This is a genomic window from Sphingopyxis sp. P1IMeth2 (genome assembly GCF_900185685.1).
GTDB lineage: Bacteria > Pseudomonadota > Alphaproteobacteria > Sphingomonadales > Sphingomonadaceae > Sphingopyxis > Sphingopyxis terrae_A.
Genome location: NZ_FYAT01000001.1, coordinates 678,199 through 788,421 on the forward strand (window position 1 = coordinate 678,199; position 110,223 = coordinate 788,421).

At 65.0% G+C, this 110,223-nt stretch carries 117 protein-coding genes, 3 tRNA genes and 1 other annotated feature (2 of these 121 cut by a window edge); of the genes, 50 read left to right on the top strand and 70 right to left on the bottom strand.

Annotated elements, in window-relative coordinates; all coding sequences use genetic code 11:
• The 5 genes from P1IM2_RS03140 to P1IM2_RS03160 form a co-directional block, all read right to left on the bottom strand.
• On the bottom strand, positions 1–140 hold the 5' end (the start) of the coding sequence (locus P1IM2_RS03140) for a cytochrome P450 (RefSeq protein WP_186401402.1). Its footprint begins 1,093 nt before the window's first position; the window shows 140 of its 1,233 coding nt (coding positions 1–140); the start codon lies at positions 138–140; its stop codon lies beyond the left edge, outside the window.
• 13 nt (positions 141–153) lie between these two features.
• On the bottom strand, positions 154–1,047 hold the full coding sequence (locus tag P1IM2_RS03145) for an MBL fold metallo-hydrolase (protein ID WP_186401403.1): 894 nt from the start codon (positions 1,045–1,047) through the stop codon (positions 154–156).
• A 15-nt stretch (positions 1,048–1,062) separates the two neighbouring features.
• Positions 1,063–3,345, bottom strand: a complete 2,283-nt coding sequence (locus P1IM2_RS03150) for a TonB-dependent receptor (protein ID WP_062901290.1) — start codon at positions 3,343–3,345, stop codon at positions 1,063–1,065.
• A 119-nt stretch (positions 3,346–3,464) separates the two neighbouring features.
• Entirely contained in the window at positions 3,465–4,082 is a 618-nt protein-coding gene (locus P1IM2_RS03155; RefSeq protein ID WP_062903053.1) for a TetR/AcrR family transcriptional regulator, read from the bottom strand.
• A 458-nt stretch (positions 4,083–4,540) separates the two neighbouring features.
• A complete protein-coding gene (locus P1IM2_RS03160; protein WP_186401404.1) occupies positions 4,541–5,623 on the bottom strand; it encodes a helix-turn-helix transcriptional regulator in 1,083 nt (360 codons plus the stop codon).
• A 354-nt stretch (positions 5,624–5,977) separates the two neighbouring features.
• Between P1IM2_RS03160 and P1IM2_RS03165 the strand changes: the two genes are divergently transcribed.
• The 7 genes from P1IM2_RS03165 to P1IM2_RS03195 all read left to right on the top strand — a co-directional run bounded on the left by P1IM2_RS03165 (position 5,978) and on the right by P1IM2_RS03195 (position 11,620).
• Positions 5,978–6,307 (top strand): ArsR/SmtB family transcription factor, encoded by a 330-nt coding sequence (locus P1IM2_RS03165; protein ID WP_062901292.1) that lies wholly within the window; start codon positions 5,978–5,980, stop codon positions 6,305–6,307.
• A 13-nt stretch (positions 6,308–6,320) separates the two neighbouring features.
• Positions 6,321–6,749: an arsenate reductase (glutaredoxin) gene (gene arsC / locus P1IM2_RS03170; protein ID WP_186401405.1), complete on the top strand. Its 429-nt coding sequence runs from the start codon at positions 6,321–6,323 to the stop codon at positions 6,747–6,749.
• Between the two features lie 12 nt (positions 6,750–6,761).
• On the top strand, positions 6,762–7,811 hold the full coding sequence (gene arsB / locus P1IM2_RS03175) for an ACR3 family arsenite efflux transporter (RefSeq protein WP_409574526.1): 1,050 nt from the start codon (positions 6,762–6,764) through the stop codon (positions 7,809–7,811).
• Between the two features lie 8 nt (positions 7,812–7,819).
• The gene (arsH, locus tag P1IM2_RS03180; protein WP_186401407.1) at positions 7,820–8,575 is read left to right on the top strand and encodes an arsenical resistance protein ArsH; all 756 of its coding nucleotides are present in this window, start codon (positions 7,820–7,822) and stop codon (positions 8,573–8,575) included.
• A gap of 219 nt (positions 8,576–8,794) precedes the next feature.
• Positions 8,795–9,376, top strand: coding sequence for a cytochrome b/b6 domain-containing protein (locus P1IM2_RS03185; protein ID WP_222102989.1), 582 nt, complete (start codon positions 8,795–8,797; stop codon positions 9,374–9,376).
• 9 nt (positions 9,377–9,385) lie between these two features.
• Positions 9,386–9,880, top strand: coding sequence for a helix-turn-helix transcriptional regulator (locus P1IM2_RS03190; protein ID WP_186401409.1), 495 nt, complete (start codon positions 9,386–9,388; stop codon positions 9,878–9,880).
• A gap of 127 nt (positions 9,881–10,007) precedes the next feature.
• Positions 10,008–10,063 (top strand) — a sequence feature (sul1 is cis-regulatory element that is thought to sense ions involved in sulfur or methionine metabolism; They are found in Alphaproteobacteria).
• Between the two features lie 60 nt (positions 10,064–10,123).
• Positions 10,124–11,620 (top strand): SulP family inorganic anion transporter, encoded by a 1,497-nt coding sequence (locus P1IM2_RS03195; RefSeq protein WP_186401410.1) that lies wholly within the window; start codon positions 10,124–10,126, stop codon positions 11,618–11,620.
• A 102-nt stretch (positions 11,621–11,722) separates the two neighbouring features.
• Here P1IM2_RS03195 and P1IM2_RS03200 read toward each other — a convergent pair whose 3' ends face one another.
• From P1IM2_RS03200 to P1IM2_RS03225, 6 genes are all read right to left on the bottom strand, one after another.
• Positions 11,723–12,034: a hypothetical protein gene (locus P1IM2_RS03200; protein ID WP_222102990.1), complete on the bottom strand. Its 312-nt coding sequence runs from the start codon at positions 12,032–12,034 to the stop codon at positions 11,723–11,725.
• A 382-nt stretch (positions 12,035–12,416) separates the two neighbouring features.
• Positions 12,417–12,492 (bottom strand) — tRNA-Glu (locus P1IM2_RS03205).
• 91 nt (positions 12,493–12,583) lie between these two features.
• Entirely contained in the window at positions 12,584–14,353 is a 1,770-nt protein-coding gene (gene recJ / locus P1IM2_RS03210) for a single-stranded-DNA-specific exonuclease RecJ (RefSeq protein WP_186401412.1), read from the bottom strand.
• Positions 14,350–15,891 carry a PH domain-containing protein gene (locus P1IM2_RS03215; RefSeq protein ID WP_186401413.1) on the bottom strand — a complete coding sequence of 514 codons (1,542 nt, stop codon included), beginning with the start codon at positions 15,889–15,891 and terminating at the stop codon, positions 14,350–14,352. Before P1IM2_RS03215 ends, recJ begins: the two co-directional genes overlap by 4 nt.
• On the bottom strand, positions 15,888–16,418 hold the full coding sequence (locus tag P1IM2_RS03220; RefSeq protein ID WP_186401414.1) for a PH domain-containing protein: 531 nt from the start codon (positions 16,416–16,418) through the stop codon (positions 15,888–15,890). The genes P1IM2_RS03215 and P1IM2_RS03220 overlap by 4 nt, the downstream gene beginning before the upstream one ends.
• A gap of 25 nt (positions 16,419–16,443) precedes the next feature.
• The gene (locus tag P1IM2_RS03225) at positions 16,444–18,405 is read right to left on the bottom strand and encodes an alkyl/aryl-sulfatase (protein WP_186401415.1); all 1,962 of its coding nucleotides are present in this window, start codon (positions 18,403–18,405) and stop codon (positions 16,444–16,446) included.
• A gap of 101 nt (positions 18,406–18,506) precedes the next feature.
• Here P1IM2_RS03225 and P1IM2_RS03230 point away from each other — a divergent pair, with 101 nt between their 5' ends.
• Entirely contained in the window at positions 18,507–18,989 is a 483-nt protein-coding gene (locus P1IM2_RS03230; RefSeq protein ID WP_186401416.1) for a flavodoxin family protein, read from the top strand.
• A 26-nt stretch (positions 18,990–19,015) separates the two neighbouring features.
• Here the strand turns inward: P1IM2_RS03230 and P1IM2_RS03235 are convergent, their stop codons facing one another.
• Positions 19,016–19,651 carry a glutathione S-transferase family protein gene (locus tag P1IM2_RS03235; protein WP_186401417.1) on the bottom strand — a complete coding sequence of 212 codons (636 nt, stop codon included), beginning with the start codon at positions 19,649–19,651 and terminating at the stop codon, positions 19,016–19,018.
• Between the two features lie 99 nt (positions 19,652–19,750).
• On the opposite strand from P1IM2_RS03235, the gene P1IM2_RS03240 reads away from it, so the two are divergent.
• Complete coding sequence (locus P1IM2_RS03240; protein ID WP_186401418.1) at positions 19,751–20,512, top strand: competence/damage-inducible protein A; 762 nt, start codon at positions 19,751–19,753, stop codon at positions 20,510–20,512.
• Here the strand turns inward: P1IM2_RS03240 and P1IM2_RS03245 are convergent.
• The 7 genes from P1IM2_RS03245 to P1IM2_RS03275 all read right to left on the bottom strand — a co-directional run bounded on the left by P1IM2_RS03245 (position 20,485) and on the right by P1IM2_RS03275 (position 29,519).
• Positions 20,485–21,738, bottom strand: a complete 1,254-nt coding sequence (locus P1IM2_RS03245) for an MFS transporter (RefSeq protein ID WP_222102991.1) — start codon at positions 21,736–21,738, stop codon at positions 20,485–20,487. The two genes, P1IM2_RS03240 and P1IM2_RS03245, sit on opposite strands and share 28 nt — an antisense overlap.
• A 57-nt stretch (positions 21,739–21,795) precedes the next feature.
• Positions 21,796–21,869, bottom strand: a tRNA-Gly gene (locus P1IM2_RS03250).
• A 141-nt stretch (positions 21,870–22,010) separates the two neighbouring features.
• A complete protein-coding gene (locus tag P1IM2_RS03255) occupies positions 22,011–22,574 on the bottom strand; it encodes a peroxiredoxin (RefSeq protein WP_003042476.1) in 564 nt (187 codons plus the stop codon).
• A 196-nt stretch (positions 22,575–22,770) separates the two neighbouring features.
• A complete protein-coding gene (locus tag P1IM2_RS03260; RefSeq protein ID WP_186401419.1) occupies positions 22,771–25,917 on the bottom strand; it encodes a type I restriction endonuclease subunit R in 3,147 nt (1,048 codons plus the stop codon).
• A complete protein-coding gene (locus P1IM2_RS03265) occupies positions 25,914–26,600 on the bottom strand; it encodes an abortive infection family protein (protein WP_186401420.1) in 687 nt (228 codons plus the stop codon). The genes P1IM2_RS03260 and P1IM2_RS03265 overlap by 4 nt, the downstream gene beginning before the upstream one ends.
• Before the next feature lie 8 nt (positions 26,601–26,608).
• Entirely contained in the window at positions 26,609–27,928 is a 1,320-nt protein-coding gene (locus P1IM2_RS03270; RefSeq protein ID WP_186401421.1) for a restriction endonuclease subunit S, read from the bottom strand.
• Positions 27,918–29,519: a type I restriction-modification system subunit M gene (locus P1IM2_RS03275; protein WP_186401422.1), complete on the bottom strand. Its 1,602-nt coding sequence runs from the start codon at positions 29,517–29,519 to the stop codon at positions 27,918–27,920. The genes P1IM2_RS03270 and P1IM2_RS03275 overlap by 11 nt, the downstream gene beginning before the upstream one ends.
• A gap of 416 nt (positions 29,520–29,935) precedes the next feature.
• Between P1IM2_RS03275 and P1IM2_RS03280 the strand changes: the two genes are divergently transcribed.
• Positions 29,936–30,610 (top strand): hypothetical protein, encoded by a 675-nt coding sequence (locus tag P1IM2_RS03280; protein ID WP_186401423.1) that lies wholly within the window; start codon positions 29,936–29,938, stop codon positions 30,608–30,610.
• Positions 30,611–30,919: 309 nt separating this feature from the next.
• On the opposite strand, the gene P1IM2_RS03285 is transcribed toward P1IM2_RS03280, so the two are convergent.
• Positions 30,920–31,150, bottom strand: coding sequence for a hypothetical protein (locus tag P1IM2_RS03285; RefSeq protein ID WP_186401677.1), 231 nt, complete (start codon positions 31,148–31,150; stop codon positions 30,920–30,922).
• Between the two features lie 98 nt (positions 31,151–31,248).
• Here P1IM2_RS03285 and P1IM2_RS03290 point away from each other — a divergent pair, with 98 nt between their 5' ends.
• The 4 genes from P1IM2_RS03290 to P1IM2_RS03305 all read left to right on the top strand — a co-directional run bounded on the left by P1IM2_RS03290 (position 31,249) and on the right by P1IM2_RS03305 (position 34,174).
• Entirely contained in the window at positions 31,249–31,803 is a 555-nt protein-coding gene (locus P1IM2_RS03290) for a hypothetical protein (protein ID WP_186401424.1), read from the top strand.
• Positions 31,796–32,101, top strand: a complete 306-nt coding sequence (locus tag P1IM2_RS03295) for a sigma factor-like helix-turn-helix DNA-binding protein (RefSeq protein ID WP_186401425.1) — start codon at positions 31,796–31,798, stop codon at positions 32,099–32,101. The genes P1IM2_RS03290 and P1IM2_RS03295 overlap by 8 nt, the downstream gene beginning before the upstream one ends.
• Before the next feature lie 183 nt (positions 32,102–32,284).
• A complete protein-coding gene (locus P1IM2_RS03300; RefSeq protein ID WP_186401678.1) occupies positions 32,285–32,509 on the top strand; it encodes a hypothetical protein in 225 nt (74 codons plus the stop codon).
• Between the two features lie 21 nt (positions 32,510–32,530).
• Positions 32,531–34,174, top strand: a complete 1,644-nt coding sequence (locus tag P1IM2_RS03305) for a recombinase family protein (protein WP_186401426.1) — start codon at positions 32,531–32,533, stop codon at positions 34,172–34,174.
• On the opposite strand, the gene P1IM2_RS03310 is transcribed toward P1IM2_RS03305, so the two are convergent.
• A tRNA-Arg gene (locus P1IM2_RS03310) sits at positions 34,145–34,221 on the bottom strand. The genes P1IM2_RS03305 and P1IM2_RS03310 overlap by 30 nt on opposite strands.
• A gap of 118 nt (positions 34,222–34,339) precedes the next feature.
• Here P1IM2_RS03310 and P1IM2_RS03315 point away from each other — a divergent pair.
• Positions 34,340–35,404, top strand: a complete 1,065-nt coding sequence (locus P1IM2_RS03315) for a YeiH family protein (RefSeq protein WP_186401427.1) — start codon at positions 34,340–34,342, stop codon at positions 35,402–35,404.
• Positions 35,405–35,435: 31 nt separating this feature from the next.
• On the opposite strand, the gene P1IM2_RS03320 is transcribed toward P1IM2_RS03315, so the two are convergent.
• Positions 35,436–36,236 (bottom strand): zinc-ribbon domain-containing protein, encoded by an 801-nt coding sequence (locus P1IM2_RS03320; protein ID WP_062901337.1) that lies wholly within the window; start codon positions 36,234–36,236, stop codon positions 35,436–35,438.
• A gap of 205 nt (positions 36,237–36,441) precedes the next feature.
• Between P1IM2_RS03320 and ftsE the strand changes: the two genes are divergently transcribed.
• From ftsE to P1IM2_RS03340, 4 genes are read left to right on the top strand one after another with little or no spacing between them, the layout of a single operon-like run.
• Positions 36,442–37,170, top strand: coding sequence for a cell division ATP-binding protein FtsE (gene ftsE / locus P1IM2_RS03325; protein ID WP_186401428.1), 729 nt, complete (start codon positions 36,442–36,444; stop codon positions 37,168–37,170).
• Positions 37,171–37,182: 12 nt separating this feature from the next.
• Complete coding sequence (locus P1IM2_RS03330; RefSeq protein ID WP_186401429.1) at positions 37,183–38,088, top strand: ABC transporter permease; 906 nt, start codon at positions 37,183–37,185, stop codon at positions 38,086–38,088.
• Positions 38,085–38,615 carry a YdcF family protein gene (locus P1IM2_RS03335; RefSeq protein WP_003042416.1) on the top strand — a complete coding sequence of 177 codons (531 nt, stop codon included), beginning with the start codon at positions 38,085–38,087 and terminating at the stop codon, positions 38,613–38,615. The genes P1IM2_RS03330 and P1IM2_RS03335 overlap by 4 nt, the downstream gene beginning before the upstream one ends.
• The gene (locus tag P1IM2_RS03340; protein ID WP_186401430.1) at positions 38,612–39,343 is read left to right on the top strand and encodes a 1-acyl-sn-glycerol-3-phosphate acyltransferase; all 732 of its coding nucleotides are present in this window, start codon (positions 38,612–38,614) and stop codon (positions 39,341–39,343) included. The genes P1IM2_RS03335 and P1IM2_RS03340 overlap by 4 nt, the downstream gene beginning before the upstream one ends.
• 37 nt (positions 39,344–39,380) lie before the next feature.
• Here P1IM2_RS03340 and P1IM2_RS03345 read toward each other — a convergent pair whose 3' ends face one another.
• Positions 39,381–40,289, bottom strand: coding sequence for a prephenate/arogenate dehydrogenase family protein (locus P1IM2_RS03345; protein WP_062901340.1), 909 nt, complete (start codon positions 40,287–40,289; stop codon positions 39,381–39,383).
• A gap of 5 nt (positions 40,290–40,294) precedes the next feature.
• The gene (gene hisC / locus P1IM2_RS03350) at positions 40,295–41,413 is read right to left on the bottom strand and encodes a histidinol-phosphate transaminase (protein ID WP_186401431.1); all 1,119 of its coding nucleotides are present in this window, start codon (positions 41,411–41,413) and stop codon (positions 40,295–40,297) included.
• Between the two features lie 79 nt (positions 41,414–41,492).
• Between hisC and P1IM2_RS03355 the strand changes: the two genes are divergently transcribed.
• Together P1IM2_RS03355 and metW are read left to right on the top strand one after the other, a co-directional pair.
• Positions 41,493–42,614, top strand: a complete 1,122-nt coding sequence (locus P1IM2_RS03355; protein ID WP_062901342.1) for a homoserine O-acetyltransferase — start codon at positions 41,493–41,495, stop codon at positions 42,612–42,614.
• 2 nt (positions 42,615–42,616) lie between these two features.
• On the top strand, positions 42,617–43,204 hold the full coding sequence (gene metW, locus P1IM2_RS03360) for a methionine biosynthesis protein MetW (protein WP_186401432.1): 588 nt from the start codon (positions 42,617–42,619) through the stop codon (positions 43,202–43,204).
• A 39-nt stretch (positions 43,205–43,243) separates the two neighbouring features.
• On the opposite strand, the gene P1IM2_RS03365 is transcribed toward metW, so the two are convergent.
• Together P1IM2_RS03365 and P1IM2_RS03370 are read right to left on the bottom strand one after the other, a co-directional pair.
• Positions 43,244–43,756 carry a DUF1993 family protein gene (locus tag P1IM2_RS03365; protein WP_186401433.1) on the bottom strand — a complete coding sequence of 171 codons (513 nt, stop codon included), beginning with the start codon at positions 43,754–43,756 and terminating at the stop codon, positions 43,244–43,246.
• 110 nt (positions 43,757–43,866) lie between these two features.
• Positions 43,867–44,532 (bottom strand): TetR/AcrR family transcriptional regulator, encoded by a 666-nt coding sequence (locus tag P1IM2_RS03370; protein ID WP_062901345.1) that lies wholly within the window; start codon positions 44,530–44,532, stop codon positions 43,867–43,869.
• A 207-nt stretch (positions 44,533–44,739) separates the two neighbouring features.
• On the opposite strand from P1IM2_RS03370, the gene P1IM2_RS03375 reads away from it, so the two are divergent.
• Positions 44,740–47,082 (top strand): TonB-dependent receptor, encoded by a 2,343-nt coding sequence (locus P1IM2_RS03375; protein ID WP_186401434.1) that lies wholly within the window; start codon positions 44,740–44,742, stop codon positions 47,080–47,082.
• Positions 47,083–47,169: 87 nt separating this feature from the next.
• On the opposite strand, the gene P1IM2_RS03380 is transcribed toward P1IM2_RS03375, so the two are convergent.
• From P1IM2_RS03380 to hemC, 5 genes are read right to left on the bottom strand one after another with little or no spacing between them, the layout of a single operon-like run.
• Positions 47,170–48,288 (bottom strand): CaiB/BaiF CoA-transferase family protein, encoded by a 1,119-nt coding sequence (locus P1IM2_RS03380; RefSeq protein WP_186401435.1) that lies wholly within the window; start codon positions 48,286–48,288, stop codon positions 47,170–47,172.
• Between the two features lie 19 nt (positions 48,289–48,307).
• Entirely contained in the window at positions 48,308–49,510 is a 1,203-nt protein-coding gene (locus tag P1IM2_RS03385; RefSeq protein ID WP_062901348.1) for an acyl-CoA dehydrogenase, read from the bottom strand.
• A gap of 45 nt (positions 49,511–49,555) precedes the next feature.
• Positions 49,556–50,467, bottom strand: a complete 912-nt coding sequence (locus P1IM2_RS03390; RefSeq protein ID WP_062901349.1) for a mitofilin family membrane protein — start codon at positions 50,465–50,467, stop codon at positions 49,556–49,558.
• Between the two features lies 1 nt (position 50,468).
• Complete coding sequence (locus tag P1IM2_RS03395) at positions 50,469–51,176, bottom strand: uroporphyrinogen-III synthase (protein WP_186401436.1); 708 nt, start codon at positions 51,174–51,176, stop codon at positions 50,469–50,471.
• Positions 51,173–52,126: a hydroxymethylbilane synthase gene (gene hemC / locus P1IM2_RS03400; RefSeq protein ID WP_186401437.1), complete on the bottom strand. Its 954-nt coding sequence runs from the start codon at positions 52,124–52,126 to the stop codon at positions 51,173–51,175. The genes P1IM2_RS03395 and hemC overlap by 4 nt, the downstream gene beginning before the upstream one ends.
• A gap of 115 nt (positions 52,127–52,241) precedes the next feature.
• On the opposite strand from hemC, the gene tsaD reads away from it, so the two are divergent.
• The 3 genes from tsaD (at position 52,242) to P1IM2_RS03415 (ending at position 55,913) form a co-directional block, all read left to right on the top strand.
• A complete protein-coding gene (gene tsaD / locus P1IM2_RS03405) occupies positions 52,242–53,276 on the top strand; it encodes a tRNA (adenosine(37)-N6)-threonylcarbamoyltransferase complex transferase subunit TsaD (protein WP_186401438.1) in 1,035 nt (344 codons plus the stop codon).
• Between the two features lie 11 nt (positions 53,277–53,287).
• Complete coding sequence (locus P1IM2_RS03410; protein WP_186401439.1) at positions 53,288–54,280, top strand: NAD(P)H-dependent glycerol-3-phosphate dehydrogenase; 993 nt, start codon at positions 53,288–53,290, stop codon at positions 54,278–54,280.
• Positions 54,281–54,374: 94 nt separating this feature from the next.
• Positions 54,375–55,913, top strand: a complete 1,539-nt coding sequence (locus tag P1IM2_RS03415; protein WP_062901353.1) for a lipopolysaccharide biosynthesis protein — start codon at positions 54,375–54,377, stop codon at positions 55,911–55,913.
• Positions 55,914–55,921: 8 nt separating this feature from the next.
• On the opposite strand, the gene P1IM2_RS03420 is transcribed toward P1IM2_RS03415, so the two are convergent.
• Positions 55,922–56,920, bottom strand: coding sequence for an adenosine kinase (locus P1IM2_RS03420; RefSeq protein WP_186401440.1), 999 nt, complete (start codon positions 56,918–56,920; stop codon positions 55,922–55,924).
• Positions 56,921–57,029: 109 nt separating this feature from the next.
• On the opposite strand from P1IM2_RS03420, the gene P1IM2_RS03425 reads away from it, so the two are divergent.
• The gene (locus P1IM2_RS03425) at positions 57,030–57,707 is read left to right on the top strand and encodes an EI24 domain-containing protein (protein ID WP_062901355.1); all 678 of its coding nucleotides are present in this window, start codon (positions 57,030–57,032) and stop codon (positions 57,705–57,707) included.
• 11 nt (positions 57,708–57,718) lie between these two features.
• Entirely contained in the window at positions 57,719–58,099 is a 381-nt protein-coding gene (locus P1IM2_RS03430) for a hypothetical protein (protein WP_062901356.1), read from the top strand.
• A gap of 28 nt (positions 58,100–58,127) precedes the next feature.
• Here P1IM2_RS03430 and P1IM2_RS03435 read toward each other — a convergent pair whose 3' ends face one another.
• Complete coding sequence (locus tag P1IM2_RS03435) at positions 58,128–58,607, bottom strand: MarR family winged helix-turn-helix transcriptional regulator (protein WP_062767514.1); 480 nt, start codon at positions 58,605–58,607, stop codon at positions 58,128–58,130.
• Between the two features lie 319 nt (positions 58,608–58,926).
• On the opposite strand from P1IM2_RS03435, the gene ectA reads away from it, so the two are divergent.
• The 8 genes from ectA (at position 58,927) to P1IM2_RS03475 (ending at position 67,399) form a co-directional block, all read left to right on the top strand.
• Complete coding sequence (ectA, locus tag P1IM2_RS03440; RefSeq protein ID WP_313906800.1) at positions 58,927–59,388, top strand: diaminobutyrate acetyltransferase; 462 nt, start codon at positions 58,927–58,929, stop codon at positions 59,386–59,388.
• A 38-nt stretch (positions 59,389–59,426) separates the two neighbouring features.
• Positions 59,427–60,731, top strand: coding sequence for a diaminobutyrate--2-oxoglutarate transaminase (gene ectB / locus P1IM2_RS03445; RefSeq protein WP_186401441.1), 1,305 nt, complete (start codon positions 59,427–59,429; stop codon positions 60,729–60,731).
• Positions 60,732–60,747: 16 nt separating this feature from the next.
• Positions 60,748–61,173: an ectoine synthase gene (locus tag P1IM2_RS03450; RefSeq protein ID WP_003042348.1), complete on the top strand. Its 426-nt coding sequence runs from the start codon at positions 60,748–60,750 to the stop codon at positions 61,171–61,173.
• A gap of 25 nt (positions 61,174–61,198) precedes the next feature.
• Positions 61,199–62,119 (top strand): ectoine hydroxylase, encoded by a 921-nt coding sequence (gene thpD / locus P1IM2_RS03455; protein WP_186401442.1) that lies wholly within the window; start codon positions 61,199–61,201, stop codon positions 62,117–62,119.
• Complete coding sequence (locus tag P1IM2_RS03460) at positions 62,116–63,576, top strand: aspartate kinase (protein WP_062901360.1); 1,461 nt, start codon at positions 62,116–62,118, stop codon at positions 63,574–63,576. The genes thpD and P1IM2_RS03460 overlap by 4 nt, the downstream gene beginning before the upstream one ends.
• Positions 63,577–63,599: 23 nt before the next feature.
• Positions 63,600–64,838 (top strand): MFS transporter, encoded by a 1,239-nt coding sequence (locus tag P1IM2_RS03465; RefSeq protein ID WP_186401443.1) that lies wholly within the window; start codon positions 63,600–63,602, stop codon positions 64,836–64,838.
• Between the two features lie 7 nt (positions 64,839–64,845).
• On the top strand, positions 64,846–66,177 hold the full coding sequence (locus P1IM2_RS03470) for an MFS transporter (protein WP_062901362.1): 1,332 nt from the start codon (positions 64,846–64,848) through the stop codon (positions 66,175–66,177).
• A 181-nt stretch (positions 66,178–66,358) separates the two neighbouring features.
• Positions 66,359–67,399: a rod shape-determining protein gene (locus P1IM2_RS03475; RefSeq protein ID WP_062901363.1), complete on the top strand. Its 1,041-nt coding sequence runs from the start codon at positions 66,359–66,361 to the stop codon at positions 67,397–67,399.
• A 150-nt stretch (positions 67,400–67,549) separates the two neighbouring features.
• Here the strand turns inward: P1IM2_RS03475 and rpmG are convergent, their stop codons facing one another.
• The 5 genes from rpmG to P1IM2_RS03500 all read right to left on the bottom strand — a co-directional run bounded on the left by rpmG (position 67,550) and on the right by P1IM2_RS03500 (position 72,369).
• Positions 67,550–67,717, bottom strand: a complete 168-nt coding sequence (gene rpmG / locus P1IM2_RS03480) for a 50S ribosomal protein L33 (RefSeq protein WP_003042331.1) — start codon at positions 67,715–67,717, stop codon at positions 67,550–67,552.
• 229 nt (positions 67,718–67,946) lie between these two features.
• The gene (locus P1IM2_RS03485; RefSeq protein WP_186401444.1) at positions 67,947–68,675 is read right to left on the bottom strand and encodes an energy transducer TonB; all 729 of its coding nucleotides are present in this window, start codon (positions 68,673–68,675) and stop codon (positions 67,947–67,949) included.
• Between the two features lie 130 nt (positions 68,676–68,805).
• Entirely contained in the window at positions 68,806–70,116 is a 1,311-nt protein-coding gene (gltX, locus tag P1IM2_RS03490) for a glutamate--tRNA ligase (RefSeq protein ID WP_186401445.1), read from the bottom strand.
• A 35-nt stretch (positions 70,117–70,151) separates the two neighbouring features.
• A complete protein-coding gene (locus tag P1IM2_RS03495) occupies positions 70,152–71,825 on the bottom strand; it encodes an NAD+ synthase (RefSeq protein WP_186401446.1) in 1,674 nt (557 codons plus the stop codon).
• A 31-nt stretch (positions 71,826–71,856) separates the two neighbouring features.
• Positions 71,857–72,369 carry a DUF2306 domain-containing protein gene (locus tag P1IM2_RS03500; RefSeq protein ID WP_186401447.1) on the bottom strand — a complete coding sequence of 171 codons (513 nt, stop codon included), beginning with the start codon at positions 72,367–72,369 and terminating at the stop codon, positions 71,857–71,859.
• Between the two features lie 176 nt (positions 72,370–72,545).
• Here P1IM2_RS03500 and P1IM2_RS03505 point away from each other — a divergent pair, with 176 nt between their 5' ends.
• The 11 genes from P1IM2_RS03505 to P1IM2_RS03555 all read left to right on the top strand — a co-directional run bounded on the left by P1IM2_RS03505 (position 72,546) and on the right by P1IM2_RS03555 (position 82,517).
• Positions 72,546–73,337: a LytTR family DNA-binding domain-containing protein gene (locus P1IM2_RS03505; protein WP_186401448.1), complete on the top strand. Its 792-nt coding sequence runs from the start codon at positions 72,546–72,548 to the stop codon at positions 73,335–73,337.
• A gap of 82 nt (positions 73,338–73,419) precedes the next feature.
• Positions 73,420–74,355 (top strand): ribose-phosphate pyrophosphokinase, encoded by a 936-nt coding sequence (locus P1IM2_RS03510; protein ID WP_003042312.1) that lies wholly within the window; start codon positions 73,420–73,422, stop codon positions 74,353–74,355.
• 4 nt (positions 74,356–74,359) lie between these two features.
• A complete protein-coding gene (hisN, locus tag P1IM2_RS03515; protein WP_186401449.1) occupies positions 74,360–75,142 on the top strand; it encodes a histidinol-phosphatase in 783 nt (260 codons plus the stop codon).
• Between the two features lie 25 nt (positions 75,143–75,167).
• A complete protein-coding gene (locus P1IM2_RS03520) occupies positions 75,168–75,518 on the top strand; it encodes a GFA family protein (RefSeq protein ID WP_186401450.1) in 351 nt (116 codons plus the stop codon).
• Positions 75,519–75,664: 146 nt separating this feature from the next.
• The gene (rpmI, locus tag P1IM2_RS03525; RefSeq protein WP_003042306.1) at positions 75,665–75,868 is read left to right on the top strand and encodes a 50S ribosomal protein L35; all 204 of its coding nucleotides are present in this window, start codon (positions 75,665–75,667) and stop codon (positions 75,866–75,868) included.
• 14 nt (positions 75,869–75,882) lie between these two features.
• Positions 75,883–76,248: a 50S ribosomal protein L20 gene (gene rplT, locus P1IM2_RS03530; RefSeq protein ID WP_062901371.1), complete on the top strand. Its 366-nt coding sequence runs from the start codon at positions 75,883–75,885 to the stop codon at positions 76,246–76,248.
• A gap of 326 nt (positions 76,249–76,574) precedes the next feature.
• The gene (locus P1IM2_RS03535) at positions 76,575–77,477 is read left to right on the top strand and encodes a helix-turn-helix domain-containing protein (RefSeq protein WP_186401451.1); all 903 of its coding nucleotides are present in this window, start codon (positions 76,575–76,577) and stop codon (positions 77,475–77,477) included.
• 159 nt (positions 77,478–77,636) lie between these two features.
• A complete protein-coding gene (gene pheS / locus P1IM2_RS03540; RefSeq protein WP_062901372.1) occupies positions 77,637–78,731 on the top strand; it encodes a phenylalanine--tRNA ligase subunit alpha in 1,095 nt (364 codons plus the stop codon).
• Positions 78,728–81,109 carry a phenylalanine--tRNA ligase subunit beta gene (pheT, locus tag P1IM2_RS03545; protein ID WP_186401452.1) on the top strand — a complete coding sequence of 794 codons (2,382 nt, stop codon included), beginning with the start codon at positions 78,728–78,730 and terminating at the stop codon, positions 81,107–81,109. The genes pheS and pheT overlap by 4 nt, the downstream gene beginning before the upstream one ends.
• 29 nt (positions 81,110–81,138) lie before the next feature.
• Positions 81,139–82,101, top strand: a complete 963-nt coding sequence (locus P1IM2_RS03550) for an alpha/beta hydrolase (RefSeq protein ID WP_186401453.1) — start codon at positions 81,139–81,141, stop codon at positions 82,099–82,101.
• Entirely contained in the window at positions 82,098–82,517 is a 420-nt protein-coding gene (locus tag P1IM2_RS03555) for a GFA family protein (RefSeq protein ID WP_186401454.1), read from the top strand. Before P1IM2_RS03550 ends, P1IM2_RS03555 begins: the two co-directional genes overlap by 4 nt.
• Positions 82,518–82,519: 2 nt before the next feature.
• Here the strand turns inward: P1IM2_RS03555 and P1IM2_RS03560 are convergent, their stop codons facing one another.
• Together P1IM2_RS03560 and mutS are read right to left on the bottom strand one after the other, a co-directional pair.
• Positions 82,520–85,276 carry a [protein-PII] uridylyltransferase gene (locus P1IM2_RS03560; RefSeq protein ID WP_062901376.1) on the bottom strand — a complete coding sequence of 919 codons (2,757 nt, stop codon included), beginning with the start codon at positions 85,274–85,276 and terminating at the stop codon, positions 82,520–82,522.
• Positions 85,273–87,933 carry a DNA mismatch repair protein MutS gene (gene mutS, locus P1IM2_RS03565; protein WP_062901377.1) on the bottom strand — a complete coding sequence of 887 codons (2,661 nt, stop codon included), beginning with the start codon at positions 87,931–87,933 and terminating at the stop codon, positions 85,273–85,275. Before mutS ends, P1IM2_RS03560 begins: the two co-directional genes overlap by 4 nt.
• A 132-nt stretch (positions 87,934–88,065) precedes the next feature.
• Here mutS and P1IM2_RS03570 point away from each other — a divergent pair, with 132 nt between their 5' ends.
• Complete coding sequence (locus P1IM2_RS03570; RefSeq protein ID WP_186401455.1) at positions 88,066–90,330, top strand: NADP-dependent malic enzyme; 2,265 nt, start codon at positions 88,066–88,068, stop codon at positions 90,328–90,330.
• A 70-nt stretch (positions 90,331–90,400) separates the two neighbouring features.
• Here P1IM2_RS03570 and P1IM2_RS03575 read toward each other — a convergent pair whose 3' ends face one another.
• Positions 90,401–90,889, bottom strand: coding sequence for an outer membrane protein assembly factor BamE (locus P1IM2_RS03575; protein ID WP_062901379.1), 489 nt, complete (start codon positions 90,887–90,889; stop codon positions 90,401–90,403).
• Positions 90,890–91,060: 171 nt separating this feature from the next.
• On the opposite strand from P1IM2_RS03575, the gene P1IM2_RS03580 reads away from it, so the two are divergent.
• Both P1IM2_RS03580 and P1IM2_RS03585 read left to right on the top strand, forming a co-directional pair.
• The gene (locus P1IM2_RS03580; RefSeq protein ID WP_062901380.1) at positions 91,061–91,591 is read left to right on the top strand and encodes a ubiquinol-cytochrome C chaperone family protein; all 531 of its coding nucleotides are present in this window, start codon (positions 91,061–91,063) and stop codon (positions 91,589–91,591) included.
• Complete coding sequence (locus P1IM2_RS03585; RefSeq protein WP_186401456.1) at positions 91,588–92,115, top strand: YceD family protein; 528 nt, start codon at positions 91,588–91,590, stop codon at positions 92,113–92,115. Before P1IM2_RS03580 ends, P1IM2_RS03585 begins: the two co-directional genes overlap by 4 nt.
• A gap of 15 nt (positions 92,116–92,130) precedes the next feature.
• Here P1IM2_RS03585 and P1IM2_RS03590 read toward each other — a convergent pair whose 3' ends face one another.
• The 29 genes from P1IM2_RS03590 to rpsL form a co-directional block, all read right to left on the bottom strand.
• A complete protein-coding gene (locus P1IM2_RS03590; protein ID WP_186401457.1) occupies positions 92,131–92,853 on the bottom strand; it encodes a hypothetical protein in 723 nt (240 codons plus the stop codon).
• 48 nt (positions 92,854–92,901) lie between these two features.
• Positions 92,902–93,564: an adenylate kinase gene (locus P1IM2_RS03595; protein ID WP_186401458.1), complete on the bottom strand. Its 663-nt coding sequence runs from the start codon at positions 93,562–93,564 to the stop codon at positions 92,902–92,904.
• Positions 93,565–93,611: 47 nt separating this feature from the next.
• Positions 93,612–94,985, bottom strand: a complete 1,374-nt coding sequence (gene secY, locus P1IM2_RS03600; RefSeq protein ID WP_003042263.1) for a preprotein translocase subunit SecY — start codon at positions 94,983–94,985, stop codon at positions 93,612–93,614.
• Positions 94,986–95,222: 237 nt separating this feature from the next.
• On the bottom strand, positions 95,223–95,705 hold the full coding sequence (rplO, locus tag P1IM2_RS03605; RefSeq protein ID WP_186401459.1) for a 50S ribosomal protein L15: 483 nt from the start codon (positions 95,703–95,705) through the stop codon (positions 95,223–95,225).
• A gap of 41 nt (positions 95,706–95,746) precedes the next feature.
• Entirely contained in the window at positions 95,747–95,953 is a 207-nt protein-coding gene (locus tag P1IM2_RS03610) for a DUF1737 domain-containing protein (protein WP_062901384.1), read from the bottom strand.
• Position 95,954: 1 nt separating this feature from the next.
• Positions 95,955–96,140 carry a 50S ribosomal protein L30 gene (gene rpmD / locus P1IM2_RS03615; protein ID WP_003042255.1) on the bottom strand — a complete coding sequence of 62 codons (186 nt, stop codon included), beginning with the start codon at positions 96,138–96,140 and terminating at the stop codon, positions 95,955–95,957.
• A gap of 4 nt (positions 96,141–96,144) precedes the next feature.
• A complete protein-coding gene (gene rpsE / locus P1IM2_RS03620; RefSeq protein ID WP_003042253.1) occupies positions 96,145–96,858 on the bottom strand; it encodes a 30S ribosomal protein S5 in 714 nt (237 codons plus the stop codon).
• Between the two features lie 2 nt (positions 96,859–96,860).
• Positions 96,861–97,214, bottom strand: coding sequence for a 50S ribosomal protein L18 (rplR, locus tag P1IM2_RS03625; protein ID WP_003042250.1), 354 nt, complete (start codon positions 97,212–97,214; stop codon positions 96,861–96,863).
• A gap of 3 nt (positions 97,215–97,217) precedes the next feature.
• Positions 97,218–97,751: a 50S ribosomal protein L6 gene (gene rplF / locus P1IM2_RS03630; protein WP_062901385.1), complete on the bottom strand. Its 534-nt coding sequence runs from the start codon at positions 97,749–97,751 to the stop codon at positions 97,218–97,220.
• Entirely contained in the window at positions 97,751–98,155 is a 405-nt protein-coding gene (gene rpsH / locus P1IM2_RS03635; protein WP_003042244.1) for a 30S ribosomal protein S8, read from the bottom strand. Before rpsH ends, rplF begins: the two co-directional genes overlap by 1 nt.
• 12 nt (positions 98,156–98,167) lie before the next feature.
• Positions 98,168–98,473: a 30S ribosomal protein S14 gene (gene rpsN, locus P1IM2_RS03640; protein WP_062901386.1), complete on the bottom strand. Its 306-nt coding sequence runs from the start codon at positions 98,471–98,473 to the stop codon at positions 98,168–98,170.
• A gap of 54 nt (positions 98,474–98,527) precedes the next feature.
• Positions 98,528–99,106, bottom strand: coding sequence for a 50S ribosomal protein L5 (gene rplE / locus P1IM2_RS03645; protein ID WP_003042239.1), 579 nt, complete (start codon positions 99,104–99,106; stop codon positions 98,528–98,530).
• Positions 99,099–99,419: a 50S ribosomal protein L24 gene (rplX, locus tag P1IM2_RS03650; protein ID WP_040589516.1), complete on the bottom strand. Its 321-nt coding sequence runs from the start codon at positions 99,417–99,419 to the stop codon at positions 99,099–99,101. The genes rplE and rplX overlap by 8 nt, the downstream gene beginning before the upstream one ends.
• 2 nt (positions 99,420–99,421) lie before the next feature.
• Positions 99,422–99,790, bottom strand: coding sequence for a 50S ribosomal protein L14 (rplN, locus tag P1IM2_RS03655; protein ID WP_003042233.1), 369 nt, complete (start codon positions 99,788–99,790; stop codon positions 99,422–99,424).
• A 68-nt stretch (positions 99,791–99,858) separates the two neighbouring features.
• Positions 99,859–100,125, bottom strand: a complete 267-nt coding sequence (gene rpsQ / locus P1IM2_RS03660; protein WP_003042229.1) for a 30S ribosomal protein S17 — start codon at positions 100,123–100,125, stop codon at positions 99,859–99,861.
• Between the two features lie 10 nt (positions 100,126–100,135).
• Entirely contained in the window at positions 100,136–100,339 is a 204-nt protein-coding gene (rpmC, locus tag P1IM2_RS03665; protein ID WP_003042226.1) for a 50S ribosomal protein L29, read from the bottom strand.
• 5 nt (positions 100,340–100,344) lie between these two features.
• A complete protein-coding gene (rplP, locus tag P1IM2_RS03670) occupies positions 100,345–100,776 on the bottom strand; it encodes a 50S ribosomal protein L16 (protein WP_003042223.1) in 432 nt (143 codons plus the stop codon).
• A gap of 11 nt (positions 100,777–100,787) precedes the next feature.
• A complete protein-coding gene (gene rpsC / locus P1IM2_RS03675) occupies positions 100,788–101,495 on the bottom strand; it encodes a 30S ribosomal protein S3 (protein WP_003042222.1) in 708 nt (235 codons plus the stop codon).
• A 1-nt stretch (position 101,496) separates the two neighbouring features.
• On the bottom strand, positions 101,497–101,877 hold the full coding sequence (gene rplV, locus P1IM2_RS03680; RefSeq protein ID WP_003042218.1) for a 50S ribosomal protein L22: 381 nt from the start codon (positions 101,875–101,877) through the stop codon (positions 101,497–101,499).
• Complete coding sequence (gene rpsS / locus P1IM2_RS03685) at positions 101,877–102,152, bottom strand: 30S ribosomal protein S19 (protein ID WP_003042215.1); 276 nt, start codon at positions 102,150–102,152, stop codon at positions 101,877–101,879. Before rpsS ends, rplV begins: the two co-directional genes overlap by 1 nt.
• 3 nt (positions 102,153–102,155) lie before the next feature.
• The gene (rplB, locus tag P1IM2_RS03690; protein WP_003042210.1) at positions 102,156–102,992 is read right to left on the bottom strand and encodes a 50S ribosomal protein L2; all 837 of its coding nucleotides are present in this window, start codon (positions 102,990–102,992) and stop codon (positions 102,156–102,158) included.
• 22 nt (positions 102,993–103,014) lie between these two features.
• Positions 103,015–103,323: a 50S ribosomal protein L23 gene (locus P1IM2_RS03695; RefSeq protein ID WP_003042207.1), complete on the bottom strand. Its 309-nt coding sequence runs from the start codon at positions 103,321–103,323 to the stop codon at positions 103,015–103,017.
• Positions 103,316–103,942: a 50S ribosomal protein L4 gene (rplD, locus tag P1IM2_RS03700; protein WP_062901387.1), complete on the bottom strand. Its 627-nt coding sequence runs from the start codon at positions 103,940–103,942 to the stop codon at positions 103,316–103,318. The genes P1IM2_RS03695 and rplD overlap by 8 nt, the downstream gene beginning before the upstream one ends.
• A 2-nt stretch (positions 103,943–103,944) precedes the next feature.
• On the bottom strand, positions 103,945–104,703 hold the full coding sequence (gene rplC / locus P1IM2_RS03705; protein ID WP_040589724.1) for a 50S ribosomal protein L3: 759 nt from the start codon (positions 104,701–104,703) through the stop codon (positions 103,945–103,947).
• A gap of 303 nt (positions 104,704–105,006) precedes the next feature.
• Entirely contained in the window at positions 105,007–105,318 is a 312-nt protein-coding gene (rpsJ, locus tag P1IM2_RS03710; RefSeq protein ID WP_003042199.1) for a 30S ribosomal protein S10, read from the bottom strand.
• Positions 105,319–105,465: 147 nt separating this feature from the next.
• Positions 105,466–106,656: an elongation factor Tu gene (gene tuf, locus P1IM2_RS03715; RefSeq protein ID WP_062901388.1), complete on the bottom strand. Its 1,191-nt coding sequence runs from the start codon at positions 106,654–106,656 to the stop codon at positions 105,466–105,468.
• 153 nt (positions 106,657–106,809) lie between these two features.
• Positions 106,810–108,903 carry an elongation factor G gene (fusA, locus tag P1IM2_RS03720; protein ID WP_003042194.1) on the bottom strand — a complete coding sequence of 698 codons (2,094 nt, stop codon included), beginning with the start codon at positions 108,901–108,903 and terminating at the stop codon, positions 106,810–106,812.
• Positions 108,904–108,999: 96 nt separating this feature from the next.
• Positions 109,000–109,470 (bottom strand): 30S ribosomal protein S7, encoded by a 471-nt coding sequence (gene rpsG, locus P1IM2_RS03725; protein ID WP_003042192.1) that lies wholly within the window; start codon positions 109,468–109,470, stop codon positions 109,000–109,002.
• A gap of 73 nt (positions 109,471–109,543) precedes the next feature.
• On the bottom strand, positions 109,544–109,915 hold the full coding sequence (gene rpsL / locus P1IM2_RS03730; protein WP_003042180.1) for a 30S ribosomal protein S12: 372 nt from the start codon (positions 109,913–109,915) through the stop codon (positions 109,544–109,546).
• 289 nt (positions 109,916–110,204) lie between these two features.
• On the opposite strand from rpsL, the gene P1IM2_RS03735 reads away from it, so the two are divergent.
• On the top strand, positions 110,205–110,223 hold the start of the coding sequence (locus tag P1IM2_RS03735; protein WP_062901389.1) for a DNA-deoxyinosine glycosylase. 479 nt of this gene lie beyond the right edge of the window; 19 of the gene's 498 nt are visible here — the first part of the coding sequence; it begins with the start codon at positions 110,205–110,207; its stop codon lies beyond the right edge, outside the window.

Genomic DNA, 110,223 nt, shown 5'->3' on the forward strand with positions numbered 1-110,223 from the left:
TCGTAACGGCTGACCACCCAATAGCCATGCGCGGACCGGTGAATCGGATCCTGCTCGCGAAGCCGGGCAAAGGCGTCGTAGGGATCGGCCTTCAGCGACGCATCGCCGGGCGAAAAGGGCGGCAAGGGAAGCTCGGTCATCGCAGCGCCTCGGTCAATGCGATGCAAAACGCGGCCGATATGACCCGTCATCGGCGCGCGCCACGAACAACGAATGAGGGGCCCCGAAATGCGCGGGGACGATGCGCGCTCCCCTGGCGCTCGCGCGCTCGAGCAGATGCCGCCGGCTCGCGGCCGCCTGCACCCTGTCCTCGCAATAGAGACTGTTCCAATCGGGGCGCAGCACCTGCATCGGGTGATGCAATATGTCGCCGGTGAAGAGTGCAACCTGACCTTGATCCTCGACTTCGAGGACCATGTGACCGGGCGTGTGCCCCGGAAAGGTCCAGGCGCGCATCCCGGGGGCGATCTCGGCGCCATCGTCGATCAGTTCGGCGAGGCCCGCGTCGATGATCGGCAGGACGCTGTCCTCGAAGACATTAGCGTTGACCCCGGCACCGGCGAGGGTCGCGTAAAGTGGCTTTTCGGGATTCCAGGCCGCTTCGTCCGCGCGCGGGAAATAGTAGCGCGCGTTGGGGAAGGTCGGCAGCCAGCTGTCCTCGCGCCATTCGGTGTTCCACCCCACATGGTCGATGTGAAGATGCGTGCAGAAGACCTTGTCGATATCGCTTGCTGCGAACCCTGCCGCCTCCAACTCCGCAAGAAATGGCGTCGCGAGATTGCCGAAGATCGGAATGCCGGGACGATCCTTGCCGTTGCCCGCGCCGGTATCGACGATGATCCGCTCGGTTCCGGTATCGATGAGCCAGCTTTGCAGATAGCCGTAGATCATCCCGTCACGAAAGAAGGCGGGCTCGAAACCCGCCGCCTGGGCGGCGAAGGCAGCGTCCTCATATTCCGCGAAGAGTGCCTCGGGCGGACTGAAGCCGCCCTGCCACTCCTCGAGACGGAAGACACGGTAGCGGCCGATATTGAACGCTGCCTCCATGCCGCAATACTCCAATCAGAAATCGACCCCGAGCGTCACGCCGTAGGTCCGCGGCGGCCGCAGTGATCCCACCGACACAAAGCTGTAGAGCGGCGCGGAGATGATCGTATTGGCGAGCGCATATTTGTCGGTCAGATTCTTGCCCCACAGCGCGAGCGACCAGCGTTCGTCGGGCGACCGGTAGGTAATGCTCGCATTGACCAGCGCGAACGCCTGCTGCCGCGCGTCGCGGTTGTTGAATTCGGTGAAGAAGACCTCGTCCTGCAGATTGACGTCGGCGGAGAGGTCGAGGAAGCCGGCGCTGCCGAGCTGGAAACGCTGGTCGGCAAAGGCCGCGACCGTAAATTTGGGCGCGTTCGACAAGCGGTTGCCCGACAGATCGACGAGGGCCGGGTCGGTCGGACAGGCCGGATACTGCGGCCTGCCGGGACTGCCCGCCCCATAATAGCCGTTGCAGAATTCCTTGTATTTCGCGTTGAGATAGGTGCCGTAGACCCGGATCGTGGTGTTCTCTCCGGGACGGAAATTGGCTTCCAGCTCGACCCCGTAGTTGCGCGCCGACGCGGCGTTGATCGTCTCGACGATGCTGTTGGCGTTGACGAAACCGACCTGCAGATTGCTGTAATCATAATAGAAGACGGCACCGGCGAAGCCGAATTTGCGGTCGGCGGTTTCCCCGCGGAAGCCCGCCTCGTAGCTCCAGACATATTCGGGGTCGATGACCGAGTTGATGCTGCCGATGTTGACGACACCCGATTTGAAGCCGCGCGTGACCTTACCGTAAAAAAGCGTGCCGCCCGGGGTGCGATATTCGATCGCGAACTTGGGCGTGATCGCATCCCAGCTGCCGCTCTTGTCGGTCGGGATATCGAGGCCCTGCGCCTCGAAGGTGAAACGCCCCACCCCGCTGCGCTTTTCCCAATTATAGCGAGCGCCGGCCGTCAGCGTCAGGTCGGGCAGCAGCTCGTATGACGCTTCGAGATAGGCGCCCGCCGCCTTGGTCTTGACGGTGCCGCGCTGGAGATAATTGCCGTTGTCGAACTGGTCGGCAGGCAAACTGGTGCCTAGAACGATGTTGAAATAGGATGCCAGGTTGACGGTCGGCACGCGAACCTCGCCGAACAGACGTTCATCGAAATAGGTTGCGCCGCCCAGGAGCGACAAGCCGCCGGTCTTGTAGGTGAAATTGACCTCCTGGCTGAACGACTTGCTGTCCTCGGTATAGTTGTTCTGACCGAAGGCATTGATATCGCTGACGTCGAGATCGTCGCGATTGAAGCGCTTGAACTTGCGGTAGGCGGTGGTGGAAACCACCGAGAGATCGCCCGAATCCCACGTCAAAATGCCCTGAACGCTCGATCCGTCGCGCTTGTTGACCGCGTCTTCGTCGGAGTAGATGTTGCGCAGGTTGGGCTTTTCGCCGCGCGCCGCATAATAGTCGAAGATCGTTTTGCCGCCGAGAAGCGACGACGCCAGCCCCGCCTCGGGAACCACGGTCGGACCGAAATAGTGGAAGGCATAATTATTGTCGTCCTCCTTGAAATGATCGGCGACGATCAGCAGGTCAAGGTTCGAGGAGAATTTTGCGAGCAGCGATCCGCGAATGGCATAGGCATCGCGGTCATCGACAGGATTGCCGGTGAACAAGTTGGTGCCGTAGCCGTCGCGCTTTTCATATTTGCCCGCGACGCGAAACATCAGATTTTCGCCGGTGATCGGTCCCCCCAGCGCGCCTTCGAGCGTCCGCGCGTCATAATTGCCGTAAGAGGCACGGGCATAGCCGCCGAATTGGGAGGTCGGCCGCGCGGTGACGATATTGATGACGCCGCCGGTCGCGCCGCGGCCATATGTCGTGCCTTGCGGTCCGCGCAGCACTTCGATCTGCTGAACGTCGTAGAAGCCGCTGAGCTGCGCCGCCGGGCGGCTGATCATCGCGCCATTCTGCAGGAAGGCCACGGCGCCGTCGGCGCCAAGGTCGATGCTGGTGAGGCCGATGCCGCGAATGAAGGTGCGGTTGACGCCGAATTGATCGCCGACCGAGACATTGGGCACCGCCGAGGCGAGATCGCCGGCGTCTTCGATGCCGCCCGCGCCGACGTCGCCGGCACCGAGAACCGAAATCGAGCCCCCTGTATCTTCCAGCGACTTGCCGGACTTGGTTGCCGTTACGATGATGGCACCATCCTCGCCGGCCTCGGTGCCGCTATCGCGCGCGGTCTCTTGGGCGAACGCCGGCGCTGCGACGGCAATCGAAGCCGTGGCAGCCGCCGACAGCAGTAGCTTGACCTTGAAATTCATATCGCCTCTCCCTGATATACCGGGCTTATAATTATCTACCCGTCAGTATTTGATTATCTGTTTGGGCCAATCGGGTATCGAAACCCGCTCCGTTTTCCGCCTGTGTCAGATTCCCTTTGCTATTCCGCGCCCGCCAGCCGCAGCGCGGCCTCGACCAGATATTCGATGACCTCGTCAGCGGTGCGTTGGCCGGTCGGCGAATACCATGTCGGGATCCAGCTGATGAGGCCGCCAATCCAGACCGCGATGAACGGATCTATGTCGGCGCGGAATTCGCCGCTTGCGACGCCTTCGCGGATCATCGTGCCGATCTGGTGATCGAAGCTGTGCCGCAGCCGGAGGATGCGCTTGTAATCATCAGCGGAGAGATGCTTCATCTCACGCTGATAGACGACGACATATTCCTGCCGGTCGATGACAATCCGCCCGACCTTGCGAACCACTTCGGCAAGCTTTGCACGGTGGCTCTCATGCTGATGCGCCAGCACATCCTCGAGCACCGCGAGGGCCTCGCTGATGCCGACCTCGCAGATCGCCGCAAGGATCGCTTCCTTGTTCCGGAAATAGGAATAGAGAAAGGGCTTGGTGACGCTGAGCTGGTTGGCGACATTGTCGAGGGTGCAGCTGCTGTAGCCGCGCTCGTAAAAAAGATGGCTCGCAGCCTCGACGATGCGGTTGACCTTGAAGGCAACAAACTCGGATTTGAGCGAGGCACCGGGGGCGCGCGGATTGATCATGGAATCACTGGACACGGCCACCGTCATAGCATCGACCCAAGGCAGTCGGATAGTGACACCAAAATCTCCCTCCGCGGTGCCATTCTGTCGATGGCGAGCCGTTGGGATAACTATGCCGCAAAAATTATATACCTGCTAGTAGTTTTTACATGATGTCGGTATTTTTGCGGAACTGCGACGAAAACGCCGCCGGGGTCACCATGGGGGCAGTCGCGAAAAGCGCTGCCGCCGCGACCAGCCGGGCTGCGAATGATGTGGTCAGCCGATTAAGCCCCGCACCCGTTGCCTTGACCTTTTGCCGATCGGGCGGGTTCTGGCGGCGGTGCGCCTGGCCCGATGGGTCAAGCGCACCGCCCGCTGACGACTGTGGGTCGCAGATCGCCGTCAGCGATTGCGAATAGAGCCCAAGCCTGCATGCGGTTCATCCTCCAGATGGAGGATGGGACGGAGTTTTTCGACTAGTTCGGAGCGGTTGCACCGAGCCGGGCCAGCAGCCCGGCAAGGTCGGACTGCCGTGACGCGCCCGTTTTCTCGAGCACACTGCGAATTTGGCTGCGCACCGTGCTGATGGCGACAGAGCCCGACGCCGCAATTGCTTCGGGCGTTTCGCCGCGGGCGATACCACTGGCGACGCGGGCTTCCGATGGCGTCAGGTCAAAAAGCGACTTCATCAGTGTTGCCGAAGGCACGCGATCCGAAGCGACCGGCACCATCATCAGCAAGGCATAGGAATCCCCAAAAACATCGTGCGCACCGCGCTGAACCGGGATCAGATGCGCGACCTGCCGGGGCATTCCCGCCGCGTCGCGTACCGGAAACGATCGCGCGCTGATGGCGGGTGCCGAGGTCAGTGATGCCAGGGCGTCGTCGAGGAGCGCATCTGCCTGCCTGTCCGCCAGTCGCAGGCGGCCGTGGGCACCCAATATCACAAGCGGTGACACATCGGTGCCAAGCGGGCTCATCTCGACAACTTCACCGCCTGCGCGCAGGAGAAAGGCAGGCAGGTGCATCGCGGTCAGCGCCTCGGCGGCGCCCTGCGCGCGCTGGTGCTGCATACGCGCGCTCACGAGCGCGCTGCGCGCCAGATGCGGGCGCAGCAGATTGAGCCGTGCCACGCTTTCGGCCGCCACCGGGCCTTCAGAAAAGGCGCGCTCGACGCTGAACACAATATTGTCGCCGGTCGGCACCTGGACCCCGGTTCCCGCCGACCATCCCAGCCCGCGCGGACGGAAAAAATCGCGATACACCGGATCGGCATCGATTTCCGCGTCGCTCCAGAAATCATGCTCGACGAAAAAGGAGGGTTCCTCGCGGCCCATCAGGCAAACGCGCCGGCTGCATTTGCCGAACCATCCTTCCTCCACATAGGCCGCAAAGACGTCGGCTACTCGCTGGGAAGCGGTCCAGTTCAGGGCCTTGCGCGCCGAGAAGAGAAGCCCACCCGCCGAACCCGCGAGCGCTGCCACCTCGTCGAGAACCGCCGGCCATGCCTCCGGGACCACCGAGCATTCGTAAATCCGATCGACAAGTCCGTCTTGCATTCTTGATCCCCGCGGGCAGATGGAGGCATTGTCGTCACCTTGGTCCAAATGGCAAGTGTAAGGAGCGCAGCCCGTAAAACGCATCTGTCCAACCCGGTTGAGGCTTTACACGGCGGCCGGCTCTCCCAAGCAAAGATTGTCGGGCATGTGCCTGAAGCCACACGTAGCGCCGGATATTTGACGGCCTGAGAGTTGCCATCCGCGCGTTAGGGTAAACTCATCTTGGCACATAGATGCCGTGAGCGGGAGCCATCCACCTCATCTGCTTCGGGCACCGAAACGAAAGTGATATTAACGCATCGGGAATTTGCGATTGTTATTGCCAGATGGAAATCCATCGGGTAATTTCGATGAATGACCACTGACGCAGCCCTGCTGGCGCTCGCCGCGCTCGCGCATCCGACCCGGCTCAATGCCTTCCGTCTGCTTGTGCGATACGAGCCCGAAGGTCTCTCGACAGGACAGCTCGTCAAACATTCTGGACTGACGCAGAGCACCTTCTCGACGCATCTCGCTGTGCTCGCCAAGGCTGGACTCGTGCAGTCGGAGAAGCGCGGACGCAACATCATCCAGCGCGCCGAGATTGATGCCCTTCGCGGCCTGATGCTTTTCCTCGCCAAGGATTGCTGTGAGGGGCGCGCCGAACTCTGTGAACCGCTGCTCGCCGAACTCGCCTGCTGCTGATCGGGATTGAGCCGTGGCCGACATTATCATCTATCACAATCCCGACTGCGGCACCTCACGCAACACGCTTGGTCTCATCCGCAACGCGGGGATCGAACCGCATATCGTCGAATATCTGCAGTCGCCGCCCACGCGTAGGCTGCTCGAACAGTTGATCGCTCGCGCTGGGATAGCACCGCGAGACCTCCTGCGGCAGAAAGGCACGCCTTACGTCCAGCTCGGCCTCGACGATCCCGGGCTCAGCGATGCGGAACTCATCGACGCGATGATGGCGCATCCCATTCTGATCAACCGTCCGCTCGTCGTATCACCCCTCGGTGTGAGGCTCTGCCGCCCTTCCGAAGCCGTGCTCGACATCCTTCCGGCGAGGCAGCTTGGCGCCTTCGCCAAGGAGGACGGCGAGCAGGTGGTCGACGACGCCGGCAACCGCATCGGCGACTGATCGATGCCGCAGATCAAAGGCGAACGCCTGTCGTTCCTCGACCGCTATCTGACGCTCTGGATATTCCTGGCGATGGCCTTGGGGGTGCTTCTCGGAACCATCTTCGAGGGCCTCCCAAGCGCGATCGAGGCGCTGTCGATCGGCACGACCAACATCCCGATCGCGCTCGGCCTGATCCTGATGATGTATCCGCCGCTCGCCCGCGTGCGCTATAGCGAGCTTCCGCGCGTGTTCGACGACCGACGCGTGCTTGCGATCTCGCTCGTCCAGAACTGGATCATCGGCCCTGCGCTGATGTTCGGGCTCGCCATTCTCTTTCTTGCGGACCGACCCGAATATATGACCGGCCTGATCCTGATCGGGCTTGCGCGCTGCATCGCGATGGTCATCGTCTGGAACCAGCTCGCGAAAGGCGACAATCAATATGTCGCGGCGCTCGTCGCCTTCAACTCGATCTTCCAGATTCTCTTCTTCAGCGTCTATGCCTGGTTCTTCCTCACCATCCTGCCGCCGCTGTTCGGGCTTGAAGGCAGCGTCATCGACGTGAGCTTCTGGACCATCGCTAAAGCGGTTCTCATCTATCTCGGCATTCCCTTTTTCGCCGGATATCTGACGCGCCATATCCTTGCGAAGGCAAAGGGCAACGATTGGTACGAGACACGCTTCCTGCCGCGGATCGCTCCGATCACGCTCGCCGCGCTGCTATTCACCATCGTCGCGATGTTCAGCCTCAAGGGCGGCGAGATCGTCAGCATTCCCGCCGACGTTGTTCGCATCGCGATCCCGCTTACGATTTACTTCGTCATCCAGTTCCTGATCAGCTTCTGGATGGGTAAACTCATCGACGCCGATTACCCGCGCACGACCGCGGTCGCCTTCACCGCCGCAGGCAATAATTTCGAACTCGCGATTGCCGTCTCGATTGCTGCCTTCGGCCTCGCCTCGCCCGTCGCCTTCGCAGCAGTTATCGGCCCGCTCGTCGAGGTCCCCGTCCTCATCCTCCTCGTCGGTGTGGCGTTTCGCCTCGGCCGCCGCTGGTTCCCCGCAACCACCCCACGGTAGACTAGCTCATGTCAGACCAAAACTTCGCGCGCCTGCGCGCACTCGTCGACCCCGACCACTTTCCGGCGCTCAGGCCCCAATATCTGCGCGCACAACCGGCGCTCGGTCTCGGCCCGCTCGATCCCGCGCCGCGCATTTTGCTGCTCTACGGCAGCTTGCGGGAACGCTCCTACTCCCGTCTCGTCGTCGAAGAGAGCGCGCGGCTGCTCCAGCTGTTCGGCTGCGAAACGCGGATCTTCGATCCCTCCGACCTTCCGCTTCCTGACCAGATCGCAGATGATGATCATCCGGCGGTCGAGGAGCTTCGCCAGCATTCGCTCTGGTCCGAAGGCCAGGTCTGGTGCAGCCCCGAACGCCATGGTCAGATCACCGGGATCATGAAGGCGCAGATCGATCACCTGCCGCTCGCTTATAAGGGACTCCGCCCGACGCAGGGCCGCACGCTCGCGGTGATGCAGGTCTCGGCGGGATCGCAATCGTTCAACAGCGTCAACACGCTGCGCATCCTTGGCCGCTGGATGCGGATGATCACCATTCCCAACCAGTCGAGCGTCGCGAAGGCCTATCAGGAGTTTGATGAGGCGGGCCGGATGCTGCCATCGAGCTATTATGACCGGATTGTCGATGTCGCCGAGGAGCTGGTGCGCTTCACCGTGCTCACGCGCGGCCATGCCGACCAGCTCGTCGACCGCTACTCGGAGCGGAAGGACCGGAACGAACCCGTCGTCACGCCAGCAGAGCTCGCGGGAATTCCGGGCACATAATGTTCGCAAAGCGCGCCCGGCAACTTGCGCAACGGTGCTCCTGGCGTAAGCAGATGCTTAAATCCGCGAGCATAAGCATCTGACCGATGGCCCGGCGGCGTCAGCCATGATCGGATCCTTCGAGCAACGAAGGAAAAGAGCATGCCACACGCGCAACAATTCGAACCCGAAGAATTTTCCCCAGCCCCCGCTCGCTCGCGTCGCAGCTGGGATCCCGTCGTGAAAATCACCCATTGGTCGATTGTCACCGCAATCATCGCCAATGCGCTGGTTACCGAAGAAGGATCGGGGGCGCACATCTGGGTGGGCTATGCGCTGGCCGCGGTCTTCGCGCTGCGCCTGCTGTGGGGTTTGATAGGTCCGGCCGAAGCTCGCTTTTCGGCTTTCCCGCCGAGCTTGCGCCGGGCGCTGGGGCATCTGCGCGATATAAGGGTCGGCCGAAAGGAGACCCATCGCTCGCACAATCCGCTTGGCGCGTTGATGGTCTACGCCATCTGGTGCGTGCTCGGCCTCATCATCGCCAGCGGAATAGCGATGGCAGGCCCACCTTCGGGCGCGCTCCCCGGCTCTGCGGATCAGGCGGGCGAGGTCAGCCGCCATTTGGTCGCCGAACAGGACGACGATGAGGACGATGACGAGGTGAAAGGCGCGGAGGGTAGCGAAAGCATGTGGGAAGAAGTGCATGAGACCAGCGTCAACCTGCTCTATATTCTGATTGCCCTGCATATCGCCGGAACAGTCTTCGAGACGCGCCGCAGCGGCCGGGAAATCCTGTTGGCCATGTTGCCCGGACGCGCGTAGACCGTGACCATGCGGGAAAGACGAAGAGCGCTGGAACGCCGGGCAGTCGCCATCACCTTCCTTGTGGCGCTGCAGACGCTCGCGACGATCTTCTTCGTCGCCGACGTCGCAGGCGACATCGCCGCGGATGGATGGAGCATGCACCTGTTCGTTGAATCCTGCGCAACCGCCGCCCTGCTCGCTGGCGTGGTCTTCGGCACGCTGCAGCTGCGCTGGCTGGTTGTTCGCGCAAGGCTTGACGAAGCTGCGGTCGCAACCGCGCGCGGCGCGATGTCAGATCTCGTCCGGCAGCGGTTCCTCGACTGGCAGTTGACCGGTGCCGAGGCCGATGTCGCGCTCTTCGCACTGAAGGGCTTCGATGCCGCAGAGATCGCATGCCTCCGCGGCGCGGCGTCGGGGACGATCCGGGCGCAGCTTGCGAGCATCTATGCAAAGGCCGGTGTCCATTCGCAGGTCGGCCTGATGTCCACGATGGTCGAAGATCTGGTCGAAGCCCCCAATTAGCGCCGGTCCAGCACCCGGCAGGGACTGGCCGGCTGGAGAGGGTCGGCTTTTATGATGCCAGGCACGAAAGCGAACAAAGCGATCGCTTGCAAACGAGCACGGCATCAGGATAGAGGGCCGCCATTCGCAAGGACCCGGTGCAACTCCGGGTGGCTATTCCGGCCGCCGATCCGCCGGACAACATCGCACATGCAAATATGATCGCGTCCGCCCGGGCGCCATGTGTCTTGATGTGAGCTTTTCATGTTCAACGGATTTACCGCTTACCGCCAGCAATGGTTCGCCGGCGCCGCGACCGCACGTGCCGACATCCTTGCCGGCATTGTCGTCGCACTCGCACTGATTCCCGAGGCGATCGGCTTTTCGATAATCGCCGGGGTCGATCCGCGCGTCGGCCTTTATGCATCGATCGCGATCGCGATCGTCATCTCCTTTACCGGAGGGCGGCCAGGGATGATTTCGGCGGCGACCGCCGCGGTGGCCGTCCTCGTCATTCCGCTCGTCCGCGAACATGGCGTCGAATATCTTTTCGCAGCGACGATCCTGATGGGGCTCATCCAGATTATCGCCGGATTGCTGCGGCTCGACCTCGTCATGCAGTTCGTATCGCGCTCGGTGATCACCGGGTTCGTCAACGCGCTCGCCATCCTCATCTTCATGGCACAGCTGCCGCAGCTTATCGATGTGACGTGGCAGGCTTATGCGATGGTCGCGGGCGGGCTTGCCATCATCTACCTGCTCCCACTGCTGACGAAGGCCGTTCCCTCGCCGCTTGTCGCCATCCTGATCCTGTCGGCAATCAGCATTGGGTTCGGCCTGCCGGTGAACACGGTCGGCGACATGGGCAAGCTTCCGGAAGGTCTTCCGAACATCGTCCTGCCCGATGTACCGCTGACTTTGGAAACGCTACGGATCATCCTGCCCTATTCGCTGACGATGGCCGCAGTCGGCCTGCTCGAATCGCTGCTGACGGCGCAGATCGTCGACGACATGACGCACAGTGATAGCGACAAGCGCCGCGAATGCGCCGGACAAGGCACCGCCAACATCGCCGCCGCCTTCGTCGGCGGGATGGGCGGCTGCGCAATGATTGGTCAGTCCGTCATCAACGTGACCTCGGGCGGGCGGACCCGTCTTTCGACCTTCACCGCCGGCGCCACGCTCCTGATGTTGCTCGCCTTGCTCGGCCCCTATGTCGGCCGCATGCCGATGCCCGCGCTGGTCGCGGTGATGATCATGGTGTCGATCGGCACCTTCAGCTGGAACTCGATCGCGAACCTGCGCCGCCATCCGCCGACCTCGTCGATCGTGATGGTGACAACCGTCGTGGTGGTCGTCGCGACGCACGACCTCTCCTTGGGCGTGCTCGCGGGTGTGCTGCTGTCGGGGATATTCTTTGCCGCAAAAGTGCAGCGGATGTTCGAGGTGCGGCGCGAGGCCAGTGATGACGCGAGCCGCACTACCTATTTCGTGACTGGGCAGATTTTCTTCGCCTCGGTCGACCGCTTCACACGGAGCTTCCAGATTGATGAGGCCGCACCCGACATCCTCATCGACGTGTCGGCTGCACATTTCTGGGACATCTCGGGTGTCGGCGCGCTCGACAAGATCATCGCGCGCCTGCGCCGCGAAGGCCGCACGGTGGAAGTCGTCGGTTACAATCGCGCCAGCGCCGACATCGTCGACAAGTTCGCGCTGCACGATAAAACGGGGTTCGAACTCGGTGCCGTACCTCATTGAAGAGCGGCCGGTCGGGAAGAGCCGCTTCCACGACGGGCCCTTATTGAAGCGGACATACGCTGTCGCGATGCTGCAACCATTACCTATCACAACACGTCCCGGTTAGCATTGCTCGTGCGCCGTAAGCGCGACCGTCCATGCACGCCTGGAGACAGCTGCGACCAGGACAGCGACCGGCTTCGCGACCAGGACCGGAGCGATATAGACAGCGATCGGGATCGCCTGCGCGACAATGACTGAACCGGCGACCGGAACCGCGACTGGCTGAACGCGTCGCAGGCCATGGACGACGAGCTTGCGCGCTTCAGCCTGCTGACAGGCGCCGAGCGCGCGCAACTCCGTGACGAGATGCGCGCAAGAACCCTCGAGGAGCGAGCGCGCATTCGCGCCCGTCATCGACAGACGATCGGGCACCGCGCGCGCGATGGGTATCGCTGCGCCGCTTGGCGTCGGCGGTGGCGCTGGGACCGGCGATGGAAGCCGCTCGGGCTGCATGAGGCATTCGCGGCAAGCCTTTCGGCAGGACTTCCGCTCAAATTCACCATTTGCGATCGCCGGCTTTCATTCTCCATCGCGAGGATCGGCGGTGCCAGGGCTCATTTTGTAGAGTTGGCCGCAAGCGAAGGCGCTTTGCAACGGCGGGGGAATGCTGCGGCGGAGGCAAAAGATGCCGCTGCGCGGATCGCGCCAGAGTCCTTTCGGATCCGTGATTGTTCGTCCTTTGTGTACGCGTCTGGTGTATCCACCGAGCCACTCACGAACATAAAACCGAGACTTCGGCGCCCTTCCGGCGATTTGGTGACCCCTACGGGACTCGAACCCGTGTTTTCGCCGTGAAAGGGCGACGTCCTAGACCGCTAGACGAAGGGGCCGTCGTTCGGTGAAGCGGCGCCTTAGACGGGCCCGTCGGTGCGGTCAAGCCGTGGTGGCGGCGCGTGCGCAAAAATATTGCGCCGCGCTGTTTCATTCAGCCCAGGCGGCGTCCTCAAGATGAAGTTCGGCGGCGGGGCGACTGCCCCAATCGTCGCGCTTTGCGCGCCCCGCCAGCCACAGTTTGCGCGAACCGCGCGCATGGAGCAGCGTCTGGCCGAGTTCGGTTTCGGCGGCGCGAAAGGCGATCGCCTTGAACCGCGCGCCATCGTCGCCCGCGACGATCAGCCGCAGATGGTCGGTGCCGACCACCCCCGATTCGACGATTCGCACTGGCCCGGTGGCGACGCGCGGCGCGGGCCAGCCGGCGCCGTAAGGGCCGGCGCTCTCGATCGCTTCGCACCACAAGGGATTGATCCCGCGCGGCGCGAGCACAGCGTCGATCAGCAGCGACCTGTCCCCGCTCGCCCGCTCGACATCGGCGGCCAGCCGCTCGTTCAGAAAGGCGCCGAGCGCATCGATCCGCGCGCGCTCGACCGTCAGCCCCGCGGCCATCGCATGTCCGCCGCCCGCGACGAGCAGCCCCGTCTCCTTGGCGGCCAGAATAGCGGCTCCCAGATCGACGCCCGAGATCGAGCGTCCCGATCCCTTGCCGACGCCATCCTCGTCGAACGCGATGACGATCGCCGGGCGGTGCAGCTTCTCCTTGAGCCGCCCCGCGACGATACCGATAACGCCGGGATGCCAGCCGTCGCCCGCAACGATCGCCACCGGCGCGTTCGCGGTTGCGCCGCTCGCCTCGATCGCGGCGTCGAGCACCGCCGCCTCGATCGCGCGGCGCTCTTCGTTGAGCTGGCAAAGCTCCTGCGCGATGTCCGCGGCTTCCTGCGGGTCGCCGGTGGTCAGCAACCGGACGCCGAGGTCGGATTTTCCGACGCGCCCGCCGGCGTTGATGCGCGGCCCCAACGCAAAGCCCATGTCGCTCGCCGTCGGGGGCTTGGTCAGCCGCGCCGCGTCCATCAGCGCCGCCATGCCGATATTGCCGCGCCGCGCCATCACCTTCAGCCCCTGCGTGACGAGCGCGCGGTTGAAACCGGTGAGCCGCGCGACATCAGCGACGGTGCCGAGCGCGACGAGGTCGAGCAGCTCGATCAGCTGCGGTTCGGGGCGGCTGCCGAAGAAACCGCGCGCGCGCAGCGTACGGAGCAGCGCCGCGCCGAGCAGGAAGGCGACGCCGACCGCGGCGAGATTGCCGTGCGCGGCCGCATCGGGCGCTTCGTCGAGGCGGTTGGGATTCACCACGGCAAAAGCCTGCGGCAGCGTGGTCGCGCATTGGTGATGGTCGACGACGATCACCTCGACCCCCGCGGCTTTCGCCTCGGCGATCGCGTCGAACGCCTGCGCGCCGCAATCGACGGTGACGACGAGCCGCGACCCCGCCGCGCCGATCCGCACCAGCGCGGCACCCGAGGGGCCATAGCCTTCCATCAGCCGGTCGGGGATATAAGCGCCCACCGGCACGTCGAGCGCGCGAAGCAGGCGGACGAGCAGCGCCGCCGATGTCGCGCCATCGACGTCATAATCGCCGAAGATGGTTACCGCCTCGCGCGCCTCGACCGCATCGGCGAGCCGCGCCGCGGCGGCATCCATGTCGCGGAACAGCGAGGGGTCGGGCATGAAACCGCGCAGGGTCGGAACGCGCTGGCGGTCGAGGTCGTCGCGCGCGACGCCGCGCGCGAGCAGCAATTGGGTGACGAGATCGTCGGGGGCAAGGCTTTCGCCGCCCATTTCGGCGCTGGTGCGGCGCCAATGCCACGGCTGGCCGAGGATCGAGCGAGTGATACCGAGGGCGGCCGTAGTCATGCCGCCGTTCCTGCCTGGAGGATGCGCGCGCGTAAATCCCGCGCGGCGGCGAGCGGGATGGCGGGGATTTCATGCGCGCCGAGCGCGCTGCCGCCGGGCACGCCAAACACGAGGGTTGCAAGGCCGAGCGGCCGGAGGAGGAAATCGGTCTTGATATCGACGCTCTGCACCGACGCGTGCGGCAGCAGCGTCGTCTTCGGCTTCCACCAGCCGCGGCGAATTACCACCATCTCGCCAAGGTCGGTCCACAGATGAAAGCGCGTCGCGAACAGCGCCCCGGCCGCGAGCAGGGGAGCAGCGATCAGGCCGAGCCAGCCGACCGCATTGCCCAGAATCAGCGCGATGGTTCCGCCGGTGGCCGCCGCGACCGCGCCGATCACCGGACCGATGGCAATGATGCGGTGGCTGTGTTTCCACGTCTGGCCGGGGCCCGGGCGCGGCATTGCAACCTCGGCGAGCACCCGGTCGATCTCGGCGAGTCGGCCGAAGGGGACGACCTGATGGTCGGGTTCCTTCGCACCGTCGCTCGCCAGGCTTTGCAGGCGCAGTTCGTGCCAGCCGAAGCGCTGTCGCAGCCAGCCGGTGACGAGGATCGCCGCCTGCACGCGCTTGACCGGCATCGCCACGTCGGTGCGCGTCGTCAGCCCGCGCGTGCGGCGCAGCGCACGCGGTTCGCGCACGAGACGAAAGCCCCAGTTGGCGAAGACCATCATCGCGATCCCGCTCGCAAAGCCGATGACGAGCAGCGACAGGAGCGCGCCGATACCGGCGACCCAGCGATGCGCGAGCACCCAATTGTCGAGGCCATAGCCTTCGGCCAGATCGACCCAGTCGACGGGGTTGAAGACGTTGAAATCGAACGGCAGCAGATTGTCGAACAGCTGCATCGACGCGCCGACAACCGCGAGCGCGGCGAGCGAGAAGTTGAACAGGCCCGCGACGAGCAGCCGGCGCGGATCCATTGCGAAGAGCAGCCGGTCCTCCGCGGCATCGCCGCCGCCTTCGGTTACGGCGCCCGAGGGATCGGAAACCTGCGTGCCGGCGGCATCGCTGCGCCAGGCGCGGATCGCGCCGCGCAGCGCCTGCGCTTCGTCGAACCCGATGGCGTCGAGATCGCCGTCGCCTTCCTTGCCGCCGCCCGCGCCGGTTTCGAAATCGACCTTGGCGATGCCCAGCGCGCGCGCGATCAGCCCCTGTTCGATACTGACGTCCTGGATGCGGTCGAAGGGGATGGTGCGGTGCTGGCGCGCGAACACGCCGCTCTCGATCACCACCGCATCATCGGTCACGGCATAGCGGAAGCGCAGCCAGGCAGCGATCGCGACGAGCAGCGACAGCAGCAGAAAGGCGAGCAGCGCGGGAACGACATAGGCCCATTTGCCCGCAAAGCCGATCGCCGCCAGCGCGGGCAGAAAATTGAGCGAACGCGGGCCGAGCTTGACGATCGCCAGCGCCAGCGTCGCTGCGTGCAGGCGCTGCCAGTCGGGTTGGACATCGACCGCCCGCGCGGGCGCCGCGGCAGGTTCGCCCTCGCTCATGCGAAGTCGGTCTGGATGTGGTGGCGGATCGTCTCACGCATCGCCGCCGCCAGATCGGACCGCAGGCCGGGCAGCGTCACCGTGCTGTTGTGCGTCCCCGAGGTATGGACGACAAGGTGCGACAGGCCGAACCAGCGCTCGATCGGCCCCTGCCCGACGTCGATGTGCTGGACGCGCACGAAGGGGACGATGGTGTCGGTGCGGAACATCCAGCCGCGCGCGACGCGTAATTGCCCCGCGCCAATGTGGTAGCCCCACCGCTGCATCCGGCGCGACGGCAGCATGACGATGACGAGGAGCGCGACCAGCCAGGCCAGCGCGGTGAGCAGGCCGACCGGGCCGCCGATGCTGCGGATCAGCAGCGCATCGGCGACGCTCGCGCCGATCGCCAGCGGGATGGCGTTGAGCGCCGCGGCAATGCGCATAACATGGCGATAGGCGGGATCGACCGGGTCGAGCCCCTCCACCGCGTTGAGCGCATCGGGTGCGAAGGGGTCGATGGGCGGCGCGGCGTCGGTATCGGTCATTGCCCTTCGTTAAGCGCAGCGCCCCCTATGGCACAACAATATTGAAGCGCGGGTCGGCGGGCGGGTGCATCGCGAACCACGACAGAAAGGCCATGCGGTCGCCCTCGATGCGGATCGCACCCGATTGCATCAGCGCCGGAAACTGCGCCTGGCCGAGCATCACATCGTCGAGCGTGCTGCGATCGAGCGTGATCGTCGCGGTCGGCGCGGCGTCGGTGACGCCGTAGCGCGGGAATTCGACCCCGCCCTCGACGACGACCGCGACGCTTTCCTTGCTGTCGGGCATCACGAACTGGAACACGCCCTTCTGCGCCGCGCCCTTCACCGCGTCGAAGCGGGTAGCAAGCGAATCGAAGAAGACCGCGGTCGGGATCGCGCTGATGAACGACCGGCTCTGGCCGTTGCTGGTGCCGCCAGCGACCGCATTGCCGCGCAGCGTTGCGGCGGCGGCGAGATAATAGTTGCGCCACGCCCCCGATTCGGCCTGATAACCGAGCTGGTCATAGGCCGAGGCGAGCGCCGCGCGCGCCGCCTGATTGTCGGGCGCCGCGAAGACGAGCTTGTTCAGCATTTCGGCCGCCCAGCGATAATCACCCTTGGCGATGGCGTCCTTGCCCGCTGCGAGCAGCTTGTCGGGGCCGCCCGCAAGCGCGACATATTTGGGCGCGCTCTCTTCGGGCGGCAGCGGGTTGAAATTGGCCGGATTGCCGTCCCACCAGCCGAAATAGCGCTGATAGGTCGCCTTCATGTCGTGATTGAGGGTGCCATAATAGCCGCGCGTCGAAAAATCGCTTCCCTGCACCGCCGCTTCGGGGGTCTGGTCGGCAAGCTCATGCAGCGTCGCGCCCCGGTTGGCGAGAAACAAGGTACGATCGTGGACGTAGCGATAGGCGTCGCGCTGGTTCGTGAGCAGCGTGCGGACCTCGCCCGCGCCCCATGTCGGCCAATGGTGCGATCCCATCGCAACCTCGGCGCTGCCGCCCCATTTGAGCAGCATTGCGTCGATCACCTTCGACCAGCGCAGCGCGTCGCGGACCTGCGCGCCGCGCAGCGTCAGCACATTGTGCAGATTGTGGGTCACCACCTCGGTCGTGTGGAGCGCCTTGTAGGCGGGGATGTAAAAGACGAACTCGGCCGGCGCCTCGGTGCCGCCGGCGTCCATGAAGTCGAAGGCCAGGCCGTCGATGGTCAGCGTCGCGCCGCGCGCGGGCACGGTTTCGGTCGGCTCCATATAGCCGATCGTCCCAGACGAAAGCTTGGGGCCGAGCCCGGTATCGACCTGTCCCGTCGGCCCGGGCGCGAGGATCGCCCCGAACATATAGAGCGCGCGGCGCCCCATTGCCGGGCCGGCAAGGACATTTTCCGACGTCGCCTCTTCGGAAAAGCCGTGCGGTGCGATAATGCGGATCTTGTCCTTCTTCACCTGTTCGGGGGTCACGATGCCGCGGACGCCGCCGAAATGGTCGCTGTGGCTGTGGCTGAAGATGACGGCGCGGATCGGCAGCACGCCCGTCTTTGCCTCGACCGTGTCGGCGAACAGCTTCCACCCCGCCGCAGCGGTTTCCTCGGACAGCAGGGGATCGACCACGATCCACCCGGTCTTGCCACGAATGATCGTCATTACCGACAGGTCATAGCCGCGCAATTGCCAGATCTTGTCCGGCACAACCTCGAACAGCCCGTGCACCGCATTGAGCCGCGCCTGCCGCCACAGCGACGGGTTGACCGTGTCGGGGGCCTTGGCCCTGTTCAGAAAGTCATAGGGGCGGCGATCCCAGACGATCCGGCCATCCTTGCCCTTGATGACGCCGTCGGGAATCTCGGCGATCTTGCCGCGCAGCACATTCGCCTCGTCGCGCGGGTCGTCGAGCGGCAGGCGCTGCGCGAGTTCGGCCTGCGCGGCGCGGGTCGCCTCGCTGGCCGCATCCTGCGCGGCCGCGCCGCTCGCCCACAGCATGATCGGAATCAGACAGATCGCACGCTTCATCGCATCCTCCCCTTTTGGTCCTGCTTGCGCCTTGTGGCATGGCTTGGCAAGCGGCGGCCCGGCGGTGCGGGCTTCGCGCGATGCTAGAGGATCTTGCGGCGATGAAATGCAAATTGCTTATCATTTGGCACAGCCGCACCGGCGGCAGCGCCGCGATCGCCGAGGCGGCGGCGGCAGGTGCCGGCGACGCAGCGCGCCGCGTCGCGGCGGACGATGTGACGCCAGAGATGATTAGAGCGGCGGCGGGCTATCTGTTCGTCGGCCCCGAAAATCTCGCGGCGCTGTCGGGCGCGATGAAGGAGATGTTCGACCGCTGCTATTATCCCTGTCTCGGCCGGATCGAAGGGCGCCCCTATGCGACGATCATCTGCGCCGGCTCCGACGGCGAGAATGCCCAGCGCCAGCTCGATCGCATCGCGACCGGCTGGCGCCTGCGGCGTGTCGCCGACCCGGTCATCGTCAACACCGATGCCCAGACGCCCGAGGCGATCCTCGCCCCCAAGACGATTGCGGCGGACCGCCTCGCCGAAGCGCGCGATCTGGGCGCGGCGCTGGCGGAAGGGCTGACGGCAGGAATTTTCTAGGCCCACAACCCTGAGGCCGGATGCCGTCAGGCCGGGCTCGCCGCCTGCATCTCGGCGATCAGCCCGTTGTCGATTTCCTTGGCCCGCCGGTATCCCGCGCGCTCGCGCAGCGGCGCGACATAGGCTTCGAAGGCGGGGCGCGTCGGGATCGTCCCGAATTGCAGACCCCAGTCGAGCTGGCTGCCGACATAGACGTCGGCGGCGCTGAAGCGCCCCTCCGCAACGAAGGCCTTGCCCGCCACCGCCGTTTCGAGCGCGTCGAGCGCCTTTTCGAACGAGCCATATCCTACCATTCGCTGCTGCTCGGCGCTCGGCACCCAGCCCGCGTGGGTGTTGGTCACCGCGGTTTCGAGCGGCCCGGCGGCAAAGAACAGCCAGCGGTAGTAGTCGGCGCGCGCCTCCAGCGGCGGCGCGAGCCCCGCATCGGGAAAAGCATCGGCGAGATAGGCGCAGATCGCGGCGCATTCGGTGACGACCTTGCCCCGGTGGACGATCGCGGGCACCTTGCCCATCGGGTTAATCGCCAGATAGTCGGCGCCCTTCATGCTGTCGTCATAGCCCAGGATTTGCGTGTGATAGGGCGCGCCCACCTCTTCGAGCATCCAGCGGACGATCTGTCCGCGCGACATGGGGTTGGTATAGAAAATCAGATCGTCGGCCATGGTTGCTCTCCCTTGCTGCGAGTCGCAAAGAACATATCAGGAACATCGTCTGCGATCCAGAAGCCTTGTTTTGTCATGCGGGCGCGGTAAGGCAAGAGGATGAGCGACGAACGCATCTGGACCGCCGCCGTGCTGGTGATCGGCGACGAGATTCTCTCGGGCCGCACGCAGGACAAGAATGTCGCGCAAATCGCGACCTGGCTCGACGTGCAGGGGATTCGCCTGCGCGAAGTGCGCATCGTTCCCGACGTCGAGGACGAGATCGTCGCGGCGCTGAACGCGCTGCGCGCGCGTTACGACTATGTCTTCACCACCGGCGGCATCGGCCCGACCCACGACGACATCACCGTCGATGCGGTGGCGAGAGCGCTCGGCGTCGGGGTCATCGTCCACCCCGATGCGCGCGCGATTCTCGAACGCTATTACACGGCGCGCGGCGGCGAACTGAGCGAAGCGCGGCTGCGCATGGCGCGCACCCCGGAGGGCGCCGAGCTGATCCCCAACCGCATGTCGGGCGCGCCCGGCATCCGCATCGGCAATCTGTTCGTGATGGCGGGCGTGCCGCACATCACCGCGGGCATGCTCGATGCGCTGACCGGCGCGCTGGAAGGCGGGGCGCCGCTCGTCGCGCACACGATCGGCGCATGGGCGCCCGAAAGCGAGGTCGCCGACCTGCTTCGCGCGGGCGAAAAGGATTACCCCGGCGTCGCAATCGGCAGCTATCCCTTCTTTCGCGACGGCCGCGTCGGCGCCAATTTCGTCTTTCGCTCGACCGACGCGGAGCGGGTCGCCGCCTGCGTTGCCGCCGTGCGCACAGCGCTCGAGGCGGCGGGCTATGCGGTGACCGACGGCGGCATCTGATCGGCCGCGTCGGCGTCGCTCGTCCGCGTCGCGCGCGGCAGGCGGCGCAGCATCGCGATCGCGAACAGTCCGAACAGCGCCGCCACCAGAAAGGCGGCGCCGGGGAAATGCACCGGCGCGTTCGCGCCCGTGAACCAGGCCATGGTGCCAGTGAGCAGCAGGGGCGCGACGATCTGTCCCAGCCCCAGCGCCATCGCCGATATTCCCTGCACCTCGCCCTGCGCGCCGGCATCGGCGCGGCGCGACAAGATCGCGCTCAGCGATGGCTGCACCGGCGCCTGGAACATGATCGGCACGATCAACAGGAAGGCGCCCCAGGTCGTTGTGACGAACGCATAGCCGACGAACACCGCGACCGCGACGGCGATGCCGATCGTCGCCGCATCGCGTTCGCCGAAACGCGCGACCATCGGCCCGACGACGAAGCTTTGCCCGAGCGCGATGGCGACGCCGACCGCGGCAAGGCTCGCGCCGATCATCCCCGGCGTCCAGCCGAGCTGCGCGATGCAGTAAAAGCTCCACGTCATCGGATAGACGAGGCTGGCGATCTGCCACAGCAGCAGCACCGCCGCCGCGCCGCTCATGCCCGGAAGCGCGCGCATCGCGCGAAAGGCGCCAAGCGGATTGGCGCGGCGCCAGTCGAAGCCGCGCCGTCTGTCGGGCGCCAGCGTTTCCGGAAAGATGAAAGCGCCGTAGATCATGTTCGCCGCCGCGAGCAGCGCCGCCGCCACAAAGGGCGCGCGCGGCGACAGCTCGCCCAGAAAGCCGCCGATCGCGGGGCCGACGACGAAGCCGACACCGAAGGCGGCGCCGACGAAACCGAAATTGCGCGCGCGCTCCTGCGGCCGCGTGACATCGGCGATCGCCGCCATCGCGGCGGCATAGCTACCCCCGAAAATCCCCGACAGCGCCCGCGCGACGAACAGCCAGGGCAGCGTGTCTACGATCGTCAGCAGTGCATAGTCGGCGGCGAGTCCGGCAAGCGACAGCAGCAGCACGCGCCGCCGCCCGAACCGGTCCGACAGATTGCCGAGCACCGGCGAAGCGAGGAAGGTCGCCACCGCCATGACGAGCCCGATCAACGCCCCGACCTCGATCGCATGCGGCAGGTCGATGCGCCCCACCTCCATCACGAGCTGCGGCAGCACCGGCATGATGATGCCGAACCCGATCGCATCGATGAAGATGGTCGCCACGATGAACGGAATGGTGCGCTTTGCCGTCACAAGAAAATCCTGAATGTCGGAAGCGGGAGGTCTGCGCCGAGCCTCTTACGGCAGGGCTGGAGCGGGTGAAGGGAATCGAACCCTCGTCGTAAGCTTGGGAAGCTTCTGCTCTACCATTGAGCTACACCCGCATTTCAACGACTTGGCCCCTGCCTGCCGTGCTGTTTTAAAGCGCGTTTTGCAGTTGCCCTCGCGATGCGGCATCCGAGTGCCACGATGACCGCGCTGTCGTCAACATATCTCTTGCGGATCGCGCGGGCACGCGGCGGCGATCAGCGCTTCCGCGCCTTCCATGCCCGCACCGCCGCCATTGTCTTCTCGATATGCGCCTGCGGCTTGCTGTCGGTGTAGCTGAGCAGGATCGTCCCGTTCGGCGCAATCACATAGGATGTACGTTCGGAGAGAATCCGGTTGTCCGCCGTGCGCATCGTCGTGTCATATTTGGCGGCGACCTTCGCGCCCGGATCGGCCGCCACGGCAAATTTGTCGCGGCATTCCGACCGCGAAAATTCGGCGACGCGGTCGATATTGCCCGCGGTGACGCCGATGACGCGTGCGCCCAACTTTTTGAAATCGTCGGTCGATTCTGCAAAAAGATGAGCCTCGATCGTGCAGCCGGGCGTGAAAGCCGCGGGAAAGAAATAGAGGACGACCGGACCCTGCTTCAACGCCTGTTTCAGCGACAGGCTGAAAGGCTTCCCGCCCTGTGCCGCATCCAGCGTGAAATCGGGCGCCTTCACGCCGGGCTTGAGCGCCGCGAAGCCCTGCAGCGGCGCGGCAGCCAAGAGCAGCCCGACACCCAGCGCGATTGCCGTCATGCCCCGGAATTTCATCATCGCTCTCCCATTTGGCCGATGTCGCCAAGCATGACCAAAAAATTGCGCGGGCGTCCAGCGCGCCGACGCGGACGCCCGTCGAGGTCATGGTCTTGGAGAAAACTGGCGCGCCGCGACCGGCGAAGATGAGAATTACGTTTTTGCTATTGCTCTCTGAGAATGGCCGGGATTTTCCAGCACCATAAATTCGAGCAGGCTATATCGCCCAATCGATAGCAATCGCGTTTGCTTGTTCGAGCACGAGATCAACTGCGGCTTTTTGTAGGTCGGGCGGATAGCCATAGCGGGCCAGCAGCTTGCGAACCTCGATCCGCATCTTTGCTCGCACGCTTTCTTTTTGCGTCCAATCGACCGTAACGGTGCTGCGGATTGTTTTGACGAGTAATTGAGCAAGGGTGCGGAGTGTTTCACGCTCCATCAGGTCTCGGGCTGATCCGTTTTCGGCCAACGCGTCGTAGAAAGCCAACTCTTCGGGCGCCATGCCCAGCTCCTCGCCGCGCTTGGCCAATGCGGAAACCTCACGCGCCAGCGAAATCAGCTCATCGATTACCTGCAAGCTATCGACAGCCCGATTGTGGTAGCGGGTCAGCACATCGGCGAGCCGCTCACTCAGCTTGCGCCCTTCGACAATGTTCAGCCGTTCGCGCGCCTTGATGTTGCCCTGCAAAAGCCGCCGCAGCGTTTCAACCGCCAAGTTTGGCTGCTTGGTCTGCTTCACTTCCATCAGGAAATCGTCGGACAAGATGGCAAGATCGGGCTGCTCAAGCCCGGCATCCTTAAACACGTCCAGAATACCGTCAGACATGACGGCCTGCGACATGAGCTGGCGAATTTCCTGCTCGATTGCCTGCCGGCCGCGTCCGCCCCGGCCAGACGTGTATTTGATAAGATTGGCCCGCAAGGCGACGATCAGCGCCACCTCTTGCCGTTTCGCCGATGCCCGCTCATCGCCTGCCGCGATGGCGAAGGCTGCCTCGGCCTGCGTAGCAAGGTCGATGAACTCTGCACGGTGATCGCTGGACAGGATTTCTTCTAAGCACTGTTTGAGGATGGTCAGGCGGGCGGCTGGATCAGCATCGAAAAAGGCCTGCCAGTTAGCCTTGCCGAGCAATGCAAGCGCGGATTCAACCTTGGTCAGAAGCTGGCGCACCGCCTCATCCATGTTGAGGCTGACCTGCTCTTGATCGCGGGCGCTGTACTGTGCCAGTGCAGCCCGCAATTCCGCTCCAATGCCAAGATAGTCGACGATCAGGCCGCCCGGCTTTGCACCGAACACGCGATTGACCCGTGCGATTGCTTGCATGAGGCCATGCCCGCGCATCGGCTTGTCGATGTAAAGGGTGTGCAGCGAGGGCGCATCGAAGCCGGTCAGCCACATGTCGCGCACGATCACCAGATCGAAGCCGGATGCTGGATTCTTGAAACGGTCAGCCAAGTCCTCCAGCCGCGACTTGGTGCGGATATGCGTTTGCATGGCCTGTGGATCGGCATTGTTGCCGGTGATGACCACCTTCATCATGCCGCCCGCATCGTCATTCCGATCAGCGCCAACCCATGTTGGACGCAATCGGGCGATCTCATCATAAAGCGCAACAGCAACTTGGCGGCTGATCGCCACGATCATGCCCTTGCCACCGCCCATCGCCTCCTTGCGTTCCTCGAAATGGGCGACAATGTCGGCGGCAACGGTCTCGATCCGTTCCTTGGAGCCGACGATTTCCTCGAACCGGCTGAACTTTGCTTTCAACTGTTCAGCGGCGCGCACGTCGCTGCCTTCGGCCAGCTCTTCGGCCAGCGCATCCAACTCATCGCGTTGATCTGCGTCGAGCCGCAACATCAGCTTGGCCAGCCGGGCGGAATAGTGAATCGGCACCGTCGCCTTATCGATGACCGATTGGGTCATGTCGTAAGTGTCGATCACGTCACCGAACACCGCCGCCGTGCTGCGATCCTTTTCGTCAATCGGTGTGCCGGTAAAGCCGATGAAGGTTGCGTTAGGGAGAGCTTGGCGCAGATACTCGGCAAAGCCGACTTCCTCCCGCACTTCATCGCCGCGCGTCACGAACCGGCGGTTGAGGCCGTATTGCGAGCGGTGCGCCTCGTCGGCGATCACGATGACATTGCTGCGATCGGTTAACAGCGGGTGTTCGCCGTCATCGCCACGAAACCGCTGAATGGTCGTAAACACCAGTCCGCCAATATCAACCTTGAGCAGCTCCCGCACTGCCGCCACGGTTTCCGCATTGCGCGGCTCGCCACGGATGGCGCTGCCGTGAGCGGCGAAGGTTTTGAATAGCTGATCGTCCAAGTCGTTGCGATCAGTGACGACAACGATTGTCGGGTTTTTCAGCCTTTTCGCCAGTTGGAGCTGGCGAACATAGAACAGCATGGTCAGCGATTTGCCGCTGCCTTGCGTATGCCAGACCACGCCGCCCTTGCGGTGTCCTCCCTCCCCAGCCGCCTTGACCGTTGAGGCCAGCGCACGCCGCACGGCGTGGAACTGGTGATAGCCAGCCAGCTTCTTAGATTTGACCACGCCATCGGCCATTTCAAAGGCGGTGTAATCGAAGGCCAGGTCAAGCAGCCGCGCCGGATCGAACGCACCCTTGGTGAGCACTTCCAGCTCTGCCCGGCCAAAATCATCGTGCTTGTCGCCGTCGATGGTCCGCCACGGCTGGAAGCGATCAAGCCCGGCAGTCAGCGAGCCGATGCGGGCTTCCATTCCGTCGCTGATGACCAGCGCAGCATTGAAGCGGAAAAGTTCAGGTGCCTTATTTTTGTAGTTCTGAAGCTGCTCGTGCGCCCGGCTCATTGTGGCGTTTTCATCGGCGGGGTTTTTCAGTTCCAGCACTGCCAGCGGCAGACCGTTTACGAACAGCACGATGTCCGGTCTGATCGTGTGCCGCTCGCTCTGCACGACAAACTGGTTGGCGGCGATGAAGCTGTTATTGTCCGGATTCTTCTGGTCGATCAGGCGCAGGCGGACCGTCCGGCCTTCGCCATTTTCGTTCAGCTCCACCGGCACACCGAAAGTCAGCAACTCATGGAAGGCCCTGTTATTCTCTAATAGGTTTTGCGTGGGCGCGGCCAGCACTGCGCGAATGGCGGTTTCAACCGTGGTTGAGGTCGCATCGGGGTTGAGCGCAGCGAGCGCATCGCGGAGCTGCCCTTCCAGCACCGTTTGCCGATAGTCGCTGCGGGCGGTCATCGGGCCGCCGGGAGCAAGGTAATCGCCGGGCAGCACGCGCCATCCTGACAGGTCGAGCCAGCTCATTGCCGCCAGTTCAACCGCGCCCTCGTTGAAGCGATTGGGGGTGGAGGCGCCGCCGGTGGACCAGTTCATGCGGCGGCTTCCTCTTCTGCATCAGCGGGGTTGGCAAGCCGCCAATCGGTCAGGGCCGCCTCATACTGGGTGCGATCAAGGTTGAAGAGAATGCGACTAGGTTCGAAGCTGGACCCGGCGATTTCTACCAGCTCGTATTCGCTGTCGTTGCTGTCGTTGAAATCGCCTTCCAGTTCATAGGACGGGCCGGACGGTTCTTCCACGTCATCGGATGGTCGGCTCCATGCGACATCGAGCAGAAATGAAACCAGCGCATCGCACAGGCCGCCCAGCATATAGGCGTGCTGGCGCTGCAACACGGCCCAATCGAGCGCGCCACCGTGGCGCATGTTGGGAATATTGCTGAGGCGGGCAAGCGCCGTGGTCGTTTCCTCGATACCCTTGATGAGCGCGGACAGCTTTTCATGGATCTTTTTGCCGTCCGGGTGGTCGGTCATAGAAAAGTCGAAGGCTTCGATAACCTTGGTCATTCGGCCCGGCAGCCCTTCACGGCCGAATTCGATGTTCAGTTGCAGGCCGATGGAGGCCTGCGCCGCCTCAAAGATCGTGCGGACGCTGGCAAGGCATGTGTTAGGCAGTTGCTCGATGCTCTGTTCCAACGCGGCAACGTGCAATTCAAGGTTGCCAGCCCGCTCCGGGTGCCGCTCGATCAGATTTCGCAGGAGCTGGAGCTGATAAGCCATGCGTTCCCCTATGCAGCGGCAATCGAATCTTCCGCGTCATCCACGCGAAGCTCGCCGGAAATAAGTTTTGGAATCAAATAATCCCTCAATTCCTGAAGTTGCGTTTCTTCTTCTGAAGCCGCCAATACACGCTGATATATTGGCGAAACCCGCGCTTCAAATGCATTCCTGATGCCGTCATTTGCAGGAACAATGCTCGCGTTTTGGAGAGTGGCTGTTGTTATGGTATCGAACGCCGATCCATGGGCCGCTGCGATAATCCTATTGATTTCGTTCCTGAAACAAAGATTGAACCAAAAATCAAATCCTTCGTGCGATTTCAACGCATAGCACGTCTGATTCATCGCCATATCAATGCCGAAAAGGCAGTTTCGACCTGTCGTAGCTCCGCGTGCGACAACGACAGTCGAATATGCAGGAACAATCTTCGTCGAACTCTCGTCAAGACCACGTTCTGTTATGGTGCGTTCGGTAGCCCGCAGGAAAAGTTGCCCGCATTGGCTAACATCTTTTGCGCTTGCCCATGGGATTGGGCCGTTCCAGTAAGCAGCGTTTTCCGTCTTGGGCGTTCCGCCCGAAATCAAATCCGCAAAACTTAGCAGCGGCTCGTGGCTCCATCCCAGCGGCAAGCCTTCATCATTGAAGCCATCCGGGAACAGCGCGGCGATGTCGGCGGGCAGGCCGGCGTCGTGCCCTGCGGCTTTGGCGTGTACTGGGTCGAAATCAACAAACCAGCTCTCGAACAGCCCCCGCGCCATGCCCTCCAATGTCGCGGCCATCTTGCGGTTGAGGTCAATTTTCGCATCAAGGCTGGCGAGTAGGTCAGCAATCTTTTCTTGCTCTATCCGGTTGGGCGCATGAATTGGGATGCTTTCCAGTATTCCAGTGTTGAGGTTTGGCATCACCAAGCCGACAGCGTTTTGCCGCAACCAAGCGCGGGTTTCGGGCAAGCCGATGTGATAGCCAATATACCGTGGGTCAGCATGCTTCGGATCAACGCGCGCCAGCAGGCAGCCCGTGCCGCACAACCAGTCAACTTCACGCTGAGTAACGACCGCGCATTTATCGACCTCTCCTCGTCGGGAGAAGATAATGTCGCCAAGGCGAACGCGGTGTCGCTTCAGTTCAGCGGCCTTAGCCTCTGAAATGCGGGCGATCCCATCTTCCGCGAGCCTCCCGCCTTGGATGTTCGTCGGCATGATGACCGGAACACCTTGATCCACATAATCGGCCCGGTGAAGCTGGCTACCGAACGGGCCAGTCTGGATGCCTCCATTTGGCTTGCGACAGAAATCTCGCAGAGTTTGTGTCTGCCACTCACCAGCCATAACCAACCTTTTTCAGTTGGCTGCGGATTTCCATGTCGAGCACATTACCGCGTTCCATCTGTTCTTTCAGCGTCCCGGTCAGCCGCGTCATCTTGTCTGAAAACAGCTCGCCATCGCCTACACGCTCCGCCTGCTCCACATACATTCCAGGGGTGAGCACGAAACGCTTGGCGGCGATGGCTTCAATCTTCACCGATTTAGCAAAGCCGGGTACGTCCGCATACTTGCCGTTCTTCTCCCGCCACGCATGATAGGTATCCGCAATGGTCGCTACGTCTTTTTCGGTCAGCTCTTTCAGCGTTCGCGTGACCATCGTGCCCATGTTGCGCGCGTCGATGAACAACACATCCCCGCGCCGGTCGCGCAGCTTTTTGTCCTTCACTATGCCGTTCGATTTGTCTCGAGCGACAAACCATAGGCACACCGGAATCTGCGTGGTCGAAAAGAGCTGACCGGGAAGCGCCACGATGCAGTCGATCACGTCCTTTTCGATCAGCCGCTGGCGGATTTCGCCTTCGCCCGATTGCTGGCTGGACAGCGAGCCATTGGCGAGCACAAACCCGGCGATGCCGTGAGGGGCCAGATGGTGATAGATATGCTGGACCCACGCGAAGTTGGCGTTGCCAGCGGGCGGGGTGCCGAATTGCCAGCGCGCATCGCCCTGCAATTTCTCCTGCCCCCAGTCGCTGGCGTTGAACGGCGGGTTCGCGAGGATGTATTCCGCCTTGATGCCGGGATGCATATCCTCGTGGAAGGTGTCGGCCCACTTGCTACCAAGGTTTGCCTCGATGCCCCGGATGGCGAGGTTCATCTTGGCCAGCCGCCATGTGGTCGGGTTGGACTCCTGCCCATAGATCGAAATGTCGTTGCGCCCGCCCTCGTGGGCTTCGATGAACTGTTCGGACTGCACGAACATGCCGCCTGACCCGCAGCATGGGTCATAAACACGGCCCTTGAACGGTTCGATCATCGCCACCAACAGACGCACCACGCAACCTGCGGTGTAATACTGCCCGCCGCGTTTGCCTTCGGCGATGGCAAATTGGCCAAGGAAATATTCATAGACCCGGCCAAGCACATCCTGCCCGTGGTGCTCATCGCGGAACGCTAGATCGGAGAAGAGCTTGACCACTTCGGCTAGCTTGGTCTGGTCGAGTTCCGGCCGGGCATAATTCTTGGTCAGCACGCCTTTGAGAGTCGGATTCTCGCCCTCAATGGCGATCATCGCCGTGTCGATCAGCTCGCCGATGGTCGGCTTGGTGCTGGTAGCGTTTTCCTTGAGGTATTCCCAACGCGCGTGTTCCGGCACCCAGAACACACTCTCGGCAGTGTAGGAATCCTTCTCTTCGAGCAGCTCATCCCGGAGCACGTCAGGGATAGTCTCATCAGACGCAATTTCATTGCGCCTCTCGTTAAAGCGGTCTGAAATATATTTGAGGAAGATAAGCCCCAGCGCGACATGCTTATATTCAGCCGCGTCCATGTTCCCGCGCAGCTTATCGGCAGCTGCCCAGAGCGGCGCCTCAAACGAGCGCGAAGATGAAGCGTTTTCTGGCTCAATTCGAACCTTTTTGGGTCGCCCCCGAGCCATATGAATCACCCCTGTAAAGCATTATTTTTTTGTTCTTTAGCCAGAGAATGCTCGTTGTCCTAGCGCCTCATTGCCCCCCACGAGGAAGCGTCTCCCGAACTGGATGATTGCTAAGGCAAGCCCAACGGCAGGGCGACGGAAGCCGCCGCATCTTGTTAGCCTTATGATAAGCCATTGAAACTTTTTGAAAAAACTATCGCAGTATGGCTCGAATTGCCTGTAGCCTTACAGTAAGTCATTCCAAAGTAACCACAATACGCGCGAAGCTGGCAGTCCTTTTATCTTGCCCTCCCAAATGTCCGTTCCCCGCATCCATCCCTCACACAGAAATCCATCGCCTCTCATTGGCAAACGACCAGCTGCGAAGGTTGGCAAATGGCGCGGCCCTTCCTAGAATCAGGAATTCAGTCGATACGATGAGAGACAAGGAAGCTATGACGCTAAGACTTAAGATCGGGGGAAATCGAACCATTCTGAACGGTGTTGAGCCGTCCTCGCTAAAGTTTCGGCATACTGACACCGCTCACGAAACCGTTTTCAGCTTCCTCGTCGCAATTATTGGATTTGGAAGCTTAGTTGACGTTTATATGGCGCAGCCAGAGGAAGGTGCAAAACCTTGGGCAGACGATCACTACGCGACCTTTGATGGCCTGCTCTGCGACGTCACGTTGCGATGGAAGCCGCAACTCGTCGTCCACTCTGCCATTACGAATAACATGCCACACGAAATATGCTTCGAACAGCATCAGGTTACCCCATTACCGGCCGGTGAAACAGTGAACTTAGGAGCGCTCAATCATCTCATCTTTGGCCTAAGCCAGATGATGATCGTGTCTTACGTCGAGAATCATAAGGACCATCTGAAAACTAAATACGGCCCGGTCGCCACTTGGCCTCCCGTATGGCAGTTTGCTCGGATCGTACGAAACGCGATGTCCCACGGGAACAAGGTCAACATCAGTGACGGGAAGGCCGCCACCTGGAAAGGCCTAACATACTCTCCCGCCGAGAACGGCCGCCCCGTAGTCAACGCGGACCTATTTCCAGCAGACCTTATCGTTATGCTTAGAGAGCTGGAAGACGCTCTTTAGTGCCGCAGAACGGTCCAACGCCACCGTCACTTACCAGTCGGAAGCGCTACCCAAGAGCGCGATCTTGCCGGGCCGCGATGCTTCGCATCGGACCCACAATTTGTAGTCACACACCTCACGCACGAGTGCTTAACGCTTTTCCGCCACATTCGAGGGTGCGATCCGGGTGCTCGGGCGGCTTCGCCTGTCCAAAACGACGGTTTTCTAGGACGTTTCGAGAGTGCGCATCGCACCCTCGAATGTGGCGGATTGGAATAGGTGAGCTGCCCGCCCCTACCCTGCCCCGACGACCTGCGCCGACGTTCGGGCTTAGAGCTTTTGCTCTTCTTCTCTCCGTCGAAGCTCTCGCTCGACCGCCTCGCGAATGAACTTCGCCAGCTGACGATTACCGACCTGAGCTTCAATCCGACGGATCGTGTCCACCGATAGCCGGATAGTCGTGGCTTTCATTCCAAGCGGCGGGCGTCCCATGCCCTCGTCGCTATCGGCCTCGCGCTCAATCTCAAAGAGAATCGCGTTAATGACATCGTTTATTTGCATATACGCTACCGTTTATGATATAAACGATAGCGTAAACAAGGTTTGTTTCGTCAGCCGACGACGAGCCGAGACCGAATCACGATAGCGATGGAGGCGATATGATCCATGAAGCCACAAGCGCCCGATCTGAACGCGCCGGGAAGATGCTGCCTGCGCCGTCCTCTGCTCCACGCCCTTCTCAGAGCGAGCTAAATCTGACCCCCGTTCTCGAACGATCCCGCGCCCGGCGCGCCCTGAGCGATACTCGCTATCGAAACGCCGAGAGCTTCTTTCTGGCGATTGAGGAGCGGCTGTTCTCCGACGCGAGCGATCTTCTCTATCAAGCCGGGATTGTGGCGCAGTTGGCGCTAACCTCGCATCTTCTCGACGTCGGCTTCGATGACAGATGGTGCGCCCGACATATCGGCCTGCATATCGACAAGGCGCTGGCCTACGCCAACGCGACCGGCCTCGACTATCACTCCGCCGCGCTCCAACGGCTGGCCCCGGTGCTGTCGCCCTACAATGTTTGGCGCAATCCTGACCCCGACGGATCGCGGCCCCCGGTCCCCAAGTCGCTGCCGGACATTCCAGCCCTACTCCGGGAACTGCTCGATCATGTGCGAGGGGTGACGGGACACCCGCCCCCACGGCGGAGGAAAGCCCATGGCTGACGACAACCTCGCGGCCTGCTTCGCGCGCACAATCCGCGACCTGCTTGTTCCGCCGCCGGTCGTTCCCAATTTCGACGAAGCCCCCGATCCAGAGATAGCGCGGATCGAATGGGCGATCGCCCGCTTGCCGAAGCGAACACGCGAAGTCTTCCTGATGCACCGCTTCGACGATCTTCCTTATGACCGCATCGCCCACCGCCTCGGCATCAGCGTAAAGGCGGTCGAGCGGGAAATCGTCAGGGTGCTATGCGCTATCCGCGAGGCGCGAGAAGATCATGCCCGCGAGCAATCCAAATAGCCACCTACGAAGCGCGCGGATGCTGGTGATTCGCAGCGAGAGGCCCGACTGGCGCTCACAAGCGACCCCAGCGCCGGACTCCGATCTTTCCTGTTTATTCTTTTTCGTCGCCATTGATGTACGCGCGCCAACGAAACGCGGATTGTTGTTCCATTGCGCGCGTTACCGCGCGACGCTTGCAGCGTGGCCCGTCCCTCCCCCGAGCGAGCGCCCAGCGCGTCGGAGCAGCTTGAAGCGCTGCTCGGCAAGCGGTGGCCCTTTCCGGGCCGCCCTCCCAAGCATGACCTCTCGACTTGGCGCGTCACCGATGATTGGCCCGATCCCGTTCCGGTCACGTTGGCGGAAGTCGAAGTGTTCGAACGCTGGTTCGGCGACCTGTTCGACGAGTTCTTTTCTTCGCCCCTCTAAGCTGACCTTACGGAGACTGCCATGACCGCGCCGCAGACCATCACGGGGGGGCGCGCGGCCCTCTACCTTCGCGTCTCGACCGCGCGGCAAGCCGAGCATGATGTGTCGATTCCCGATCAGCGGCGACAGGGCGAAGGCTGGTGCGCGGCGCGCAGGTTCAAGGTCGTTGATACCTACGTCGAGTCCGGTGCCTCGGCGACCAATGATCGCCGCCCGGAGTTCCAGAGGCTGATCGAGGCCGGGACATCGAAACCGGCGCCATTCGACCTCGTGGTGGTCCACAGCTTCTCGCGCTTCTTCCGCGATCATTTCGAGCTGGAGTTCTATATCCGCAAGCTCGCCAAGAATGGCGTGAAGCTCGTCTCCATCACGCAGGAAATGGGCGACGATCCCATGCACGTCATGATGCGCCAGATTATGGCGCTGTTCGACGAGTATCAGTCGAAAGAGACAGCCAAGCATGTGCTGCGCGCGATGCGCGAGAATGCGCGGCAAGGCTTCTGGAATGGATCGCTGCCGCCGATCGGCTACCGCGTCGTCGCCGCCGAACAGCGAGGCGCAAAGGTCAAGAAGCGGTTGGAGATAGACCCCTTCCATGCCGAGACCGTGCGGACCATCTTCCGGCTCGCCTTGGAAGGCGACGGCGTATCGGGTTCGATGGGGGTCAAGGCCATCGCAGCGTGGCTCAACGAGCGGTCCATTCGCACCCGCGATGGCGGGCGCTGGGGCCTCGGCGCCGTCCACCAGATACTGACCCGCTCGACCTATACCGGGCGCCACGAGTTCAATCGCCGGGGCAAGGACAGGAAGCTCAAGCCGAAGTCAGAGGCGGTCGTGGTCGAGGTGCCGCCGATCATCGAGCAGGAGACGTTTGACGGGGTGCAGGCGCATTTGCAGGCCCGCAATCCCAAGAAGGTGCCGCCTCGCGTTGTCAGCGGCCCTACGCTGCTTACAGGGCTGATCCATTGCGCGAAGTGCGGCGGCGCGATGACCATCCGCACCGGCAAGGGCGGGCAGTATCGTTATTATGCCTGCTCGACCAAGGCGCGGCAGGGGCCGACCGCCTGCACCGGGATGAGCGTTCCAATGGAACGACTGGATGATCTGGTCGCAAAGCATCTGGAGGACAGGCTTCTCCAACCCGACCGTTTGGAAGTCATCCTGTCCGCCGTGCTGGATCGGCGGCAGGAACAGACGACGCGCAAGCGCGCCCATGTGGCCGATTTGAACAAGCGCGCCACCGAGACCGAACTCCGGCTAAAGCGTCTCTTCGACGCCATTGAGAACGGGATTGCCGACGTGAACGATCCTGACCTCAAAGAGCGCATCGCAACGCTCAAGGCCACGCGCGATCAGGCCAAGGCCGACGCCGAGCGCGTGACGGCCTCGCTTGGCGCTGCGGGTCAAAAGGCGGTCGCTCCCGACATGTTGGCGAAGTTCGCCAGCGCCGCGCGCCAGCGGATGCGAATCGAAGGAGGCGGCTATCGCCGCGATCATGTCCGCTCGCTGGCTCAGCGCGTCGAGGTCGATGTCGGAGAAGTTCGGATTCTCGGATCGAAAAGCAATTTGCTGCAAGCGCTGATCGCGGGAGCCACGGAAACAAAGCCGGGCGCGGTGCCCAGCTTTGTGCCGAAGTGGTGCACCCGACAGGATTCGAACCTGTGACCTCTGCCTTCGGAGGGCAGCGCTCTATCCAGCTGAGCTACGGGTGCCGGTAGAGCGCGGCCTCTAGCAAGAGCTTCGCCTGCCAGCAATGGTCTATCGACCGCGCGGCGCGGATATGCGAAGCGGCGTCGGGGCCGCGATGCGGCGGCCGGTGCGGGGACGGTGATGGCGGATACGAACCAGGGCTGGCCGATGGCCGCCGATCTTTATGGCGAGCTGCAGCTTGAAACGACGCCGGCGGCCGCGCGGCGCTGGCACGATTATTTCCCCGGCGCCTTTGCGACCGCGATCGCGGCGCTCGCCGCTGCGTGGCTCGCCGATCATTATGGCGCCCCGCTTGTTCTGATGGGGCTGCTGATCGGCCTCGCGATGAGTTTTCTGTCGCAGGACAAGCGCACCCACGCCGGGCTCGACCTGATGTCGCAGACCGCGCTGCGGATCGGCATCGTCCTCGTCGGCGCCCGGATTACCGCCGAACAGCTCGTCGAACTGGGGCCGCTGCCCTTTGCGCTGCTCGTCGTCATCATGCTCGCGGTCATCCTGATCACCGTCGCGAGCGCGCGGCTGTTCCGGCAGGACAGCCACGCCGCGCTGCTCGCGGGCGGCGCGACCGCAATCTGCGGCGCGTCGGCGGCGCTCGCGCTCTATTCGCTGATCGGCGACAAGCGCGTCGACCAGGCGCGCTTCACGCTGACGCTGGTCGGCATCACGGTCGCGAGCGCGCTGGCCATGTCGCTCTACCCCATTCTCGCCGCCGAAATCGGCCTGACCGACACGCAGGCCGGCTTTCTGATCGGCGCGTCGATCCACGACGTCGCGCAGGCGATCGGCGGCGGCTTTTCCTTCTCGCCGCAGGCGGGCGAGGTCGCGACGATCGTCAAGCTGACGCGTGTCGCACTGCTCGCCCCGATGCTGATGCTCGTCGCCATGTGGCTCGGCCGCGCCGGCGACGCGCCCGCCGGAAAGCGCAAGATCCCGCTGCGCCTGCCGTGGTTCATCACCGGCTTTCTGCTGATCGCCGCGATCAATTCGATCGTTGCAATTCCGAAGCCGGTGCAGGGCGCGGCGGCGACCGCGGCGCAGGCGCTGCTATTGCTCGCAATCGTCGCGACGGCGATGAAGGCGCGGCTCGCGCTGCTGCTCGATCAGGGGTGGCGCAGCTTCGCGCCGATCATCGTCGCGACACTGACCAGCTTTCTGCTGTCGCTTGCCGCCGCCGTCAGCCTGTGACGCCGTGACGTCACGCCGGCGCAGCTGAGGTTCAGCCTTTCGGGAGTGCCCAGCTGACGGTCAATTGCGTGGCGCGGCGCGGAATATCGAGCTTCGCTTCGCTGAAATTGACCTTTTCGTTGGGCGGCAGCATCCGCACCGGCGGCTTGATCGTCCAGCTATAGACGATCGTCCCCTGCGCATCGCGTAGTTCGGCGAGGATCGGCGGCACGCGCTGTTCGCGATCGGTCGGGTTGATGATGACCCCGCTCGCCGCGAAATAGATGGTGCCGTCGGGAAGTTCGCGGTGATCCTGATTGGGCGGAAGCTCGATCACCAGATCGGGCTCGTCGGTCATCCCCGGAATACCCAGACCCTGCGCCCAGCCCGGCAGGCCGAACCAGTAGAGCGCCCCGGTCGCGCCGATCATCAGCAGCGCGGCGGCAGCGGCGATCATCGTCCAGCGCTTGGCGGGATTGCGCCGGGCGCGGCGGAAGGGCAGCGGCGGCTCGGCCTCGCTGGCCGGAATGACGCGCGGCTCGGCCTCGGGCACCGCAAAGGCCTGCGGCGGCGGCGGCGGCGCGGACTCCTCGACCACAGGCGGCGCGGCCGGTTCGCGATCGACTGCGGGCCCTGCGGATACAGACGAGGGAGCGGAAGGCGCGGCCTCGGGCGCCGAAACCGGCTCCGGGGCGGGCGGCGCAGCGGGCACGGGCGCCGCCGCGGCCGCTGCAGCGGGTTCCTGGAACCAGCTATGGCGGCAACTGGCACAGCGCACCGTTCGGCCATTGGGTCCGATCGCTGTGTCGGGGACGACATAGCGCGTATGGCAGGACGGGCAGGACAGGATCATGGCGTCTCTCTAAACACGCTGATTCGCGGTGTTGCAAGCGCCGCGTGCGCCGGGCGTGCCGGCAGGGCATGGCGAGCGCCGGTCGAAAAGCCGACGCTTGGCGCTTGTCCTCGCGAAACAGCCGTGCGACAGGCAGCGACATGAGCGGCGGGGCTCCCCTTTTCGACCGGCACCAAGGCGCGTCGCGGCGCGCGATGGTGGCGTCATGATGGCGACCGCCCCCGGCCGGCCCGGCGGCGCAATGGTCGAATTCGACGGCGTCGGCCTGCGCTACGGGCCCGATGCCGAGACATTGTCCGACATCAGTTTCAACCTTCAGCCCGGCAGCTTCTATTTCCTGACCGGCGCGTCGGGCGCGGGCAAGACCTCGCTGCTCAAGATGCTTTATCTCGCGCAGCGGCCGAGCCGCGGCATCGTGCGCCTGTTCGGCGAGGATCTGGGGACGATGCCGCGCCAGCGCCTGCCCGGCTTTCGCCGCCGCATCGGCGTCGTCTTTCAGGACTTCCGGCTGATCCCGCATTTGAGCGCGCGCGACAATATCGCGCTGCCGCTGCGCATCGCCGGGGTCAGCGAGGAGGATCTGTCGGGCCCGGTGGGCGAGATGCTGAGCTGGATCGGGCTGAGCGAACGCGCGCACGCCTTTCCACCGACGCTGTCGGGCGGCGAGCAACAGCGGGTGGCGATCGCGCGCGCGGTGATCGCCCGCCCGCAACTGCTCGTCGCCGACGAACCGACGGGTAACGTCGATCCCGAGATGGCGATGCGTCTGCTGGGCTTGTTCGAGGCGCTCAACCGCCTCGGCACCACGGTCGTCGTCGCGACCCACGACATCCATCTGATCAGCCGCATCGACAATGCCCAGATGATGCGGCTCGAAAAGGGGCGGCTGTCCGATCCCACTGGCGCGCTGCGCTATCCGCCGAACCGCGCCTAGGATGGAAGGCCGATGATCTTCGCGCGCGTTCCCGTCCAGCATCGCCGCCTGCTTCCCGATCGCCGCCTGTCGGGCCCGACACCGTGGGTCATCGCGATCCTGATGATGCTCACCCTGCTGGCCGCCGCGGGCGGCGTCGGCCTTGCGCGATCGGCGGATGCGATCGGCGAGGCAATTGCGGGGCGCGTCACGGTGCAGATCATTACCGCCAATCCCGTGCTGCGCGCGCAGCAGGCGGCGGCACTGCGCCGCGCGGCTGCTGCACAACCCTTCGTGCGATCGGCGCGCGCGGTCGATCCGGCCGAGCTGCAGGCGACGCTCGGCCAATGGTTCGGCACCGCCGACGGCGACGATCCGGTGCTGCGCTCGCTGCCGATGCCGGCGCTCGTCGATGTCGATTTCGTCGGCGAGGATCGGTCGGGTCATATGGGCCAGCTGCGCGCGCTCGTCGCCCGCGAGGCCCCCGGCGCGCGCGTCATCCCGCATGCGGATTGGCTCGGCCCCGTCGCGCGGTTGATCCGTTCACTCGCCTGGATCGCGGGTGGTCTCGTTATCCTGATGACGCTCGCCAGCGCCGCGGTGGTCATCATGACGGCACGTGCCGCGCTGGGCACCCATTATGCGACGATCGAGATGCTGCACCTGATCGGCGCCACCGACCAGCAGATCGCCCGCCTGTTTCAGCGCCGCATCACAATCGATACGGCTCATGGTGTCGCGCTCGGTACCGCGGTGGCCGCCGCCATCCTGCTGCTGATCGGCTGGCAATGGTCGCGCGTGACATCGGGACTTGCCGCGACCGCGTCGCTTGGCCCGATCGGCTGGGCGCTCTTGCTGGCGCTGCCGCTATTGGCTATCGCGCTCGCGGCACTGACGGCGCGGCAGACCCTGCTCGCCGCGCTCAAGAAGATATTATGATCAAACGGCTGATCTCTCTCCTGTTCCTGGCCTGGGTGCTGGGCTTCGCGTGGTTCGCGCTGCTCTTGCCGCTGCCCGCGGGCGACCAGACGACCGACGCGATCGTCGTGCTGACCGGCGGCCCCGGCCGGATCGACCGCGGGCTGGAACTGCTCGAGGCGGGACGCGCCAAGCGGCTCCTGATCAGCGGCGTCGCGCGCGAAGTGAAGCCGAAGGAACTCGCCGCCGAATATAAACGGCCGCAAAAGCTGTTCGATTGCTGTGTCGCGCTGGGTTTTGAGGCCGAGGATACACGCTCGAACGCGACCGAGGTCGCAAGCTGGGTTGCGCGGCGCAACTACAAGAGCATCCGGCTCGTCACCACCGACTGGCACATGCGCCGCGCCGAATATGAACTCGGCCGCGCGATGGACAAGAAGGTGACGATCCTTCCCGATGCGGTGCGCAGCCAGCCGAGCTTTTCGACGCTGTTTCGCGAATATCACAAATATCTGGCCGGTCTGGCGGGCGGCCTGCTCGGACTGTGAGCTATCCGATCGCCCTCGTGCGTTCGATCCTGTTTTGGATCGCCTTCGTCCTGATGAGCAGCATCTGCTCGATCGGCGCGATCGTCACGCTGCCGATCTCGCACCATGCGACGCGGGGGTTCGTGCGCGCTTGGGCGAAGTTCCACCGGCTGATCTGCCGCTTCATCCTGGGGCACCGCGTGATCGTCGAGGGCGAGATGCCCGACATCCCCGTCCTCTATGTCTTCAAGCATGAGGGCGCGTTCGAGACGATCGAACAGCCGATGCTGTTCAAATGGCCCGCGGTCTTCGCCAAGGAGGAATTATTCTCGATTCCCGTGTGGGGGCAGGCGGCGCGCTTTTACGGGCTGATTCCGGTCGACCGCGACGGCGGCAGCAAGGCGATGCGCGCGATGCTGCACGCGGCCAAGGCGGCGCTTGCAATCGGTCGCCCTCTGGTGCTGTTCGCCGAAGGCACGCGCGTGCCGCACGGCAAGGCGCCCCCGCTGCGGTCGGGCTTTGCGGGCGTCTATCGCATGCTGGGCGTCCCCGTGATCCCGGTCGCCGTCAACAGCGGCATCGCCTATCCGCCGCACCGCTGGGTAAAATGGCCGGGAAGCATCACCTATCGCATCGGCGACACCATCCCCGCCGGCCTGCCGCGCGAGGAAGCCGAAGAACGCGTCTGGCGCGCGATCAACGCGCTCAACCCGCCCGAAGCACTGCTGGAAAAGCCGGCCGAGCAATAGCAAAACGGTCGTCGCCCCGCCTTCGCGAGCGCGACGGTCAGTGTTTGCGCCCAAAATCGGGGGCCGCATCGTCCTGACCCTGCTCGATGATCGAACGGCGGATCGCCCGCGTCCGCGTGAACCAGTCTTCGAGCCGGTCGCCGTCGCCGCGGCGGATCGCCTGCTGGAGCGCCGTCAGATCCTCGTTGAAGCGCTGCAGCGTCGCGAGCACCGCGTCGCGGTTGGCAAGGAACACGTCGCGCCACATCACCGGGTCGCTCGCCGCGATGCGCGTGAAATCGCGAAAACCGCCCGCCGAATATTTGATGACCTCGCTCTCGGTCACTTCCTCGAGCTCGCTGGCGGTGCCGACGATCGTATAAGCGATCAGGTGCGGCAGATGGCTTGTCACCGCCAGCACCATGTCGTGATGCGCCGCGTCCATCGTCTCGACCTTCGCGCCGAGCGCCTGCCACAGCCCCGTCACCGCGGCGACCGCATCGGCGGGCGCGTCCGGCGCCGGGGTGACGATGCACCAGCGTCGGTCGAACAGCGTCGCAAAGCCCGCGGCCGGGCCGCTGTTCTCGGTCCCCGCGACCGGGTGGGCGGGCACCACGACATGATCGGGCAGAGCGGCGCGCAGCGCGGCGCCGACCCCCGCCTTCGACGACCCGACGTCCGAAATGATCGCATGCGCAGACAGGCCCGGCGCGATCGCCGCGGCAGCGGCGGCCATGCGCCCGACGGGTACCGCCAGAATCACCAGATCGGCGCCCTCTACCGCCACCGCCGCATCGTCGCTCACCGCGTCGCAGAAGCCGAGTGCGCGCGCCTCGGCGCGGACATCGGGATCGGCATCATGGCCGGTCACCGCCACATCGGGAAGCTTCGCCTTGATCGCGCGCGCCACCGACGAGCCGATCAGGCCCAGCCCAACGATCGCCACCCGCCCGATCGCGTGCGCCATGCCAGTCAGCCTGCGGCGATCGCGGCGCGGATCGCCGCCGCGAGCCCGCGCGTCTCGTCTTCGGTGCCGATCGTCATGCGCAGCGCCTGCGGGATGCCCTGTCCGGGCAGCCAGCGGACGATATAGCCCGCCTCCATCAGCCGGTTGTAGACCGTCTCGGCACTGATCGCGCCTTCGAACAGCACGAGCAGGAAATTGGTCGCCGACGGGATGATACGCAGCCCGTGGTTACCCAGGCTTTCGATCTCGCCCGCCAGCCAGGCACGCCATTTCGCATTATGCACGCGGCTGCGCGCGACGAAATCATCATCGGCCAGCGCCGCGACCGCTGCCGCCTGTCCGGGGCGCGTGACGTTGAAGGGCAGGCGGATACGGTGCAGCGCCGAGATCACTTCGGCGCTCGCATAGCCCCAGCCGATCCGCTCGGCCGCCAGCCCGTGGATCTTCGAAAAGGTACGCGTGACGAACACATTGGGCGCGCTTTTCGCCAGTTCGAGGCCGCCATCATCCTGATCGGCATCCAGATATTCGGCATAGGCCTGGTCGATCACGAACAGCACGTCGCCGGGCAGGCCTGCGTGGATGCGCGCAACCTCTTCCTTCGTTGCGAGCGTTCCGGTCGGATTGTTCGGATTGGCGAGATAGACGACGCGGGTCTTGTCGGTCACCGCGGCGAGCAGCGCATCGACATCGGTCGCATAGTCGCGGTCCTCGGCTTCCACCGGTACCGCGCCGACCCGCCGGGCCGCGATTTCATAGACTGCAAAGCCATAACGGACATACAGGATTTCGTCGCCTTCGCCGGCGTAGACGCCCGCCGCGAGGTGAAGCAGTTCGTCCGACCCGTTGCCGCAGATAACGCGCGCCGGATCGAGCCCGAACTTCGCCGCGATCGCCGCGCGCAGCACGTCGGCGCCCGGATCGGGATAGCGCGAGAGCGCGTCGGCGGCCGCCTGCGACGCCCGGAAGGCTTCGCGCGCCTTGTCGCCGGTGCCGAGCGGATTTTCGTTCGCCGAAAGCTTGATCAGCGGCCGGCCGTCGGCGCCCGCCGACTTGCCGGGCACATAGGGAGCGATGCCGCTGATCCACGGCTTGGGGGCGAGGGTTTTGCTGTCACCGGTCATGCGGCGCCGTTTAGCGGCTGTGCGCGCCGAGTCCAGTACGTTGACAGCCTTGGCGCACCGGCCTAGCGCCCCGGAAAGCATGGCGAGCCTCCTCCATCAGATCCGGCACCAGAGCGTGACGATCGACCGGCCCCTGCCGCTCGACAGCGGTCAGGCGTTGCCGTCGGTGACGATCGCCTATCAAAGCTATGGCACGCTCGATGCCGACCGGTCGAACGCGGTGCTCGTCTGCCACGCACTGACCGGCGACCAATATGTCGCGAGTGACCACCCGGCGACGGGCAAGCCGGGCTGGTGGGCGCGCATGGTCGGTCCCGGCAAGCCCGTCGATACCGACCGCTATTTCGTCCTCTGCGCCAACGTCCTCGGCAGCTGCATGGGGACGAGCGGTCCGGCGACGCCCGATGCGGCCACCGGCGCACCACTCGGCATGGCTTTTCCTGTCATCACTATCGCCGACATGGTGCGCGCGCAGGCTATGCTGCTCGACCATCTAGGGATTGCGCGGCTGCATGCCGTCATCGGCGGATCGATGGGCGGAATGCAGACGCTCGGCTGGGCTGCGGCCTATCCCGAACGGCTGGCGTCGGCGGTCGTTATCGCAAGCGCCGCGCGCCATTCGGCGCAGAATATCGCCTTTCACGAGGTGGGGCGGCAGGCGATCATGGCCGATCCCGACTGGCAGGACGGCCAATATTACGGCAGCGACCGCGCCCCGACCAAAGGGCTGTCGGTCGCGCGCATGGCGGCGCACATCACCTATTTGTCCGAAGCCGGGCTGACCGAAAAATTCGGCCGCCGGCTGCAGGCACGCGATGCCAAGAGCTTCGGCTTCGACGCCGATTTCCAGGTCGAATCCTATCTGCGCCATCAGGGGCTGGCCTTTACCGACCGCTTCGATGCCAATGCCTATCTCTACATCACGCGCGCGATGGACTATTTCGACCTTGCCGAACCGCATGACGGGCGCCTCGCAGGCGCATTTGCCAAGGCGCGCGACGTGCGCTTCACGCTCGTCAGCTTCGATACCGACTGGCTCTATCCGACCAGCGAATCGCGCCGCGTCGTCCAGGCGCTGCAAAGCGTCGGCGCGGCGGCAAGCTTCGTCGAACTGTCGGCACCGTTCGGCCACGACAGCTTCCTGCTCGACGTCCCGGCGCTCGACCGCCTCGTCGCCGGTGCGTTGCGGAACGGCGGCTGAGCATGGCGCTGCGTCCCGACCTTGCGATCATCGCCGGCGCGGTCCCCGCGGCCACCCGCGTCCTCGACGTCGGCTGCGGCGACGGCGAGCTGATCGCGGCGCTCCGCGACAAGGGCGTCGATGCCCGCGGACTCGAAATCGATGCCGCCAATGTCACCGCGGCGATCGCGCGCGGCCAATCGGTGGTCCAGGGCGACGCAAACCACGACCTTGCCGACTATCCCGACGATGCGTTCGACTATGCGATCCTGTCGCAGACACTGCAGACGACCGAGCGCCCCGACCGCGTCATTGCCGAGCTGCTGCGCATCGCCCCGCGCGCCTTCGTCAGCTTTCCCAATTTCGCGCATTGGCGCGTGCGGCTCGCGCTCTTGTGGAACGGGCGGATGCCGGTGACGCGCCTGCTGCCCGTCGCATGGTATGAAACGCCGAACATCCACCATGTCACCGTCGCCGATTTTCGCGACTTGGTGCGCGCGCGTGGGATCGGCGTCGAGGCGGCCTGGTATCTATCGGGCGACAAGCCGACCAGCGCCGCTGCCGCAACCTGGCGCGCTGAACATGCGATCTTCCTGATTTCGCGCGGCTGAGTCGCAAGGCGCGGCGTCAAGAAGTCCGGAACATTTGCTCTATTCCGCAGTCGATGCCTTGTGGCGCGCCATATGGGGTATGAAATCCATCTTTCCGATGAGCAAACCCGCATTGCGCAGCAAGGCATAGGCCATCGTGACATGAAAGTAGAAGTTCGGAAGGATCCAGTCGCGGATGTCTTCCTCCGCCGACATCAGGAAACGAACGCCATTGGGCAAGGTCAGATCGACGAGGGCACCGGCGTCAGCCCATTCGGCGGGGCCGGTTTGTTCGACCAGCGAGCGAATCGTAGAAATTCGCTGGCGCACCTCGGCGAGCGACTTGTAGGCCACCTCTTCGAGCGGTAGCGCCTGTCCGCCGACTTGATTGAGCGCCAACACCACCTGATTGAGCGCAACGCGGAACTGCAGTTCGAGCGGAAACATGTCATCAGTCAATTTGTCCGCGAGCACCTCATCCGTCATTCCGGCATCGATGGCTTTGCTGACGAGGTGATCGAGCGTGCCCAGCATATTGCCGAAGGTCATCCGGGCGGATTGCGCGTAAGTCATGACGATCCTTTATGGCGAACTGTGCCAGACGGTAGAACATCGGCGCGAGCCGTCAATCACAACGCTATGAAATATAACGTTTTCTGCGAAAATCGCCGTCGCCGTCCGCATCAATCCTTGTTCCTGAGCCCGTTCGCCAGCATGTCGTTGGCGATTCGGGCGACGTCGGCGATGTCGGCGCTTTCGTCCCACAGACCGTAGCGCATGCCCAGAAAGACGTTCATGCCGGCGATGGCCCAGGCATGGACCTCGCCCGCATCGGCGCGGATTTCGCCGCGCGCTGCGCCATTTTCCAGGCGCTGGCGCATGCGTTCGACCGTTGTTTCATAGTGGCGGCGATAGCTGGCATAATCGACGAATTCGGCCTCGTCGATGATGCGATAGATTTCCTTATGCTCGCGCACGAAGCGCAGGAAGGATTCAAGGCCGACGCGTTCGGCGGCGATTTCGTCGGGCGCCGCCTGCACCAGCGGGGTGACATGATCGCGGAGTTGCTCGCTCATATAGCGGACGAGCGCCTGGAAGATTTCCTCCTTCGAATCGAAATAGGTGTAGAAACTGCCCAGCGCGGTTCCGGCACGGCGCGTGATGCCGCTGATCGACGCGTCGTGAAACCCGCGCTCGCCGAATTCGATCGCCGCGGCGTCGAGCAGCTTGCGCAGCGTGCGCCGCCCGCGTTCGGTGCGCGGCGCCTTGTCGGGATTGCCCGGCGCCGCCGCATCGACGGGGCCTGCGCCCCCTTCGCCCGGCGGTGCCGATGATCGCGGCTGATCCATCTTGTGCCTTCCCTCTCCGCCCCGAATGTCCGGCGGCCCCCCTTGCGTGGCCTTTTTGCATCACCGGAGGGCAAAATATAGCCTTCACAACTTCCAAGTTGAACCTTGGTTCATGTTTCATTATTGGGTGCGGCGCGGCTTGGCAAGGACCGGCCCAAAAAAACGCAAAGGGTGACGAGGGGTCACCCGTCACATGGGAGACACATCATGCGTTCCTTCGCTCGCCCGCTGCGTCGTGCCGTTCTGGCCTCGACCGCGCTCTCGATGATCGCTTTCACCCCTGCTGCCTTCGCTCAGGACGAAGGCGCCAGCTCCGCCGACGACAGCGCCGAGATCATCGTCACCGCCCGCCGGCGCGACGAACGGCTGATCGACGTTCCCGTCGCGGTCACCGCCATTTCGGGCGAAGCGCTTGAAACCCGCGGCGCGATCGACATCACCGATGTCGCGAACATGACGCCGAACACCACGCTCGAGAATTCGCGTGGGACCAATTCGACGCTCACCGCCTTCATCCGCGGCGTCGGCCAGCAGGATCCGGTCCCCGGCTTCGAAGCGGGTATCGGCATCTACCTTGACGACGTCTATCTCAACCGCCCGCAAGCGGCGGTGCTCGACATCTACGACGTCGAGCGGATCGAGGTGCTGCGCGGTCCGCAGGGAACGCTCTATGGCCGCAACACCATCGGCGGCGCGGTCAAATATGTGACGCGCGCGCTCAACCCCGATTCGCCCGAGCTGCGCATCCGCGGCACCTATGGCAGCTATAATCAGGCCGATCTGGTCGTCACCGCCAGCGTGCCGATCAACGACATGCTGCGCGTCGGCGGGTCGGTTGCGCGCCTGTCGCGCGGCGGTTTCGGCGACAATCTCAACATCCCCGGCCTCGAAAACTACAACAAGGATGTGTGGGCCGGCCGCGGCACGCTGGAATTCGGCGGCAATGGCGCGCCGGTGCTTATCCGCATCTCGGGCGACTATACCCACGACAAATCATCGCCGCGCAACGGCCATCGCCTGATCCCGGGCCTCTTCTCAGGCGCGCCGGTGCTCGACAATGTCTACGACACCCGCGCCGGGCTCAACAATCCGAAACAGGACGTCCGGGCCTATGGCCTGGCGATGAATGTCACGGCAAATCTCACCGACACGCTGACGCTGCGTTCGATCAGTGCGTGGCGCAAGGACCGCAGCTTCACCCCGATCGACTTCGACTCGCTGCCGTCGGTCGACGTCGACGTGCCTGCGGTCTACCGCAACGAGCAAATCAGCCAGGAATTCCAGCTGCTCTATGAAGGCGACAAGCTGAAAGGTCTCCTGGGCTTCTATTATCTCGATGCGCAGGCCGCGACGTCGTTCGACGTGTTGCTCGGCCTGACGGGCGCCGCGCTGCCGCCAGCGTTCGGCGGGCCGCTGCCCGGCCTCAACGGCTATACTGCGGGCGACGTGCGGACCAAGACCTGGTCGGTGTTCGGCGATTTCACCTATGACTTCACCGATCAGCTCAGCTTGTCGGTCGGCGGTCGCTACACGAGCGACAATCGCAACGCCTTTGTCTACAAGGCGAACCGCATCACCGGCCTGTCGCCGGAGTTCGGTGGCACGCTGACCCCGATCGCCATCGCGGTGGCGACCAATTTCCGCGGCGAGCGCACCTTCAAGGAATTCACCCCGCGCGCCTCACTGAGCTTCAAGCCCAATGCGGACAATATGGTCTATGCCTCCTATTCGAAGGGCTTCAAGGGCGGTGGTTTCGATCCGCGCGGTTCGGGCACCTCGGCACCGATCAGCAATCCGTCGGCAGGCCGCACCTATGACGATATCTACAACTTCCTCGCCTTCGACCCCGAAAAGGTCGACAGCTATGAAATCGGCTACAAGGGATCGCTGCTCGATCGCCGCCTGACGCTGAGCCTCGCCGGTTTCTACATGGACTATAAGGATGTGCAGATTCCGGGGTCGGTCGGCTGCCTCGTCGGCGGGGTGCAGAGCTTCTGCGGTATCACCACCAACGCCGCCAAGGCGCGCCTCCAGGGGGTCGAGGCCGAAACCAATGCAGTGCTCGCGCGCGATTTTGCCGGCGCCGGTTCGGCCATCCGCTTCAACGGATCGCTCGGCTATATCGACGCCAAGTACAAGCGCTTCATCGGCCCTACCGGCACCGATGTCTCGAATATCCGGACCTTCCAGAACACGCCGAAATGGACGGTGTCGGGCACGCTCGCCGCGGGCATTCCGGCGATGGGCGGCAATATCGACGCATCGACGACGCTGTCCTATCGCAGCCTGACGCACCAGTTCGAAGTGCCGATCCCCGCGCTCGACCAGCCGGGCTACACGCTGTGGGATGCCAGCCTCGTCTGGACCGCCGACAGCGGCAATTATTCGATCGGCCTCCACGGCAAAAATCTGGCCGACAAGCGCTATATCACGTCGGGCTACAATTATCAGAATGCGGCGGGCGCCTCGACGCTCGGCCTCGAAGGCATTTTGACCGCCTTCTACGGCAACCCGCGTCAGGTCTTCGTCACCGGCACGGTCAAATTCTGACCTGCCGACGAACAGCCAAAAAAAACGGAAAGGGGCGCCCGCTGCGGCGCCCCTTTTCTTTGGGTCGCTGCGTCGCGGCTCGGCGGATCAGGGCAGCGGCGGCGCACCGGCGGCGGCAACCATGCGTTCGCCATCGATCACGATCGGACTCGCCACGCCGTCGATAAAGGCGCCGTCGGGCCGGATGCGCATGCCGCGCGCAATGACCTGCGGATCGGCGAACACCGCCGCCAGATCGTTGATCGGCCCCGCCGGAACGCCCTCGGCTTCGAGCGCGAGCGACAGCGGCTGCGCGTCCCAGGTCGCGATCCTTGCGGCGAGCAGCGGAATGAGCGCGGCGCGATTGGCGAGCCGCGCCGCATTGGTCACGAAGCGGGGATCTTCTGCCCATTCGGGCGCGCCCAAAATCGCGCACAGCTTGCGATACTGGCTGTCATTGCCCACCGCGATGACGAGCTGGCCGTCAGCGGTCGCAAACAGCTGATAGGGCACGACATTGACATGCGCATTGCCCATCCGCTTGGGCGCGACGCCGCTCGCCAGATAATTGGCGGCCTGATTGGCGAGCACCGCGACCTGGCTGTCGAGCAGCGCCATATCGACATGCGCGCCAGCCCCGGTGGCGTCACGACGCCGCAGCGCCGCCAATATGCCGACGGTCGCATACATGCCGGTGAAGATGTCGGCATAGGCGATCCCCGCCTTTTGCGGCGGCCCGTCGGGTTCACCGGTCAGCGACATGAAGCCGCTCATCGCCTGGACGATGAAATCATAACCGGCGCGGTGCGCATAAGGGCCTGTCTGGCCGAAGCCGGTGATCGAACAGACGATCAGACGCGGGAAATCGGCGCGCAGCGTCGCAGGGTCGAGCCCATATTTGACGAGTCCGCCAACCTTGTAATTTTCGATGACGACATCGGCTTCGGCGATCAGTGCGCGCACCGCCGCCTGCCCCTCGGCGGTCGCGATGTCGACAGCGACGCTGCGCTTGCCGCGATTGCAGCTGTGATAATAAGCGGCGCCCAGATTTTCGCCCGCCGCGCCGGTGACGAAGGGCGGCCCCCATTGGCGCGTATCGTCGCCAGCGCCGGGGCGCTCGACCTTCACCACCTCGGCGCCAAGGTCAGCGAGCAGCTGCCCGCTCCACGGCCCCGCGAGGACGCGCGCCAGTTCGACGACGCGCAGTCCCGCGAGGGGCTTGGCCACCGGCGCTGGCGACGATGCCTCAGGCAAAGGCGCTGATGCCGGTGATCGCGCGGCCGAGGATCAGCGCATGGACGTCATGCGTGCCTTCATAGGTGTTGACGGTTTCCAGATTCACCGCGTGGCGGATCACATGATAGTCGGCCGAGATGCCGTTGCCGCCGTGCATGTCGCGCGCCACCCGTGCGATATCGAGCGCCTTGCCGCAATTGTTGCGCTTGAGGAAGCTGATCATGTCGGGCGCGAGATGCCCTTCGTCGATCAGCCGTCCGACGCGCAGCGCCGCCTGGGTGCCGAGCGCGATTTCGGTGAGCATATTGGCAAGCTTGAGCTGGACGATCTGGTTCGCCGCCAGCGGGCGCCCAAACTGCTTGCGCTCGAGCGTATAATTGCGCGCCGCCTCATAGCAGAATTCGGCCGCGCCCATCGCGCCCCAGCCGATGCCGTACCGCGCGCGGTTGAGGCAGCCGAACGGCCCCTTCAGCCCCGAGACATGCGGCAGCAGCGCGTCTTCGCCGACTTCGACCCCATCCATCACGATCTCGCCGGTGATCGACGCGCGCAAGCTGACCTTGCCCTCGATCTTCGGTGCCGAGAGGCCCTTCATGCCCTTTTCGAGGATGAAGCCGCGGATCGCGCCGTCGTGCGCGTCGGACTTCGCCCAGACGACGAAGACGTCGGCGATCGGCGAATTGGTGATCCACATCTTCGCGCCCTTGATCCGGTATCCGCCTGCGATCTTTTCGGCGCGCGTGCGCATCCCGGCGGGGTCGCTGCCTGCGTCGGGTTCAGTCAGGCCGAAGCAACCGACAAGCTCGCCCGAGGCGAGGCCGGGCAGGAAGCGCATCTTCTGCTCTTCGCTGCCATAGGCATTGATCGGGTGCATCACGAGCGAGCTTTGCACCGAACAGGCCGAACGATAGCCCGAATCGACGCGCTCGACTTCGCGCGCAATCAGGCCGTAGCTCACATAATTGAGCCCCGCGCCGCCATATTTGGGGTCGATCGTCGCGCCGAGCAGGCCGAGCGCACCCATTTCCGACATGATCTCGCGGTCGAAGCGCTCGTCGAGAAAGGCCGAAGTGACGCGGGGCAAAAGCTCGCCGGTCGCATAGGCGCGCGCCGCATCGCGGACCATCCGCTCCTCTTCCGAAAGCTGCGCGTCGAGCGCGAGAGGATCGAACGGGTCGAGCGCTTCGATGCGCTGCGGATCGGCGAGGGCCATGGGTCAGCTTTCTTCAAAAGCGCGGACCCGTCGATACAGGCCCGCTCAGGAGGTCGGATCGCCCGGCTTGCGGGCCATCGCGGCGGTCGGTCCGTCGCGCGGCTCCAATATCGCCGCGGTCTCGATCAGGTCAAGCGCGCGCCGCGCCTCATGATAGCGCCGCGCCGCGATCAACCAGTCCTTCGCTTCGGCGGCGCCGGGCATCGCCTGCACCTCCTCGATCGCCTTGTCGACCTGCCCGCCCGCCAGATAGCGGCGCGCGCGGTCGAGCCGTTCGGATGCACGCGGCGACTGGGTGCCCGCCGGACGGACGACGAACATTTCGCTGACCTCGCGGCGCAGGCCGGTCCAGAAGCTGCCGCCGCCGTCGCTGCGGCCGACGAGTTCGGGCGCCAGCGCGTCGAGTTCGGCGCGCAACTGCTCCAGCGTCACCGGATCGCGCGACGTGTCGATGATCGTCTTGACCGCATTGGGCTGGTCGTCGCCGAAGCGCAGGCGCAGCTGCGCCTCGAGATAGCCGAGCGGCAGCCCGCGATCGAGCGCGCGGCGCACCGCGAAGGCGACCAGCAGCCCTTCGGCGCGTGAGGCATTGCCCGACGCCGACGCTGCTTCGAGATTGAGGCGCGACAGCCGCTGTTCCAGCTCGGCCACGCGCGCCGACAGCGCGTTCGCGCCATCGACAGGCGCCACGACCAGCGCTGGCTGCCCGCTCTGCCCCGCATCGGGTGCCGCTCCAGCGGACGCCGCACCCGGCGCGGTGCCGGTCGCGGGGACATCGGCGACCTTGGCGACCGGCGGCACATCCTTGCCGGTCAGTAGTCGACTCATCGCCCAGCCGCCGCCGACGATCCCGACCACGAGCAGCGCGAGCGCCGCAACTATCAACGTCCGGAACGATAGCCCCCTGCTGCGGACGCCATCGTCCATACGCACGGGTTTGTCGTTTTCGATTGCCATATTATTCTTTCGCACGACCCTGTCTGGGGCTCTTGTGGCACAAAGCGCGGGCCTGTGCCACCATCGCCGCATCGTCGGGCCGGTCGGCAAGCGCGATCGCCTTCCAATCCCCCCCGGCCCTTGCTGCCACAGCGGGGCTTATCGCGACAAGCGTCAAATGCCCGCGCTGGCCCTCGGTCAGCGCTGCGATCCGGTCCGCACCGCGCCCCGAATGGGCGAGCAGCACCGCCGGCGCAGCGATCAGCGCCGCCCAGTCGGCGGGCGGCTCGACGGGATCGACCGCATAGCAGGGCAGCGGGGTCAACGCGGCATCGCGCGCCGCCAGCGCGCTATGATCGCGGCCGCAAAGCCACAGGATATGGCGATAATTTCTGGACGTCATGCCATCAAGAAGCTGTTGGCCGTCGCGCGTACCGACCTCCACGACGCGCAGGCCCGCCGCTTCCGCGGCTGCAGCGCTCGCGCCGCCCACGGCATGAACGGGGAGTGCGGCAAGCGCCTGCAAACCGGGTCCGGCCAGCCGCACCGCCTGCGCGCTCGTGACAAGCAATGCGTCGAAACCCGCGGGATCGGGCAGGGTCCAGTCGATCGCGCGCGCGGCGAACAGCGGCATGCTGCGCACATCGAGCCCCAGCGCCCGCGCCCGCGCCACCGTCGCCGCGCCGCCGGGGTCGGCGCGCGTCACGAGCAGCGGCAGCGATTCGGTCATGCCGCGAACAGGCGCCGCACCGATTCGGGCGCCTCGACCAGCAGACGCCGCGCTAGCGCTTCGGCCGCGGCCGGATCGGGCACCAGCGTCTCGCCGATCGCATGGTCCGCGCCATCTTCGGAATAGATTTCGGCGTCGAGGCGCAGCGTCCCGTCGGCCAGCCAGCGCGCATAGGCCGCGACCGGCGACCGACAATCGCCGCCGAGCGCCGCCAGAAACGCCCGTTCGGCCGCAACCGCGCGGTGGGTGGGTTCGTGATCGGCCGCGCGCAGCAGCGCCCGCGTGGCCGCATCGTCGGCGCGGCATTCGATACCGATCGCGCCCTGCGACGCGGCGGGCAGGAGTATCTCCGCCGGCTGCACCGTTCCGACCGCATGCATGCCAAGGCGTTCGAGTCCCGCCGCGGCGAGCAGGGTCGCATCGACCTCCCCCGCCGCCAGCTTGCCAAGCCGCGTCGCGACATTGCCGCGTAGCAGCGTCGTTTGGATGTCAGGACGCAGACGGCGGACCTGCGCGGCGCGGCGCGGGCTGCTCGTACCGAGCCGCGCGCCGTGCGGCAGGTCGGCGATCGCTGCCGCCGCGATCCCGTCGCGAACCACCAGCCGGTCGCGCGGATCGGCGCGCTCGAGCATGGCGCCGAGCGCGAAGCGCGGATCGCGCAGCGTCTCGACATCCTTCAGACTGTGCACGGCGATGTCGATCCGCCCGCCGTCGAGCGCCGCGTCGAGCTCGCGCGTCCACAGCGCCTTGCCGCCTACCTCGGCAAGAGCGCGGTCCTGGATCTTGTCGCCGGTAGCGGTCATCGGCACGATCTCGATCGCCTCGGGCGCGATGCCATAGGCGGCGATCAGCGCCGCGGCGGCCATATTGGCCTGCGCCATCGCCAACGGCGAGGCTCGCGTGCCGAGGCGGAGCGGGCGGTCGGGCGTGGGAAGCGGAATCGAAGCCATGCGCGCCTGCTAGGGCTTCGGCGCGCGAAAGAAAAGGTGGCGAACGGTCTCGCAGGGACTCGATTGTCCGCCGCTTGCCCCCGCCCCCCTGGCACGGGTAAGGGGGCGCAACATTATGTCTCTCATCCTTGGCCTCGAATCGAGCTGCGACGAAACCGCGGCAGCGCTCGTCACCGACGACCGGCGCATCCTCGCGCATCGGGTGGCGGGACAGGAGGCCGAGCACCAGCCCTACGGCGGCGTCGTTCCCGAAATCGCGGCGCGCGCGCATGTCGACCGCCTTGCCCCGATCGTCGAAGGCGTGCTCGCCGATGCCGGGGTGACACTCGCCGATGTCGATGCCATCGCCGCGACTGCCGGCCCCGGGCTGATCGGCGGCGTCATGGTCGGGCTGGTCACCGGCAAGGCGCTCGCCCATGCAGCGGGCAAGCCGCTGATCGCGGTCAACCATCTCGAAGGCCATGCGCTCAGCCCGCGGCTCGCCGACCCCGACCTTCGCTTTCCCTATCTGCTGCTGCTTGTCTCCGGCGGGCACTGCCAGCTTCTGCTCGTGCGCGGTGTCGACGATTATCGGCGGCTTGCCACCACGATCGACGACGCCGCGGGCGAGGCCTTCGACAAGACCGCAAAGCTGCTCGGGCTCGGCTATCCGGGCGGTCCGGCGGTCGAACGGCTTGCGGCGGACGGCGATCCGCATGCGGTGCCGCTCCCCCGCCCTCTGGTCGGTAGCGCCGAACCGCATTTCTCCTTCGCCGGTCTCAAGAGCGCGGTGGCGCGCGCGGTTGCTTCGGGCACGCACCGACCCGCAGACGTGGCCGCGTCGTTCCAGCAGGCGGTCGTCGACTGCCTGATCGATCGCAGCCGCATCGCACTCGCCGCCTGCCCCGAAGCCACCGCCTTCGTCGTCGCTGGCGGCGTCGCTGCCAATGGTGCGATCCGCGCCGCGCTCACCGGCCTTGCCGCCGCGTTCGACAAGTCCTTCGTCGCGCCGCCGCTGTGGCTCTGCACCGACAATGGCGCGATGATCGCCTGGGCGGGCGCCGAGCGCTTCGCCGCGGGGCTCAGCGATCCACTCGACACTGCGGCGCGGCCGCGCTGGCCGCTCGATCCCGCAGCCGAAGCGGTTCGCGGCGCCGGAGTAAAGGGATGACGCGCGACAGCATGACGTCATTTGAAAAGTTCGGCGTCGTCGGCGGCGGCGCCTGGGGCACGGCACTCGCCCAGCTTCTCGCCGCCGAGGGCGCACCGGTGCGCCTGTGGGCCCGCGAGGAAGACGTCGTGGCGGCGATCAACGCCGAACATCGCAACCCGCTGTTCCTGCCCGGTGCGGCGCTGTCGCCTTCGCTCACGGCAACGAGCGACCTTGGCGCGCTGTCGGGGCTGGACGCGCTGCTCGTCGTCGTGCCGGTGCCCTATCTGCGCGCCGTGCTCGCGGCGCTGCCCGCAGGCGATGCGCCGCTGATCTTCTGCAGCAAGGGGATGGAGGCGGGCAGCTTTGACTTTCCGATCGACATCGCGCGCGAAATCTTTCCCGGCCGCGGCTTCGCCGTGCTGTCGGGGCCAACCTTCGCGCACGAGGTCGCAGCGGGGCTGCCGACCGCGATCACGCTCGCTGCCGAAAACCCCGCGCTCGCCGAGGCGCTCGCCCGCGCGCTCGCCCGCCCGCATTTTCGTCCTTATGTGTCGACTGACATGATCGGCGCCGAAATCGGCGGCGCGATCAAGAATGTCCTCGCCATCGCCTGCGGCATCGTCGACGGCGCCGGGCTGGGCCTCAACGCGCGCGCCGCGCTGATCAGCCGCGGCTTTGCGGAGATGACGCGCTTCGGACTCGCGCGCGGCGCGCAGGCCGAAACGCTCGCCGGACTTGCCGGGCTCGGCGATCTCGTCCTTACCTGCACCTCGTCCAATTCGCGCAATTTCGCGCTCGGCCAGGGGCTAGGGCGCGGCGAGAGCGCAGCGGCCCTGATGGCCGACCGCCGCACGGTCGCCGAAGGCGCGTTCAGCGCCCCGGTGATTGCCGCCGCTGCGCGCGCCGATGCGATAGACATGCCGATCACCGACGCGGTGGCGCGGCTCGTCGCGGGCGAAACGCGCGTTGCCGACGCCATTCAGGCCCTGCTCAGCCGCCCGCTGCGACCCGAGGGCCGATGATGCACTGCTGCCGATTGCCTGGATTGCCCGGATTGCCTCGCCCTTTTCCGCGCGCTAAACAGCGCACAGGGGAGCAGCAGAAGGGGCGCCAGGCTTGAGCCAGACGGACAGCGCAGCCGCGCCCCCTTCCGCATCCCCGGCGGCCGACCCGGCCGGGCAGGATGCCGACACCGCCGCGCTCGCGAGGGGCGGCCGCACCAATTTCTTCGGCTTTATCCTGCGCCTCGTCGCGCGCCTGCCCTTTCTCTATTTCGCCGGGCGCTGGTATGGCCCCGAAGCGGTCGGCCGCTTCGCCTTTGCCGTGCTCGTCATCGAGCTGATCGCGCAGCTTGCGACGCTCGGGCTCAAGCGGGGCCTCGCCGAACAGCTCAGCAAGCCGGGCGCCGATCATCGCCATATCGTGTGGGACGGCATGTTCGTCGCCTTCCTCGCCTCGGCGTTCGGCTCGGCGATTCTCTTCGCCTTTCCGCAGCTCATGTTCCCCTCGGGCGATATCGACGGCTGGGATCGCTGGGTGGCGATCACCGTCTTCGCGATCGCCGGTGCCGACATCGCACTCGCCGCCTGCGCCTATCGCTACGACATCGGCGCCACGGTGCGCGCGCGTTCGATCGTCGAACCCTGGGCGATCAGCGCCGCCGCCTTCGGCTTCGCCTTCTATTCGCTGCGCGACGGGTTGATCCTTTCCTACGCCGCCGCGATGATCGCGACCTTCTTCACCGCGCTCATTCCGATGATTCGCCACTATGGCGGCCCCGGCGTCTGGCGCCCGCATCCCGCGCAGCTCATCTCTCTCGCGCGCCGCAACGCGCCGCTCGCCGCCGCCGATGCGATCGAATGGGGGACGCGCCGGCTCGACCTGTTCATCCTCGGCCAGTTCACCTCGCCAGCGATCTACGGCATCTATTACATGGCGCAGCAGGTTGCCTCGCTGCCGCAGAAGCTCAAGACCAGCTTCGAGCCGATCCTCGGCCCCGTCATCACCCGCAATCTGGCCGAGAACCGCCTTGCCGCCGTCGCCGCGCAGGTCAGTCAGGTCGGTTTCTGGATCATCGCGGCGCAAGCAGGAATCGCGCTCGCGCTCGGCATTCCGGGCGAGGCGGTGATGGGCCTTGTCGGCCCGCAATTCGTCGAGGGCAATGTGGCGCTCGCCTTCCTGCTCGCAGCGGAGGTCGTGGCGGCGACGGCGGTGGTGAGCGAAGCCGCGCTCGTCTATGTCGCCCGCCACCGCAATCTGCTGATCAGCATCGCGACGCTTGCGCTGCAGGCGGTGCTCAGCGTCGCGCTGATCCTCACCGCCAAGTCGATGGGGTTGCCGCCGATCGCCTATGCCGGAGCGGTCGCGCTCGCGCTGATGCTCGCGCTCGGCTTTGCTTCGGTGGTGAAGGCGCGGCTGCTTGCGCGTATCCTCGGCGCACCGGTCAACAGCCTGCGCTGGGCGCTCGTCTGGGCAACCGCTGGGGCCACGGTTCTCGGCTGGGGCGCGACGCAGATGCCCGAATGGGCCGAGCTGCTGATCGGGGTCCCCTTCATCCTCGGCATCTATGCGTGGCTGATCTGGACGCGCGGCTTCGGCCCGGCCGACCGCGCGCTGTTCCGCAAGCAGCCTGAAACGGCCGCTCCGGCAAGCTGATCCGCGCGTCAGCCGAGCCGCGCGGCGACTTCGGCTTTGAGATCGGTCTGCGCGCGCGGGCCGACCTGCGCGATGATTTCGCGCGCACACACCGCACCCATCGTCAGGCAATCGGCGAGCGAGCGGCCCTCGGCCTGGCCCGCAAGGAACCCGGCGGCGAACAGGTCGCCGGCGCCCGTGGTGTCGACGACCGTCTCGATCGGCTCGGCGCCGACCGCAACGCGCTCACCGTTCGCGACCGCGATCGCGCCCTTTTCGCTGCGCGTCACGACGAGCAGCGGCACGCGCGGCGCGATCGCCGCGACGGCAGCTTCGAAGTCCTGCGTACCGGCGAGCGCGCAGATCTCGACCTCGTTGGCGAACAATATGTCGAACAGTCCCTCGCCGATCAGCGCGCGGAAATCATCGCCGTGGCGGTCGATGATGAAGGCGTCGGACAGGGTGAAGGCAACCTTGCGTCCGGCGCCGCGTGCGACGTCGATCGCGCGGCGCATCGCGGCGCGCGACAGCGGCGGATCCCACAGATAGCCCTCGAGATAGAGGATGTCGGCGTCGGCGATCCAGTCTTCGGCGATCATCGCCTGTTCGAGCAGATGGCTCGCGCCGAGGAAGGTGTTCATCGTCCGCTGGCCGTCGGGCGTGACGAGGATCAGGCAGCGCGCGGTCGGCGCGCCTTCCTTGAGCGCCGGGGTTTCATAGGCAACGCCGAGCGCGCGCAGGTCGTGCGTGAAAACGCTGCCGAGCTGGTCGTCGGCAACCTGGCCGATGAAAGCGCAGCGGCGGCCGAGCGCCGCCATGCCGGCAAGCGTGTTCGCTGCCGATCCGCCCGACATTTCGATCGCCGGACCCATCGCCGCATACAGCCGCCCAGCCTCTTCGGCATCGATGAGTCGCATCGACCCTTTGGTCAGGCCCTCGGCCTCGATCAGTGCGTCGTCGGCGCGAGCAATGACATCGACGATCGCATTGCCGATCGCAACGACTTCGAAACGGGCGGTGGAGGCCATGAAAAATCCTGTGATGCGTGGGAAAATATGCCGCGCGCCTTAGGGGGCCGCGGGCGCCAAGGCAAGCGCGACGCTTGACGGCGCAGCGCCCGCCGCGCCATTCGGGGGCATGGCCCGCGCCGTCCAAGCCCTGTTCCTCGCCATCGGCGACCTGTCGAGCCCGCGGGTGCTGCGTATCCTGGCGATCAGCCTTGCCCTCACCCTGCTGCTGTTCGTTGCGGCGGGCGCGGCGCTTTTGGCTGGCGCGCGCTGGGCGCTCGCGCATTGGCAGTGGCTGGGCGCGGCGGGGATCGACATGGCGAGCGTGCTGTTCCTGCTGCTGCTGATCGCGGGGAGCTGGCTCCTGTTTCGCGCCGTCGCGATTGTCGTCGTCGGGCTGTTCGCCGACGCCATCGTCGCCGATGTCGAGAGGCGCCACTATCCCGCCGCCGCAGCAGGCGCGGTCGATGTCGGCTGGCGGCAGTCGGTCGCCCTCGCGCTCGCATCGCTCGCGCGCCTGTTCCTTGGCAATCTTGCCGCGCTGCCCTTTTATGTCCTCCTCCTGGTGACGGGAATCGGCACGCCGATCCTTGCCCTTTTCGTCAACGCGATGCTGCTCGGCCGCGATCTCGAGGCGATGGTTCTCGCGCGCCATCCCGGCCGGCCACGGCTTGAGCGGAGCGCCCGCTGGTCGCTCGGCCTGCTGTCCGCCGCAAGCTTTCTGGTTCCCGTCGCCAATCTGTTGGCGCCCATCGCGAGCGCGGCTATGGCCGTCCACATGCTCCATCTGCGCCGGGCAGACAGATAAAGGGGACCGGCTTGACCCGCACCACCAACATGGCCGCACTCGCGGGCCTTTCGCTGATGCTCGGCGGCTGCGCCGCCACCGCCGTGCCGCGCGTGACGCCGCCACCGACAAGCAGCGCCCCGGCGCCGCTCAACCCGCCGCGTGTCACCCAGAATAATGCCCTCGTCGGGCGCGATGCCAACAGCGCGTTGCGTCTGTTCGGCAAGCCGCGGCTCGACGTCAGCGAGGGCGCGGGTCGCAAGCTGCAATTCGCCGGTTCGGCATGCGTATTGGACGTTTACTATTACGCCCAGCGCTCAGGCGCCGAGGCGCTCGCCACCCATGTCGACGCGCGCACCCCCGACGGGCGCGACGCGAATGTCGACAGCTGCATTGCCGCGCTGCGGCGGTAGGGCAAAGATTGATCCGGAAACTGGCGCGCTAGGCGCGGTCGATCGCGCCGGTATCGAGTAAGGGCGCGGCGTCGATGTCGGCAGCGCCGAGCACGATCGCCAGCCGCTCGGCCGCGGCAAGGATCATCGCCTGTTCCCATGCGGGCAGCGCGGCGAAGCGGTCGGCGAATATCTGTTGCAGCATATCGGGCGCCTCGGCAACGCGGCGCTGACCCGCGTCGGTAGCGGTCAGCAGCATCTGTCGCTTGTCGCGCTCGCTTCGCGTTCGCGTCACCAGCTCCATTGCAACCAGCCGGTCGACGATGGCGGTGATCGTCGCGTGGCTGAATTGCAGGCGCTGTGCGACCTGCCCCGGCGTGGCGCCCTGCGCGCCCGCCACATCGCGCAGCACGAGCAGCTGCGACGGCGTCAGGCCGGTCGCCGCGCCCAGCTTGCGACTGCCCGTCTCGGTCGCACGCAGGATGCGCCGCAGCGCGCGCAGGGTGGCGTTGGCAATCTCGGACTCCATTCCGCCTTGTTAGCCGCGCCCGCAGTGGGCGCCAATTGCAAAGTCGACCTCGCTCTGTTGCGGAATTTTATTTCAGATCATGAAACATTACGGTCGCCGCGGGGTTGAACGATGCGATGAGCACCCTATATTTCGCGGCATACCGGGCCGAATGGTCCGAATATGCGCTTGGCATTATTTCAGGAGATGAAAGATATTTGACCGGCCACAGGAACGGGACACGGCACCATCCACAAAGGAATCGCCGTCCGGCCGACCCGCCGCGTCGCTGCACTTTCGCAAGCCCGTTGCTACCGACGGGCCGGCGATCACCGCGCTGATCGCGGCCTGCCCGCCGCTCGACCGCAATTCGCGCTACTTCAATCTGATCCAGTGCACGCATTTCGCCGACAATTGCATCATCGCCGAACGCGGCGGCCGCATTCTCGGCTGGATTTCGGGGCATCGCCCGCCCGCCGAACCGAGCGCCTTCTTCGTCTGGCAGGTCGCGGTCGCGCCCGAAGGACGGGGCCAGGGGCTCGCCAGCCGGATGCTCGACGAACTGCTCATGCGGCCGGCTCAGGCGGGCGTGACACATGTTCTGGCGACGATCACCGCCGACAATGCGGCGTCGTGGGCGCTGTTCCACGGCCTTGCCCGGCGCCACGACACGACGCTCGACCGCAGCATCGTCTTCGAACGCGACGCCCATTTTGCGGGCGTCCATCCCAGCGAGTTTCAAGCCCGCATCGGGCCCTTCGCCATCGATACGACACCAACCGATACGACATCGCCTGAATGACTCAGGCACAATGACACAGGCAGAATAGGGGTATTCACATGATTATCGCACCCAAACCGTCCGGGTCCATTCCCGACCGGAGCATTTACGAACGCCGCGAATCGGTGGTCCGCAGCTACGCCCGCGCGATGCCGCGCCAATTCGGCAAGGCCGAAGGCGTATGGATGCACGACGATCAGGGCGGTCGCTATCTCGACTTCCTGTCGGGCTGTTCGACGCTCAACTATGGTCACAACCATCCGATTTTGAAGCAGGCGCTGCTCGATTATATCGCCGCCGACGGCATCGCCCACGGGCTCGACCTGCACACCGATGCCAAGGCCGCCTTTCTTGACACGTTCGAGGATGTGATCCTGAAGCCGCGCGCACTCGACTATCGCGTCATGTTCACCGGCCCGACCGGCACCAACGCGGTCGAGGCAGCGATCAAGCTCGCCCGCAAGGTGACGGGGCGCGAACTGGTCATCGCCTTCACCAACGGCTTTCACGGCATGACGCTCGGCGCGCTTGCCTGCACGGGCAATGCGGCCAAGCGCGGCGGCGCGGGCGTCCCGCTCGCCCATGTCGCGCACGAACCTTATGACGGCTATTTCGGCCCCGAGGTGGACACCGCCGAACTGCTCGACCAGCGGCTGGCCGATCCGTCGAGCGGCCTCGACGCGCCCGCCGCGATCCTGGTCGAAACGGTGCAGGGCGAAGGTGGCCTCAACGCTGCTTCGCCCGAATGGCTGCGCAAGATCGCCGAGATCGCGAAGCGCCACGGCGCGCTGCTGATCGTCGACGATATTCAGGCAGGCTGTGGCCGCACGGGAAGTTTCTTCAGCTTCGAGGAAATGGGCTTCACCCCCGACATCGTCACGCTTGCCAAATCGCTGTCGGGCATGGGCCTGCCCTTCGCGCTGACCCTTTTCCGCCCCGAGCTCGACCAATGGTCGCCCGGCGAACATAATGGGACGTTCCGCGGCAACAACCACGCTTTCGTCACTGCGACCGCCGCGCTCGGCCATTTCTGGAGCAGCGACGCTTTCGCCGACGATGTGCGCCGCCGCGGGGCGCTGCTCGAAGAGCGGCTTGCGCGCATCGCCGCCGAACATGGCTTCGAAACGCGCGGCCGCGGGATGATGCGCGGCATAAACGTCGGGTCGGGAGAACGCGCCGGTGAGATCACCGCCGCCTGCTTCGACGCCGGCCTCATCATCGAGACCAGCGGCGCGCACGACGAAATCGTCAAGGTGCTCGCGCCGCTCGTCATCGATGACGCCCTGCTCTCGGCAGGGCTCGACATTCTCGAAACCAAGATCCGCGAAGCGATGGCCGACGATTACGCCGTCGCCGCCGAATGAAGACAGGAGACCGACCATGATCATCCGCAATCTCGACCAGATCCGCAAATCCGACCGCAACGTCCGCTCGAACGGCTGGGCCAGTGCGCGCATGCTGCTCAAGGATGACGGGATGGGCTTTTCCTTCCACGTCACCACCATGTTCGCGGGCAGCGAGCTCAAAATGCATTATCAGAACCACCTCGAGGCGGTGTTCGTGCTCAAGGGCACGGGGACGATCGAGGACCTGGACAGCGGCGAAATCCATCGGCTCGAACCCGGCGTGATGTATGCGCTCGACAAGCACGACCGCCACATCGTGCGTCCCGAAACCGACATACTGACCGCCTGCGCCTTCAATCCGCCTGTCACGGGCAAGGAAGTGCATGACGCAAGCGGTGCCTATCCGGCCGAGGCCGACATGGCGAGCGAACCGGCGCGCGAGGCCGCGCCCGCAGAGTAAACCCATAGCAACAGGGGGAAGTCCCATGACCGACATCTACCCATCGCGTCACGCGGCCGCGCCAGAAATGCGGCCGCGGCTCGACCCGGTCGTCCGCAGCGCGTGGACAACCGACGCACCGATCAGCCGCGAGCAGGCGGAGGCCTTCGATCGCGACGGCTATCTGCTGCTTGAGAATCTTTTCGACGAAGAAGAAGTGACCTATTTGCAGCGCGCCGCAGGCAAGCTGCTCGCCGATCCCGACGCACTCGACGAGGAAACGATCGTCACCGAGCCGCAGAGCCGCGAAATCCGGTCGATCTTCGACATTCACAACCAGAGCGCGATCATGGCGCGGCTTGCTGCCGACGAGCGGCTGGCGGGGGTCGCGCGCTTCCTGCTTGGCGACGAGGTTTATATCCACCAGTCGCGCCTCAATTACAAACCCGGCTTCAAGGGCAAGGAATTCTACTGGCACAGCGATTTCGAAACCTGGCATGTCGAGGACGGCATGCCGCGGATGCGCGCGCTCTCGATGTCAGTTCTGCTCGCCGAGAACACGCCGCACAATGGCCCGCTGATGGTCATTCCGGGGTCGCATCGCACTTATCTGACGTGCGTCGGCGAAACCCCCGACGACCATTATCGCCAATCGCTGAAGCGCCAGGAATATGGCGTTCCCGACGAGGACAGCCTCGCCGAACTGGCGCATGATCACGGTATCGTTGCGCCGACGGGCGCGCCGGGAACCGTGATCCTGTTCGACTGCAATCTGATGCATGGGTCGAACGGCAACATCACCCCCTTCCCGCGCGCGAATGCCTTTCTCGTCTATAATGCGGTGAGCAATCGGCTCGAAAAGCCGTTCGGGGTCGACAAGCCGCGCCCTTGGTTCCTCGCGCATCGCGGCGCGCCCGAACCGCTCGCCATCGAGGCAGGCCCGCTGACCGAAAGGATTGCGGCATGACACAGGACGTCAAAAAGGGTGGACACAGCGTCGAAAAGATCGGCGGCACGTCGATGGCCGCGACCGCGACATTGTTCGACAATGTGCTGATCGCCGGCCGCTCGGGCGCTGATCTCTACAATCGCATTTTCGTGGTGTCGGCCTATGCCGGGATCACCAATCTGCTGCTCGAAGACAAGAAGACCGGCGAACCCGGCGTGTTCGGGCGCTTCGTCGCCGACGACGAGGACAGCGATGGCTGGCGCCGCGCGATGGAGGCGGTGCGCGGTGCGATGCGCGCGCGCAACGAAGCGATGTTCGCGCGCCGCGAGAGCCGTGACGAGGCCGATGCCTTCGTCGACATGCGGCTCGACGCAGTCGCCGCCTGCCTCGATGATCTGGCACGGCTGCGCAGCCACGGCCGCTTCTGCGTCAAGGAACAGCTCGTCACCGCCCGCGAATTGCTCGCCGGGCTGGGCGAAGCGCATAGCGCCCACAGCACCGCGCTGCTCCTGCGTGATCGCGACGTCAACGCGCGCTTCATCGATCTGACCGCCTGGGATCAGGAGGATCTGCGCACGCTCGACGAGCGGGTCGCGGAGGCCTTTGCCGACATCGATCTGGCGACGACGCTGCCGATCGTCACCGGCTATGCCGGCTGCCAAGGCGGCATGGTGAAACGTTTTGCGCGCGGCTATACCGAAATGACCTTCTCGCGCATCGCGGTGCTGACCGGCGCGCGCGAGGCGATCATCCACAAGGAATTCCACCTTTCGAGCGCCGACCCCAAGCTGGTCGGCGAGGATAAAGCGCGCAAGATCGGTCGCACCAATTATGATGTCGCCGATCAGCTTGCCAATCTGGGCATGGAGGCGATCCATCCGGGCGCCGGACGCGGCCTCAGGCAGACCGACATTCCGCTGCGCGTGCGCAACACCTTCGACCGTGAAGATGGCGGCACGCTCGTCACCGGTACCTATGTCTCCGACGTGCCGCGGGTCGAGATCGTCACCGGCATCCGCCAGATGCAGGCGCTGCAATTCTTCGAACAGGATATGGTCGGGGTGAAGGGTTATGATTCCGCAATCCTCGACGTGCTGACGCGTCACGGCCTGTGGATCGTCAGCAAGGCGTCGAATGCCAACACCATCACCCACTATCTGTCGGCCAGCGCAGGCGCGGTGAAAAAGGTGATCGCCGATCTGCAAAAACAATATCCCGACGCCGCGATCTCGGCGCATCCGGTTGCAATGGTGTCGGTGATCGGCAGCGACATCGCGCGGCCGGGGCTGGTGCCCGATGCGCTGCGCGCGCTCGATGACGCCGGCGTCGCAATGATCGCGATGCAGCATCAGATCCGTAACGTCGATGTCCAGTTCATCGTCGAAAGCCGCGATTTCGATGCCGCAGTCCGCGCGCTGCACCGCACGCTGGTCGAAGAAGATGCCGGCGGGGCAGAAGGGCGCCGCGCCGCCTGACGCGCGGCACCCGCACCCTCCCGATGCTCGCGTCCCTCGCTCCCGTTCGCAGCCTGCTGCTCGCCATCTTTGTGATGATGGCGGGCAGCGGCTTCCTGTCGACGCTGATCGGCCTGCGGCTCGAGCGGGCGGGCAGCGACACGATCCTGATCGGGCTGGTCGCGACCGCCTATTTCGGCGGATTGACGCTCGGCGCCTTGCGCGCCGGCGCGATCGTCCGCCGCGTCGGACATATCCGCGCCTTTGCCGCCTTCGTCGCGCTGCTCTCGGCGAGCACGCTCACTTATGCGCTGGTCCAGCACCCGCTGCTGTGGGCCTTGCTGCGGCTGGTCGACGGCGTGTGCGTCGCAGGCATGTTCATCTGCGTCGAAAGCTGGCTCAACGACCGCGCCGAACCCGAGACGCGCGGCGGCATCCTCGCCGCCTATATGGTCGCCCTCTATTCGGGACAGGCCCTCGGACAGCTTTTTCTGAGCACCGGCGCGGCAACGCCGGCCGTGCCCTTCCAGATTGCCTCAATCCTCATTTCGCTCGCCATCCTGCCGGTTTGCCTCACGCGCAGCACCGCACCGACCTTGGGAGAAGCCGACAATCTTCCCCTGGCGCGGCTGTTTGCCGCCTCGCCGCTGGGGCTGGCGGGCGCGGCGATCACCGGGCTGATCCTTGGCGCCTTCTACGGCATGGCTGCGATCTATGCGCGCGGGATCGGCCTGGGTCTCGGCGCGATCGCCACCTTCATGATGACGGTGATTCTCGGCGGCGTGGCGCTGCAATGGCCGCTGGGACGCCTCTCCGACCGTTATGATCGCCGCCGCGTCATCATTACCTGCTTCGCGCTTGCACTGGCGGTGAGCGTGGCGCTCGCCGCCGCGCCCGGTGGGGGGCTGCTGCTGCTGTTCGGCGCGGCCTTCGGCGGGCTCAGCTTCGCGCTCTACCCGCTGTGCGTCGCGCACGCCAACGATCGCCTGCTCCCCGCCGAGCGGGTTAGCGCCAGCGGCCAGCTTGTGCTTCTCTATTCGGCCGGAGCCGCGCTGGGCCCGCTTGGCGCTGCCGCAGCGATGAACTGGGTGGGACCGGGCGGTCTGTTCCTGTTCATCGCGGCCTGCGCCGCGGCGATGCTGGGTTTCAGCCTGTGGCGGCTCGCCGCCACCGCGCCGGTGCCCGGTCCGGCGCAGCAGGATTTCCAGATGCTGCCCCGCACGACCCCGGTCGCGGCGCTGCTCGACCCCTCCGGCCCCGAAGCCGCCACCGCAAAGGATTAACTGACCCATGGACCGTTCGTCCCCGCTCCCCGCCGCCGGACAGCCCGCGCCGCTCCCCACCCAATCGACGCTGCGTCGCGCGATCGGGGCGTCGGCGCTCGGCAATGCGGTCGAATGGTTCGACTATGGCATTTACGCCTATGGCGTCACCTACATCTCGGCCGCGCTTTTCCCCGGCGAGGCGAGCGAGGCGGTGCTCTTCGCGCTCGCCACCTTCGCCATTTCCTTCCTTGTCCGCCCCCTCGGCGGACTGTTCTGGGGGCCGCTCGGCGACCGCATCGGCCGCAAGTCCGTGCTCGCGATGACGATCCTGATGATGGCGGGCGCGACCTTCGCCGTCGGCCTGATCCCATCCTATGACAGTATCGGCTTCTGGGCGCCCGCGATCCTCGTCCTGCTGCGGATGATCCAAGGTTTTTCGACCGGCGGCGAATATGGCGGCGCGGCGACTTTCATGGCCGAATATGCCCCCGACGCCCGGCGCGGCTTCTATGGCAGCTTCCTCGAATTCGGAACACTCGCGGGCTTTTCTTTCGGCGCCGCGCTGATGCTCGGCTATTCGCTGCACCTTGGCGATGCGGCGATGCACGAATGGGGGTGGCGCATCCCCTTCCTTGTCGCCGGTCCGATCGGGTTGATCGGCATGTATGTCCGCTCGAAGATGGAGGATACGCCCATCTTTCTGGAGGCGCAGCAGTCGGCCGAAGACCGGCCCTCGCCCGGACTCGCCGCGCTGGGCAGGGATCACTGGCGGCCGCTGCTCGTCGTCGGCGGGCTCGTCGTCGCGCTGAACGTCGTCAATTATACACTGCTCAGCTATATGCCGACCTATCTCGAGCGGCGGATCGGCTTGGCGCCCGATCAGGCGCTGCTCGTTCCGATCATCGGGATGCTGTTCATGATGGTCTTTCTGCCCTTTGCGGGCGCGCTGTCGGACCGGGTCGGACGGCGGCCGATGTGGCGCTTTTCACTCCTCGCGTTGCTCGTCGCGGTCATCCCGCTCTATATGCTGATCGGCACGGGCTTCGCGGGGGCGGTCGCCGGCTTCCTGCTGCTCGGCCTGCTCTATGTGCCGCAGCTCGCGACAATCTCGGCAACCTTTCCCGCGCTCTTTCCCACCGCGGTGCGTTTTGCCGGCTTTGCGATCGCCTATAATATCTCGACGTCGATCTTCGGCGGCACCGCACCGATGGTCGGCAGCGCGCTGATCTCCGCGACCGGCGACCCGCTGATGCCTGCCTATTACATGATGGCGGCGTGTCTCGTCGGACTCGTCGCGCTTCATTACATGCCCGAAACCGCGGGCCGTTCGCTGCGCGACGACCCGTTCCGGCGCTAGAAACCGGCACAGTTCCGGCCCAGCTTATCGATCAGGCGCGCGAAACCCACGCTTTGGCTCGCACGGGCATTGACCTGGCGGGCGCAGTTTTCCAAGCGGCGAACTATGGATTGAGCGAGCGAAGGCCGGGGGGCGGGGCGCTTGTATCGGATTCTGGAAGGATCGAGGTTTCGCCCCGCTTATGAAGATTTTCCAACGCTTCGCATCGCACGCACAAGATGTCGCGATCGATCTCGGCACGGTCAACACCGTCATCTATGTCCGCGGCCGCGGTATCGTGCTCAACGAACCATCGGTGATCGCGATCGAAACGCGCGACGGCGTGCGCCGCGTCAAGGCGGTCGGCGCCGATGCCAAGCTGATGATGGGCAAGACGCCCGCCAATCTCGATGCGCTGCGACCGCTGCGCGACGGCGTGATCGCCGACATCGATCTGGCCGAACAGATGATCAAGCATTTCATCGACAAGGCCCTCGACGGCACAAGTCGCCTGCGGCGACGCGGCCATGTCGTGGTGTGCGTGCCGTCGGGATCGACGCATGTCGAGCGGCGCGCGATCCGCGACGCGGCCTCCAACGCCGGCGCGAGCAGCGTTCAGTTGATCGAGGAACCGCTCGCCGCGGCGATCGGCGCCGGCTTGCCCGTCACCGAACCGCAGGGAACAATGGTTGTCGATATCGGCGGCGGCACCACCGAAGTGGCCGTGCTGTCGCTCGGCGGTGTCGCGCACAGCAGTTCGGTGCGCGTCGGCGGCGACAAGATGGACGACATGATCGCGTCGTATATCCGCCGCAAGCATAATATGATGATTGGCGAGATGACGGCCGAGCGCATCAAGCTCGCGATCGGCTCCGCCGTGCCGCCGCAGGGCGAAGGCGTCGTCATGGCCGTCAAAGGGCGCGATCTCGTCAGCGGCCGCCCGTCCGAAATCAGCGTCTCCGAAGCCGAAATCGCCGAAGCACTGGCCGAACCGGTGGGCCAGATCGTCAGCGCGGTAAAGGCGGCGCTGGAACGGACCCCGCCCGAATTGTCGGCCGATATCATCGATGCGGGGATCATGCTGACTGGCGGCGGCGCGCTGTTGCGCCGGATGGATCAGGCGATCTCGGCGGCGACCGGCCTGCCGGTGCTGGTCGCCGAAGATGCGCTGATCTGCGTTGCCATGGGCGCCGGACTGACGTTCGACGACCGGTCCTACAGCGGCATATTGATGGCCGCCTGATTTCCCTGGCCGCGCCGTCCTGCGGTGCGGGCGCTTTACGGCGCGCTGCTCGCGCACGCAAAAAGGGCGGCTCAGCGCCGCCCTTCGCAATCCCGACGATGCCGGGACAAGTCTTTGCGGACCCGCGTCATCGGGACGCGGGTAGCGCGCTTACTTGATCTTGGCTTCCTTGAACTCGACGTGCTTGCGCGCACGCGGGTCATATTTGCGCACCGACATCTTCTCGGTCATCGTGCGCGGGTTCTTCTTGGTGACATAGAAAAAGCCCGTGTCGGCGGTGCTCACCAGCTTGATCTTGACGGTCGTCGGCTTGGCCATGGCCCTGATCCTCGAACTATTGGCACATCCGCCGGATCGTCCGGCACATGTGGCGGGACTGGGGGCCCCGACGGTTGCTATGAAAAACAAAGAGGGCCGCGCGCGGGCGCCGCCCTCATTTATCCGGGCGCCATTGGCCGGATTCGCGGTCAATGTCAAGCAATCTGTGGTCAAAAAGGGGCGGGTCGATGGGGTGCGCCCGCCCCCGGGAGGGGTCTCGCGATGGGGGTCAGCCGTTGCGGATCTGGAAATGCACGACCATCACCTTCCAGCTTTCCTCAGCCACCCCGCCGCGGGTCGCCGGCTTGAAGCGCCATTTGGCGAGCGCGCGGCGTTTCGTTTCGGTGAAAAAGCCCGGGCTGTCGCTACTGATCAGTTCGACCGCCTTCACCCGGCCGTCGGTGCCGATCAGCACGCGCACCTTCGCGCTGCCTTCGATCTCGCGCCGCTGTTCGCTTGCAGGATAATCAGGCTGAAAGCTGCCGGCAAAACGCTGGTCGAGTTCGGCCAGGACGAGCGGCGGCGGCTTGGGCGGATCAGCTGGCCGGACCGTCGTCGGGCCGGGATCATAAGGAAGCGGGTCGGGTATCACCGGCTTCACCTCGACCCCTCGGTCGGCCGGGGGGAATGTATCGACCAGCGGCCGCACCGCCTCGGTCGGCGTGTTGCTCCTTGGGCTCGGCTTGACCTCGGGCTTCGTCTCGGGCGGTTTGGGCTTTTCGATTTCAATCAGCGTGCCGGTAAGCGGCGCGAGCACAGGCGCCCTTTCGATGATGATCGGCGACAATGCGACCGCAACGACGAGCGCCACCGGCAGCCCTACGGCAAAAGCGAGCGCCACGGGCCGATGGCTGGCGCCGGGATCGTAGCTATTGCGGCGCGGCGGCGCAGTGCCGGCAACTGCGGTGGTCGCCTCGGGCGCCGATACGATCGCCGAGATCAGGGGAATCAGGGTCATGGCCTCTCTCCTTGCCTGTGACCGGCGCCGCCCGTTTCTGCCCGAGCTGTCTGCCGGATCAGTTTATGTGATAATATAACGTTACGGCAATTGTCAAGCTGCCAGATAGGAATGCGTCGGCAGCGCGCGTTCAGGTAATGGAGAGACGCGCTATCGCCTGATCCTTGGCGATTAGCGGCAGCAGTTGGGCCATGTCGGGCCCATGGTCGCGACCCGTCAGCGCGCGGCGCAGCGGCAGAAAGAGCGCCCGCCCCTTCGCCCCGGTCGCAGCCTTCACTGCGGCAGTGAGCGCGTGCCAGGGGTCGGCATCCCAATCGAGCGCTGCCGCCGCGGCCGCAGCGGCGGCAAGTACCGGGCGATCGGCGGCGTCGGGGACGGGCGGCGCGAACGGCCCGTCGAACACCGGAGCCCATTCCGCAGCCTCGGCCACGGTCATCAGATTGGGACGAATCGCGTTCCAGCGCGCGGCGTCGATCGCGAGCGGCAGGCGCGGCGCAACCGCATGATAATCAGTGTGGTGCAGAATCTTCTGGTTGAGCAGCGCCAGCTCGGCCTCGTCGAAGCGCGCCGGCGCGCGGCCGAAGCGCGCGAAGTCGATCGCTTCGATCAGCGGTGCCGCGCTCGTCACCGGCTCGACCGGGTCGCTCGTCCCGAGGCGCGCCAGCAGCGCGACGAGCGCGATCGGTTCGATACCATTCTCGCGCAGCGCTGTCATGCCGAGCGAGCCGAGGCGCTTCGACAACTTGCCTTCGGTGCCGACGAGCAGCGCCTCGTGCGCGAATGCGGGCGGCGTCGCGCCGAGCGCCTGAAACATCTGGATCTGCGCCGCGGTGTTCGACACATGATCCTCGCCGCGCACGACATGCGTGATGCCCATGGCAACATCGTCGATCACGCTCGGCAAGAGATAGAGCCAGCTGCCGTCGGCGCGGCGCACGACCGGGTCGGACATGGTCCTGGGGTCGAAATGCTGCGGTCCGCGAATCAGGTCCGTCCATTCGATCGGCGCGCCCTCGTCGAGGCGGAAGCGCCAGTGCGGCGCCACGCCTTCGGGCACCGGCGCGTCGGCGGGCTTACGCTCATAGACCGGCGGCAGCCCGCGCGAGAGCAGAATCTTGCGCCGGATTTCCAGTTCCTCGGGCGTCTCGTAACAGGCATAGACGCGGCCCGCCGCCTTCAGCTTTTCAAACTCGGCCTCATAGAGCGCGAAGCGCGCCGACTGGCGCTCCTCGCCGTCGATATCGAGACCCAGCCATGCGAGATCGGCGCGGATGCCCTCGACATATTCCTCCTTCGAGCGTTCGAGATCGGTATCGTCGATGCGGAGCAGGAAGCGCCCGCCATGCTTGCGCGCCCACATCCAGTTGTGGAGCGCGGTGCGGACATTGCCGACGTGCAGGCTGCCGGTCGGCGAGGGAGCGAAGCGGGTGATGACGGTCATGGCGCGCCTATAACCGGTTTCGCGCGCGATGCGAGTCAGGCGGTGCGAAAGCCGTGCGTGATCGGATAGCGGCGGTCGCGGCCGAAGTTGCGCGTCGACAGCTTGACCCCCGGCGGCGCCTGGCGCCGCTTATATTCGGCGATCGCCAGCAGCCGTTCGATGCGCGCCACCACGTCGCGGTCGAAGCCGTAGCGCGCGACCACATCGTCGACGCTCGCTTCCTCTTCGACCAGCATGTGGAGCATGCGATCGAGATCCTCATAGGGCGGCAGGCTGTCCTCGTCCTTCTGGTCGGGGCGGAGCTCGGCGCTGGGCGGCTTGGTGATGATGCGGTCGGGCATCACTGGCGTCACCGGATTGCGCGAAAGGCGCGGGACATTCGCGTTGCGCCAGCGCGACACCGCGAACACCGTGGTCTTGTAGGCATCCTTCAGCGGATTATAGCCGCCCGCCATGTCGCCATAGATGGTCGCATAGCCGACGCTCATCTCGCTCTTGTTCCCCGTCGTCATCAGCATCGGGCCAAACTTGTTGCTGAGCGCCATCAGCGTGACGCCGCGGATGCGCGACTGGACATTCTCCTCGGTCGTATCGACCGCCGCGTCGGCAAAGCTGTCCGACAGCATCGTATCGAAGGCCTCGACCGCCGGGACGATCGAAATCGTGTCGAGCCGGCACCCGATCATGCCAGCGCAGCCCGCCGCATCGTCGAGGCTGTCCTGGCTGGTAAAGCGGCTCGGCAGCATCACGCACCACACCTTGTCGGGGCCGAGCGCGTCGGCGGCGATCGCGGCGCAGATCGCCGAATCTATGCCACCAGACAGGCCCAGCACGACGCCGGGAAAGCGATTACGCTCGACATAGTCGCGCAGCGACAGCACCATCGCATCATATATGTCGGCTGGATGCGCGTCCCATTCGGCGATCACGCCGGGCCCGCAGATCCAACCATCAGCTTCTTTCGTCCAACGGGTCACGCGCTCTTCGGCTTCCCAGTCGGTGAGGCGATGCGCCGCGCGCCCGTCGCCGTTCAGCACGAAGGAGCAGCCGTCGAACACCAGCTCGTCCTGTCCTCCGATGCGATTGAGGAAAATGAGCGGCAGTTTCGTTTCGGCGACACGCGCTGCGAACACTTGTGTCAGCCGGCGGTCGTCCTTGTCGATTTCATAAGGGCTGCCGTTGACCGAGATCAGCAGATCCGCGCCCTGCGCTGCCAGATGCGCGCAGACCGTGGGAAACCAGCCGTCCTCGCAGATCGGCAGTCCCAGCCGAACCCCGCGCCATTCGACGACATCGGGCAGCGGGCCGGGTGCGAAGACGCGCTTTTCATCGAAGGTGCCATAATTGGGCAATTCGTGCTTGCGCCGCGTCGCGACGATCCGGCCGCCGTCGAGCAGCGCGACGATATTGTAGAGGCGGCCGTCGCCGTCGCGCTCGACCGAACCCACCAGCATCGCCGGACCGCCATCGGCAGTGTCCGCCGCCAGCTCGGTCAGCAGGCGCGCGGCGCGATCGGCGAGCGCGGGCTTGAGCACCAGATCCTCGGGCGGATAACCGATCAATTGCAGTTCGGGATAGAGGATCAGGTCGGCGCCGCTGTGCCGAGCGCGGACGGCGCGCATCGCAGCGACATTGGCAGCAAGGTCGCCGACGCTCTGCGTCATCTGCGACAGGACGATGGACAGCGTGGCGGCGGGGGCATCGGTCATGCTCCCGCCAATAGGCCACCGCGCTCCAAATTCAACCGAAAGCCAGCGTCCACAGCGTCCGGCCCGGCGCCATCGCAAAGAAGCCCGCCGCGATCAGACCGATATAGATGCCGCGCAACAGCTTGAGGTGACGCTCGATGTCGCCGATCTGGGCGAACCGGATCGCCCGCGGCAGCTGGACGAGCACGATCAGCGAAAAGATGTGGATAGGACTGATCGTCCCGGTAACGGTCCGGATCCAGAAACTGTCGATCGCCGTCACGACCATCATCGCTGCCCAGGCGCGCCCGCCGATCTTGTGCGCCAGATCGCCCTTGCGGCGGCGCCAGAGCAGCCAGGCGCCAAGCGGCACCGCGGGGACGACAGTCGCAAGATGGAGCCAGATCGCCCACATCGGCGTACGATAGGTCGACGGCCCCATGAACGAGCGCGCCAGCAGCGCCGCAGCGATGCCGCCGAGAACGAGGAGCGCGGTCAGCCCGATGCGGTGCGACAATTTGACGGGACGACGCGCCGTGGCGGCGGGGACGGCGATGCTGGTCATGGCGGCTTTTCCTTTCGAAGACCGATCTGTTCCGGCGCTCTCGCCGGCGGTTGCCCTCTTCCTGGCCCCGCGCCGTTCACGGACAAGCGCGCCTTCGCCAAGGCGGCGGAATAGTTCGCAAATGCGCCCCTTTGCCCGTTGACGCTTCGTGAAATGGCACGCACAAGCAGGGCCCTATGGCGAAACGGCTGACGATCGAACTGCTGGCGATGATCGCGCTCGGCCTGTTGATCGGGCTACTCGGGCCGTTCGGCACCTTCAACAATCCGCCAGCCATCCGGATGCTCAACTGGGTGATGTGGCTGCTCGCGGGCTACGTCTTCTATCGTCCAACCGGGGTTGTTGCGGGCTGGCTGTGCGACGCGACCGGTCTTCCGCCGCTTGGCGGGCGGCTGATCGCGCTGATCGTCGCCAGCGTTCCGGTGACGCTCGTCGTCACGATGATGGCGATGCAGATGAGCTTCGGCGAGGCGCTGCGCTGGCCCGGCTTCTGGACGATGTATCTCTATATCAGCATCGTCTCGGCGGTGGTCGTGGGCGTAATGGGGCTGAGCTTCCGTCCGCGCGCCGACGATGACCCGCCGCCCGCTCCCGAAACGCCGATCACAGCCCCGGCCGCAGCGCCGCCCGCAGCGCCACCGCCGACCCCCGTCGCACCGCAGCCCGATGCAGCGCTACCGCTGCCGCCCGGTTTCGGCGCCATACTCGCGCTGAAGGGCGAGGATCATTATGTCCGGGTAATCGGTACGCGATCGGAAGAACTTATCCTCATGCGGATGCGCGATGCGATCGCGCGGCTGGACGATGCCGACGGTCTGCGCATCCATCGCAGCTGGTGGGTCGCACGCGCCGCCGTCGCCGCCGTCCGCCGCGATGGTCGCACCGCGATGGTCACGCTGACAAGCGGCCATGAAGCGCCCGTTGCGCGCGACATGATGCCCGAGCTGCGCGCCGCGGGGTGGATTTAGACGGGATTGCCCCTTTCCCTTCGCGCGCCCGCTGGCTAAGGGGCGCGCATCCATCCCCAATCGGCGACAAGGGGCCCCGCGCATGAAACTGATTTCCGGCAACAGCAATCTTCCCCTCGCCCGCGCCATCGCGGACTATCTGGAACTGCCGCTGACCGATACCAGCGTGCGCCGCTTCGCCGACGAGGAGGTTTTCGTCGAGATCCACGAAAATGTCCGCGGTCAGGACGTTTTCGTGGTTCAGCCGACCAACTTCCCGGCGAACGACAATCTGATGGAATTGCTGATCATCACCGACGCGCTACGCCGCGCCTCGGCGAAACGCATCACCGCGGTGATCCCCTATTTCGGTTATGCCCGCCAAGACCGCAAACCCGGCCCGCGCACGCCGATTTCGGCCAAGCTGGTCGCCAATCTCGTCACCACGGCAGGGGCCGACCGCGTGTTGGCAATCGACCTGCACGCCGGACAGATCCAGGGCTTCTTCGACATCCCGACCGACAATCTCTACGCCGCGCCGGTGATGAGCGCCGACATCCAGGCGCGCTTCGGCGACAAGAATCTTATGGTCGTGTCGCCCGACGTCGGCGGCGTCGTGCGCGCCCGCGCGCTGGCAAAGCGGCTCGACAACGCGCCGCTGGCGATCGTCGACAAGCGCCGCGAACGCGCCGGCGAATCCGAAGTGATGAACATCATCGGCGACGTCGAAGGGCGCTTCTGCGTCCTGATCGACGATATCGTCGATTCGGCGGGCACGCTGTGCAACGCCGCCGCCGCGCTGAAGGCCGCAGGGGCAGAAGGCGTCGTCGCTTATTGCACCCATGGGGTGCTGTCTGGCGGGGCGGTCGCGCGCGTCGATGCGAGCGAGCTGACTGAACTCGTCATCACCGATTCGATCCAGCCGACCGACGCCGTGAATGACAGCAGCAAGGTGCGCGCGCTGACCGTCGCGCCGCTGCTCGGCGAAGCGATCAAACGCATCGCCGACGAAAGCTCGGTCAGCAGCCTCTTCGACTGATCGCGTGTCGCTCGAAACCGACATTGCCCTTGCTCATCGCCTCGCCGATGCGGCGGGCGCCGCGATTCGTCCGCTTTTCCGTTCGGACTGGTCGCACGAAGCCAAGGCTGACGCGTCGCCCGTTACCGAGGCCGATCGCGCCGCCGAAGCTGCAATGCGCAAACTGCTGGACGCCGAAGCTCCGCGCGACGGGATCATCGGCGAGGAATATGGCGCCGAACGGGCGGACGCCGCGCGCCAGTGGGTGCTCGACCCGATCGACGGGACGGTCAGCTTCATGGCCGGCCGGCCGATCTTCGGCACGCTGATTGCCCTGTTGCAGGACGGCTGGCCTGTACTCGGTATCATCGACCAGCCGATTGCGGGCGAACGCTGGACCGGCGCGATGGGCGAGCCTTCGCTGTTCAACGGCCGCCCGGCCACGACGCGAACCTGCCGCAACCTTGCAGAGGCGGTGCTCGCAACGACGGGGCCGCAATATTTCAGCGACCATGACGGCGAACATTTCATGGCGCTCGCGGCGCAGACCGCGCACAAGCGGATGGTGTTCGGCGGCGACTGCTACAATTACGGCCTTCTCGCCAGCGGGCATATCGATCTGGTGGTCGAGGCGGGGCTGAAACTTCACGATTATGCAGCGCTCGTTCCCATCGTCGAAGGCGCCGGCGGGACGATGTGCGACTGGAACGGTGACCCGCTCCACGCCGACAGCAGCGGGCATGTGATTGCCTTGGGGGATCCCGCGCGGCTCGAAGATGTTATCGAGGGACTGGCCTGCCACCATTAGAGCCGGGCTTGCGAAGGAGAGCGACATGGCATTCGATGGAAGCTGCCATTGCGGCGCGGTGACCTACACGATTGATGGCGACATTCCCACCACGGCGATGAGCTGCAACTGTTCGCACTGCCGCCGCAAGGGCTTTCTGCTCGCTTTCGTGCCGATAGACCAGTTCCGCCTGACGAGCGGCGGAGACAGGCTGACGTCCTATAAATTCAACAAGCACAATATCGATCATCAATTCTGCGTGTCATGCGGCTGCCAAGGGTTTTCGGTCGGAACGGGCCCGGACGGGTCGAAGATGGCAGCGGTCAACCTGCGCTGCGTTCCGGATGCCGATCTCGATTCGCTGACAATCCAGAAAGTCGACGGCGCGAGCTTCTAGCGCTCGCAATGACGGTTTTGCGTGCCGCGCTTGCATTTCCGCGCGAATCCGTCTAGGCGCGCGCCTTCGCACGATAGTGAGCTGACCTGCCTGGCTGAAAGGGCTGCCAGGGCCGGTCGATATCGTCGCTAACCAAGGAGACGAAAATGCCCAAGCTGAAGACCAAGAGCGGTGTGAAGAAGCGCTTCAAATTCACCGCCTCGGGCAAGGTGAAGCACGGCGTTGCCGGCAAGCGCCACCGCCTGATTTCGCACAATAGCAAATATATCCGCACCAATCGCGGCACCAGCGTGCTCAGCGATGCCGATGCGGGCCATGTGCGCCTCTGGGCGCCCTACGGCCTGAAGTAAGGAGCGCCTGAACCATGTCCCGTATCAAACGCGGCACCACCACGCGCGCCAAGCACAACCGCATTCTGGCGCAGGCGAAGGGCTATTACGGCCGTCGCAAGAACACCATCCGCGTCGCCAAGCAGGCGGTCGAGAAGGCCGGCCAGTACGCCTATCGCGACCGCAAGGTGAAGAAGCGGAACTTCCGCGCCCTGTGGATCCAGCGCATCAACGCTGCGGTTCGCGCCGAAGGCCTGACCTATTCGCAGTTCATGCACGGCGTTAAGCTTGCCGGTATCGAACTCGACCGCAAGGTCATGGCCGATCTCGCGATGAACGAAGGCGGTGTCTTCACCGCCATCATCGCGCAGGCGAAGGCGGCGCTGCCCAAGGCCGCCTGAGGCCGCCGGCACCGACGAGACAAAGGGGCGGTCCCGCAAGGGGCCGCCCTTTTTCGTGCGCGGCTAACGGCGGGGGGAACAGGATTTCCAAAGAGAGACGGCGCGGAGCCCGCAAGCTCCGCGCCGTCTCGACGATGACCCGAATGGATGCATCGCCCCCCTCCCTCCGTACCGAATAGCCGTGGGTCGCAGATAAGCTGACGGCCGGTGGAAGTATCCCTGTGCAGCGAGATATGGCGCCGCATCACCGGGAAAAATTGTAAAAATCCGACAGGCGGACCGCCTAGCCTGTTGTTTTTTTTCGCCTCGCTTTGCAGGGTGGCGCCATGCCGGGGACCAGGGCGAACCAGAAGCTGCCGCAAGATGTGCGCGTCGCCACGCGCTTTTTTCCCGTGTCAGAGGCCCTGCGCCCCTATTGCAGCATCATCTACCACATCGAGGTCGAAGCCCCGGCGAGCGTACGCATCGACGATTATCTGCACCCCGAATGGGCCAATCTGCGTTTTATCGCCGGAAGTGTACTGCTCGCGTCGGTCGGCAGCGATGCGCCGAGCGCCACCGCGCCCTTCATAGCGACAGGTCCGACAAGCCGCGCGACCTTCTTTTCGTGCGGCGCGATGCGGGCCTGGGGGATTGGCATTTTGCCTACAGGTTGGGCGAAATTCTTCGACATTCCGGCCGATTCGATGGCCGATCGCTTTTGCGACGGCGCGGCGCACCCCGCCTTCGCGGCGCTCGCCCCCCTGCTCGACGAACTTGCCGCTATTGAGGATCTTGAAGTTGGCGCGGCGCTGATCGACGCGCGCTTTGCCGCCATGCTTGCGAGCGCGCCGCGCGACGATCCCGCGATCGCCGCCGCCTATGCCGCGCTTATGGATGACGATCTTGGCAGTGTGGCCGATCTGGCGAACAAGCTGGGAATGTCCGAACGCTCGGTCGAGCGGCTCAGCCAGCGCGCCTTCGGCTTTTCGCCGAAGCTGCTGCTGCGCCGCCAGCGCTTCCTGCGCAGCCTTGCCCGCTTCATGCTCGACCCCTCGATGGCGTGGATCGATACGCTCGATTATCACTATTACGATCAGGCGCAGTTCACCCGCGACTTCAAGGCTTTCATGGGCATCGGCCCGCGCGACTATGCGGCGCGGCCCAAACCCATCCTCGGCGCCGCCGCGATGGCGCGCGCCGCCGCCGCAGGTGCGGCGGTTCAGGGACTGCACAAGCCCGCAGGCTGAACCGCCTGCCCCCGCGCTTCGGGGTTGACCCGCGCGCGTCCTTCGGTGCAAGCGGCGACGGGGCAATGGCAGGCTTTGCGCCGCCGCAGGCCGGACAGAAACAGGCTAAAGACGGTCGCGCGCGAACCGGTGCGCGGCCGCCGCAGGACGAAAAAGACGATGAGCGATTATCAGGCCATGCAGGCCAAGCTGGTGGCCGAGATCGACGCCGCCGCCGACCTTGACGCGGTTGAGGCGCTGCGCGTCGCGGCGCTTGGCAAGGCGGGCAGCGTGTCGGCCCTGCTCAAGACGCTGGGCGGCATGACCCCCGACGAACGCCAGACGCAGGGGCCGCAGATCCACGCGCTGCGCGAAGCCGTCACCAACGCGCTCGCCGCGCGCAAGGTCGCGCTCGAAGGCGCGGCGCTCGAGGCGAAGCTCGCCGCCGAGCGTCTCGACATGACGCTGCCTGCCGACGCCGCCCCCAAAGGCAGCGTCCATCCGGTTAGCCAGGTCATGGACGAAATCGCCGAAATATTCGCCGACATGGGCTTTGCGGTCGCGACGGGGCCCGAGATCGAGGACGACTGGCGCAATTTCACCGCACTCAACATCCCCGAAACGCACCCCGCGCGCGCGATGCATGACACCTTCTATTTCCCCGACAAGGATGCCGAAGGCCGCGCGATGCTGCTGCGCACCCACACCTCGCCGGTGCAGGTCCGCACGATGATGAGCCAGGAGCCGCCGATCCGCATCATCGCGCCCGGCCGCGTCTATCGCAGCGACAGCGACGCCACGCACACGCCGATGTTCCATCAGGTCGAAGGGCTGGTGATCGATCGCAATATCCATATGGGCCATCTCAAATGGACGCTCGAAACCTTCCTGAAGGCCTTTTTCGAACGCGACGACATCGTCCTGCGGCTGCGCCCCTCCTATTTTCCCTTCACCGAACCCTCGGCCGAGGTCGATGTCGGTTACCGCCAGGAAAAGGGGCGGCGGATCGTCGGCGGGCACGGCGATGACGACGGCCATGCGTGGATGGAATTGCTCGGCAGCGGCATGGTCAACCGCCGTGTCCTTGCCAATTGCGGCCTCGATCCCGACGCGTGGCAGGGTTTCGCCTTCGGCATCGGTATCGACCGGCTCGCAATGCTCAAATATGGCATGGACGATCTGCGCGCCTTCTTCGACGGCGACCTGCGCTGGCTATCGCACTACGGGTTCGGCGCGCTGAATGTACCGACTCTGAGCGGGGGGATTTCGGCATGAAGATCACCCTCGAATGGCTGAAGGCGCATCTCGAAACCGATGCGACCGTCGACGATGTCGTCGCGGCGCTCAACCGCATCGGGCTCGAAGTCGAGGGCGTCGAGAATCCCGCCGAGAAGCTCACGGGCTTTCGCGTCGCCAAGGTGCTGACCGCCGAACGGCACCCCCAGGCCGACAAGCTGCAGGTGCTGACGGTCGATCCCGGCGACGGCGCCCCGCTCCAGGTCGTGTGCGGTGCACCCAACGCCCGCGCGGGACTGGTCGGTGTGCTCGGGCTGCCCGGCGCGGTGGTGCCGGCAAACGGCATGGAGCTCAAGATCTCGGCGATCCGCGGCGTCACGTCGAACGGCATGATGTGTTCGACGCGCGAACTCGAACTCGGCGACGATCATGACGGCATTATCGAATTGCCCGCAGACGCGCCGGTCGGCACCGCCTTCGCCGATTATTCGGGCGCAGCCGATCCGGTGATCGACATTTCGGTCACCCCCAACCGGCAGGATTGCATGGGCGTGCGCGGCATCGCGCGCGACCTCGCCGCCGCCGGGCTCGGCACGCTGAAGCCGCTCGACGTCCCCGTCATCGCGGGCGAAGACGCCCCGGCCACCGCGATCCGTACCGACGACACCGAAGGCTGCCCGGCCTTTTTCGGTCGCACGATCAGCGGCGTCGCCAATGGCGCCGCTCCTGAATGGATGCGGCGGCGGCTCGAAGCGGTGGGGCAGCGTTCGATTTCGGCGCTGGTCGACATCACCAACTACGTGATGCTCGACCTCGGCCGGCCGAGCCATGTTTACGATCGCGCAACGCTGAACGGCGCGCTCGTTGCGCGCCGCGCGCGCGATGGCGAAACGGTGACAGCGCTCAACGGCAAGGACTATGTGCTGACCGACAGCATGACCGTGATCGGCGACGACAGCGGCGTCCACGACATCGCCGGTATCATGGGCGGCGAGCATAGCGGGTGCAGCGAAACGACGACCGACGTGTTGCTCGAGGTCGCTTATTTCACGCCCGAGCGGATCGCGCTGACCGGGCAGGCGCTCGGCCTCACCAGCGATGCGCGCAGCCGGTTCGAACGCGGCGTCGATCCCGCATTCCTCGACGATGCGACCGCGATCATCACCGGATATATCCTCGATATCTGTGGTGGCACGGCCTCGAGGGTAACGCGCGCGGGCGAGCCGCCGATCGAGGCGAAGACGATCGCCTATGATCCCGCGCTGTCGGCGACGCTCGGCGGGATCGCGATCGACCCGGCGCGGCAGCGCGCGATCCTTGAGGCTCTGGGCTTCGGCGTCACCGAAGGCACGCCTTGGCAGATTGCGGTGCCGAGCTGGCGCCGCGACATGGATGCCGCGCCCGACGTGGTCGAGGAAGTGACGCGGATCGCGGGTTTCGACGCCATCGCATCGGTCGCCCTGCCCCGCGCCGACGGCGTCGCCCGGCCGACCGCAACCCCCGAGCAGCTGATCGAACGGCGCCTGCGCCGGGGCGCAGCGGCGGCGGGATTCCACGAGGCGGTGACCTGGTCCTTCGTCTCCGAACGCGAAGCGGCGCCCTTCGGCGGCGGCACCTGGACGCTCGCCAATCCGATCAGCGAGGATCTGAAGGTCATGCGGCCGTCGTTGCTGCCCGGGCTGCTTGCCGCCACGGCGCGCAATCAGAACCGCGGCGCCGACAGCATCCGTCTGTTCGAGATCGGGCGGCGCTATCTGGCCGATGCCGAGCATCCGACGCTCGCGCTGCTGATGGCCGGCGACAAGCATCCGCGCGGCTGGCAGGCGGGCAAGGCCGCGCCGTTCGACGCTTTCGACGCCAAGGCGGCTGCGCTCGCCCTGCTCGATGCGGCGGGTGCCCCTGCCGACCGTCTGCAGGTGATGGAGCCGGTCGCCGATGGTGCGATCTGGCATCCCGGGCAGTCGGCAACGCTACGACTGGGGCCGAAGGCGGTGCTCGCCGAATTCGGTGCGCTGCACCCCGCCCTCGCCAAGCATTTCGATGTCGACGGGCCGGTGATGGCGGTGCAGATTTTCCTAGATGCGATTCCGGCGAAGCGTGCGAACGGCCCGGCGCGTGCGGCCTTCACGCCGCCCGCGCTGCAATCGGTGCGCCGCGATTTCGCCTTCCTCGCGCCCGAAACGCTGGCCGCGGGCGATCTCGTCCGCGCGGTCAAGGGCGCCGACAAGGCGAGCATCATCGATGCGCGGCTGTTCGACCGTTTCGCCGGCCAGGGCGTCCCCGACGGACAGGTCAGCCTGGCGGTCGAGGTCGCGTTGCAACCGCAGGACAAGAGCTTCACCGACGCCGAGCTGAAGACGATCGCCGACAAGGTGGTCGCTGCCGCGGCAAAGCTGGGCGCGGTGCTGCGCGGATAGGCCGGCGACGGCAGAAGGGAAAAAGGATCATGGATACGCGCCACCTGGTCGATCGCGAGCTTCAGCCTCTCATCGACCTGTTCGGACGCGTCGACCTCGACGCCGCGCCGATCGCAGAGATTCGCGCCAAGGCGGCCGAAACCTATGCGATCCTGCCGCCGCCGGTCATCGCGCCCGAAGAGCTGCTTATCCCGTCGATCCATGGCGGGCCGGACATGCTGGCCTTCCTCTTCCGCCCGGCACAGGCGCGCGCCGGCGCGGGTGCGATCCTGCATATCCACGGCGGCGGCATGGTGATGGGATCGGTGCGGCAGATGCAGGCCGGACCGGCGGCGCTTGCCGCGGCCGCGGGCGTGCCGGTGCTCTCGGTCGAATATCGGCTCGCGCCCGAAAATCCCTTCCCGGCGCCGCAGGAGGATTGCCATTCGGCGCTCGTCTGGCTCGCCGCACAGGCCGATGCCCTTGGCTTCGATGCGCAGCGCATCGTCGTTGCAGGCGAAAGCGCGGGCGGCGGCCTCGCCGCGGCTCTGGCGATCATGGCGCGCGACCTCGGCGGGCCAGCGCTTGCCGGGCAATTGCTGACCTATCCGATGCTCGATCACCGGACGGGAGGCGACGCCTGCCCCTATCGCAATCCGGTCACGGGCGAATTCATCTGGACGCGCGCAAGCAATCGTTTCGGATGGAGCGCGCTGCGCGGCGCCTACGCGGCCGACGACGAGCGGCGCGGCTGGTTTTCACCGAGCCTCGCCGACGATCTTTCCGGCCTGCCGCCTGCCTATATCGCGACCGGCAGCCTCGACCTCTTCTTCGACGAAAATCTCGACTACGCCCAGCGTCTCGCTGCGGCGGGGGTGCCGGTCGAGCTGCACAGCTATGCCGGCGCCATCCACGCCTTCAACGCAATCCCGACCGCCGCCATCAGCCAGCGCTTCACCGCGGGGCTGCTCGCCGCCGCCGCCGCGATGACGGCGCCTCCGGCCGCAGGATGACCGGGCGGGTCGCCACCTGCCACTGCGGCTTGCTGCAGCTTCGATGCAGCGGCGATCCGATCAAGATTTCGATGTGCCATTGCCGCGATTGCCAGCGGCGAACCGGTTCGCTGTTCAGCGTCGCCGCCTTTTTCCCGCGCGAAGCGGTGACCGTCGCCGCCGGTTCGGCGCAGCGCTTCCGCCGGCCTTCGGCGAGCGGTCATGACGTGACCTTTCATTTCTGCGCCGATTGCGGATCGAACCTGTGGTGGGAACCCGACCGGATGCCGCACCTCTCCGGCGTCGCAGTCGGCGCCTTTGCCGACCCGGATTTTCCGATGCCCGAACAGGCCGTCTGGTGCGACGATCGCCATGCGTGGCTCGACCTGCCGCCAGCGGTTGCTGCGCACGCACGCAATCCGGTGAAACGCGCCTGAGGTCAGGCCGCCACCGCCTCCTCGCTGCGGCTCGCCGCGGCTTCGAGCAGGCGCTTTTCGAGCGACTTCACGCGCGCTGCGCTGTCGATCTTGTCGCCAATGAGATCGGTGACGTAAAAGGTGTCGACGGCACGCTCGCCATAGGTCGCGACATGCGCGCTGTGCACCGTGACCTTCGACTGGAAGAGCGCATAGGCGAGCTGGTTCAATAGCGCCGGGCGGTCCTGCGCATTGACCTCGATCACCGTAAACCGGTTGGAAGCCTTGTTGTCGATGAAGACATTGGGCGCGATACGAAAGGCTTCGGCGCGGGTCCGCGGCAGCGCCCGCGCCTCGAGCTTGGGCAGCAATTTATGCCGGTTGGCGAGCGCGTCCTCGATCGCGCGGGTCAGCCGGACGATCTGTTCGGCCTCGGCAAAGGGGCGGCCGAGCGGATCCTGGACCAGGAAATTGTCGAGCGCCAGCCCGTCGCGCGTCGTGTGGATGCGCGCATCGATGATGTTGCCGCCCGCAAGGTGGATACCGCCCGCGATGCGATAGAACAGACCCGGATGGTCGGCAGCGAGCACCATCACCAGCGTCGCGCCGCGATCGTCGTCGGGCACTGCCGCGATATGGAGCGGCGCTCCCGACGACTTCTGGATATGGATCAAATTGGCCGCGATCACCTCGACCGGCTCGGCAATCCAGTAGCTTTCGGGCAGGCGCTTGGCGAGCTTCCCGAAATCCTTGTCGCCCATCTGGAGCAGCGCCTGCGCCTCCTCCTTCTTGGTGGCGATCCGTACCTCGCGGCCGCGCTGCTTGTGGCCAAGCCGCAGCACTTCCTCGGCGGCATCGTATAATTCGGTGAGCAATTGCCGCTTCCAGCTGTTCCAGACCCCCGGGCCCACCGCGCGAATATCGACAACCGTGAGGACGAGCAGAAGGCGAAGCCGCTCGGGGCTCTGTACGAGCTGCGCAAAGTCGAGGATCGTCTTGAAGTCGGCAAGGTCGCGCTTGAAGGCGGTCGCCGACATGAGCAGGTGGTGGCGGACAAGCCATGACACGGTCTCGGTTTCAGCCTCGTTCAGCCCGAGCCGCGGACAGACGCGCAGCGCCAGTTCGGCGCCCAGCACGCTATGGTCGCCGCCGCGTCCCTTCGCGATATCGTGGAGCAGTACCGCGACATAGATAACGCGCCGCGAGTGGATCTGGTCCATGATCGCGGTCGACAGCGGATGATCGTCCTTCAACCGATTCTGTTCGATGTCGGACAACAGGCCGATCGCGCGGATCGTATGCTCGTCGACCGTATAATGGTGATACATGTCGAACTGCATCTGCGCGACGACGCGGCCGAAGTCGGGAACGAAGCGGCCGAAGACCCCGGCCTCGTTCATCCAGCGCAGCACCGTTTCGGGGTCGCGCGGGCTGGTCAACACGTCGAGGAACAGCGCATTGGCGCGCGCGATCCGCCGCACCTTGCCGTCGATCATTTTCGCATCGTGGCGGGCCTGGCGCATCGCCTGCGGGTGGATCTCGAGCCCATATTTGTCGGCGAGCTGAAATATCTCGAGCAGGCGGACCGGATCTTCGCGGAAATAGTCGTCCGACGGCAGCGCAAGCCGGCCGCGATCGAGGACGAAGCCGTTGAGCCGGCCTGGCCGCCGCCGCAGCGTCGGCAGAAAGCGCCGCCCGCGCGCCGCGAGTTGCTCGTCGAGATGCGCGAGAAAGGTGCCCGTCAAATCGCCAACGCTCTTCGCGTGGAGAAAATAGAGCTGCATGAAGCGTTCGACCGGGCTTTTGCCCGGCCGGTCGGCAAACTGCATCCGCGCGGCGATCTCGCGCTGGAAATCGAAGGTCAGCCGGTCCTCGGCGCGTCCGGCGAGGATATGAAGGTGGCAGCGTACCGCGAGCAGGAAATTTTCGGCGCGCGAGAACTGCCGCAGTTCGCGCGCACTGAGCAGCCCCGCGTCGACGAGCTCGGGCACGGTGCGAACGCGGTGGATGAACTTGCCGATCCAGAACAGGGTGTGCAGGTCGCGCAGCCCGCCCTTCCCTTCCTTCACATTGGGCTCGACGACATAGCGCGAATCGCCCATGCGCTTGTGCCGCTCGTCGCGCTCGGCGAGTTTTTCGGCGACGAAGGCGCGGGCATTGCCCGCCATCACCTCGGCATCGAAGCGCGCCGCCGCCTGATCGTAAAGCGCCCGCTCGCCCCAGATGAAGCGCGCCTCGAGCAGCGCGGTGCGGATCGTCAGATCGTCCTTCGCGGTGCGCACCATCTCATCGAGCGAACGCGACGAATGCCCCACCTTCAGGCCCAGATCCCACAGCGTGTAGAGTTGTGCCTCGATGACCTGCTCGGTCCAGCTCGTCTGCTTGAACGGGGTAAGAAAGCCGATGTCGACGTCGCTGAACGGTGCCATTTCGGCGCGGCCATAGCCGCCGACCGCGATCACCGTAATCCGTTCGCCCGCCGACCGATTGCTTGCGGGATAGAGATAATCGACGGTGAAATCATAGGAAAGGCGAACGATCTGGTCGATCAGAAAGGCCGTCGCCTGCGCCGCGACGCGTCCCGAAGACGGGTGGTCGAGCAGGCGCCGGGCGATCTCTGCGCGGCCCTCTTCCAAGGCCTCCTTCAGCAACGCGACCATCGCGCCGCGGCGCTTGCCGGCATCGGCGGTCTCGGCGGCGATGGCATCGAGCCGGTCGGCGAGCAGGCGCCGGTCGATGATCGCGCGGCGGTGGGGAAGGTCGCTGAAAATGTCGCTCATCCTTCCTCCGCCACGATCTGCTTGAGCCGATAGAGCGCTTCGAGCGCGGCGCGCGGCGCGAGCGCGTCGGGGTCGATCCCGGCGAGCGCCTCGCGCAGCGCGTCCTTTGCCGCTGCGGGCGCTTCGGCGAGAGACGCTGCGAACAGCGGCAGATCGTCGAGCCCTGCCGCCAATCCGCCGGTTGCCTCACGTCCCGCTTCGAGCTTGGCGAGCACCGCCTCGGCGCGCCTCACAACGCCGGCGGGGACTCCGGCAAGCCGCGCGACCGCCAGACCGTAGCTCCGGTCGGCAGGCCCCTCGGCCACCTCGTGCAGCAGGACGAGGTCGCCCTGCCATTCGCGCGCGCGAACATGGTGGAGGGAAAGCGCGTTCAGCGTTTCGGCAAGCCGCGTCAGCTCGTGATAATGGGTTGCGAACAGACAGCGGCACCGATTGACCTCGTGCACCGCCTCGACCACCGACCAGGCGAGTGCGAGCCCGTCATAGGTCGAGGTGCCGCGCCCGACCTCGTCGAGGATCACGAAGCTTTGCGGGGTCGCCTGCGCGAGGATCGCGGCGGTCTCGACCATCTCGACCATGAAGGTCGATCGCCCCCGCGCCAGATTGTCGCTCGCCCCCACGCGGCTGAACAGCCGATCGACCAGCCCGAGGGTTGCGGCGCCTGCCGGCACGAAGGCGCCCGCCTGCGCGAGCACGACAATCAAAGCGTTCTGGCGCAGGAAGGTCGATTTACCGCCCATATTGGGGCCGGTGACAAGCCATAGCCGGTCGGCTTCGGACAGCGATACATCATTGGGGACGAAATGCTCGCCGCTCTTCGCCAGCGCCGCCTCGACCACAGGATGTCGCCCGCCCGTCACGTCGAGGCACGGTTCGTCAGCGATGTCCGGCCGGCACCAATCGTGGCTCATGGCATGATCAGCGAGCGCCGCGGCGACGTCGATTCGCGCGAGCACGTCGCAGCTCGCGGCGATCGCTTCGCGGCGCTGGGTCGCGGCTTCGGTCAGCGCTTCGAGATGCGCGGCTTCGGCTGCCGCCGCATGCACTCCCGCCTGGGTCACGCGCGCCGCCGCTTCGTGCAGATCCGACGAGTTGAAGCGAACGACGCCCGCCAGCGTTTGCCGATGGGTGAAACCCGATTCAGGCGCCATCAGCGCATCGGCGTGCCGCGCAGGCACTTCGACATGATATCCGAGCACGCCATTGTGACGGATCTTGAGCGCCGCGATGCCCGTACGTTCGCGATAGCCCGCCTCGAGCGCCGCAATCGCCTTGCGCCCGTCTCGCGCGGTTTCGCGCAGCGAATCGAGCGCGGCGTCATAGCCTTCGGCGATATAGCCGCCCTGCGCGGCATCAACCGGCGGGGTTTCGATCAGCGCGCGCGTCAGTTCATCGACCAGCGCGCCATGACCGTCGAGCCCCGGCAGCAGACGCGCGAGCAGCGGCGGCAGATCGGCGCGCAGCGCAAGCCGTTCGCGCAGGAGGCGTGCACCGCCGAGCGCGTCGCGAAGCTGCGCCAGATCGCGCGGCCCGCCGCGCCCAGCGACGAGGCGGCCGAGCGCGCGTCCTGCATCGGGCAGCGCGCGCAAGGCGGCGCGCAGATCGCCGCGCCACAAGGCATCGCGCGCCAGCGCATCGACGAGATCGAGCCGGTCGAGAATCGCGCCCTTGTCGGTGAGCGGGCTTGCAAGGTCGTCGGCAAGCAGCCGCGCGCCCGCCGCGGTCACGGTACGGTCGATCGTGCCAAGCAGGCTGCCGTCGCGCCCGCCCGCCATGGTACGGACCAGCTCCAGACTCTCGCGCGTCGCCGCGTCGATCGCCATCCGGTCGCCCGCGGCGTGCCGCACGGGCGGCTGCAGAAAGACCGCCCCGCCGGTGCCGACATGGTCGAGATAGGCGGCGATCGCGCCCATGGCGGCGATTTCACCGCGCGAAAAATTGCCGAAGCCGTCGAGCGTCTGCACCCCGAACAACGTCTCGAGCCGTTTCTGCCCTGCGCCACTCGCGAACTCGGCGGCGGGGCGGCGAACGATCTGGCGCGCCGCCGAGGGCGGCTGTTCGTCCGCCGCTTCGCTGATCAGCAGTTCGGACGGGGCCAGCCGCGCCAGTTCGGCATCGACCGCTTCGCGCCGCACCGCGACGACCTCGAACCGCCCGGTCGAGATGTCGGCGGCGGCGATGGCGATCAGCCCTTCGCTGCCGACCTCGGCAAGCGCTGCAAGCCGGTTCGCGCTGCGCCCTTCGAGCAGCGCCTCTTCGGTCAGCGTGCCCGCCGTGACGAAGCGCACGATGTCGCGCGCGACAAGCGCCTTCGATCCGCCACGCGCCTTGGCCTCGGCGGGGGTTTCGACCTGTTCGGCGATCGCGACGCGATGGCCGGCGCGGATCAGGCGGGCGAGATAGGATTCGGCCGAATGGACGGGGACGCCGCACATCGGCACCGGCTCGCCGCCATGTTCGCCGCGCGCGGTCAGCGCGATGTCGAGCGTCGAGGCCGCTGCCTTGGCATCGTCAAAAAACAGTTCGAAGAAATCGCCCATGCGGTAGAAGAGCAGACAATCGCCGGCCTTTTCCTTGAGCGACCAATATTGCGCCATCATCGGCGTCGCGGCGGGAGGGGCCTTGCTGTTGCTGTTGGCGGGAGCGGGAACGGACATCCGCCCCTGCTTAGTGATTGGGGCTCGCATGGCAAGGCGCGCGCGCCAGAAACACGGGGTTCCATTTCGCCAAGCCGACGCTAGGGAATGGGCTCGGACGCGCATCCTGATAATCGAAGTAGGGGATAAAGAATGGACGGCGGCAGCAAGGTGCAATTTTCGGACCGCGAGGCCCTGCTCTATCATAGCTATGGGCGGCCGGGGAAAATCGAGATCGTCGCGTCGAAGCCGATGGCAACGCAGCGCGACCTCAGCCTCGCCTATTCGCCGGGCGTCGCGGTGCCGGTGAATGCAATCGCCGAGGATCCGGCCAAGGCCTATGACTATACCGCCAAGGGCAATCTTGTCGCCGTCATCTCGAACGGCACGGCGATTCTGGGTCTCGGCAATCTCGGCGCGCTTGCCTCGAAGCCGGTGATGGAAGGCAAGGCGGTGCTGTTCAAGCGCTTCGCCGACGTCGATTCGATCGACCTTGAGCTCAAGACCGAAGATCCCCAGGCGTTCATCGACGCGGTCGAACTGCTCGAGCCAAGCTTCGGCGGCATCAACCTCGAGGACATTGCGGCCCCCAACTGCTTTATCATCGAGGCGGCGCTCAAGGAAAAGATGAACATCCCGGTGTTCCATGACGACCAGCATGGCACCGCGATCATCACCGCCGCCGGCCTGATCAACGCCTGTCATCTGACCGGGCGCGATCTGGCCGACATCAAGGTTGTCGTCAACGGCGCCGGCGCCGCGGCCATCGCCTGCACCGCGCTGATCAAGGCGATGGGCGTGCGGCACGAAAATGTCATCATGTGCGATCGCAAGGGCACCATCTACCAGGGCCGCACCGAAGGAATGGACCAGTGGAAATCGGCCCACGCCGTGCCGACCGAAGCGCGCGACCTGACCGAAGCGCTTCGCGGCGCGGACGTCTTCCTCGGCCTGTCGGCGGCGGGCGCGCTCAAGCCCGAGATGGTGAAGGACATGGCGCCCGCGCCGATCATTTTCGCGATGGCAAACCCCGACCCCGAAATCTCGCCGCCCGATGCCCGTGCGGCGCGCCCTGACGCGATCATCGCAACGGGGCGTTCGGACTATCCCAACCAGGTCAACAATGTGCTGTGCTTCCCCTTCATCTTCCGCGGCGCGCTCGACGTGCGCGCGACCGCGATCAACGAAGAGATGAAGATCGCCGCCGCCTATGCGATTGCCGATCTCGCGCGCCAGCAGGTACCCGAGGAAGTGGCCGCAGCCTATGGCGGCCGCGCGTCGAGCTTCGGCCCCGAATATATCATCCCCTCGCCCTTCGACCCGCGGCTGATGGAGATCGTCCCCGCGGCGGTCGCAAAAGCGGCGATGGAGACGGGCGTCGCGCAGCAGCCGATCGACGATCTGGAGGCGTATCGCACGCAGCTGCGCGCCCGGCTCAATCCGACCACCTCGGTCCTCACCCTCGCCTATGAAGCGGCGCGCGCCAATCCCAAGCGCGTCGTCTTTGCCGAGGGCGAGGAAGAAGTGGTGCTGCGCGCCGCGATCCAGTTCCGCGACGGCGGCTATGGCATTCCCGTCCTCGTCGGGCGCGAAGGCCTGCACAACAAACTGCGCGACATGGGCGTCGCCGACCCCGAAAGCTTCGAGGTTCATAACAGCGTCAATTCGCCGCACGTCCCCCAGATGGTCGAGATGCTCTATGAGCGGCTCCAGCGCCGCGGCTATCTGCGCCGTGACATCGAACGGATGGTCAACCGTGATCGCAACATCTTCGGCTCGCTGCTGCTAAAACTCGGCCTTGGCGATGCGATGATCACCGGCGTGACGCGCACCTATTCGCAGACGATGCGCGAAGTGCGGCGGGTGATCGACCCTGCCGAGGGCAAGACGGCGTTCGGCATTCACGTCCTCGTCGGACAGCATCACACCATCTTCATGGCCGACACGACGGTCAACGAACGCCCCTCGGCCGAAATGCTCGCGGACATCGCCGACCGCACGGCGCAGGTCGCACGCCGCATGGGTCACGAACCGCGCGTTGCCTTCTTGTCCTATTCGACCTTCGGCAACCCACCGGGATCGTGGCTCGACAATATCCGCGATGCCGTCCACATCCTCGACGGTCGCCAGCCGGCCTTCGAATATGAAGGCGAAATGTCGCCCGACGTCGCGCTGAATCCCCGCGTCATGGCCAATTATCCCTTCTGCCGTCTCTCGGGCCCCGCGAATGTTCTGGTCATGCCGGGGCTGCAGTCGGGCAATCTGTCGGCAAAGCTGCTGCGCGAACTCGGCGGCAGCGCGGTCATCGGACCGATGCTGATCGGGATGGAAAAGCCGGTACAGATTGCAACCATGGCGTCCACCGCCTCGGATCTGGTCACACTGGCGGTTCTGGCGGCGGGCGGCATCGCGGTCTGATCCAACGAAAAGCGGCGCTGATCCATCGATCAGCGCCGCCATTCATCTTCCGCAGATCGCGAACTGGGGCTTATTGGCCCTGTGCGCCGCCCCCGACACCCGGCGCGCCGACCGCGCCGATATTGCCGAAAATATCCTCGAAGAAGCTGCGATGACGGCCCAGCGTCGGCGTGCTGTCGCCGTTCGGGCTGATCTTGCTCACCTGTTCGAGCCCGGTGCGATCGACGCCGACGACATTGCCTGCGGGATCGAAGCTGACGCGCAGCACCTGCTGCGACACCGGCCGCGGGTGGGCGAAGGCGAGCTGGCGCGTTTCGCGAGACAGATAATAATATTCATTGTTTCCGAACTGACCGACGAAGGTCGGACGGCCGAGCGTCTTTTCCACCGACTCGCGGTTGTCGACGCCGGGGGTGATCGCCTGGGTCAGCACCGGATCGACGATATAGCCCTGACGCCCCTTGAGCTGGGCGCATCCCCCCGCCGACAGCGCAAGCGCGATCCCGGCAAGGATGAGGCCCGCGCGGCGGCCGGTAAGCGAGGCAATGGTTTTCGGCATCAATCGGTCTCCGTTGCGCGCGGCTCGCCGGACGGCGGCGCAGGCGCTGGCTTGTGCGCCTCTTAACCGCAAGCGGACGGGACGCACAAGCGGCTTATGCGGCCGCAAAGCTTGCTGCAGGCTGACCGGTGCCTCTTTTCCGCGACGCCGAATGGGCCTAAGCGGTGGGCTATGTTCTCGATCAGCAAATTCTTCCGATCCGCCCCCGATCCCCGCGAAGCACGGCGTCCGCTCTGGGACGCCGTCGTCGCGGCGGCGCGTGCGCCGCACTGGTATCTGGCGGGACAGGTTCCCGACACGCTCGACGGCCGCTTCGACATGGTCAGCCTGGTGCTGGCGCTCGTCCTCCATCGCATCGACGATGATCCCGACCAGGCGCTGGCGGGGGTTGAACTGACCGAATTATTCGTCGCCGACATGGATGGGCAGATGCGCCAGATCGGCTTTGGCGACATGGTGGTCGGCAAACAGGTCGGTCGCATGGTTGGAGCGCTGGGCGGACGGCTGGGAGCCTATCGCGCGCCCGACGGATCGGCGGCGCTGGAAGAAGCGCTGGTGCGCAATCTGTGGCGCGGCAAGGCGCCGCCCGCCGAAGGACTGGCGCATGTCATGGCAGCGGTCGCGGCCCTGCGCACAGGGCTTGCCGCGATGCCGGTTGCGGACCTGGTCGTCGCCGACCGCTTGCCCGGAGAGCCCGCATGACCAATCCCGAACTTTCGCACCTCGTCACCCTCGCCGACGCGATGCAGGGCCGCAAGGTCGCGCTCGACGCCGACGAAGCGACCCGCGCCGCGATCGCCAAGCGACTCGGCCTGATCGCGCTCGATCGCTTCGTCGTCGAGGCCGAGATGTTCGCCGTCGCCGGCGGGATCGCCGCAAGAGGCCGCATCACCGCCGACGTCGTGCAGGCGTGCGCCGCCACCGATCTCCCTGTCCCCGCGCACATCGCCGACCCCTTCGACCTGCGCTTCCTGCGCGACATCGGCGCCGACGCGAGCGAGGAAGAAGAGGTCGAGATCAGCGCGGACGATTGCGATGTCCTGCCGCTCGAAGGCGATCGCGTCGATATCGGCGAAGCCGCGGTGCAGACGCTGTCGCTGGCGCTCGAGCCCTTTCCGCGCCATCCCGATGCCGACCGCATCCTCGCCGAAAAGGGCGTGCTGACCGAAGAACAGGCCGGCCCCTTCGGCGCGCTCGCCCAGCTGCGCGACAAGGACGCTTCCTGACGTCGGCAGCGGGCTTCAGTCGCGCTTGGGCTCGTCCTTGACGAGATCAGCGACCGCGGCGTCGAGACCCGAATCAGCGGGTGCCGGCTCCTCCGCCGCGCCGTCCGCATCGGCATTGCTATCCGCCGGTTTGGCCGCTTCGTCCGCGCCTTCGTCGGACTTGTCCTCGGCCGGCTTGTCGCCGCGCGCGACCGGGAGCGATCCGCCGAGCGCGTTCGCGAGCCCGACCATCTGTTCGGCCAGCACCTTGTCGACGGCGGGAGCGATGTCGGCGACCTTGAAGCGCATATAGCCGCCGACGACATAGTCGAAGCGGATCGCACTGCCCGTCGGCGTCTTTTTGATCTGGATCGTCAGCGTCCCCGTGACCGCCTCGCCCTGCAGCGGCCCGAATGCGCCCGACAGGCGCATCATTTCGCCCGGCTTGGCGAAGATGATCCGCGCGTGTTGGACGCTGCCGACGCCCTGTCCTTCGTCGGGAAGCTTTTCGCAGAAGCAGCCACCAGCCTGCGAATCGAGCCAGAAATTGGCGGCATCGCCCGACCAGCTATGCTCTTTCGACCACCATTTGTCGGGCGTGCGGAGCATTTTCCACACGTCTTCGGGCGTCGCGGCGACCTGCGCCGTATGCGCGACGGTGAAACCGATGTCGCTCTGATCGATGACCTTGGACGCTGCCGGCGAGGCGATGCACGTCGCCGCGAACAGGAGCGCGCCGAAAGACGATTTCACATGCATGGATCATTCCCCCTTCGCCATCTTCATAGACGGCGCCAAGGGGGCTGACTAGCTGGCGTCGCTTCGCAGGATCGCTTCGATCGCATCGTTGACGACGTCGATCGCGGCCATGCCGTCGACCTTGCTGACGATGCCGCGCGCCTCGTAGATCGGAAGGATCGGTTCGGTCTTCGCGCGATATTCGGCCATGCGGGTGCGCACCGTTTCCTCATTGTCGTCGGGACGGCGCTTGAAATCATGGCTGCCGCACACGTCGCAGGTGCCTTCGACCTTCGGCAGCTTGTAGCGATTGTGATAGCCTTCGCCGCAATTTGCGCACGAAAAGCGTCCGGTGATCCGGTCGACGAGCGCGTCTTCGTCAACGACCAGTTCGACGACATGGTCGAGCTTGCGGCCGCGCACCGACAAGATGCCGTCGAGCGCCTCGGCCTGCGCCGCGGTGCGTGGATAGCCGTCGAAGATGACCGAGGTTTCGTTCCCGAGCTCGTCGAGCCGCTCGCCGATCAGGCCCGAGACGATTTCGTCCGAGACCAGTTCGCCCGCGTCCATCACTGCCTTGGCCTGCAGGCCGATCGGCGTTCCCGCCCTGACGGCTGCACGGAGCATATCACCGGTGGAAAGCTGGACCATCCCATGCTCTTCCACCAGACGCGAAGCCTGCGTTCCCTTGCCGGCTCCCGGCGGTCCAAGCAAAATGATGTTCAGCGTCATGACGCCCCCTGTTGCCTACCCTGTCAGGATTTCGCCTAGCGACCGCGTCAGCGGCGCGCAATGCCGCCCTTCAATTTGGCCTTCTTGATCAGATCGCCATATTGGTGCGCGAGCATGTGGCTCTGGATCTGGCTGATCGTATCGATGGTGACATTGACGATGATCAGCAGGCTGGTGCCGCCAAGCTGGAACGGCAGGCCCGATCCGGCGATGAAATATTCCGGAATGAGGCAGATGAGCGCAAGATAGCCGGCGCCGATAACGGTGATGCGGGTCAGCACGAAATCGAGATAGGCGGCGGTATTCTTGCCCGGGCGGATGCCGGGGATGAAACCGTTCTGGCGCTTCAGATTGTCGGCGGTTTCCTCGGGGTTGAAGACGACCGCGACGTAGAAGAAGCAGAAGAAGATGATGCCCGCCGCATAGAGCGCCATATAGAGCGGCTGGCCGTGCGCGAGATACTGGTTGATCGTGATGAGGAAATCGCCCCAGGCGGTGTCGCCCTTCACATTATTGCCCAGCATCTGCGTGACGGTCAGCGGCATCAGCAGCAGCGACGAGGCGAAGATCGGCGGAATCACGCCTGCAGTATTGACCTTCAGCGGCAGGTGGCTGCGCTCGGCCTGCATCACGCCGCGCTGCGTCGCGCGCTTCGGATATTGCACCAGCACGCGGCGCTGTGCGCGTTCCATGAAGCTGATGAAGGCGATGATGATGATCGCGCCGCCGATGACTGCGACGATCGTGCCGCCGCCCATCGATCCTTCACGAACCTGCGTGAACATCTGGGCAAAGCTGCGCGGAAGCTGGGCGAGAATGCCCGCCATGATGATCAGCGAGACGCCGTTGCCGATCCCGCGGCTGGTGATCTGTTCGCCAAGCCACATCAGGAACAGCGTACCGCCGACGATGCTGATGACTGCGCCGACGCGGAACATCATGCCTGGGTCAACGACCGCGGCGATGCCCTGGCTCTGCCCTAGCGTTTCCAGGCCGACGGCAATGAAATAGCCCTGGATCGCGGTGAGCAGCACGGTGCCGTAGCGCGTATATTGGTTGAGCTTCTTGCGGCCGCTTTCGCCCTCTTTCTTGAGCGCGGCGAGGCTCGGGGCCAGCGCCGCGGCGAGCTGCACGACAATCGACGCCGTGATATAGGGCATGACGCCGAGCGCGATGATGCTCATGCGCTCCAGGCTGCCGCCCGAGAAGGTGTTGAAGATGTCGAGGATGCCGCCCGACGCCGCCTGGCTGTAAAGGCGCGACAGCGCCACGGGGTCGACCCCGGGCAGCGGCACGAACGACAGGAAGCGGAAGACGATCAGCGCACCGATCGTGAACCAGATGCGGTTCTTGAGTTCGGTCGCCTTGCCGAACTTCGAAAAATTGATGCTGGAAGCAAGCTGGTCGGCGCGAGAGGCCATGGGTAGTTTCCTCGAGGATATTCCGGACCGCGCCCCCGGCGACCCCGCGCCTATGTGCGTTCGGCGGTTACGAAGCGCAAGGGGAAAGGCCCATTTTTGATGGGGCGTTCATTCGCCCCATCGATCCGCTCGCATCTGGCGGGGCCGGAATGCCTCTCGAACCTGCGCTATCGAACGGGAATAGAGATCGTCACAAAGACGAAGGGCGATCCCTTTCGGAACCGCCCCTTGTCCGAATTAATCGGCCTTCGCTTCGGCCGCCGGCAGGTCAACCTTGCCGCCCGCCTTTTCGACCGCCTCGATCGCGCCCTTCGACGCGCCGGCAACGGCGAAGTTGAGCTTCGCGGTCAGTTCGCCCTTGGCGAGGAGGCGGACGCCGTCCTTGCCGCCGCGGGCCACACCGGCCGCCTTCAGCGCCGCATGGTCGACAGTCGCCTTGGGGTCGAGCTTCTTGGCATCGACCAGCTTCTGCACCTGGCCCAGGTTCACGATCGCGAAATCCTTGCCAAAGATGTTGTTGAAGCCGCGCTTCGGGATGCGCATGTGGAGCGGCATCTGGCCGCCTTCGAAGCCGTTGATCGCGACACCGCTGCGGGCCTTCTGGCCCTTCTGGCCGCGGCCGGCGGTCTTGCCCTTGCCCGAACCGATGCCGCGTCCGACGCGCATACGGCCCTTGCGGGCGCCATTGTTGTCACGAAGATCGTTAAGCTTGATAGTCATTGCACTCGCTTTCGCTTTTGTCGCGCTTTGAACCCGGTGTTTCAGTCGGGTTCGATTTCACTCGACGGTTGGAAGCCGGGATAAGGCCCGGCCTTTTCCATCACGATCGCCTGCGCCACATAGCCGCGGCCATCGACGCAGGTGATCGACGGACTTCCGTGAAGTTGCCACCCCCGGTTGAGCAGCCCTTCGACACGCGCGCAGAAAGCGGCGTCGTCGGGACCGGTCAACAGGCGATAGAGCTTCACCTTAGCCCTCGATTACTTCCACCATGTGCGGAAGCTTGCGGATCATGCCGCGCACTTCCGGGGTGTCGACCAGTTCGACTTCGCGGTTCATCTTGCCCAGGCCGAGGCCGGTCAGGATCTTGCGCTGGTCCTTGGGACGACGGATCGGCGAACCGATCTGGCGGATCTTGATCTTCTTGTCGGCCATTGTCTTACTCCGTCACCGCCGCGGCTTCAGCCTCGGCTGCACGATCGGACACGCCGCCGCGCTTGATCAGGTCCGAAACCTTCTTGCCGCGACGCTGCGCAACCGACTTCGGGCTGGTCTGTTCGCCGAGCGCCTGGAAGGTCGCGCGGATCATGTTGTAGGGGTTCGACGTGCCGACCGACTTGGTCACCACATCGGCAACACCGAGCGATTCGAACACGGCACGCATCGGGCCACCGGCGATGATGCCGGTACCGGCAGGCGCCGAACGCACGGTGACGTTGCCGGCGCCGAAATGGCCGCGACCGTCATGGTGCAGCGTGCGGCCGTCGCGCAGCGGAACGCGAATCATCGCCTTCTTCGCAGCGGCGGTCGCCTTCGAAATGGCTTCGGGCACTTCGCGCGCCTTGCCATGACCGAAACCGGCGCGGCCCTTGCCATCACCGACGACGACGAGCGCGGCGAAACCGAAGCGCTTGCCGCCCTTCACGGTCTTCGAGACGCGGTTGATGTGAACGAGCTTTTCAATCAGCTCTTCGCCACCGTCCTCGTCGCGCGGACGCCGATCGTCGCGGCGACCACGGCCACCGTCGCGACCGCCACGTCCGCCATCACGACCGCCGCGACCACGGCGACCCGTGACTTCGGCGTTGGTGGTTTCAGGCGCCAGGATCGCCTCGGGCTGGTTGCCCTGACCCGTGGTGTTTTCGTCAGCCATAATCAGAACTCCAATCCGCCTTCGCGCGCCGCGTCGGCCAGCGCCTTGATGCGCCCGTGGAACAGGAAGCCGCCGCGGTCGAACACGACCTGCGTCACGCCCGCCTTCTTGGCGGCGTCGGCAAGGCGCTTGCCGACTTCGGCAGCAGCCGAAGCCGTCGCGCCGGTCTTGCCGCGCAGATCCTTGTCGAGCGTCGAAGCCGCAGCCAGCGTCTTGCCGGCGGCGTCATCGATGAGCTGCGCATAGATGTGGCGGCCCGAGCGGTGCACCGAAAGGCGCGGACGCCCGGCAGCACGCAGACGGAGTGCGGTACGAACGCGCTGGCGGCGTTTTTCGAAAGGGGTAAGATGTGCCATGGCTTACTTCTTCTTGCCTTCTTTGCGGAAGATGTACTCGCCGCGATACTTGATACCCTTGCCCTTATAGGGTTCGGGCTTGCGCCAGCGACGGATTTCCGCCGCGACCTGGCCGACCTGCTGCTTGTCGATGCCGCTGATCTCGATCGTCGTGTTATCCGGCGTCTTGATCTCGATGCCTTCCGGCACCGCGAAATCGACATCGTGGCTGTAGCCGAGCTGCAGCTTCAGATTCTTGCCCTGCGCGTTGGCGCGGTAGCCGACACCCGTGATTTCGAGCACCTTGGTGAAACCTTCGGTCACGCCCGTGATCAGGTTCTGCACCAGCGTGCGCTGCATGCCCCAGAAAGCGCGCGCTTCGCGGCTTTCGTTCGCGGGCTGCACCGAGATGGCGCCTTCGCCGACTTCATATTTAATGTTGTCGGACAGCGGCATCGCCAGCGTGCCCTTGGGGCCCTTGACCGACAGCTGGCCGCCGTCGATCGCAGCGGTAACGCCGCTGGGGATCTCCACTGCCTTTTTACCGATGCGCGACATTAGAACACCTCCGCCAGCACTTCGCCGCCGACATTATGCTCGCGTGCTTCGGCGTCCGAAAGGACACCGCGCGGGGTCGACACGATGGTGATGCCCAGGCCGTTGCGAACCACCGGCAGTTCTTTCGAACCCGAATAGACGCGGCGGCCCGGCTTCGAGACGCGTGCCACGTGGCGGATCGCCGGCTGGCCTTCGAAATATTTGAGCTCGATGCGGATGCCCTTGTGCTGGCCCTTGGTGCCGAGCACTTCTTCGCTGTAGCCACGGATGTAGCCTTCGCGCTTGAGCACGTCGAGAACGCGGACACGCAGCGTCGAAGCCGGCGTCAGGACGCTGTCCTTCTTCGCCTGCTGGCCGTTGCGGATGCGGGTGAGCATATCACCCAAAGGATCGGTCATTGCCATGTTGCGTGTTCCTTACCAGCTCGACTTCACAACGCCGGGGATCAGGCCCTTGTTGGCCAGATCGCGGAGCTGAATACGGCACAGCCGGAATTTGCGATAATAAGCGCGCGGACGGCCCGTCAGTTCGCACCGGTTACGGATACGGGTCGGGTTACCGTTGCGCGGAATTTCCGCCATCTTGAGGCGCGCGATCAGACGCTCGCCGTCGTCGAGCGTGGTGTCGGCCGCAATAGCCTTCAGTTTCGCATAGCGGCCGGCATATTTCTTCACCAGCTTCTTGCGACGCTCATTCTTGTTCACCGAACTCAGTTTCGCCATGACTTAAGTTCTCTTTCCTTGTTCCTGTCCGGCCCGAGGATCCCCAGCGGGGACTCAGGCGGCTTCCTTGGCCTGGGCTTCGATCGGGAAGGGGAAGCCGAACAGCTTGAGCAGTTCGCGGGCTTCCTCGTCCGTACGTGCCGACGTGGTCACGATCACATCCATGCCGCGCACTTGATCGATGCGGTCATAGTTGATCTCGGGGAAGATGATCTGTTCCTTCAGGCCGAGAGCATAGTTGCCCCGACCGTCGAAGCTCTTCGGCGACACGCCGCGGAAGTCGCGGATGCGCGGCATCGCGATGGTGATCAGGCGGTCGAGGAATTCATACATCCGCTCGCGACGCAGCGTCACCTTGCAGCCGATCGGCATGCCTTCACGCAGCTTGAAGCCGGCAATCGACTTCTTCGCCTTGGTGATAACGGGCTTCTGGCCCGCGATCAGTTCCATTTCCGAAGCGGCCGTTTCGACCTTCTTCTTGTCCTGGACCGCATCGCCCACACCCATGTTGAGCGTGATCTTCTCGATCTTCGGAACTTCCATCGCATTCTTGTAACCGAATTTTTCGGTCATCGCCTTGACGATCTGGTCGTCATAGAGCTTGCGCATGCGCGGGGTGTAGTTGTCAGCCATTGATCGTCTCCCCGGACTTCACGGCCACGCGGACCTTCTTGCCGTCCTTGGTTTCAAAGCGGACGCGCGTCGGCTTGCCGGTCTTGGGATCGGCAACCGCGACCTTGCTGACGTGCAGCGGCGCTTCCTTGCGCTCGAGGCCGCCCTGCGGATCCTGCTGGTTCGGCTTCTTGTGACGAGTGATGATGTTGACGCCCGCGACGACGACCTTGCCGTCCTTCGGCAGGCTCTGCGTCACTTCGCCGGTCTTGCCCTTGTCCTTGCCGGACAGGACGACGACGGTGTCACCCTTCTTGATCTTGGCCATACCCATGGTCAAAGCACCTCCGGCGCCAGGCTGATGATCTTCATATAGCCCTTGCCGCGCAGTTCGCGGACGACGGGGCCGAAGATACGGGTGCCGATCGGCTCTTCATTCTTGTTGACGAGCACGGCGGCGTTGCTGTCGAAACGGATCACCGAGCCGTCGGCACGACGAACGTCCTTCGCGGTGCGAACGATGACGGCACGATGCACGTCGCCCTTCTTCACCTTGCCGCGCGGCTGGGCTTCCTTGATCGAGACGACGATAAGGTCGCCCACGCCGGCCGTGCGACGCTTCGAGCCGCCCAGCACCTTGATGCACTGGACGCGCTTCGCGCCGCTGTTGTCGGCGACTTCCAGTTGTGACTGCATCTGGATCATCGATGCATTTCCTTCTTCCTTGGCCTACCGGGCCATCCCGGCGGTTCCGTGAAACTTGCGTGAAGCCCTCAGGCTTCGGCCGCTTTCGGCTTGGTGGAGGTTTCGACCTTTTCGAGAACCTTCCACGTCTTCAGCTTCGAAATCGGCTTCGTTTCCTCGATGCGGACGGTTTCGCCAGCCTTGATGGCGTTGTCCTCATCATGGGCGTGATACTTCTTCGAACGCCGGATGATCTTGCCGTAGAGCGGGTGCTTAACCTTACGCTCCACCTTCACCACGACGGTCTTGTCGCCCTTGTCGGACACTACCGTGCCGGTCAGAATGCGCTTCGGCATGACAGTCTCCTTACTTCGCCGCCGCGCGAACGCGCGCGGTTTGTTCGGTCTTGATGCGGGCGATCGTGCGCCGCACTTCCTTGACCCGCGAAGCCTTTTCGAGCTGGCCCGTGGCGGCCTGGAAACGGAGGTTGAATGCCTCGCGCTTCAGTTCGCCAAGCTGTTCGGCGAGCTGGTCGTCGGTCTTCTTGGTCACATCTTCGGTCTTGGCCATGGCCCTCAACCCTCCAGGTGCGAGGTGTCGCCGAGGCGGGCGACGACCTTCGTCTTGATCGGCAGCTTCATCGCCGCACGCTCGAACGCCAGCGCGGCTACGGGGCCAGGAACGCCGTCGAGTTCGAACAGGATGCGGCCGGGCTTGACGCGAGCGGCCCAATATTCGGGCGCGCCCTTGCCCTTACCCATACGGACTTCGGCGGGCTTCGACGACACGGGAAGGTCTGGAAACACGCGGATCCAGAGGCGGCCCTGACGCTTGATCGCACGGCTGATCGCACGGCGGGCCGCTTCGATCTGGCGCGCGGTGATGCGCTCGGGTTCCATCGCCTTCAGGCCGTAGGAGCCGAAGTTCAGGCTGGTGCCACCCTTGGCATTGCCATGAATGCGGCCCTTGAAGGCCTTGCGGAACTTGGTTTTCTTCGGTTGCAACATGTCAGCGTTCCTTAACGGCGTTCATCGCGCGCCGGGCGAACGCCCGACGTCTGCGCGTCGAGCATCAGCCGGTCGGTCGCCATCGGGTCGTGGCCCAGAATCTCGCCCTTGAAGATCCAGACCTTCATGCCGCACACGCCATAGGCGGTGTGGGCTTCGGCCTCGGCATAATCGACGTTCGCACGCAGCGTGTGCAGCGGAACGCGGCCTTCGCGATACCATTCGGTGCGGGCGATTTCCGCGCCGCCGAGACGACCCGCACAGTTGATGCGGATGCCTTCGGCGCCCAGACGCATCGCCGACTGAACCGCGCGCTTCATCGCACGGCGGAAGGCAACGCGGCGTTCGAGCTGGTCGGCAATGCCCTGCGCGACGAGCTTGGCATCGACTTCCGGCTTGCGGATTTCGACGATGTTCAGGCTCACGTCGCTGCCGGTCATTTCACCGAGCGCCTTGCGCAGCTTTTCGATGTCCGCGCCCTTCTTGCCGATGATGACACCGGGACGGGCGGCATAGATCGACACGCGGCACAGCTTCGCCGGACGTTCGATGACGACCTTCGAAATCGCGGCCTGCGGCAGGGTCTTGAACACATATTTGCGGATCTTCAGATCCTCGATAAGCATGCGTCCATAATCCTGGCCTTCCGCGAACCAGCGGCTGTCCCAGGTGCGGTTGACCTGCAGGCGCAGGCCGATCGGATTGCTCTTCTGGCCCATCTTACGCCTCTTCTTCCTGTTCGCGCACGACGATGCGGATGCGGCTGAACGGCTTTTCGATCCGGGTCGATTTGCCGCGACCGCGCGCATGCCAGCGCTTCATCGTGAACGACTTGCCGACGCTCGCTTCCTTGACGACGAGTGCATCGACATCGAGGTTGTGATTATTTTCCGCGTTGGCGACGGCGCTGGCGAGAACCTTGCGCACGTCGACAGCCATCGCCTTCTTCGAGAAAGCGAGGACGTTCATCGCGTCTTCGACCTTGCGGCCGCGGATCAGCGCGGCAACGAGGTTCAGCTTCTGCGCCGAACCGCGAATCTGCGTGCCGACCGACAGCGCCTCATTGTCCGCAACGCGGCGAGGGGATTTTTCCTTGCCCATTAGCGTTTGCCCTTCTTGTCGGCCGCGTGACCGGGGAAGAAGCGCGTCGGCGCAAATTCACCCAGCTTCATGCCGACCATGTCTTCATTGACCGACACCGGCACGAACTTGCGGCCGTTGTAGACGTTGAAGGTCAGCCCGACGAACTGCGGCAGGATGGTGGAGCGACGCGACCAGGTCTTGATCGGGGCAGAGCTGCCGCCGTCCTGAGCCGCTTCGGCTTTCTTGAGGAGATGAAGGTCGACGAACGGACCCTTCCAGACCGAGCGTGCCATGGCTTACCTCTTCTTCTTCGCGTGACGCGACCGGATGATCATCTTGTCGGTCGACTTGTTGTGGCGGGTACGGGCGCCCTTGGTCGGCTTGCCCCACGGGGTGACCGGGTGACGGCCGCCCGAGGTGCGGCCTTCACCACCGCCGTGCGGGTGGTCGACCGGGTTCTTGGCGACGCCGCGCGTCAGCGGACGCTTGCCGAGCCAGCGGCTGCGGCCGGCCTTGCCCAGGTTGGTGTTCTGGTTGTCGGGGTTCGACACCGCACCGACCGTGCCCATGCACTCGCCGCGAATGTAGCGCTGTTCGCCCGAACCGAGACGCACGATGACAAGACCGCGGTCACGACCGACGACCTGCGCATAAGTGCCGGCCGAACGGGCGATCTGGCCGCCCTTGCCCGGCTTCATCTCGATATTGTGGACGATCGTGCCGACCGGCATCTGCGACAATTCCATCGCATTGCCGGGCTTCACGTCGGTCTTCTTGTCTGCGACGACAGTATCGCCGACCGCCAGGCGCTGCGGCGCCAGGATATAGGCGAGATCACCGTCCTCATATTTGATGAGCGCGATGAACGCCGTGCGGTTCGGGTCATATTCGAGCCGTTCGACGGTCGCCGGAACGCCCCACTTGCGACGCTTGAAGTCGATGAAGCGATATTTTTGCTTGTGACCGCCGGCGATGCCGCGCGAGGTCACATGGCCCTTGTTGTTGCGGCCACCGGTCTTGCGCTTGCCTTCGGTCAGCGCCTTGACGGGCTTGCCTTTCCACAGCGACGATTTGTCGACGAGGATCAGGCCACGCTGTCCAGGGCTGGTCGGATTATAGGATTTGAGTGCCATTTTCTCTGCCTTCCCCTATCCGTCAGACGCCGGTGGTGACGTCGATCGACTGGCCTTCGGCCAGGCGAACGATCGCCTTCTTCACGTCGCTGCGGGTGTAGGGCTTGCCCTTCCAGCGCTTGGTCTTGCCCTTGGTGACCAGCGTGTTCACGCTGAGCACCTTGACATCGAACAGCGCCTCGACGGCGGCCTTGATCGCCGGCTTCGTTGCGTCGTTGGCGACGCGGAAGACGACTGCGTCGTTTTCGCTGAGCAGCGTCGACTTTTCGGTGATCACTGGCGACAGGATCACGTCATAGTGACGCGCATCGATGGTCTTTGCCTTAGCCATTGCAGCGGGCCTCCAGCTTTTCGACCGCCGCGCGGGTCAGGACCAGCGTGTCGGCGCGAAGGATGTCATAGACGTTGGCACCGATCGCCGGCAGCGAATCGACGCCGACGATGTTGGCCGAAGCCTGGGCGAAGCTGTCATGGACCGCATCGCCGTCGATGAAGAGCGCACGGCGACCGAGGTCGAGCTTGCCGAGCTTGCCGGCCAGCGCCTTGGTCTTGGCTTCCTTGAGCTCGAGCGTGTCGATGACAACGAGCTTGCCGCCCTTTGCCTTGTCGCTCAGCGCCATCTTGAGACCAAGGGTGCGGATCTTCTTGTTCAGCGAGTGGCCGAAAGTGCGGGCCCGGGGACCGTGCGCCTTACCACCGCCGATGAAGATCGGCGCCTTGCGATCGCCGTGACGGGCGGTACCGCCGCCCTTCTGGCGACCGAACTTCTTGCCGGTGCGGGCAACGTCGCTGCGCTCACGGGCAGCGCGGGCGGGGCCGCGACGCTTTTCGAGCTGCCAGGCGACGACGCGGTGGAGGATGTCCGCCCGCGCGTCGACGCCGAAGACGTCGTCGTTAAGATCGATGTCGGCGCCAGCCTTGCCATCGAGGGTCTGTACCTTGACCTTCATGATCAGGACTCCTGTGCGCCGTCGGCCGCGGTCGTTTCGACCTCTGCTTCCGCAGGGGTTTCAGCCGGGGCATTGTTGCTGTTCGCCGCGCTCTTGACCGCCGCCGGATAGGGGGCTTCGGGGTGGCGCGGCAGCTTCATCGCATCGCGAACCAGCAGCCAGCCGCCCTTCGAGCCAGGGACCGAACCCTTGACGAAGAGAAGACCGCGCTCGGCGTCGGTGCGGACGATTTCGAGATTCTGCTGGGTGCGATTGCGCGCGCCCATGTGGCCAGCCATCTTCTTGTTCTTGAAGACGCGGCCCGGATCCTGACGGTTACCGGTCGAACCATGAGCACGGTGGCTGATGGAAACACCGTGGGTGGCGCGCATACCGCCGAAACCCCAGCGCTTCATCGCACCGGCAAAGCCCTTACCCTGGGTGACACCCTGGATATCGACCATCTGGCCGGCGACGAAATGGTCGGCCGACAGTTCGGCGCCGACGTCAAGCGTCGCGTCGTCAGCGACGCGGAATTCGACGAGCTTCGCCTTGGGCTCAACCTCGGCCTTGCCATAGGCCCCGCGCTGCGGCTTGGCGACATTCTTCGCCTTTGCCGAGCCGGCACCGAGCTGGACGGCCACATAGCCGTCGCGTTCCTTTTCGCGAACCGAGACGACCTGGCAGCCTTCGAGGCTCAGAACGGTGACGGGCACATGGCGGCCATCGTCCTGAAACAGGCGGGTCATCCCCATTTTTTTCGCGATCACGCCAGTGCGCATGATCATTCACTCCTAACAGAGGCCGGGCAGAACCATTTCCGCACGGCATGTGGACCCCACCGAACCTGCGCTCGATGACGGTCCTCCCAGCCCGAAATTTCGATGCATCGCCCCGTCCGGGCTGAGGTGCCGCTTTCCCGTGGGATCAGCGGCAAGACGGGGGACGCAGCCCGGATAAATCCGGCGGTATCCTCCGAAACCTGAATGTGTCCCTGCGAAAGCAGGAACCCAGGGCGGTTTCAGTGCGGCCTATCGGCCGCTTCTACCCTGGGCTCCGGATCAAGTCCGGAGCACGCTGGCTATTTAGGCCAACTTGATTTCGACGTTCACGCCCGCGGCGAGGTCGAGCTTCATCAGCGCATCGACCGTCTGCGGGGTGGGCTGAACGATGTCGAGCAGCCGCTTGTGGGTACGCACCTCGAACTGCTCGCGCGACTTCTTGTCGACATGCGGACCGCGGTTCACGGTGAATTTTTCAATGCGCGTCGGCAGCGGGATGGGACCGCGAATGAGGGCGCCCGTACGACGTGCCGTATCGGCGATGTCGGTGGTGGCCTGATCGAGCACGCGGTGATCAAAGGCCTTCAGGCGAATGCGAATATTCTGCGTTTCCATGACTATTCCAGTCGAATCCCGTCTGACGATGCGAAAGAGCCGAAATGGCCCGTCCCAACCCCCGCATGGAGGCCGGAAAGGCCATCAAAAATCTCAAAAGCTACGAGCCGCCCGAATCACCCGATTCGAGCGGCTCGAGGCCCTATATTACTTAATGATCGAGGCCACAACCCCTGCGCCGACCGTGCGGCCACCTTCGCGGATCGCGAAGCGCAGGCCCTGGTCCATGGCGATCGGAGCGATGAGCTTGACCGTCAGCTGGACGTTGTCGCCCGGCATGACCATTTCCGTGCCTTCCGGCAGGATGACTTCGCCGGTGACGTCAGTGGTACGGAAGTAGAACTGCGGACGATAGTTCGCGAAGAACGGCGTGTGACGGCCGCCTTCGTCCTTCGACAGGACGTACACTTCCGAGCTGAACTCGGTGTGCGGCGTGATCGAGCCGGGCTTCGCCAGAACCTGGCCACGCTCGACTTCTTCACGGCCGACGCCGCGGATCAGCGCACCGATGTTGTCGCCAGCCTGGCCCTGATCGAGCAGCTTGCGGAACATTTCGACGCCGGTGACGGTCGTCTTCTTGGTGTCCTTGATGCCGACGATTTCGACTTCTTCACCAACCTTGACGATACCGGTTTCGACGCGACCGGTGACAACCGTACCACGACCCGAAATCGAGAACACGTCTTCGATCGGCATCAGGAAGGGCTTGTCGAGCGGGCGTTCCGGCTGCGGGATCCAGCTGTCGACGGCTTCCATCAGCTTCAGGATAGCTTCCTTGCCGATGTTGTCGTCGCGGCTTTCGAGGGCGGCCAGAGCCGAACCCGCGATGATCGGAATATTGTCGCCGTCGAAATCGCGCTTCGAAAGTTCTTCGCGGATTTCGAGCTCGACGAGTTCGAGCAGTTCGGGATCGTCGAGCTGGTCAACCTTGTTCAGGAAGACGACCATGGTCGGAACGCCGACCTGCTTCGCGAGCAGGATGTGCTCCTTGGTCTGCGGCATCGGGCCGTCAGCAGCCGAAACCACCAGGATCGCGCCGTCCATCTGCGCCGCGCCGGTGATCATGTTCTTCACATAGTCGGCGTGACCCGGGCAGTCGACGTGCGCATAGTGGCGTTCCTTGGTTTCATATTCGACGTGCGCGGTCGAAATGGTGATGCCGCGTTCGCGCTCTTCGGGCGCCTTGTCGATGTTTTCGAAGTCGACCTTCTGCGACAGACCTTCTTCGGCGAGCACCTTGGTGATCGCGGCGGTCAGCGAGGTCTTGCCATGGTCGACGTGACCGATGGTGCCGATGTTGCAGTGCGGCTTCGTCCGCTCAAATTTAGCCTTAGCCATGTTTCTTGAACCTTCTTGTTCGCGTGTTGAGTTGATCAGTCCTGGACGAGCCTGCTGAATCAGGCGCCGCCCTTAGTAGGTCTTGCTGCGCGGTGCAAGCCCGCGCTTGTCCGGGTCCGCCGTGCGAGGCAAGCCCCGCACGGCCAAACCGGATCAGGCCATCTTCGCCTTCACCTCGTCCGCGACGTTGTTCGGCACTTCTTCATAGTGCGAGAACTGCATCGTGTACTGGGCCCGGCCCTGGGTGAAAGAACGCAGCTGGTTGACGTAGCCGAACATATTGGCGAGCGGCACGATGGCTTCAACCACCTGGGCGTTGCCGCGGCTGTCCGTACCCTGGATCTGGCCACGACGGCTGTTGAGGTCGCCGATCACGTCGCCCATGAATTCTTCAGGGGTAACAACTTCGACCTTCATCACCGGTTCGAGCAGCTTGATGCCGGCCTTTGCCGCCACTTCGCGCATCGCCGCACGGCCCGCGATTTCGAACGCCAGCGCCGACGAGTCGACATCGTGGTACGCACCGTCGATCAGCTTGATGTCGAAGTCGATGATCGGGAAGCCGATCATGTGACCGTTTTCAGCCGATTCGCGGAAACCCTTTTCGACCGCCGGGATATATTCGCGCGGAATGTTGCCGCCCTTGATCTCGTCGGTGAAGGTGACGCCGCTGCCGCGCTCGCCCGGGGTGACCTGGACCTTGACGCGACCGAACTGACCCGAACCACCCGACTGCTTCTTGTGGGTGTAGTCAACTTCGACCGGCTTCGCGAGGCTTTCGCGATACGCCACCTGCGGCGCACCGACATTTGCTTCGACCTTGAATTCGCGCTTCATGCGATCGACGAGAATGTCGAGGTGAAGCTCGCCCATGCCCTTGATGATCGTCTGGCCCGATTCATGGTCGGTCGAGACGCGGAACGAGGGATCCTCGGCTGCCAGGCGGTTGAGGGCAACGCCCATCTTTTCCTGGTCGGCCTTGGTCTTGGGTTCGACCGACAGCTCGATGACCGGCTCGGGGAATTCCATCCGTTCGAGGATGATCGGCGCATTGCTCGCGCAGATCGTGTCGCCCGTCGTGGTTTCCTTGAGGCCGGCGAGCGCGACGATGTCGCCCGCATAGGCTTCTTCGATGTCCTCACGCGAGTTGGCGTGCATGAGGAGCATACGGCCGATCTTTTCCTTCTTGTCCTTCACCGAGTTCAGATAGGTGCCCTTCGAGAGCGTACCCGAATAGATGCGCGCGAAGGTGAGCGAACCGACGAAGGGGTCGTTCATGATCTTGAACGCGAGCATCGACAGCGGTGCGCTGTCCGACGTCGGACGCGAATCGGCTTCCTCGGTGTCGGGGTTGATGCCCTGGACGTCGGGGATGTCGAGCGGCGAAGGCAGATAATCGACAACCGCGTCGAGCAGCGTCTGGACGCCCTTGTTCTTGAACGCCGAGCCGCACAGGACCGGAACGAACGCCTGGCCGAGCGTGCCCTTGCGGATCAGCGCTTTCAGCGTCGCCACGTCGGGCAGCGTGCCTTCGAGATAGGCTTCCATCGCATCGTCGTCCTGTTCGACGGCGAGTTCGACGAGCTTTTCGCGATATTCGGCAGCCTTGTCGGCGAGGTCGGCCGGGATGTCTTCGTAGAAGAATTCGGCGCCCAGGCTTTCATCCTTCCAGATGATCGCGCGTTCGTTGACGAGGTCGACGAGGCCCTTGAAGTCCGATTCCGCCCCGATGGGGAGGTACAGGACGGCCGGCACCGCACCCAGACGATCGATGATCGTCTGAACGCAGTAATAGAAATTGGCGCCGGTGCGGTCGAGCTTGTTGATGAAGCACATCCGCGGAACCTTGTACTTGTCCGCCTGGCGCCACACGGTTTCCGACTGCGGTTCGACACCCGCAACGCCGTCGAACGCGGCGACGGCGCCGTCGAGGACGCGCAAGCTGCGTTCGACTTCGATGGTGAAGTCAACGTGGCCGGGGGTGTCGATGATGTTCAGGCGGTGTTCCGGACCCTGACCTTCATCGGCCTTCCACAGGCAGGTGGTGGCAGCCGACGTGATCGTGATGCCGCGTTCCTGTTCCTGTTCCATCCAGTCCATCGTGGCAGCGCCGTCGTGGACTTCGCCGATCTTGTAGGACTTGCCGGTGTAATAGAGAATGCGCTCGGTCGTCGTGGTCTTGCCGGCGTCGATGTGCGCCATGATACCGAAATTGCGATAGCGTTCGAGCGGATGGCTGCGTGCCATGATCTTTTCCTCGGTTTTTGGGGGAAGCCTTTGGAGCCGCCCCCGATATAGGAAGTTTTGTTGCGATTGCGAGACGCCGGGGGGCGCCCTCGCAAATTACCAGCGGTAGTGGCTGAAGGCGCGGTTAGCTTCGGCCATGCGGTGCGTGTCTTCGCGCTTCTTGACCGCGTTGCCGCGATTGTTCGACGCATCGAGCAGTTCGCCCGACAGGCGCGCGGCCATCGTGGTTTCGCTGCGGTTGCGCGCCGCGGTGATCAGCCAGCGGATCGCGAGCGCCTGCGCGCGGTCCGGACGGACTTCGACCGGAACCTGATAGGTCGCACCGCCGACGCGGCGGCTGCGGACTTCGATATTCGGACGGATATTGGCGAGCGCCTCATGGAACACGCCGAGCGGCTCCTTCTTGGCGCGGGCTTCGACCGCTTCGAGTGCGCCATAGACGATGCTTTCGGCGACCGACTTCTTACCGTCGAGCATGACACTGTTCATGAACTTCGACAGCACGACATCCCCGAAACGGGGATCGGGCAGGATTTCGCGGCGTTCAGGACGACGACGACGAGCCATAGGTAATTCCTTTTACAACAGCATCCCGGCGCAACGCGCCCGCGGGATGATCAAATAGCCGAAAAAGCCGTCCTTACTTCGGACGCTTCGCACCGTATTTCGAACGGCTCTGCTTGCGGTCTTTCACACCCTGGGTGTCCAGAACGCCGCGCAGGACGTGGTAACGGACACCGGGAAGGTCGCGCACACGGCCGCCGCGGATCAGCACGACGCTGTGTTCCTGGAGGTTGTGGCCTTCGCCGGGGATGTAGGAAATGACTTCGCGCTGGTTGGTCAGGCGGACCTTCGCAACCTTGCGGAGCGCCGAGTTCGGCTTTTTCGGGGTCGTCGTATAGACACGGGTGCAAACGCCGCGCTTCTGCGGGTTTGCTTCCATCGCCGGGACCTTGGACTTCACTTTCTGCGGAGTCCGGCCCTTGCGGACCAGCTGGTTGATCGTGGGCATGAATGCTTCACCTTCAAGTGTCCGCCCATCGGAGCGAACGGTTACTCTACCGCGGTGGATGAAGCTCCGGGGCATCGAAATGCCCCGACCTGATAACAGCAAAAGACCCCGGCGGACACATTCGTCCTCCGGAGGCTCCATCCGCGCCAGCAATGTTCAAGCGCTGTTGTGAACGAGTTTGGCGAGAAGTCCGCCGCTTTCGATCGGGGGCGCCCCTAGCGGTGATTCCCTTTGCGGTCAAGCGTCAAGCGGCTTGCGCCGCGGATTTCCGGCCGGTAGCGCCCCGTAAATGCCTCCGGTCCGCCACG

Excerpts from the sequence above, each read along its gene's own strand:
- P1IM2_RS03535 (WP_186401451.1), top strand. The coding sequence starts at position 76,575 with ATGCCGGGGACCAGGGCGAACCAGAAGCTGCCGCAAGATGTGCGCGTC.
- P1IM2_RS03370 (WP_062901345.1), bottom strand. The coding sequence starts at position 44,532 with ATGGATCAGCCGCGATCATCGGCACCGCCGGGCGAAGGGGGCGCAGGC.
- fusA (WP_003042194.1), bottom strand. The coding sequence starts at position 108,903 with ATGGCACGCAGCCATCCGCTCGAACGCTATCGCAATTTCGGTATCATG.
- P1IM2_RS03585 (WP_186401456.1), top strand. The coding sequence starts at position 91,588 with ATGACCAATCCCGAACTTTCGCACCTCGTCACCCTCGCCGACGCGATG.
- P1IM2_RS03295 (WP_186401425.1), top strand. The coding sequence starts at position 31,796 with ATGGCTGACGACAACCTCGCGGCCTGCTTCGCGCGCACAATCCGCGAC.
- rpmG (WP_003042331.1), bottom strand. The coding sequence starts at position 67,717 with ATGGCCAAGCCGACGACCGTCAAGATCAAGCTGGTGAGCACCGCCGAC.
- P1IM2_RS03165 (WP_062901292.1), top strand. The coding sequence starts at position 5,978 with ATGACCACTGACGCAGCCCTGCTGGCGCTCGCCGCGCTCGCGCATCCG.
- P1IM2_RS03590 (WP_186401457.1), bottom strand. The coding sequence starts at position 92,853 with ATGCATGTGAAATCGTCTTTCGGCGCGCTCCTGTTCGCGGCGACGTGC.
- P1IM2_RS03235 (WP_186401417.1), bottom strand. The coding sequence starts at position 19,651 with ATGGCCGACGATCTGATTTTCTATACCAACCCCATGTCGCGCGGACAG.
- rpmI (WP_003042306.1), top strand. The coding sequence starts at position 75,665 with ATGCCCAAGCTGAAGACCAAGAGCGGTGTGAAGAAGCGCTTCAAATTC.
- metW (WP_186401432.1), top strand. The coding sequence starts at position 42,617 with ATGGCGCTGCGTCCCGACCTTGCGATCATCGCCGGCGCGGTCCCCGCG.
- rplN (WP_003042233.1), bottom strand. The coding sequence starts at position 99,790 with ATGATCCAGATGCAGTCACAACTGGAAGTCGCCGACAACAGCGGCGCG.
- P1IM2_RS03435 (WP_062767514.1), bottom strand. The coding sequence starts at position 58,607 with ATGGAGTCCGAGATTGCCAACGCCACCCTGCGCGCGCTGCGGCGCATC.
- rplV (WP_003042218.1), bottom strand. The coding sequence starts at position 101,877 with ATGGGCAAGGAAAAATCCCCTCGCCGCGTTGCGGACAATGAGGCGCTG.
- P1IM2_RS03190 (WP_186401409.1), top strand. The coding sequence starts at position 9,386 with ATGCGGGAAAGACGAAGAGCGCTGGAACGCCGGGCAGTCGCCATCACC.
- rplB (WP_003042210.1), bottom strand. The coding sequence starts at position 102,992 with ATGGCACTCAAATCCTATAATCCGACCAGCCCTGGACAGCGTGGCCTG.
- P1IM2_RS03495 (WP_186401446.1), bottom strand. The coding sequence starts at position 71,825 with ATGACCGATGCCCCCGCCGCCACGCTGTCCATCGTCCTGTCGCAGATG.
- rplE (WP_003042239.1), bottom strand. The coding sequence starts at position 99,106 with ATGGCTGACAACTACACCCCGCGCATGCGCAAGCTCTATGACGACCAG.
- P1IM2_RS03470 (WP_062901362.1), top strand. The coding sequence starts at position 64,846 with ATGGACCGTTCGTCCCCGCTCCCCGCCGCCGGACAGCCCGCGCCGCTC.
- P1IM2_RS03365 (WP_186401433.1), bottom strand. The coding sequence starts at position 43,756 with ATGACTTACGCGCAATCCGCCCGGATGACCTTCGGCAATATGCTGGGC.
- P1IM2_RS03465 (WP_186401443.1), top strand. The coding sequence starts at position 63,600 with ATGCTCGCGTCCCTCGCTCCCGTTCGCAGCCTGCTGCTCGCCATCTTT.
- P1IM2_RS03195 (WP_186401410.1), top strand. The coding sequence starts at position 10,124 with ATGTTCAACGGATTTACCGCTTACCGCCAGCAATGGTTCGCCGGCGCC.
- ftsE (WP_186401428.1), top strand. The coding sequence starts at position 36,442 with ATGATGGCGACCGCCCCCGGCCGGCCCGGCGGCGCAATGGTCGAATTC.
- P1IM2_RS03315 (WP_186401427.1), top strand. The coding sequence starts at position 34,340 with ATGGCGGATACGAACCAGGGCTGGCCGATGGCCGCCGATCTTTATGGC.
- rpsG (WP_003042192.1), bottom strand. The coding sequence starts at position 109,470 with ATGGCTCGTCGTCGTCGTCCTGAACGCCGCGAAATCCTGCCCGATCCC.
- rpsH (WP_003042244.1), bottom strand. The coding sequence starts at position 98,155 with ATGGCAATGACCGATCCTTTGGGTGATATGCTCACCCGCATCCGCAAC.
- P1IM2_RS03280 (WP_186401423.1), top strand. The coding sequence starts at position 29,936 with ATGAGAGACAAGGAAGCTATGACGCTAAGACTTAAGATCGGGGGAAAT.
- P1IM2_RS03305 (WP_186401426.1), top strand. The coding sequence starts at position 32,531 with ATGACCGCGCCGCAGACCATCACGGGGGGGCGCGCGGCCCTCTACCTT.
- rpsJ (WP_003042199.1), bottom strand. The coding sequence starts at position 105,318 with ATGGAAACGCAGAATATTCGCATTCGCCTGAAGGCCTTTGATCACCGC.
- hemC (WP_186401437.1), bottom strand. The coding sequence starts at position 52,126 with ATGGCTTCGATTCCGCTTCCCACGCCCGACCGCCCGCTCCGCCTCGGC.
- P1IM2_RS03580 (WP_062901380.1), top strand. The coding sequence starts at position 91,061 with ATGTTCTCGATCAGCAAATTCTTCCGATCCGCCCCCGATCCCCGCGAA.
- rplP (WP_003042223.1), bottom strand. The coding sequence starts at position 100,776 with ATGTTGCAACCGAAGAAAACCAAGTTCCGCAAGGCCTTCAAGGGCCGC.
- P1IM2_RS03160 (WP_186401404.1), bottom strand. The coding sequence starts at position 5,623 with ATGCAAGACGGACTTGTCGATCGGATTTACGAATGCTCGGTGGTCCCG.
- P1IM2_RS03145 (WP_186401403.1), bottom strand. The coding sequence starts at position 1,047 with ATGGAGGCAGCGTTCAATATCGGCCGCTACCGTGTCTTCCGTCTCGAG.
- P1IM2_RS03505 (WP_186401448.1), top strand. The coding sequence starts at position 72,546 with ATGGCGAAACGGCTGACGATCGAACTGCTGGCGATGATCGCGCTCGGC.
- gltX (WP_186401445.1), bottom strand. The coding sequence starts at position 70,116 with ATGACCGTCATCACCCGCTTCGCTCCCTCGCCGACCGGCAGCCTGCAC.
- P1IM2_RS03355 (WP_062901342.1), top strand. The coding sequence starts at position 41,493 with ATGGCGAGCCTCCTCCATCAGATCCGGCACCAGAGCGTGACGATCGAC.
- P1IM2_RS03285 (WP_186401677.1), bottom strand. The coding sequence starts at position 31,150 with ATGCAAATAAACGATGTCATTAACGCGATTCTCTTTGAGATTGAGCGC.
- pheS (WP_062901372.1), top strand. The coding sequence starts at position 77,637 with ATGAGCGATTATCAGGCCATGCAGGCCAAGCTGGTGGCCGAGATCGAC.
- P1IM2_RS03230 (WP_186401416.1), top strand. The coding sequence starts at position 18,507 with ATGAAATGCAAATTGCTTATCATTTGGCACAGCCGCACCGGCGGCAGC.
- P1IM2_RS03150 (WP_062901290.1), bottom strand. The coding sequence starts at position 3,345 with ATGAATTTCAAGGTCAAGCTACTGCTGTCGGCGGCTGCCACGGCTTCG.
- P1IM2_RS03570 (WP_186401455.1), top strand. The coding sequence starts at position 88,066 with ATGGACGGCGGCAGCAAGGTGCAATTTTCGGACCGCGAGGCCCTGCTC.
- rplR (WP_003042250.1), bottom strand. The coding sequence starts at position 97,214 with ATGGCACATCTTACCCCTTTCGAAAAACGCCGCCAGCGCGTTCGTACC.
- P1IM2_RS03215 (WP_186401413.1), bottom strand. The coding sequence starts at position 15,891 with ATGAGCGAGGGCGAACCTGCCGCGGCGCCCGCGCGGGCGGTCGATGTC.
- P1IM2_RS03390 (WP_062901349.1), bottom strand. The coding sequence starts at position 50,467 with ATGGCAATCGAAAACGACAAACCCGTGCGTATGGACGATGGCGTCCGC.
- P1IM2_RS03260 (WP_186401419.1), bottom strand. The coding sequence starts at position 25,917 with ATGAACTGGTCCACCGGCGGCGCCTCCACCCCCAATCGCTTCAACGAG.
- rplT (WP_062901371.1), top strand. The coding sequence starts at position 75,883 with ATGTCCCGTATCAAACGCGGCACCACCACGCGCGCCAAGCACAACCGC.
- P1IM2_RS03275 (WP_186401422.1), bottom strand. The coding sequence starts at position 29,519 with ATGGCTCGGGGGCGACCCAAAAAGGTTCGAATTGAGCCAGAAAACGCT.
- P1IM2_RS03290 (WP_186401424.1), top strand. The coding sequence starts at position 31,249 with ATGATCCATGAAGCCACAAGCGCCCGATCTGAACGCGCCGGGAAGATG.
- P1IM2_RS03595 (WP_186401458.1), bottom strand. The coding sequence starts at position 93,564 with ATGACGCTGAACATCATTTTGCTTGGACCGCCGGGAGCCGGCAAGGGA.
- P1IM2_RS03270 (WP_186401421.1), bottom strand. The coding sequence starts at position 27,928 with ATGGCTGGTGAGTGGCAGACACAAACTCTGCGAGATTTCTGTCGCAAG.
- P1IM2_RS03450 (WP_003042348.1), top strand. The coding sequence starts at position 60,748 with ATGATCATCCGCAATCTCGACCAGATCCGCAAATCCGACCGCAACGTC.
- P1IM2_RS03255 (WP_003042476.1), bottom strand. The coding sequence starts at position 22,574 with ATGATGAAATTCCGGGGCATGACGGCAATCGCGCTGGGTGTCGGGCTG.
- P1IM2_RS03240 (WP_186401418.1), top strand. The coding sequence starts at position 19,751 with ATGAGCGACGAACGCATCTGGACCGCCGCCGTGCTGGTGATCGGCGAC.
- P1IM2_RS03560 (WP_062901376.1), bottom strand. The coding sequence starts at position 85,276 with ATGAGCGACATTTTCAGCGACCTTCCCCACCGCCGCGCGATCATCGAC.
- P1IM2_RS03395 (WP_186401436.1), bottom strand. The coding sequence starts at position 51,176 with ATGACCGAATCGCTGCCGCTGCTCGTGACGCGCGCCGACCCCGGCGGC.
- rpsC (WP_003042222.1), bottom strand. The coding sequence starts at position 101,495 with ATGGGCCAGAAGAGCAATCCGATCGGCCTGCGCCTGCAGGTCAACCGC.
- P1IM2_RS03485 (WP_186401444.1), bottom strand. The coding sequence starts at position 68,675 with ATGACCCTGATTCCCCTGATCTCGGCGATCGTATCGGCGCCCGAGGCG.
- P1IM2_RS03225 (WP_186401415.1), bottom strand. The coding sequence starts at position 18,405 with ATGAAGCGTGCGATCTGTCTGATTCCGATCATGCTGTGGGCGAGCGGC.
- P1IM2_RS03385 (WP_062901348.1), bottom strand. The coding sequence starts at position 49,510 with ATGGCCCTCGCCGATCCGCAGCGCATCGAAGCGCTCGACCCGTTCGAT.
- P1IM2_RS03475 (WP_062901363.1), top strand. The coding sequence starts at position 66,359 with ATGAAGATTTTCCAACGCTTCGCATCGCACGCACAAGATGTCGCGATC.
- P1IM2_RS03375 (WP_186401434.1), top strand. The coding sequence starts at position 44,740 with ATGCGTTCCTTCGCTCGCCCGCTGCGTCGTGCCGTTCTGGCCTCGACC.
- P1IM2_RS03265 (WP_186401420.1), bottom strand. The coding sequence starts at position 26,600 with ATGGCTTATCAGCTCCAGCTCCTGCGAAATCTGATCGAGCGGCACCCG.
- P1IM2_RS03335 (WP_003042416.1), top strand. The coding sequence starts at position 38,085 with ATGATCAAACGGCTGATCTCTCTCCTGTTCCTGGCCTGGGTGCTGGGC.
- P1IM2_RS03550 (WP_186401453.1), top strand. The coding sequence starts at position 81,139 with ATGGATACGCGCCACCTGGTCGATCGCGAGCTTCAGCCTCTCATCGAC.
- P1IM2_RS03500 (WP_186401447.1), bottom strand. The coding sequence starts at position 72,369 with ATGACCAGCATCGCCGTCCCCGCCGCCACGGCGCGTCGTCCCGTCAAA.
- P1IM2_RS03330 (WP_186401429.1), top strand. The coding sequence starts at position 37,183 with ATGATCTTCGCGCGCGTTCCCGTCCAGCATCGCCGCCTGCTTCCCGAT.
- P1IM2_RS03555 (WP_186401454.1), top strand. The coding sequence starts at position 82,098 with ATGACCGGGCGGGTCGCCACCTGCCACTGCGGCTTGCTGCAGCTTCGA.
- mutS (WP_062901377.1), bottom strand. The coding sequence starts at position 87,933 with ATGTCCGTTCCCGCTCCCGCCAACAGCAACAGCAAGGCCCCTCCCGCC.
- rpsL (WP_003042180.1), bottom strand. The coding sequence starts at position 109,915 with ATGCCCACGATCAACCAGCTGGTCCGCAAGGGCCGGACTCCGCAGAAA.
- recJ (WP_186401412.1), bottom strand. The coding sequence starts at position 14,353 with ATGACTACGGCCGCCCTCGGTATCACTCGCTCGATCCTCGGCCAGCCG.
- rplX (WP_040589516.1), bottom strand. The coding sequence starts at position 99,419 with ATGGGTATGGCCAAGATCAAGAAGGGTGACACCGTCGTCGTCCTGTCC.
- tuf (WP_062901388.1), bottom strand. The coding sequence starts at position 106,656 with ATGGCTAAGGCTAAATTTGAGCGGACGAAGCCGCACTGCAACATCGGC.
- P1IM2_RS03345 (WP_062901340.1), bottom strand. The coding sequence starts at position 40,289 with ATGGCGCACGCGATCGGGCGGGTGGCGATCGTTGGGCTGGGCCTGATC.
- rplD (WP_062901387.1), bottom strand. The coding sequence starts at position 103,942 with ATGAAGGTCAAGGTACAGACCCTCGATGGCAAGGCTGGCGCCGACATC.
- rplC (WP_040589724.1), bottom strand. The coding sequence starts at position 104,703 with ATGCGCACTGGCGTGATCGCGAAAAAAATGGGGATGACCCGCCTGTTT.
- rplF (WP_062901385.1), bottom strand. The coding sequence starts at position 97,751 with ATGTCGCGCATCGGTAAAAAGGCAGTGGAGATCCCCAGCGGCGTTACC.
- P1IM2_RS03510 (WP_003042312.1), top strand. The coding sequence starts at position 73,420 with ATGAAACTGATTTCCGGCAACAGCAATCTTCCCCTCGCCCGCGCCATC.
- P1IM2_RS03420 (WP_186401440.1), bottom strand. The coding sequence starts at position 56,920 with ATGGCCTCCACCGCCCGTTTCGAAGTCGTTGCGATCGGCAATGCGATC.
- hisC (WP_186401431.1), bottom strand. The coding sequence starts at position 41,413 with ATGACCGGTGACAGCAAAACCCTCGCCCCCAAGCCGTGGATCAGCGGC.
- thpD (WP_186401442.1), top strand. The coding sequence starts at position 61,199 with ATGACCGACATCTACCCATCGCGTCACGCGGCCGCGCCAGAAATGCGG.
- rpsE (WP_003042253.1), bottom strand. The coding sequence starts at position 96,858 with ATGGCTGACGAAAACACCACGGGTCAGGGCAACCAGCCCGAGGCGATC.
- P1IM2_RS03410 (WP_186401439.1), top strand. The coding sequence starts at position 53,288 with ATGACGTCATTTGAAAAGTTCGGCGTCGTCGGCGGCGGCGCCTGGGGC.
- P1IM2_RS03695 (WP_003042207.1), bottom strand. The coding sequence starts at position 103,323 with ATGGCTAAGGCAAAGACCATCGATGCGCGTCACTATGACGTGATCCTG.
- rpsQ (WP_003042229.1), bottom strand. The coding sequence starts at position 100,125 with ATGCCGAAGCGCATTCTGACCGGCACGGTAGTGTCCGACAAGGGCGAC.
- secY (WP_003042263.1), bottom strand. The coding sequence starts at position 94,985 with ATGGCCTCTCGCGCCGACCAGCTTGCTTCCAGCATCAATTTTTCGAAG.
- rpsS (WP_003042215.1), bottom strand. The coding sequence starts at position 102,152 with ATGGCACGCTCGGTCTGGAAGGGTCCGTTCGTCGACCTTCATCTCCTC.
- P1IM2_RS03425 (WP_062901355.1), top strand. The coding sequence starts at position 57,030 with ATGGCCCGCGCCGTCCAAGCCCTGTTCCTCGCCATCGGCGACCTGTCG.
- P1IM2_RS03155 (WP_062903053.1), bottom strand. The coding sequence starts at position 4,082 with ATGATCAATCCGCGCGCCCCCGGTGCCTCGCTCAAATCCGAGTTTGTT.
- P1IM2_RS03575 (WP_062901379.1), bottom strand. The coding sequence starts at position 90,889 with ATGCCGAAAACCATTGCCTCGCTTACCGGCCGCCGCGCGGGCCTCATC.
- rpmD (WP_003042255.1), bottom strand. The coding sequence starts at position 96,140 with ATGGCCGACAAGAAGATCAAGATCCGCCAGATCGGTTCGCCGATCCGT.
- tsaD (WP_186401438.1), top strand. The coding sequence starts at position 52,242 with ATGTCTCTCATCCTTGGCCTCGAATCGAGCTGCGACGAAACCGCGGCA.
- arsH (WP_186401407.1), top strand. The coding sequence starts at position 7,820 with ATGTCAGACCAAAACTTCGCGCGCCTGCGCGCACTCGTCGACCCCGAC.
- rplO (WP_186401459.1), bottom strand. The coding sequence starts at position 95,705 with ATGACTATCAAGCTTAACGATCTTCGTGACAACAATGGCGCCCGCAAG.
- rpmC (WP_003042226.1), bottom strand. The coding sequence starts at position 100,339 with ATGGCCAAGACCGAAGATGTGACCAAGAAGACCGACGACCAGCTCGCC.
- pheT (WP_186401452.1), top strand. The coding sequence starts at position 78,728 with ATGAAGATCACCCTCGAATGGCTGAAGGCGCATCTCGAAACCGATGCG.
- P1IM2_RS03520 (WP_186401450.1), top strand. The coding sequence starts at position 75,168 with ATGGCATTCGATGGAAGCTGCCATTGCGGCGCGGTGACCTACACGATT.
- rpsN (WP_062901386.1), bottom strand. The coding sequence starts at position 98,473 with ATGGCGAAACTGAGTTCGGTGAACAAGAATGAGCGTCGCAAGAAGCTG.
- P1IM2_RS03220 (WP_186401414.1), bottom strand. The coding sequence starts at position 16,418 with ATGACCGATACCGACGCCGCGCCGCCCATCGACCCCTTCGCACCCGAT.
- P1IM2_RS03320 (WP_062901337.1), bottom strand. The coding sequence starts at position 36,236 with ATGATCCTGTCCTGCCCGTCCTGCCATACGCGCTATGTCGTCCCCGAC.
- P1IM2_RS03460 (WP_062901360.1), top strand. The coding sequence starts at position 62,116 with ATGACACAGGACGTCAAAAAGGGTGGACACAGCGTCGAAAAGATCGGC.
- ectB (WP_186401441.1), top strand. The coding sequence starts at position 59,427 with ATGATTATCGCACCCAAACCGTCCGGGTCCATTCCCGACCGGAGCATT.